The 115,343-nt window shown below is 58.2% G+C and carries 94 protein-coding genes and 3 pseudogenes (1 of these 97 running past the window's edge); 58 read left to right on the plus strand and 39 right to left on the minus strand.

Annotated elements, in window-relative coordinates; all coding sequences use genetic code 11:
- The first annotated feature begins 106 nt into the window (after positions 1-106).
- Positions 107-1,123 (plus strand): glycine betaine ABC transporter substrate-binding protein, encoded by a 1,017-nt coding sequence (locus DBP26_RS04560; protein WP_256600736.1) that lies wholly within the window; start codon positions 107-109, stop codon positions 1,121-1,123.
- On the plus strand, positions 1,120-2,067 hold the full coding sequence (locus tag DBP26_RS04565) for a homocysteine S-methyltransferase family protein (RefSeq protein WP_108236747.1): 948 nt from the start codon (positions 1,120-1,122) through the stop codon (positions 2,065-2,067). Before DBP26_RS04560 ends, DBP26_RS04565 begins: the two co-directional genes overlap by 4 nt.
- Positions 2,068-2,099: 32 nt before the next feature.
- Here DBP26_RS04565 and DBP26_RS04570 read toward each other — a convergent pair whose 3' ends face one another.
- A complete protein-coding gene (locus DBP26_RS04570) occupies positions 2,100-2,861 on the minus strand; it encodes a TetR/AcrR family transcriptional regulator (RefSeq protein ID WP_218565098.1) in 762 nt (253 codons plus the stop codon).
- Between the two features lie 173 nt (positions 2,862-3,034).
- On the opposite strand from DBP26_RS04570, the gene DBP26_RS04575 reads away from it, so the two are divergent.
- From DBP26_RS04575 to DBP26_RS04605, 7 genes are all read left to right on the plus strand, one after another.
- Entirely contained in the window at positions 3,035-3,793 is a 759-nt protein-coding gene (locus tag DBP26_RS04575) for an enoyl-CoA hydratase/isomerase family protein (RefSeq protein ID WP_108236746.1), read from the plus strand.
- A 104-nt stretch (positions 3,794-3,897) separates the two neighbouring features.
- Positions 3,898-5,253: an MFS transporter gene (locus DBP26_RS04580; protein WP_108236745.1), complete on the plus strand. Its 1,356-nt coding sequence runs from the start codon at positions 3,898-3,900 to the stop codon at positions 5,251-5,253.
- 91 nt (positions 5,254-5,344) lie between these two features.
- Positions 5,345-6,949 (plus strand): CoA-transferase, encoded by a 1,605-nt coding sequence (locus DBP26_RS04585; RefSeq protein WP_108236744.1) that lies wholly within the window; start codon positions 5,345-5,347, stop codon positions 6,947-6,949.
- The gene (locus DBP26_RS04590) at positions 6,946-7,803 is read left to right on the plus strand and encodes a shikimate dehydrogenase (protein ID WP_108236743.1); all 858 of its coding nucleotides are present in this window, start codon (positions 6,946-6,948) and stop codon (positions 7,801-7,803) included. The genes DBP26_RS04585 and DBP26_RS04590 overlap by 4 nt, the downstream gene beginning before the upstream one ends.
- Positions 7,804-7,854: 51 nt before the next feature.
- Positions 7,855-9,018 carry a dihydrodipicolinate synthase family protein gene (locus tag DBP26_RS04595; RefSeq protein WP_108236742.1) on the plus strand — a complete coding sequence of 388 codons (1,164 nt, stop codon included), beginning with the start codon at positions 7,855-7,857 and terminating at the stop codon, positions 9,016-9,018.
- 13 nt (positions 9,019-9,031) lie between these two features.
- Positions 9,032-9,883 carry a sugar phosphate isomerase/epimerase family protein gene (locus DBP26_RS04600; protein WP_108236741.1) on the plus strand — a complete coding sequence of 284 codons (852 nt, stop codon included), beginning with the start codon at positions 9,032-9,034 and terminating at the stop codon, positions 9,881-9,883.
- A gap of 26 nt (positions 9,884-9,909) precedes the next feature.
- Positions 9,910-10,395, plus strand: a complete 486-nt coding sequence (locus DBP26_RS04605) for a MaoC/PaaZ C-terminal domain-containing protein (protein WP_108236740.1) — start codon at positions 9,910-9,912, stop codon at positions 10,393-10,395.
- 62 nt (positions 10,396-10,457) lie between these two features.
- Here DBP26_RS04605 and DBP26_RS04610 read toward each other — a convergent pair whose 3' ends face one another.
- Positions 10,458-11,210, minus strand: coding sequence for an SDR family NAD(P)-dependent oxidoreductase (locus DBP26_RS04610; protein ID WP_108236739.1), 753 nt, complete (start codon positions 11,208-11,210; stop codon positions 10,458-10,460).
- Positions 11,211-11,659: 449 nt separating this feature from the next.
- Between DBP26_RS04610 and DBP26_RS04615 the strand changes: the two genes are divergently transcribed.
- Positions 11,660-12,610 (plus strand): alpha/beta hydrolase, encoded by a 951-nt coding sequence (locus DBP26_RS04615; RefSeq protein ID WP_108236738.1) that lies wholly within the window; start codon positions 11,660-11,662, stop codon positions 12,608-12,610.
- Between the two features lie 134 nt (positions 12,611-12,744).
- Here DBP26_RS04615 and DBP26_RS04620 read toward each other — a convergent pair whose 3' ends face one another.
- The 16 genes from DBP26_RS04620 to DBP26_RS04695 all read right to left on the minus strand — a co-directional run bounded on the left by DBP26_RS04620 (position 12,745) and on the right by DBP26_RS04695 (position 34,481).
- Positions 12,745-13,377 (minus strand): TetR/AcrR family transcriptional regulator, encoded by a 633-nt coding sequence (locus DBP26_RS04620; protein ID WP_108236737.1) that lies wholly within the window; start codon positions 13,375-13,377, stop codon positions 12,745-12,747.
- Between the two features lie 159 nt (positions 13,378-13,536).
- The gene (gene tssA, locus DBP26_RS04625; protein ID WP_108236736.1) at positions 13,537-14,637 is read right to left on the minus strand and encodes a type VI secretion system protein TssA; all 1,101 of its coding nucleotides are present in this window, start codon (positions 14,635-14,637) and stop codon (positions 13,537-13,539) included.
- A gap of 101 nt (positions 14,638-14,738) precedes the next feature.
- Entirely contained in the window at positions 14,739-15,257 is a 519-nt protein-coding gene (locus tag DBP26_RS04630) for a type VI secretion system tube protein Hcp (protein WP_108236735.1), read from the minus strand.
- 166 nt (positions 15,258-15,423) lie between these two features.
- Positions 15,424-17,919, minus strand: a complete 2,496-nt coding sequence (gene tssM / locus DBP26_RS04635; RefSeq protein ID WP_108236734.1) for a type VI secretion system membrane subunit TssM — start codon at positions 17,917-17,919, stop codon at positions 15,424-15,426.
- The gene (tagF, locus tag DBP26_RS04640) at positions 17,916-18,842 is read right to left on the minus strand and encodes a type VI secretion system-associated protein TagF (RefSeq protein WP_108236733.1); all 927 of its coding nucleotides are present in this window, start codon (positions 18,840-18,842) and stop codon (positions 17,916-17,918) included. Before tagF ends, tssM begins: the two co-directional genes overlap by 4 nt.
- Before the next feature lie 31 nt (positions 18,843-18,873).
- Positions 18,874-22,794, minus strand: a complete 3,921-nt coding sequence (locus DBP26_RS04645; RefSeq protein ID WP_108236732.1) for a type VI secretion protein IcmF/TssM N-terminal domain-containing protein — start codon at positions 22,792-22,794, stop codon at positions 18,874-18,876.
- A 30-nt stretch (positions 22,795-22,824) separates the two neighbouring features.
- Entirely contained in the window at positions 22,825-23,535 is a 711-nt protein-coding gene (icmH, locus tag DBP26_RS04650) for a type IVB secretion system protein IcmH/DotU (RefSeq protein ID WP_108236731.1), read from the minus strand.
- The gene (gene tssK, locus DBP26_RS04655; RefSeq protein WP_108236730.1) at positions 23,532-24,875 is read right to left on the minus strand and encodes a type VI secretion system baseplate subunit TssK; all 1,344 of its coding nucleotides are present in this window, start codon (positions 24,873-24,875) and stop codon (positions 23,532-23,534) included. The genes icmH and tssK overlap by 4 nt, the downstream gene beginning before the upstream one ends.
- Complete coding sequence (gene tssJ / locus DBP26_RS04660; protein ID WP_108236729.1) at positions 24,868-25,620, minus strand: type VI secretion system lipoprotein TssJ; 753 nt, start codon at positions 25,618-25,620, stop codon at positions 24,868-24,870. Before tssJ ends, tssK begins: the two co-directional genes overlap by 8 nt.
- 24 nt (positions 25,621-25,644) lie before the next feature.
- On the minus strand, positions 25,645-28,242 hold the full coding sequence (gene tssH / locus DBP26_RS04665) for a type VI secretion system ATPase TssH (RefSeq protein ID WP_108236728.1): 2,598 nt from the start codon (positions 28,240-28,242) through the stop codon (positions 25,645-25,647).
- Entirely contained in the window at positions 28,239-29,309 is a 1,071-nt protein-coding gene (gene tssG / locus DBP26_RS04670) for a type VI secretion system baseplate subunit TssG (RefSeq protein WP_108236727.1), read from the minus strand. Before tssG ends, tssH begins: the two co-directional genes overlap by 4 nt.
- Positions 29,273-31,105, minus strand: coding sequence for a type VI secretion system baseplate subunit TssF (tssF, locus tag DBP26_RS04675; RefSeq protein WP_108236726.1), 1,833 nt, complete (start codon positions 31,103-31,105; stop codon positions 29,273-29,275). Before tssF ends, tssG begins: the two co-directional genes overlap by 37 nt.
- Positions 31,105-31,587, minus strand: a complete 483-nt coding sequence (gene tssE, locus DBP26_RS04680) for a type VI secretion system baseplate subunit TssE (RefSeq protein WP_108236725.1) — start codon at positions 31,585-31,587, stop codon at positions 31,105-31,107. The genes tssF and tssE overlap by 1 nt, the downstream gene beginning before the upstream one ends.
- 25 nt (positions 31,588-31,612) lie before the next feature.
- Positions 31,613-33,115, minus strand: a complete 1,503-nt coding sequence (gene tssC, locus DBP26_RS04685) for a type VI secretion system contractile sheath large subunit (protein ID WP_108236724.1) — start codon at positions 33,113-33,115, stop codon at positions 31,613-31,615.
- 14 nt (positions 33,116-33,129) lie between these two features.
- A complete protein-coding gene (gene tssB, locus DBP26_RS04690) occupies positions 33,130-33,663 on the minus strand; it encodes a type VI secretion system contractile sheath small subunit (RefSeq protein ID WP_108236723.1) in 534 nt (177 codons plus the stop codon).
- Positions 33,664-33,731: 68 nt separating this feature from the next.
- Entirely contained in the window at positions 33,732-34,481 is a 750-nt protein-coding gene (locus DBP26_RS04695; protein WP_108236722.1) for a hypothetical protein, read from the minus strand.
- Positions 34,482-35,182: 701 nt separating this feature from the next.
- Here DBP26_RS04695 and DBP26_RS04700 point away from each other — a divergent pair.
- Together DBP26_RS04700 and DBP26_RS04705 are read left to right on the plus strand one after the other, a co-directional pair.
- Positions 35,183-37,351, plus strand: a complete 2,169-nt coding sequence (locus DBP26_RS04700) for a M48 family metallopeptidase (protein ID WP_108236721.1) — start codon at positions 35,183-35,185, stop codon at positions 37,349-37,351.
- 140 nt (positions 37,352-37,491) lie between these two features.
- Positions 37,492-38,355 carry a DUF6508 domain-containing protein gene (locus DBP26_RS04705; RefSeq protein WP_108236720.1) on the plus strand — a complete coding sequence of 288 codons (864 nt, stop codon included), beginning with the start codon at positions 37,492-37,494 and terminating at the stop codon, positions 38,353-38,355.
- A 940-nt stretch (positions 38,356-39,295) separates the two neighbouring features.
- On the opposite strand, the gene DBP26_RS04715 is transcribed toward DBP26_RS04705, so the two are convergent.
- The 7 genes from DBP26_RS04715 to DBP26_RS27225 all read right to left on the minus strand — a co-directional run bounded on the left by DBP26_RS04715 (position 39,296) and on the right by DBP26_RS27225 (position 44,123).
- On the minus strand, positions 39,296-39,832 hold the full coding sequence (locus tag DBP26_RS04715) for an HD domain-containing protein (protein ID WP_108236718.1): 537 nt from the start codon (positions 39,830-39,832) through the stop codon (positions 39,296-39,298).
- A 27-nt stretch (positions 39,833-39,859) separates the two neighbouring features.
- Positions 39,860-40,180 (minus strand): immunity protein Tsi6 family protein, encoded by a 321-nt coding sequence (locus DBP26_RS04720; RefSeq protein WP_108236717.1) that lies wholly within the window; start codon positions 40,178-40,180, stop codon positions 39,860-39,862.
- Positions 40,181-40,309: 129 nt separating this feature from the next.
- Positions 40,310-40,615, minus strand: a complete 306-nt coding sequence (locus DBP26_RS04725; RefSeq protein ID WP_108236716.1) for a hypothetical protein — start codon at positions 40,613-40,615, stop codon at positions 40,310-40,312.
- Positions 40,616-40,690: 75 nt separating this feature from the next.
- On the minus strand, positions 40,691-40,954 hold the full coding sequence (locus DBP26_RS04730; RefSeq protein WP_108236715.1) for a hypothetical protein: 264 nt from the start codon (positions 40,952-40,954) through the stop codon (positions 40,691-40,693).
- Between the two features lie 60 nt (positions 40,955-41,014).
- On the minus strand, positions 41,015-42,088 hold the full coding sequence (gene tri1, locus DBP26_RS04735) for an ADP-ribosylarginine hydrolase Tri1 (RefSeq protein ID WP_108236714.1): 1,074 nt from the start codon (positions 42,086-42,088) through the stop codon (positions 41,015-41,017).
- A 59-nt stretch (positions 42,089-42,147) separates the two neighbouring features.
- On the minus strand, positions 42,148-42,678 hold the full coding sequence (locus DBP26_RS04740) for a hypothetical protein (RefSeq protein WP_108236713.1): 531 nt from the start codon (positions 42,676-42,678) through the stop codon (positions 42,148-42,150).
- Positions 42,675-44,123: a DUF6861 domain-containing protein gene (locus DBP26_RS27225; protein WP_256600693.1), complete on the minus strand. Its 1,449-nt coding sequence runs from the start codon at positions 44,121-44,123 to the stop codon at positions 42,675-42,677. Before DBP26_RS27225 ends, DBP26_RS04740 begins: the two co-directional genes overlap by 4 nt.
- Positions 44,124-44,861: 738 nt before the next feature.
- Here DBP26_RS27225 and tssI point away from each other — a divergent pair.
- The 9 genes and pseudogenes from tssI (at position 44,862) to DBP26_RS04790 (ending at position 57,072) form a co-directional block, all read left to right on the plus strand.
- Entirely contained in the window at positions 44,862-46,715 is a 1,854-nt protein-coding gene (gene tssI, locus DBP26_RS04750; protein ID WP_108236712.1) for a type VI secretion system Vgr family protein, read from the plus strand.
- Between the two features lie 12 nt (positions 46,716-46,727).
- Complete coding sequence (locus DBP26_RS04755; RefSeq protein ID WP_108236711.1) at positions 46,728-47,312, plus strand: hypothetical protein; 585 nt, start codon at positions 46,728-46,730, stop codon at positions 47,310-47,312.
- A 36-nt stretch (positions 47,313-47,348) separates the two neighbouring features.
- Positions 47,349-47,816, plus strand: coding sequence for a DUF1795 domain-containing protein (locus DBP26_RS04760; RefSeq protein ID WP_108236710.1), 468 nt, complete (start codon positions 47,349-47,351; stop codon positions 47,814-47,816).
- A 5-nt stretch (positions 47,817-47,821) separates the two neighbouring features.
- On the plus strand, positions 47,822-52,069 hold the full coding sequence (locus tag DBP26_RS04765) for an RHS repeat-associated core domain-containing protein (protein ID WP_108236709.1): 4,248 nt from the start codon (positions 47,822-47,824) through the stop codon (positions 52,067-52,069).
- A gap of 9 nt (positions 52,070-52,078) precedes the next feature.
- Complete coding sequence (locus DBP26_RS04770; protein WP_108236708.1) at positions 52,079-52,522, plus strand: DUF6386 family protein; 444 nt, start codon at positions 52,079-52,081, stop codon at positions 52,520-52,522.
- Positions 52,523-52,833: 311 nt separating this feature from the next.
- Positions 52,834-54,792, plus strand: a pseudogene (locus DBP26_RS04775) (RHS repeat-associated core domain-containing protein).
- Positions 54,786-55,256 (plus strand): hypothetical protein, encoded by a 471-nt coding sequence (locus DBP26_RS04780; protein WP_108236707.1) that lies wholly within the window; start codon positions 54,786-54,788, stop codon positions 55,254-55,256. The pseudogene DBP26_RS04775 and the gene DBP26_RS04780 overlap by 7 nt, the downstream one beginning before the upstream one ends.
- 201 nt (positions 55,257-55,457) lie before the next feature.
- Positions 55,458-55,925 (plus strand): hypothetical protein, encoded by a 468-nt coding sequence (locus DBP26_RS04785; protein WP_256600691.1) that lies wholly within the window; start codon positions 55,458-55,460, stop codon positions 55,923-55,925.
- A 685-nt stretch (positions 55,926-56,610) separates the two neighbouring features.
- Entirely contained in the window at positions 56,611-57,072 is a 462-nt protein-coding gene (locus DBP26_RS04790; protein WP_108236705.1) for an Imm26 family immunity protein, read from the plus strand.
- A gap of 218 nt (positions 57,073-57,290) precedes the next feature.
- Here DBP26_RS04790 and DBP26_RS27475 read toward each other — a convergent pair whose 3' ends face one another.
- Positions 57,291-57,500 (minus strand): hypothetical protein, encoded by a 210-nt coding sequence (locus DBP26_RS27475; protein WP_158541403.1) that lies wholly within the window; start codon positions 57,498-57,500, stop codon positions 57,291-57,293.
- 291 nt (positions 57,501-57,791) lie between these two features.
- On the opposite strand from DBP26_RS27475, the gene DBP26_RS04800 reads away from it, so the two are divergent.
- Together DBP26_RS04800 and DBP26_RS04805 are read left to right on the plus strand one after the other, a co-directional pair.
- Entirely contained in the window at positions 57,792-58,373 is a 582-nt protein-coding gene (locus DBP26_RS04800; protein WP_108236704.1) for a DUF4303 domain-containing protein, read from the plus strand.
- Complete coding sequence (locus tag DBP26_RS04805) at positions 58,306-59,151, plus strand: hypothetical protein (RefSeq protein ID WP_108236703.1); 846 nt, start codon at positions 58,306-58,308, stop codon at positions 59,149-59,151. The genes DBP26_RS04800 and DBP26_RS04805 overlap by 68 nt, the downstream gene beginning before the upstream one ends.
- Positions 59,152-59,383: 232 nt before the next feature.
- Here the strand turns inward: DBP26_RS04805 and DBP26_RS04810 are convergent, their stop codons facing one another.
- From DBP26_RS04810 to DBP26_RS04825, 4 genes are read right to left on the minus strand one after another with little or no spacing between them, the layout of a single operon-like run.
- Positions 59,384-60,421 carry an amidohydrolase family protein gene (locus tag DBP26_RS04810; RefSeq protein ID WP_108236702.1) on the minus strand — a complete coding sequence of 346 codons (1,038 nt, stop codon included), beginning with the start codon at positions 60,419-60,421 and terminating at the stop codon, positions 59,384-59,386.
- Entirely contained in the window at positions 60,418-61,293 is an 876-nt protein-coding gene (locus tag DBP26_RS04815) for an ABC transporter permease (protein WP_108236701.1), read from the minus strand. Before DBP26_RS04815 ends, DBP26_RS04810 begins: the two co-directional genes overlap by 4 nt.
- On the minus strand, positions 61,286-62,101 hold the full coding sequence (locus tag DBP26_RS04820; RefSeq protein WP_108236700.1) for an ABC transporter ATP-binding protein: 816 nt from the start codon (positions 62,099-62,101) through the stop codon (positions 61,286-61,288). The genes DBP26_RS04815 and DBP26_RS04820 overlap by 8 nt, the downstream gene beginning before the upstream one ends.
- A gap of 1 nt (position 62,102) precedes the next feature.
- Complete coding sequence (locus DBP26_RS04825; RefSeq protein WP_108236699.1) at positions 62,103-63,146, minus strand: ABC transporter substrate-binding protein; 1,044 nt, start codon at positions 63,144-63,146, stop codon at positions 62,103-62,105.
- A 269-nt stretch (positions 63,147-63,415) separates the two neighbouring features.
- Between DBP26_RS04825 and DBP26_RS04830 the strand changes: the two genes are divergently transcribed.
- From DBP26_RS04830 to DBP26_RS04845, 4 genes are all read left to right on the plus strand, one after another.
- Positions 63,416-64,303 (plus strand): LysR family transcriptional regulator, encoded by an 888-nt coding sequence (locus tag DBP26_RS04830; RefSeq protein ID WP_108236698.1) that lies wholly within the window; start codon positions 63,416-63,418, stop codon positions 64,301-64,303.
- A gap of 102 nt (positions 64,304-64,405) precedes the next feature.
- Positions 64,406-65,377 (plus strand): hydroxyacid dehydrogenase, encoded by a 972-nt coding sequence (locus DBP26_RS04835; RefSeq protein ID WP_108236697.1) that lies wholly within the window; start codon positions 64,406-64,408, stop codon positions 65,375-65,377.
- Between the two features lie 14 nt (positions 65,378-65,391).
- Positions 65,392-66,081, plus strand: a complete 690-nt coding sequence (locus tag DBP26_RS04840; protein ID WP_108236696.1) for an RraA family protein — start codon at positions 65,392-65,394, stop codon at positions 66,079-66,081.
- A gap of 62 nt (positions 66,082-66,143) precedes the next feature.
- The gene (locus tag DBP26_RS04845) at positions 66,144-67,436 is read left to right on the plus strand and encodes a citrate:proton symporter (protein WP_108236695.1); all 1,293 of its coding nucleotides are present in this window, start codon (positions 66,144-66,146) and stop codon (positions 67,434-67,436) included.
- A 69-nt stretch (positions 67,437-67,505) separates the two neighbouring features.
- Here DBP26_RS04845 and DBP26_RS04850 read toward each other — a convergent pair whose 3' ends face one another.
- The gene (locus tag DBP26_RS04850) at positions 67,506-68,315 is read right to left on the minus strand and encodes a phytanoyl-CoA dioxygenase family protein (RefSeq protein ID WP_108236694.1); all 810 of its coding nucleotides are present in this window, start codon (positions 68,313-68,315) and stop codon (positions 67,506-67,508) included.
- Positions 68,316-68,857: 542 nt separating this feature from the next.
- Between DBP26_RS04850 and DBP26_RS04855 the strand changes: the two genes are divergently transcribed.
- From DBP26_RS04855 to DBP26_RS04910, 12 genes are all read left to right on the plus strand, one after another.
- Positions 68,858-69,709: a transporter substrate-binding domain-containing protein gene (locus DBP26_RS04855; protein WP_108236693.1), complete on the plus strand. Its 852-nt coding sequence runs from the start codon at positions 68,858-68,860 to the stop codon at positions 69,707-69,709.
- Between the two features lie 9 nt (positions 69,710-69,718).
- Positions 69,719-70,366 carry an amino acid ABC transporter permease gene (locus DBP26_RS04860; protein ID WP_108236692.1) on the plus strand — a complete coding sequence of 216 codons (648 nt, stop codon included), beginning with the start codon at positions 69,719-69,721 and terminating at the stop codon, positions 70,364-70,366.
- Positions 70,363-71,022 carry an amino acid ABC transporter permease gene (locus tag DBP26_RS04865; protein ID WP_108236691.1) on the plus strand — a complete coding sequence of 220 codons (660 nt, stop codon included), beginning with the start codon at positions 70,363-70,365 and terminating at the stop codon, positions 71,020-71,022. Before DBP26_RS04860 ends, DBP26_RS04865 begins: the two co-directional genes overlap by 4 nt.
- Positions 71,019-71,831, plus strand: a complete 813-nt coding sequence (locus tag DBP26_RS04870) for an amino acid ABC transporter ATP-binding protein (RefSeq protein ID WP_279890485.1) — start codon at positions 71,019-71,021, stop codon at positions 71,829-71,831. Before DBP26_RS04865 ends, DBP26_RS04870 begins: the two co-directional genes overlap by 4 nt.
- A 64-nt stretch (positions 71,832-71,895) precedes the next feature.
- Complete coding sequence (locus DBP26_RS04875) at positions 71,896-74,280, plus strand: xanthine dehydrogenase family protein molybdopterin-binding subunit (RefSeq protein ID WP_108236690.1); 2,385 nt, start codon at positions 71,896-71,898, stop codon at positions 74,278-74,280.
- Positions 74,277-75,107, plus strand: coding sequence for an FAD binding domain-containing protein (locus DBP26_RS04880; protein ID WP_108236689.1), 831 nt, complete (start codon positions 74,277-74,279; stop codon positions 75,105-75,107). The genes DBP26_RS04875 and DBP26_RS04880 overlap by 4 nt, the downstream gene beginning before the upstream one ends.
- Positions 75,104-75,583: a (2Fe-2S)-binding protein gene (locus DBP26_RS04885; RefSeq protein ID WP_108236688.1), complete on the plus strand. Its 480-nt coding sequence runs from the start codon at positions 75,104-75,106 to the stop codon at positions 75,581-75,583. The genes DBP26_RS04880 and DBP26_RS04885 overlap by 4 nt, the downstream gene beginning before the upstream one ends.
- 23 nt (positions 75,584-75,606) lie before the next feature.
- Entirely contained in the window at positions 75,607-76,299 is a 693-nt protein-coding gene (locus tag DBP26_RS04890) for an SRPBCC family protein (RefSeq protein ID WP_108236687.1), read from the plus strand.
- A 428-nt stretch (positions 76,300-76,727) separates the two neighbouring features.
- Complete coding sequence (locus DBP26_RS04895; RefSeq protein WP_108236686.1) at positions 76,728-77,993, plus strand: amidohydrolase/deacetylase family metallohydrolase; 1,266 nt, start codon at positions 76,728-76,730, stop codon at positions 77,991-77,993.
- 16 nt (positions 77,994-78,009) lie between these two features.
- Positions 78,010-79,590, plus strand: coding sequence for an oxalurate catabolism protein HpxZ (hpxZ, locus tag DBP26_RS04900; RefSeq protein ID WP_218565097.1), 1,581 nt, complete (start codon positions 78,010-78,012; stop codon positions 79,588-79,590).
- A complete protein-coding gene (locus DBP26_RS04905) occupies positions 79,587-80,810 on the plus strand; it encodes an amidase (RefSeq protein WP_108236685.1) in 1,224 nt (407 codons plus the stop codon). Before hpxZ ends, DBP26_RS04905 begins: the two co-directional genes overlap by 4 nt.
- Complete coding sequence (locus DBP26_RS04910) at positions 80,810-82,417, plus strand: gamma-glutamyltransferase family protein (RefSeq protein ID WP_256600681.1); 1,608 nt, start codon at positions 80,810-80,812, stop codon at positions 82,415-82,417. Before DBP26_RS04905 ends, DBP26_RS04910 begins: the two co-directional genes overlap by 1 nt.
- Positions 82,418-82,504: 87 nt before the next feature.
- Here the strand turns inward: DBP26_RS04910 and DBP26_RS04915 are convergent, their stop codons facing one another.
- The gene (locus DBP26_RS04915) at positions 82,505-83,023 is read right to left on the minus strand and encodes a MarR family transcriptional regulator (RefSeq protein WP_108236684.1); all 519 of its coding nucleotides are present in this window, start codon (positions 83,021-83,023) and stop codon (positions 82,505-82,507) included.
- A 359-nt stretch (positions 83,024-83,382) separates the two neighbouring features.
- Between DBP26_RS04915 and DBP26_RS04920 the strand changes: the two genes are divergently transcribed.
- Complete coding sequence (locus DBP26_RS04920; RefSeq protein WP_177411008.1) at positions 83,383-83,808, plus strand: DUF305 domain-containing protein; 426 nt, start codon at positions 83,383-83,385, stop codon at positions 83,806-83,808.
- Positions 83,809-83,846: 38 nt separating this feature from the next.
- On the plus strand, positions 83,847-85,304 hold the full coding sequence (locus DBP26_RS04925; protein ID WP_108236683.1) for a YncE family protein: 1,458 nt from the start codon (positions 83,847-83,849) through the stop codon (positions 85,302-85,304).
- 393 nt (positions 85,305-85,697) lie between these two features.
- Here the strand turns inward: DBP26_RS04925 and gcvA are convergent, their stop codons facing one another.
- Positions 85,698-86,597 (minus strand): transcriptional regulator GcvA, encoded by a 900-nt coding sequence (gene gcvA / locus DBP26_RS04930; RefSeq protein WP_108236682.1) that lies wholly within the window; start codon positions 86,595-86,597, stop codon positions 85,698-85,700.
- 256 nt (positions 86,598-86,853) lie between these two features.
- Here gcvA and DBP26_RS04935 point away from each other — a divergent pair, with 256 nt between their 5' ends.
- The 7 genes and pseudogenes from DBP26_RS04935 (at position 86,854) to DBP26_RS04965 (ending at position 96,968) form a co-directional block, all read left to right on the plus strand.
- The gene (locus DBP26_RS04935; protein WP_108236681.1) at positions 86,854-89,352 is read left to right on the plus strand and encodes a CoA transferase; all 2,499 of its coding nucleotides are present in this window, start codon (positions 86,854-86,856) and stop codon (positions 89,350-89,352) included.
- Positions 89,353-89,440: 88 nt separating this feature from the next.
- Positions 89,441-90,598, plus strand: coding sequence for an iron-containing alcohol dehydrogenase (locus DBP26_RS04940; protein WP_108236680.1), 1,158 nt, complete (start codon positions 89,441-89,443; stop codon positions 90,596-90,598).
- A 59-nt stretch (positions 90,599-90,657) separates the two neighbouring features.
- Positions 90,658-92,154 (plus strand): CoA-acylating methylmalonate-semialdehyde dehydrogenase, encoded by a 1,497-nt coding sequence (locus DBP26_RS04945; RefSeq protein WP_108236679.1) that lies wholly within the window; start codon positions 90,658-90,660, stop codon positions 92,152-92,154.
- A gap of 340 nt (positions 92,155-92,494) precedes the next feature.
- A pseudogene (gene sfnG / locus DBP26_RS04950) lies at positions 92,495-93,594 on the plus strand (dimethylsulfone monooxygenase SfnG).
- 190 nt (positions 93,595-93,784) lie between these two features.
- The gene (locus DBP26_RS04955) at positions 93,785-94,363 is read left to right on the plus strand and encodes a TetR/AcrR family transcriptional regulator (RefSeq protein WP_108236678.1); all 579 of its coding nucleotides are present in this window, start codon (positions 93,785-93,787) and stop codon (positions 94,361-94,363) included.
- A 315-nt stretch (positions 94,364-94,678) separates the two neighbouring features.
- Entirely contained in the window at positions 94,679-95,530 is an 852-nt protein-coding gene (locus tag DBP26_RS04960; RefSeq protein ID WP_108236677.1) for a glycine betaine ABC transporter substrate-binding protein, read from the plus strand.
- Positions 95,531-95,765: 235 nt separating this feature from the next.
- Entirely contained in the window at positions 95,766-96,968 is a 1,203-nt protein-coding gene (locus DBP26_RS04965; RefSeq protein WP_108236776.1) for an MFS transporter, read from the plus strand.
- A gap of 2,105 nt (positions 96,969-99,073) precedes the next feature.
- Here DBP26_RS04965 and DBP26_RS04970 read toward each other — a convergent pair.
- The 3 genes from DBP26_RS04970 to DBP26_RS04980 form a co-directional block, all read right to left on the minus strand.
- The gene (locus tag DBP26_RS04970; protein ID WP_108236775.1) at positions 99,074-99,385 is read right to left on the minus strand and encodes a hypothetical protein; all 312 of its coding nucleotides are present in this window, start codon (positions 99,383-99,385) and stop codon (positions 99,074-99,076) included.
- A gap of 378 nt (positions 99,386-99,763) precedes the next feature.
- Entirely contained in the window at positions 99,764-101,482 is a 1,719-nt protein-coding gene (locus DBP26_RS04975; protein WP_177411009.1) for a UvrD-helicase domain-containing protein, read from the minus strand.
- 2 nt (positions 101,483-101,484) lie between these two features.
- The gene (locus DBP26_RS04980) at positions 101,485-103,299 is read right to left on the minus strand and encodes an AAA family ATPase (RefSeq protein WP_108236676.1); all 1,815 of its coding nucleotides are present in this window, start codon (positions 103,297-103,299) and stop codon (positions 101,485-101,487) included.
- Positions 103,300-103,473: 174 nt separating this feature from the next.
- Here DBP26_RS04980 and DBP26_RS04985 point away from each other — a divergent pair, with 174 nt between their 5' ends.
- Complete coding sequence (locus DBP26_RS04985) at positions 103,474-104,229, plus strand: GIY-YIG nuclease family protein (protein WP_177411010.1); 756 nt, start codon at positions 103,474-103,476, stop codon at positions 104,227-104,229.
- Between the two features lie 832 nt (positions 104,230-105,061).
- On the opposite strand, the gene DBP26_RS04995 is transcribed toward DBP26_RS04985, so the two are convergent.
- Positions 105,062-105,316, minus strand: a complete 255-nt coding sequence (locus DBP26_RS04995; RefSeq protein ID WP_108236773.1) for a helix-turn-helix transcriptional regulator — start codon at positions 105,314-105,316, stop codon at positions 105,062-105,064.
- 297 nt (positions 105,317-105,613) lie between these two features.
- On the opposite strand from DBP26_RS04995, the gene DBP26_RS05000 reads away from it, so the two are divergent.
- From DBP26_RS05000 to DBP26_RS05035, 8 genes are all read left to right on the plus strand, one after another.
- Positions 105,614-105,970: a hypothetical protein gene (locus DBP26_RS05000; RefSeq protein ID WP_146749642.1), complete on the plus strand. Its 357-nt coding sequence runs from the start codon at positions 105,614-105,616 to the stop codon at positions 105,968-105,970.
- Positions 105,971-106,146: 176 nt separating this feature from the next.
- Complete coding sequence (locus DBP26_RS05005; RefSeq protein ID WP_108236673.1) at positions 106,147-106,587, plus strand: hypothetical protein; 441 nt, start codon at positions 106,147-106,149, stop codon at positions 106,585-106,587.
- 32 nt (positions 106,588-106,619) lie between these two features.
- Positions 106,620-107,393 carry an NAD-dependent protein deacylase gene (locus DBP26_RS05010; RefSeq protein ID WP_108236672.1) on the plus strand — a complete coding sequence of 258 codons (774 nt, stop codon included), beginning with the start codon at positions 106,620-106,622 and terminating at the stop codon, positions 107,391-107,393.
- Positions 107,390-108,016: a BPSL0761 family protein gene (locus DBP26_RS27445; RefSeq protein ID WP_108236671.1), complete on the plus strand. Its 627-nt coding sequence runs from the start codon at positions 107,390-107,392 to the stop codon at positions 108,014-108,016. Before DBP26_RS05010 ends, DBP26_RS27445 begins: the two co-directional genes overlap by 4 nt.
- A gap of 56 nt (positions 108,017-108,072) precedes the next feature.
- Positions 108,073-108,678, plus strand: coding sequence for a hypothetical protein (locus DBP26_RS05020; RefSeq protein ID WP_108236670.1), 606 nt, complete (start codon positions 108,073-108,075; stop codon positions 108,676-108,678).
- Between the two features lie 159 nt (positions 108,679-108,837).
- A complete protein-coding gene (locus tag DBP26_RS05025; protein ID WP_108236669.1) occupies positions 108,838-110,043 on the plus strand; it encodes a Fic family protein in 1,206 nt (401 codons plus the stop codon).
- A gap of 222 nt (positions 110,044-110,265) precedes the next feature.
- The gene (locus tag DBP26_RS05030) at positions 110,266-110,868 is read left to right on the plus strand and encodes a DUF6088 family protein (protein ID WP_108236772.1); all 603 of its coding nucleotides are present in this window, start codon (positions 110,266-110,268) and stop codon (positions 110,866-110,868) included.
- Between the two features lie 248 nt (positions 110,869-111,116).
- Positions 111,117-112,616 (plus strand): Fic family protein, encoded by a 1,500-nt coding sequence (locus DBP26_RS05035; RefSeq protein WP_108236668.1) that lies wholly within the window; start codon positions 111,117-111,119, stop codon positions 112,614-112,616.
- A 670-nt stretch (positions 112,617-113,286) separates the two neighbouring features.
- Here DBP26_RS05035 and DBP26_RS05045 read toward each other — a convergent pair.
- The gene (locus DBP26_RS05045) at positions 113,287-113,655 is read right to left on the minus strand and encodes a histone-like nucleoid-structuring protein, MvaT/MvaU family (RefSeq protein WP_108236666.1); all 369 of its coding nucleotides are present in this window, start codon (positions 113,653-113,655) and stop codon (positions 113,287-113,289) included.
- A gap of 173 nt (positions 113,656-113,828) precedes the next feature.
- Positions 113,829-114,491 (minus strand): annotated as a pseudogene (locus DBP26_RS05050) (DNA polymerase V subunit UmuC); the annotation flags it as partial.
- Positions 114,492-115,174: 683 nt separating this feature from the next.
- Here DBP26_RS05050 and DBP26_RS05055 point away from each other — a divergent pair.
- Positions 115,175-115,343, plus strand: the 5' end (the start) of a protein-coding gene (locus tag DBP26_RS05055; protein ID WP_256600675.1) for an ATP-binding protein. It continues 2,447 nt past the right edge of the window; only the first 169 of its 2,616 coding nucleotides appear in the window; it begins with the start codon at positions 115,175-115,177; the stop codon falls past the right edge of the window.

Raw genomic sequence — 115,343 nt, forward strand, 5'->3', positions numbered from 1 at the left:
GCGCGCTGATTCCCGACCGCATCATTCAATCGACCTTGCGTAAGCGAAGTCGCTCTTTCCATCGTTCGTGAGGTTTACCGTGAGCATTTTCTTCCCCCGTACCGCCCTGACTGCGGGACTGATCGCAGCGCTGCTGCCAGCGACCGCTACCTTCGCCAAAGACAAAGTAGTCATCGGCGAGCAAAATTGGACGGGCGCCATTGCCATCCAGCACATCCTCGGCGAAATCATCAGTACCCGCCTGGACGGCGATGTGTCGTACCTGGCGGGCGACGTGCCGGTCTTGTTCGCGGCCGCTGCCAAAGGGGATGGTTCGGTGGACGTGCTGACTGACATCTGGCTGCCCAATCAGTCGGCGGCCTGGGCCAAATACGTCACCGGCGGCACCCGTTCGCTGGTGCCGAACAAACGGCCCTACCTGGGCGTGCAGGGCTTCTACATCCCCGGATACATCCAGGACACCTACAACGTGCATTCGGTGTACGACCTGAAGAAGCCGGAAGTGGCCAAATTATTCGAGCCACTGGGTGGCGGAGAGGCGCAATTGCTGGTCGGCCCGGCGGGCTGGGAGTCCACCTACATCGGCGAGATCAAGGCCCAGGATTACGGCTTTGCCGACAAGTTCGAAGCGGTGTCCACTGAAGCCTCGGTGACCTACGCCAAGCTGGCAGCGGCGTACAAAGCCCACCGTGGCGTTGTGTTCTACGCCTACACGCCGGACTGGATCTTCTCTGCCTTCGACTTGCGCCGCCTCGAGGAACCGGCATTCGACGGCTACGCCCAGGACAACAAGAAGGGCGACCCGCTGTACAAGGCCGATGGGTGCTGGAAATTCATCAGCCCGACCGTCGACGCCGACTGGAAGAACAAGAGCCACATCACCTGCGCCTATCCGGATGCCAAGGTGTATGTGCTGACTTCGACAGCGTTGCAAAAACGCGCGCCGAAGATCGCCAGCTTCCTGGAAAACGTTGCCATCGACCCGCAGTCGCTGAACGACCTGATCCTCAAGATCGAAAAGGAGAAGCAACCGGTCGATGCGGCCGCCAAGGACTGGATCGCCACCAACCCGAAAGTGGTGGACACTTGGCTGGGCGTACAGACCTTGGGGAGCGCGCAATGACCAGAGTGACGCTGCTGGATGGGGGCATGGGCCGAGAGTTGCAGCGCATCGGCGCACCGTTTCGCCAGCCGGAATGGTCGGCGCTGGCGTTGATCGAAGCCCCCGACTACGTGTTGCGGGCCCATGGCGCATTCGTCGACGCCGGGGCCCGGATCATCACCAGCAACAGCTATGCGCTGGTGCCGTTTCACCTCGGGGAGGAGCGGTTCGCCGCCGACGCCCTGGGGCTGGCGGAGCGGGCAGGGAGGCTCGCTCGCGAAGCCGCCGGGCGCAGTCCCGAACGGGTGGCCGTGGCCGGCTCGCTGCCACCGGCGCTGGGCTCTTATCGCCCGGATCTGTTCAATCATGAGCGCTCCGTCGCGATCCATCGCATCCTGATCGAGGGCCTGCGCAGCCATGTCGACCTGTGGCTGGCCGAAACCCAGAGTTCGATTGCCGAAGTTCGCGCGGTGCATCAGGCCCTCAGCGAGGCAGATGCCGTTCGGCATACGCCGCTGTGGCTGTCCTTTACCCTCAGCGACGATCCGGAACAGGGGCCGCGTCTGCGCTCCGGGGAACCGGTGGCTCAGGCCGTGAACGTGGCGCTGGAGCTAGGGGCCGAAGCCGTGCTGTTCAATTGCAGCCAGCCCGAGGTGATGGGGCAGGCAGTGATCGTGGCCCGGCAGGTGATCGACACCGCGGCGGCCCACGCGCAGGTGGGTGTGTACGCCAATGCCTTTCCGACGGTCAGCACCAAGGCCGAAGCCAATGCCACCTTGCTCGACATCCGTCAGGATCTGGACCCCAGCTCGTACCTGCGCTGGGCACGGTCATGGGTCGAACAGGGGGCGAGCATCGTGGGTGGCTGTTGCGGCATCGGCCCGGAACATATTGCTGAGCTGCACGGCCACTTATTGCCGGTGACCGAGCGCAGCGATGACCAGGCATCCTCGCAAAGGCGCTGAAAGGGAGGCGCAGGCGACAGGGGGGCGGAACGTCAGTTCGTGTAGTTGGCCAGAACGATGCGCGAAAAGGCATTCAGGAACAGTTCGACCCGTTCGTAGCCCCCTGCGTCCTGCGCAAATATCGACAAGCTGTCCACCAGGTGCGTCAAGAGCAAGACCAGATCCTCTCTTGGCGCATCGGCGGTCAATTCGCCGACGTCGATCGCGTGATCCACTGCGTATTCCACGGCCGCGCGCACGTCGGTCGTGAAACCGGCCAAAGCCGCACGGGTCGGTTCGGTCAACACATCGCTTTCCAGCCGTAACCGGCTGATCAGGCTCCAAGGCTTGCGGGTCTTGCCATTGGGGTTGAATTTCTTGAACAGGCTGCGATTGAACGCAAGTTCGGCCTGAACCTTTTCCTGTAGCGACTTCCCTTCATCAAGCCAAATGGCACGTTGCTTGGTCGTAGCCTGTTGCACGTAGTCCGTGACGACCTCTTCGACCAGGCTGTTCTTGTTGCCAAAATGGTAGTGAATGTTGGTGGTGGTGATGTCCAGCTCCTTGGCGATCACGCCAAAGGTGGTCTTGTGGTAGCCGTGGGCAATCAACAGCTTTTTCGCCAGATCCTTGATGTTGTCACGCATCGAAGTCTCTTTCGGGATGGCATTCGCTTTGTCGTTCTGGCTCAAGGTGAAGTCTCGATAAGACGCGCAGTAGATGGTCTGACATTGCAGGCGATCAGGCAGCGGTGTGCGTACGAAGGCGGCCGACACCTGACGGCAACCGGGTCGGCGGCCGATTTTACACGACATTTCCGCGGTTCATGTCGCGCCCGTAGCAGCACGCTCGCTGCGATAACGATTTCCCAGCCAAAAAAATCAATTGCAGACCTGCTGCCCGGGTGATATTTATAGCTCATGACGTACTTACTAGTAAGTAAGTTGCGCAGTGATGAATCCCTTGTTTCTCCTTCATAGGAGCAGGTATGCGAGACACCCTGACCCTTCATTTGCACGGTGCCGTTGCGGAAGTCGTCATCGATCGCCCGGAAAAAATGAACGCCATGACGCAGGACATGACCGCGGCGCTGGTGGACATCAAGCGCAGGGTCGAGGGCGATGACGACGTGCGGGTGATGTTGCTGCGTGGCGAAGGAACGCGCGCATTCTGTGCAGGGAGCGACCTGAACTCGCTGAACGCCTACCGCGATGCGTGGACTTTTCGCGACCGTGTCGACTACGCGGCGGTCATCCGTGATTTCAAGAAACCCGTGGTGGCCGCGCTTGAGGGGTGGGTGCTCGGCGGTGGCCTGGAAATGATGCTTGGCGCGGACATTCGCGTGGCAGGCCGCGGGGCCCGTTTCGGCGCCCCTGAGGTGGTGCGCGGTTGGGTCGGAGGCGGTGGGGCCTCGCAAATGCTCCCCAGGCTGGTGGGTTATGGGCAAGCCATGAAGTTGCTGCTGAGCGGCGATCCCATCGACGCCGCTGAAGCGCATCGCATCGGGCTGGTGGAGATGCTGGTGGAGGATGGAGAGGCGAGGGACGCTGCCCTGCACTTGTGCTCGCGGCTGGCGCAGCACAGCCCGATCGCTACCCAAGCGGTCAAAGCGGCGGTTCGCGCGTCGTTGTCCATGCCGCTGGAGCAGGGTATTCGGTATGAGAACGAATTGACCTCCCTGTGCTTTGCCTGTGGGCACTATGCAACGGGCGTCAGCGCCTTCTCGGAACGCAAAGCGCGCACTTGAGCTGCGCGCGCCGATGCAGGATGCATGGGTGAACATCGGCAGGGACACCCCAAATCTAAAAAAGCAGTGCCAACATCCAACAACAATAATCAGGAGAACGCGCTATGCACACGGCACAGGCGCATCAGGCAAAGCAAAAAAACATTCGGCGCGCCGTATTCGCCTCGACCCTGGGCACCATCATCGAATGGTATGACTACGGGTTGTATGCGGCGGCGTCCGGCCTGATCATCAATAAGCTTTTCTTCCCGCAACTTTCCGCGCTCGCCGGAACCTTGGCCGCGTTTGCGACTTTTGCGGTGGGTTTCATCGTTCGCCCGGTCGGCGGCATCATCATTTCGCACATCGGTGACAAATACGGGCGCAAACCGGCGCTGATCTTCTGCATCACGATCATGGGGGTGGCCACGGTCGGCCTCGGGATACTGCCGACCTACGCGCAGGTCGGGATCCTGGCGCCGATCCTGCTGATTCTCATGCGGATGATGCAAGGCTTCGGGGCAGGGGCGGAGCTCGCCGGCGCCATCACGCTGATCGCCGAGTACACTCCACCTCACCGGCGCGCCTTTTTCACCTCGATTCCCAACGCGGCAACGAACTTTGGCGTGATGATCGCCATCACCACCTTTCTGATGATTTCCTGGGTGCCCGAAGACATCCTTTTCAGCTGGGTCTGGCGCGTGCCGTTCATTCTTTCGCTGGCCTTGTTCGGCGTCGCGCTCTACATCCGGGCCAAACTCGATGAAACGCCCGAATACGTCGCGGCCATGGAAAGTGCTGCTGCCAAAGCCAAGGATGCCAAGGTGCCGGTAGCCGAGCTGTTCAAGAACAGCCGTCGCGAAGTGTTGTGCGGCTTTCTCGCGATGGGCGGGCATCAGGCGCTGAGTTACGTTCTCAACACCTTCGCGATCAGTTACATGACCTACACCCTCGGGATGGAGAAAACGGACAGCCTGATCGTGTTGATCGTCGCCCTCGGCGTTTCCCTGTTCTGTGCACCCATTGGCGGCCTGCTGGCCGACAAGTTTGGCAGTGGCAACATTTTTGCGGCCGGGGCGATCGGTGCATTGGTGATGGTCTGGCCGTTGTTCCTGGCCATCGACAGCAAAAACGTGGTGCTGGCGGCGTGTGTGATGAGCGCGGTCTACGGCATCAGTTGGGGCTGTACCTGTGGGGCACAGGGGGCCTTCCTGGCAAACCTGTTTCCCACCCGTTACCGCTTCTCCGGGATTGCCATGTGCCGAGAGCTTTCCGGCGCTTTCATCGGAGGGCCCACCCCGTTCATCGCCACGGCACTGGTGGCCTACGCCGGCGGAAAGCCCACGTACCTGATGCTCTATTTAGGGCTGTTCTCGCTGCTGACATTGATTGCCGTGGTGATGGGCAAGCACTTGTCACGCCATCGAGATGACCCCGTGGACGCGCCGGCGCCTCATCCTGCGGTGTCCGCGCGTCCCTGATCACCTTTCCCATTGCCGGGCGGACGCCTGAAGTCCGCCCGCCCGGCACGCTTGCTTCCTTAACCGTCCTGCCGGAGCCGTCGCAGCCGCCATGAAAATCTTGAACGCCGATCAGGCCATAGCGCTTATCAATGACAACGACACGCTGATCATCGGAGGGTCGGGGAGCGGCCACGCGATTCCCGAGACACTGATCGAGGCCTTGGAACGGCGCTACCTGGCCGAAGGCAGTCCGCGTCAACTGACATCGATCCATCCGGTCGGTCTGGGCAATCGGGCCGAGCGGGGCGCTTCCCGAATGGCACACCCGGGCCTGCTCAAGCGGGTTATCTGCGGCACGCTCGTCGATTCGCCGCCACTGGCACAACGTGCACTGGACAAGCAGATCGAAGCCTGGACATTGCCCCAAGGCGTGCTTTCGCAACTCACACGGGAGATGGCGGCCGGCCGCCCCGGCCTCATCAGCCACGTGGGCTTGCACACCTTCGTCGACCCGCGCCAGAACGGGGGTAGCCAGGGCGCCGACAGCGAAGCGCAGTGGGTCAGCCTGATGGAAATCGAGGGGCGGGAGTGGCTCTTCTATAAGCCATTCGACCTGGATGTCGCGTTCCTGCGCGGCACCACGGCCGATGAGGATGGCAACATTTCGATGGAGCACGAGGCTATTTTCGGCGACATGCTGTCCATGGCTCAGGCGACCAAGCGCAACGGAGGCCTGGTCATCGTGCAAGTCAAGCGCGTTGCTCGGCGCGGCACCTTGCCGCCCAAGTCCATCAAGATCCCGGGCATGCTGGTTGACGTGGTGGTGGTGGATGCGCAACAGCCGGTGACTTACCAGACCGCTTACGATCCAGCCTTCACGGGCGAGCTGCGCATCCCCCTCGACGGTTTCCCCAGGTTGCCTCTGGATGAGCGCAAGATCATCGCGCGCCGATTGGCGATGGAGCTTCGGGTCGGTGCGGTGTGCAACGTCGGCTCCGGGGTCTGCACGGGTATCGGCCTGGTCGCGGCCGAAGAAGACGTGCTCCACCACATCGTGTTGACCAACGAGCAGGGGTTGATCGGCGGTGCACCTGCGGCCGGGCTGGACGCGGGGGCGGCGCGCAACTACAGCGCGATCATCGACATGCCCTATCAGTTCGACTTTTACGACGGTGGCGGCATCGACATTGCCTTCCTGTCCGCCGTGGAAATCGATGCGGTCGCAAGCGTCAACATCAGCCGCTTCGCCGGCAAATTGATCGGCGTGGGCGGTTTCATCAACATCAGTCAGAACGCGAAGAAAATGGTCTTCGGCGGCACCTTCACCGCAGGCGGCCTGGCAGTGGCGTGCGAAGGCGGGCAACTGCACATTCTGAAAGAGGGCGCTCATCGCAAATTCGTGGCGCAGTTGCAGCAAGTCTCCTACAGCGGCCCCTACGCTCAACAGTGCGGGCAAACCACGCTGTTCGTGACCGAGCGAGCCGTGTTTCAGGCCGTCGACGGGGCCCTTGAGCTGATCGAAATCGCGCCCGGTATCGACCTTGAACGCGATGTGCTTGCCCACATGGCATTCCGGCCGCTGATCTCGCCGGAGTTGCGGTTGATGGATCACCGCCTGTTCCGTCCGGAGCCCATGGGGCTGGACGCCGACATGGGCGAACAGCCCTGGCCTGAGCATCCGCGCCTCAAGGCCTTGCGGGAGCGCCACTTGTGAACACGCCGATGCAGAACGTCCGTGTCGATGGCGCCACCCGCCTGTTTGGAATCGTCGGTCATCCGGTGGCGCAGGTGAAGACGCCGCAACTGCTGAATGCACGCTTCGACGCGTCGCGGCTCAATGCCGTGTGCGTGCCGTTCGACGCGCCGGTCGAGCACTTCGAAGCCATCGTTCAAGGACTCAAATCCCTCGCCAATCTGGATGGCCTGGTGATCACCGTGCCGCACAAGATAAGCGCGATGGCCTTGGTGGACAGGCTTTCGCCCGCGGCGCAGCGCGTTGGCGCCATCAATGCGATGCGACGCGAAGCCGACGGTACCTGGTTGGGCGATATGTTCGATGGTACGGGGCTGTTGCAAGGGCTGGCGCCATTGGGTTTTCAGCTGGCCGGCCAACGGGTCAAGCAAATCGGCGCGGGTGGCGCCGGTGCCGCGGTGGCGCATGCACTCGCTCAGGCTGGGGCTGCATCCTTGGCAGTGAGCGATCCCAGGCAGGCGGCGTTGTCGGAACTGGTGGAACGCCTGCGCCATTTCTACCCCGACTGCAAGGTGGATATCGACCACAACCCTGCGGATGTCACCGACACCGACCTGCTGATCAACTGCTCGCCCGTGGGCATGGGCACCGGTGATGGAATGCCGGTGGCGTTCGGCGCGTTTCCCGCTGCCTTGCAGGTCGTCGACATCATCATGACGCCCGCCGAAACCCCCTTGTTGAAACACGCACGCCGGTTCGGCTGCAACGCGAGCAACGGTTTGCCGATGATCCACGGGCAGCTCGAGGCGTTCGCCCGTTTCTTCCGCGTCGACCCGGCCGAACCCGCGCTGTCAACGTTCTCCGACGTCCGTTGAGAAGGGCGCCGGGAAGCGCAAGCCACCTCAGACATTTTTCGAGCAATCATCATGATCATTACGCTGCCAACCGCTACTGGGCAACTGGAAACCTACACCCTCCGAGGCCAGCCGCTGGCCCCCGCCGCGCCGGGAAGTCCCTTCAATCGCATTGCCTATTCCGCCGCGCATGTCGTTGCAGACCCCCGCGCTGCCGGGGAATTGAATCAGCCGGCCGCCATCGATTGGCCGCGCACCCTCGAATACCGACGGTACCTGATCGAACAGGGGTTGGGGATCGCCGAGGCCATGGACACCGCTCAGCGTGGAATGGGGCTCACTTGGGACACGGCACGCGAGCTGGTTGAACGCACCGTTCGCGAGACCAGCGATCTGCCGGGCGCCCGGATCGCCTCCGGTTGCGGCACGGATCATTTGGAGCTGCACGCAGGGCTGACGTGCGATGACGTCATTCGAGCGTACGCGATGCAGCTGGACGCCATTCAGCGCACCGGCAGCCGCGTCATCCTCATGGCCAGCCGAGCGTTGGTCCTGGCAGCCCGTAGCCGAGAAGACTATGTGCGCGTCTACCGGGAAGTATTGGCGATGTGCGACCAGCCCGTCATCCTGCATTGGCTGGGCGCCATGTTCGACCCCGCGCTGAAGGGCTATTGGGGGAGTGAAGACCTGGACGACGCGGCGGAAGTTTGTTTGGAGGTGATCGGGCAGAACGCTTCGAAAATCGACGGCATCAAGATCTCTTTGCTGGACGATGCCAGGGAAATCGCATTCCGGCGGCGCTTGCCTGACGGCGTAAAAATGTACACCGGGGACGATTTCAATTATCCCTCGCTGATCAAGGGGGACGACGTCGGCTATTCCCATGCCTTGCTGGGGATTTTTGACGCCATCGCGCCCGCTGCCTCACAAGCGTTGGCCGCCTTGGCGGCAGGTGATGTCGACAGGTATGACCGTATGCTTGCGCCCACCGTGGCGTTGTCGCGCCACATCTTTCGTGCGCCGACCCAGTATTACAAGACGGGGGTCGTGTTTCTCGCTTACCTGAACGGCTTCCAACCGCATTTCTTTATGTTGGGCGGCCACCATGGCGCGCGTCCGCCTGCTTACCTGGCGGAGGTGTTCCGTCTCGCCGATTCGGCCAACCTGTTGCGCGACCCCGAAGGCGCCATCCAGCGCATGCGCCTGGTGATGCAGACGCTCGGTTGCCAGCCCTGACGGAGCGACGTTCATGACATCCCTCGAAGGTCAGTTGCACCGATGTGCCATCAACACCGCGACGCTCGGTCATCGCGAGCCGTTGGACAAAACCCTGGACCGTATCGCCCGCGCCGGATTCGGTGGCGTCGCGCCATGGCGGCATGAAGTGGAAGCCATCGGCGCCAAGGCGGCCGGGCGGCAAGTGCGCGCGCTCGGGTTGTCCGTCACCGGCTACTGCCGATCGGCTTATTTTGCCGCGGCCGACCCGGCTGAGCGGCGAGCGAACATGGGCGCCAACATCGCAGCCCTGGACGACGCGGTAGAGCTCGGCGCCAGATGCTTCGTGCTGGTGGTAGGCGGCGTGCAGGGTGTGAAGGACGGCGTGGTCGGCGCGCGCGCGCAGGTGCAGGACGGGATCGGAGCGCTGTACCTCGAAGCTCGCAAACGGGGCATGCCACTGGCGATCGAGCCTTTGCATCCGACCTACGCGTCAGACCGCTCGGTCGTCAACACGATCCGCCAGGCGCTCACACTGTGCGAATCGATTGCGCCCGATGACCCCGCCATGCTCGGCCTGGCGGTCGATGTCTACCACTGCTGGTGGGACCCTGACCTGGCGGCCTCCATTGCCCTGGCAGGCCACGCGGGCAGGATCATGGGTTACCACGTTTGCGATTGGCTGCTCGACACCCAGGACAGGCTGATGGATCGCGGCATGATGGGTGACGGGATCGTCGACCTTCGGGGTTTCCGCCGCCTTATCGAAGACGCGGGCTACACCGGCATGGTGGAAGTGGAAATATTTTCAGCGCAGCGATGGTGGAAGGTGGCCCAGGACGAAGTGCTCGCGGTGTGCGCCCGGCGCCTGCAGTCCCAGTGCTGATTCAACGCGCCAACAGGAGAAGAACGATGAGTGCTCTGCAGACAGAAGGCCGGGTGCTGACCCCCGGCCTGTACCATTTTGACGAGATCGAGGTCGGCGACCGCTTCGTCACCTCCGGGGTGACGGTCACCGAAACGCATGTGGTCAACTTCGCCGGTGTGTCAGGCGACTTCTATGACATCCACCTCGATGACATTGCCGCTCAAGAAGCAGGCTTTTCCAGCCGCATCGCCCACGGGCTGTTGGGGCTGTCGCTGGCGGACGGTCTGAAGACCCGTTGCCCGGTGCGCCTGCAGGGGCTGGCCACCCTAGGCTGGAATTGGTCGTTCCGCGCCCCCATCCTCATCGGCGATCGTATCCATGTCGAGATCAACGTCGTCGGGATGAGGCAGACGAAGCGCGCGGACAGGGGGATTGCCACCCTGGCGCTGACGGTTTTGAACCACGCGGGCAAGACCGTGCAGGACGGGGAAACGCAACTGCTGATGGGCATTCGCAACCGCACCGAGTGAGCAGCGCAGGCGTCGCGCGGCCCGTGTTGACCCCTTCCGCCGGAGCGTCTCACCCACGAGCGTTATTGGAAAGAGGGCTGCTGGACCTTGGGCGTAAGCAATCCGGCGGTCTCGCCGCCATCGATCGTCAACGTGGTGCCGTTGACGTAGCTCGCCGCTGGCGACAAGAGCCAGCAGACGGCCTCTGCGACTTCCGAGGCCATTGCCAGACGTCCTTCGGGAATGCGTGCTGTCAGGGCGGCGAGGCGGGCTTCGTCGTTGACGATCTTGTCCATCATGCGCGTGGCGATCTGTCCAGGGCAGACCGCGTTGAACCGCACTTGGCCGCCGTACTCCAGGGCCAGGGCCTGGGTCAGGCCGAGAAGGGCCGCTTTGCTGGCGCAATAAGTGGCCAGCCCTTGCTCCCCGGCTTTTCCCGCAATCGAAGAGACGTTCACAACAGCGCCATGGCCTGCGATCAGCCCCGGTAACGCGTGTTTGGTGTAGAAGAACGCCGATCGCGTGTTCACGGCAAAGAGCGTGTCCCACTCTTGCTGGGTGGTTTCGACAAAGGCTTTGCGGCCGGACATGCCCGCGTTGTTGACCAGCCCGGCGAGCGTGCCATTGCCCCGGTGCAGCGCCGTTTCCACGACGTGCCGGAACTCGTCCTCATTGGCCACATCCCCGGCCACGAAGGTGCAATTCGGCAAACGGCTCGCCAACTGGTCGCCAGCGGCATGATCGCGCCCGGTGAACACGACCGAATGGCCAAGGCTGACAAGTTTTTCCACGGTTGCCGCACCAATGCCCTGGGTGCCGCCTGTGACGATGTACATGCAGTGCTCCTAAAGATGAACCGCCTCGAGACGGGCCGTTCACTGTGAATACGCGAGGTCGACGGTGTACCGGAAGACCCTGTTGCAACGGTCCGCACGATACCGTGTTTGCTCTCACAAAACTGTACGGGCAGCGTTCACGTTTGAACGATGCGGACGCGCCATCTGCAGCGGTCAATAGTCTTCATTTCGGCCACCCACCCGCTGCCCCGCGGCCTGCCGTCGAACGGATGCCAGGGGCATCTCCCACTGCATGACTTCGGCGCATGCCGACATTCACCTGCCTCGCATATCAATCGGTACAGATGTCGTTGACGCAGGGCAGGCGCCCTTATAGTGTACCGAACGGTATCTAAGTGGCTTATCAATGGCGATCAGTGCTTGCGTCAGCCGCTAACCGATCACCGATATCCAGGCGCGAAGGGCGCGCCACATGCGAGGAGTAGGACATGAAGAAGCATCTCAAACGAGCACTTGCCACCGCGGCGATGGCCATGGCTCTGCCTTATCTTGCCCAGGCTGCGGAATTTCCGGTTCCGAAGGGATTTACCAGCGAGTTCAGAACGGTGGACGGCGTCAAGCTTCATTATGTGAAGGGCGGTTCCGGGCCGTTGGTATTCCTGGCCCATGGTTTTGGCCAAGCGTGGTACGAATGGCATAACTTGATGCCTGAACTTGCCAGAAATCACACCGTTGTTGCCGTGGATCTTCCCGGTCTGGGCGAGTCGCAGCCGCCTAAAACGGGATACAGCGGTACCGCGGTCTCGAAATACCTCTTCGACCTCGCAACGCAATTGAGCGGCAATCAGCCGTTCGATCTGGTTGCGCACGACATCGGTATCTGGAACACGTACCCCTTGGCGGTCATGCACCAGAGCCAGATCAAAAAATTGGTGTTCATGGAAGCGCCCATTCCTGACAAGAGCGTGTATGACTTCCCCGCCTTCTCACCGGAAGGTGAGTCATTGGTCTGGCATTTCAGCTTTTTCGCCGCAGGCGATCACATGGCTGAAACGTTGATCAAAGGGCATGAAAAATTCTTTCTCAAACGATTCATCCAGTCGCACGCGGCCAGTATGGATGCCTTCACGCCCAAGTTGATCGATATGTACGCCAAGTCCTACGCCAAGCCCCAGACGTTGAACGCCTCTTTCGAGTATTACCGCGCACTGAACACATCGATCGCCGAAAACGCTGAACTGTCGAAGACCTCACTGAACATGCCGGTGTTGGCCATCGGTGGGGGCGGGCGCAATGGTCTGGGGCAATTCCAGATCGACCAAACGAAAAAATACGCAACCAACGTCAAGGGCGAAATCTTGCCGGGCTGTGGGCACTGGTTACCGGAAGAGTGCGCTGCCAAGTTGAATGCGGTGGTGGTTGACTTCCTGGATAATTGACACAGGTCCCATGCTAGTCGGGCGGAGCCTTGTGTTTCCCGGGACCCTTTCGCTGAGGCCCTCGATGTACATCGGTGCCATCGGCGAAAGCCTGTTTGAGGAGGTCACGCGTTTCAGCAACAACCCCGGCCGAACTAAGGTACGGCGTGCGCGTTTGCACCCTGCGCGCTGTCCCACAAACCCATGATCTGTGTCACAGCCGCGTCGATCTGCTCGAAGGCGACGCCGTCCCGAGCCAGCACGGAAATGCCCAGCAGGAAGCTGTCGAAGGCTGCCGCCAGCGCCTCGGGCACGACGGTGGCGGGGAGTTCCCCGAGGGCGATCCCGCGCTTGACACAGGCCACAATGCCGGCGCGGTTCAGTGCCCGGGCCTCAGCCAAGGGAGCGGAGATGGCCTTGCTTTCATCCGTACACGTGCTCAACAAGCCAAGCGCGACGAGGCATCCCTTGGGGTGACCGGGTTCGCATTGCATTTTTGCTGAACGTCGCAGCGTCAGTTCGATGGCCTCTCTGGGCGCGAGCGTGGTATCGAAAAGACTCTCCGTCACCCGGCCATGGGTGTTCAGATAGCGTTCCATCACTTCTTCGAACAGCGCCTGCTTGGAGCCAAATGCCGCGTAAAAGCTGGGGGCGGTGATGCCTGTACCGATGTTGGCCTTGAGCTGGCTGAGCGAGGTCGCGTCATAGCCATGCTCCCAGAACAAATGCATCGCCTGAGTGATTGCCACGTCCCGATCAAAGGAGCGCGGACGTCCCATCTGTGCCATATGTACCTCCTGCCGAGTTACATACAGACTACTCGATACATATATCCTTGCCTAGCGCAGGTGACGATCTGCGGCGCTGCCCGGCAGCGCTGTCAACGCGTACTCATCCGTTTCAGGGGGGGCTGTGGCGCGCGGGTAAGCTGACCTGGCCGCCGCAGATCAACCCTTCGGTTCCTTGGTCCCCAACACGTCGCGGATGCCGTCGACGACGCTGCTGTCCTTGATCACGTCGTTCAACCAGCCTTCGAGCGGCATGTTGCCCCACTTGATCGCTCGTTCGATGAGATAGGGCACCGGGCTCTGGGGCTCGGTCTGTTTGAAGAACTGCGCGACACCTGCAAGCAAGGTGAAGGCTTCATCGCGGGTGAGCGGGGTCGTGCGCAATGGCGCCGTGGCGGTCTCTTTGGTGGGGGTGGTCATTGCGGGACCTGCAGGGACTGGGTCGGCCGATAGCGCTTCGGGCTGTGATGGCTCTGCCGGGGCGGCCGGGTTGAGTTCGACGCCACGGTCCTTCAAGAGCTTTTCCGCGAGCTGCGCGGCACGGGAGAGGATTTCGCTCAGGCCGGCGAAGCTGGGCGCTTCGTGACCGAACAACCGGTCTACGGTGGCCTGCAACTGGCGACAGGCATGCAGGCTGTCGTTGATCTCTGCCGCTTTGCGCAGAAAATGTTCGGTCTCGGTCAGAACCACCGAGCGCTGGAAAATTTCTGCATTGATTTTTCCTTCGTCCAGAGCCGTGCGCATCGCCTGTTGGTTCTGCAGGGCGAGGTTCTCGATGTGCCGGGACTCGTCGTAGCGCAACAGGCCGAATTGATCGCCTTGGGTGATCGGCAGCCCGCCGACCACGTCGGCCAGTGTTGTTTTTAGCCAGGCCAGGCGTGCAGCACGCTCTTCCAGGCCTTCGTCGAGGGCAGGGAAGAGGTCGTCCCAGAAGCGCTGCAGTATCCGCTCGGCCAGCGTGAGGCCGAAGGTAATGCCCACGAAGTGATATTTGTGCGCCAAGGCTTCACTGAGCCAGGCCACGAGCATCAGGTCCTTGCTTTGCTTGGCAAGCCCCTGTGCAGCCAGGGTGATGGTCATGTCCCAATCCGAGGATTTCAGATCGGTTTGCCAATCACCCTGGGTCAGGTAATCAGGGTCTGCCCGACGAGCTTCCTTGACCTGATCGAACAGCGTGGAAAAGCTCAGGTCTTCGCCGCTGCCTCCATTGATCGGCGCTGTCAGTTCGGTCATTGAAAGGTCGTTGAGAAATTCAGACATGGTCAACTCGGCAATGGGTAAAGAAACACCATGCCGATGAAGTCGGCACGGTGTCAGGTAAGGGCCATCGCCGTCGACGATGGCCCCGGGTGCTTACGCGATCACGCGAAAACCTTGTTGGCGGTGCGGTCCCAGCCGCCAGTGACGTTACCGCCACCCTGGCCGTCCGCACGGCTCTGTTGGGTGTAGGTGGTTTTGATACGCGCGAAGTTGAAGCTGATTTCTTCGATCGGCAGATCGCTCACCGCTTTGTCTTCGCCATCCTGGTTACCACCGGCAATGGCCTTGACCGACGACACCACAACCTCTTCCAGGTTGATGGTGAGGTAGGTCAGCTTGTCGCCGCCGGCACGGTTGACGTTCAGCTGGATTTTGGCGATGTGGGTCCCTTTGCAGCAGGCTTCGAACAGCTTCGCGGAGGCCTTGTCGACTGCCTTGCGAATGCTGAAATCGCTCAGCGCAACGCGCTCGGACGATGCACCACCCGAGGAACTGGCCGTTGCCGAAGTGGCTTGCGTGGCGCCGTATTCGTAGCCCAGTACTTCGATCCAGTCCTTGTGCTTTTCATCCAGCACTTCGCCTGGGATCCCGTCGATCTGAATGTATGCGTCAAATGCCATTTCTAACTTCTCCATTTTCTTACAATTAAGGGCTTGTCCTAGCTGCGGCCAGATCGCAGCCCTTCGATTTGACCCCCCTCGATCATTCGAGGGGAGTCGGTTGCCGCTGCCTCAGCCTCCGCGCGCAGAGGCTCAGGCGCCGGTTCCTCCTGAGCGGTACGTGCACTCAATTGAGCGCGCGCACCTCGATTTCTACCCGCCGATTGGGCTCCAGGCACTGAATGAGCTGTGCCCTGGGCAATTGCATGTTGCACTTGACCAGCGGTTTCTGACTGCCTTCGCCCACGGCTTCCACCAGTTCGGCGGGCACGCCCTTGCCGACCAGGTAGGTCTTGATGGTTTGCGCACGTTGCCTGGACACCTGGAGGTTGCCTTCTGGATCACCCAGTTGATCCGCGTGCCCGGCGATGATGATCTTGCCGATGTTCGGGGTGCTCAACAGCTTGCCGGCGATGGCGCTCAACTGGCTCTGGCCCTCGGTTTTCAGGCTCTGGAAATCCGCGCGGGCGAACGCGAACAAGGTGTCCGACTCCAGCGTGATGGTCTCGATCGAACGCAGCGACTGCGACAACAGGCTGTTGATGTAATTGCGTGAGCTGGACGTCAGGAACGCGTTGTCGAGGATCCTTGGCACGTCGGGCTCGTGGATCTGATCGCTGTAGAAATTGACCTGGCGGCTGGCCATTTCATAGTCGGTTCCGGTATTCGGCGTGGCCGCAATGGCCGGCGTGTTCTTACCGGTCTGTTTGGCGATCGCCGGGTACCAGTAATCAGGAATCCGTGCCTTGAGAAACGTCGGGTCCGCTTTCTCGCGTTGCGAGCGCGACAGCATCACGTAAGTCTCGAGCGTGGCCTTGCCAAAGTCGGCAATCGACTGCGCACGGTTGTCCGTCGGCAGGGCGCGAGGCTCGACGCTGTCGACCCCGGTCACCGGCATGAGGTCTCTGGCGTTGCGCTGGTACACCTTGATCGTCGTCAGCAAGTACAACGAGCGGGTCAGGTTTTCGGAGGTCGGCTTGAGCATCACGCTCTCCAGCCGACTGAAATACCGGCTGCGCACTACAGGCTCGATCTTGTAGCCCTGATAGAGGCCCAGCCGCAGGCGCAGCGGAACGCCCTGTTCGTGATGCCGCGCGTAGTAATCGGCTGTCCAGAACCGCAGGCGGTCCAGCGTTTGCCAGGACGTGTACTGTTGCGCAGCGGCTTGGTCCTGCGCGGCCGCCGCGGTCAATTCCGCCGACAGCGTTTTGATGGCCGACGCATTGTTCCAGTACGACCAGCCCCACAGGCTGCAGAGCAACAGTGCGACGAGACTGGCGCCGCCGACCCATGCGGCCTTGCGACGACGCTCGCGGAAATTGGTGGTGTACAGCGCGACCAGATGTTGATCCGGGATGATCACCTTACGGAACAGGCTGTTGATGAACAGCGGCTGGGGTTGTGCGTGGCCACTGGCGCTCGCGGCTTCGCCCTGGAGGTGAAAACGCTCGCTGACCTGCCGGGTGTGGCCACCCAACTCTGGCGCGTCGGCGTCCAGGGCGCTGGTGAAATAGAAGCCGCGCAGCAGCTCCGCGCTCTGGTAGGGGTTCGCACGCAGTAGGGTGTCGACGAACTGCTGAAGCCTGGGCTTGAGCGCCGCCAGCTCCAATGGGAAGCGGTAGACCGCAGAGTCCTGGCGGGTGATTTGAATGTCCTGCAACATCAGTTGCTGGCTGGCCACCTCCTGCCAGTAACGGGTCAATTCGTCCATCGCCAGGCCGAACCGCTGCCCCCAATCGGCCTTTTCGAAATCCTTGTGGGTGAAGGTCTTGCCCATGACTTCGCCACGGGCCACTTCATCGAGGCGCCGGTAAAAGGCAGTGAAACCGGGTACGAGGTCGCATTTGGTGAAGACCAGATAGACCGGCAGCCGCACTTCCAGCAGTGAGTGAGTTTCCTGAATCCGCTCGCGCAGGCGTTTGGCCAAGCGTTCCTGGTCTTCCGGCGAGGCCTCAAGAATGTCGTGGATGCTAACCGTCACGATCAGGCCATTGAGCGGACGCCGCTGGCGATACTGGCGCAAGAGCTGGAGAAAGGCGCGCCACTTACCGACTTCCTCCTGGTTGTTCATGTAACGTCCGGCAGTGTCCAGAAGCACCGCCTCGGAGCTGAAGAACCAGTCGCAATTACGCGTGCCGCCCAGCCCGGCGACACGAACGCCTTCGCGTTCGGCATACGGGAAATTCAGGCCGGACTGATACAGCATGGTGCTTTTGCCTGCTGCGGGCTGACCGACCACCAGGTACCACGGCAGTGCGTACAGCGCGTCCTTGGTGGCAGCGCCCCGTGGCGTGTTGCTGTGCAGACGGTCGATGCTTTGCAGCAGACGCTCACGCAGCAGGCTGACCTCCTCGCGATCTGCCGGGCTGGCATTGAGCACCGCCTGATCAGCGTCATCGCGCAGCAAGCCTTCCAGGTTCGGGTGGCTTGAGGCGCCACGGTACAACAGCAGCACGTAACCGGCAGACAGCAGCAAAAACAGACCGATGCCAGCCAGCAGGCTGTGCAATGAGTTGAAGCCCAGCGCGCCACCGATGGCCCATACCGCGAAGATCATTACAAAGAAGCAGACCCCAAGCACGTAGGGTTGATAGCGCAGAAAGTAATATTTGATCTTGTTCATACTGACTTCATATCCGGCGCGTCGACGAAGCGGTCGATGGCGTCATAAAGGGGGCGTTCGGTATCGGGCATCGCGGGCTGGCGATGGTGTTCGTCAAACGTTTCGAAATTGGCCAGCACGTCATACGTATCAGTGGCCTGGCCTTGACCGGTGAGGACGGTGTAGAGGCTGTGGTTGCCTCTGTTGGGAAAGCAGAACAACTTAGGGCGCATGAAGTCGTCGGCCAGCACGCTCACTTGCGGCGAAGCCCGACCCGCGCTCATGCGTGTCAACCAGTCGACCCACAGATCGGCGGTGGGGTTTTTCAGACCACGCTCGGCGGGCAAAGGCAGGCTGATGGCCGGCGCGTCCGCGTGGTGCAACGAGCGGCGTGCTGCATGGAGCCGGGTCAGCACCGCCGACGTGATGAACTCGGGATAGGCACCCTTCAAAGCGTCGGCGATGTCGCCCAGGTTGAAGTTGCGCAGGAATTTGTCGTGCACCTGGCGAAACAGTGCCAGATCCTGGCCCTGCAACGGCCGCAGCGCCTTGATCTTCTCGAACAGCCGTGCCGGTTGTTCGCCTTGCACACCGAGATGAAGCAGGGGCTTGATCTGCCCGCAGAACAGCTCGCTCAAGGTGAATGGGTTGACCAGACGTTCATTTTCTTCGGCCTTGAGCGTCTGGAAAATAAAGAACGGATAGCGCCGCTGGCTGGCGTCCATGGAGCTCACCAGGCCACCCAACAACCAATTGCCCGAGCGCGCACGGTAGGCGACGAAGCACACCGGCAGGCGATCGAACAGCGTGCGCCAGTCCTCGCGCGGGTGAATCGCAGCCAGCGCGTTCTGGAGCCAACCGTCGAATTCGCAGACTTCGTCAGCGGCGCCATGCAGGCTGACGAAGTCGGCGCTGGCCGGTATTTTTCCGAAGCAGCCGATCATCGACCGCTCCTTGGGTTTGAGGCGCTGTGGTTCACTTGGTCCGTCCGTCCGCGACATTGACTGGAGCGTTCAACGCGCTCAGCGCTTTGACGTTGGCAAGGTCCGTCAGTTTGACGCCGCCATAGTTGCGCACTGCCAGGCTCACTTGACCGTTGGCGGTATTCCAACTGAAGCGCTGCTGGATGCCGTCGAGATCGACCACGCGCGCGCTGTCGTTCATTCGCAGCAAGCCCCAACGCCCCGGATAATCGAACACCGTGATACGTTCGCCGGAGAGGGTCACCACATCCAGACGAGCGCCCGGAGCAGTGGTGCTGCCTGGCCATGAGAAGCGGCTCCAGCTGGTCTTGCCGTTGCGGTAGTGCTGCTCCTGACCGTCCAGGGTGAAAATGATGTCGGTGAAGTTGGCCGACGGCTCCAGCATGATCTCGAAGCCATTTTCCTTGTCCGACAGGCTGGCAATGACCTCGCCCAGCGAGCTCGCTTTGTCGATGCTGTTGACCATGTTCGGGTTCACCAGCGGCACGGCCTTGGCGCCGCTGCTCATGCCCAGGCCTTCTCCGCCGGACAGGTTGCCGATTTCGTTGCGCTTGAAGTTCGGTAGCAGCCCGGATTCCGGGTCGACGAAACGCTGCAGGTCCTTGACCGATGCTTCATTGCGGCTGCCCGCCGCGATCGGATAACGGTGGGCCATGACCTGCTCCCAGGGCTTGGCGATCTGCTGCGCCCAGGCCTTGGCAATCTGTTGGCCGGCCGGATCACGCAGGGTTTCCCAAGCGAACTGGATCGGCAGACTGAACAACCCTTGCAGCGACGCCGACAGGCCGCCTTGACTGGTGTCGACAGTGGTTTCCACGTAGTTGCGCACGTTGGTCACTTCGCTAGGCTGGCCTTCAAGGGTTTCGCTGATCAGCTGCTTGCTGCTCTTGCCCACATCCTGCGAGCGCTGGATGTTGTTCATCCGCACCTTGAGCTTGCGCAGCGCCGCCAGATAGCGATCCATGATGGTGCTGTCGGCGCCTTCCGAATTTTGCGCGGCGAATACCCGCGACACCGGTTCGAAGCGTTTCGCCAGGCTGCCGTCGTCGATCGACGGCAATGGCGAGAGCATGGCTGCGGAGGGTTTCTGCGGACCATCGAACAGGCCGGTGGCCTTGCTCCAAAAACTGTCCTGGGGTGCGGTGCCAGGTGCCTGGGGCTCGCGCGGAGCCGGCAGGTCCCAGCGCGTGTTGTCATTGACGGCCGAGAGCAGCAGTTTGACAGGCGAGTTCTGCACGTCGCTCAGCAACGACAACTGTTCGGTCGCGTTCGCCATGTCGGTGAAGTGCCGAATGCCGACCCCGTTGAGCAGGGCGTACCACACCTGGGCGTAGTCACGTTTGTAGCGCGCCATGAATTCACGCACGAAGTTGGCTTTCTGGACAATGCTGTCGCCGCCTTCACCATCGAGCACCCAGTCGGACTCGTTGCGCAGGTTGCCGGACACCAGCTTGATCAGCTCCGGCTTGACGAAGCCGTCCCAGCCTTGACGGGTAAAGATGGCCGGCACGGCTTCGCTGCCATACAGCAGTTGGCGACCGGGCAGCGGCACCAGATCGTTCAGGCTGATGGCCGGGAACTGACGGCTGGATTCCAACTGCAGGCGCAGGTACTCGCGGTCCACCAGCGAGCTGGAAATCATGAACGCCTTCAGGCTTTTGCGCGTGCTGTCGACCAATTGCTCGTTGCGAGGCAGGGCAGGGGCCTGACCGTTCTTGAGCAACTGCACGTACATCGGCACGTTGTCCTGGATGACCTCGTCACTGACAGGGCTGGCCTCCGTCGCAGTGCTGGCCCATGCGACCGGCAATGCGGCGCTGACGAATTCCGGATCCGGGTGAGCAGCGGGCTGCGTCAGCATCAGGTACAGCTTGAGCGCGTTGTAGGATTCGATGATCGATGCCACTTGTTGCTCATCCAGCCGTCCCAGCATTTCCTCGGACAGCGACAGCCCGCCGGTGGTCGCCGAGACCTCGGCCGCATCACTGGCGGTGGCCGGGTTGCGCAAGTCGGCCAGCGCACCGTCGCGGGCTTTGCCGGCAGCGCCCTTGGCCAGACCCTTGAGACGATTGCCTGCGTCGCCGACGGAGCGCGGGATGCTGCTCAGCGAAGGTTTGCCTGCCTTGGCGCGGAGGTCCTGCATGCCACGGTCGATCAGCTTCTGGCCCTTGGCGGTTTTGACGTTGGCCTTACCCGTTGCGGCAAGATCGTTCTGGGGCTCCATTGATTCGGCGAATTCATTGAAGGCGCGCATCTGCATCTGCAGTGCCAGCGCCACCGGCTCCAGCGCCTGACTGCGCAATTGCTGCAGGTAGGCAGCCTCGGCGGCGGCGAAAATATCGTCGCCCCGGTACAGGCCCGCGCTCAATTGCAGGGGAACGCCCTTGGCGCGGTGTTTTTCAATCAGCGTCAGCTCATTACGAAGCAATTCGAGGCCTTCGCCCGCAGCCATGCGTTGGTCGCGGTCCGGCGCGGCATTCAGATCGCTGATTTTCCCTTCCAGCGCCGCGATCCATGCCCGGTTGTTCTGGAAGGCCAGCGCCTGCCAGCCAACGAAAACAAGCCCAGCGAGCGCCGCCAGCGCGATCACGGCCGGGCTGAGCGACGTGTCGCGCCCCGTACGCGACTGATAGCGGGTTAGATCACGGTCCGCGAAGATGACCCGCCGGAAGGTATCGGTGATGAAGTAACTGCGGTCGCTGATCTTTTTGCCCACCCCTTCGGTGAGGGCCAGAGCGTCCTGGTCAGGCTGCAGCGCAAACGACTCGGCCAGATCGTCCTCATAGACCGGAAACAGCTGATGATCGGTCTGCAGCGCGCTGGTGAAATACACACCGCGCAGCAACAGCGGGTTGCCGTGGCTGGCTGGCTCGGTGAAGGGCTTGAGAAATTGCTCCAGCACACTCGGCATCTGGGCGAAGTAATTCGGGAAGTTGAGCAATGCAGAGTTGGCTTCCGCGCCCAGACGCGTCATTTGTGTGTCGACGTGACGCTGAACGCCGCCGTACAAATTCTCCAGTTTGCGGGTGAGCACGGCACGCAGACCCAGGTTGCGGATCTCCGACTGGCCGAACGTCATGCCCAACGGCTGCTGACGTTCAGTCAGGTCCAGACCGTCGAATGCCTGGTTGAAGCCGGGCAGTTGGTCGGTCTTGCTCAACATCAGATAGATCGGCGGGTTGGCCTCCAGGCAGCGGGTGTACTCTTCGATCCGCGACACCAGTTGCGCTGCCATCTGCTCGCGCTCTTCGACCGTGGCCGACAACAGCTCCGGCAAGCTGACGACCAGCACCAAGCCATTGACCGCCGCTTTCTTGCGCTGTTTTTTCACCAACTGCAGGAATGCGGCGAACTCACTGGCCGATTGGTCATCGTGCAGGTAACGCCCGGCCGTATCGATCAACACCGCTTCCGGGCTGAAATACCAATCGCAGTGCTGCGTGCCACTGTCGTTGTCGCTCTGGCTGCTGGCAATGCTGGCAGACAGGCCTGAGCGGGTGAGCAGGGAGGTCTTGCCCGCCGCCGACATGCCGATGACCAAGTACCACGGCAAGTCGTACAGCGCCGAAGAGCCGCCACCGCCGGCGGAACGGTCGGCGCGCAACATGGCGATGGCATGTTTGAGCCTGTCCCGGAGCACCTGTTGGTCACGGAACTCGCCGTTCGATTTCAGCGAGCGATCGACTTCGATCTGCACCAGGTTTTCGAGGTTGTGTTCGGTGCGGATACGCCTGTACTGGCGCAGCACGATGATCAAGAGATAGAAAGCGCTGACGATCGCCATGGTTTCGAGCACGTGATCGCGCGACCACTGTACGCGAGGCGCGACGAGCGCGCAGACGAGGAGGCTCGCCAGCCATAGGGCGATGACGATGAACCAAAAGCTTTTTAATGCACGGAGTAATGTTTTCATGTCTTCCTGACTCGGTTACCTGACCATTGCTCAGGCACTGAACAACTGGCTGATGTGTTCTGAGAGGACGGCGACGTCTTTGCCCAGCAGCCAGTCCAGCGTCAGGTAGACGCCCAGGCAGACCAGCGCAATGAGCGCCAGATAGATCCACACGGGCACTTCATGCCGCAGCATCTGCGAAACCTGATCGGGCAGCGCCCAATCGGGCGAGAGCGCTTTGGGTGTCTTGCGGTACCGCGCAATGTCCTGGCCGAGGGTGTTGGCCAGGTAGCGCAATTGATCCTTTTCGGACAGGAACTTGCCTTCGAAACCCAGCGCCAGGCAGAGGTGGTAGACCTCCAACACATCGATGTTGCCTTTCACGTCGGCGCGCAACGCGTCGATCTTCTCGAAAAAGCCTTCGCCGGCCAGGGCCACGCCGAAATAGCGAAACTGCAAGGGTGACATCTCGAAGTGCCGGCGCAGGTCGTTTTCGCCCGAGCGCAGCACGCTTTCATCGAGAAACGCGCACAGTGCGTATTGCGTGTCCTTGACTTGATCGGCGCTGTATTGGGCGCTCCGCGCGTCACGCTCCAGTTGAGAGAAGAAACCGTCGACGCTGGCTTCGAAGGCGCTGATCGACGTGACCTGACGGCCGCGACGTACGATCAGCGCCATGCTGATGAAGTCTTGCACGAGGTCTTTCAAGGTGGGTTTCGCGGCAGTGGCGGTCGTTGCGCCTTGCATTACGGCTTCGTTCATTTGAGTACCGCCATCAGTTCAAGCTTGAGGTTGGTGAAGGCACTGGGTGCGTAGAACGAGATCGCCTGCGCGTTCATCATGCGTTCGTAGACCCGGCCATGCGGCTCGATAGAGAAATAGTGGTTGTCCAGCCGTACCGGAATGGCGTTGGGCAGGCGTGTGGAATGGTTGAGCGTGACACCCGGCATGGCGCTGTTGACGACAACTTCGATATCTTCCGGAGAGCCGATCTTGAAGGCGCGTGGCACCAGCTCCAGAAGGCTGGCCCCAGGCATGTCCGCGTGCACGGAAATGTAAAAGTCCGCTTCGACCAGGCGCGGATCATGCAACTGCCCTTGCCAGTAAGAGGGCTTGGTTTGGGTCAGGTTGATCATGATGCATTGGTTAGGGATGACGTTATCCAGCAATACCCGGATCGTCTCGTCCAGCTTGACCAGCGAGGCGGCCGGATCGTGATGGTCGTATTCGGGAATGCTGTTGAGCTCCATGTCGAGCGAGAACGTCAACAGGCCACCGGCCAACTCAGCCAGGAACAGGTACAGGCGCTCCGGATGCAGGCGCGGGTGCGCGAGCAGGTGAGCGAGCGCCGGGTAAGCGCGGTTCACGGTGTTGAGCAGCCAGAACAGGGTGACGTCGCTGGAGCCGAACTCAGCGATCTGGTCGGCGCGCTCGCGACGGCGGCCCGACAATGCCTTACTTTTGGATTGCAGCGCCCCCAGCAGGCGTTTGCCCAGACCGATCAACGTCTCGTGAGTGCCCACATGCAAGGTGGGATGCACGAAGTGCATGTCCAGGTTGAAGCCACCGATGTTATTGCGTGACAGTCGAGCCACCGGGCAATAGGTGTAGCCGTCCAGGGTGTCGCCATCGACCAGCATGACCACGTTCAGCCGCAGACTGGTGATTTCGTTTTCAAGATCGCCTTCGTTCAGGTCGGGCAGGGTGTCGAACTGCTTGCGAAAACGTCGCGCGCTCTTCTGTTCCTGACCGTCCTCGACGTAGTTCAAGCCGAACGGCTCGGGCAGTTTCAACGCTGCATAGACCTTGAAATCATCACCCTTGAGCAATTCCCTCAGGTCCCTCGCCGCTGGAAGCGGGTCATGTTGGGGCGCGTCGAATAGGCTGCCATCAGGGAACACGAGCTTGAGACGCTTGAGCTGCAGCGAACCGTTGGCCAATGCCTCTTCATCGATCTGCAACGCCTGGACACCCCAATGAAAAGGCGTGCTGCGCAAGGTCGATTCGGCAAGCTGATGCTGATGGAACTCGTCCTGATACTGAAAATGCTGCGGCAGAAGGAACATGCCTTCAGACCACATCACACGGCTCTGCTTACTCATGAACGCCTTCCAGGAGTGAATCGAATTTTGACTGCATGCCTTTCTGCGCGGAGTCGACGGCGGTGTCCTCGGCTTTCTGCACCACCGCGTCCTGTACCTTTTGCGCGACCGTCGGAGTGCCCGGCGCCTGCGGCAGGGTGTTGGTACCGGCGATCTGGGCTTGCGTCGGCGTCTGGCGCAGGACATCGGCGCCGCGCACGGCCACGACCTGGTTGTTGTCCACCAGCACCCTCAGCCCATCGGATGAGAACCAGATGCCGTCCTTGCGCAACGAGTTGGCGTCGAAGGCGACTTTCCATTGGCTCTTTTCTTCCGAGCGGAAGAAGGCGGCGACGCCGACATACCCGGTGGCCTTGTTCAAAGGCCACTGGTTGTTCTGCCCCATGCCGGGGAGCAGGGTGATTTCCTGGCTGTCAATCAAGGTGTTGCCGAGCGCCTTCTGCGGGTCGCTCCACAACGAATCGGGGTCGGTGGACGCAAAGCGTTCGAGCGCCGTGAGCTGATAAACCCGCAGCACCACCGACAAGGGCTTGCCCGACTCATCGGGGTTCAGCTGATTGCCACCGTCGGACGTCAGAATCACCTTCTCTTTGTCGCCGAACAGCATGTCGCCCGCCCAAGTGTCGTCGACCCGCTTTCCAGCCCGCTCGGTGATGCCACAGGCGGTCAACGCCAGCAGCATCGCCAGAAGAGTCAGCCCCTTCGCCCAGCTCGCGCCGGCACGTTCCATGTTGTGCATATTCATGACTACTACCTATGAATGCTCGAATCAGGTGAGGCGGTAGGCGAAATCGCCATCGCTGCCCAGTTCGATGTCCAGCCTTTGGATCGGTTTGTCCTGCGCCATGCGCTCCAGCACGTGCTGTGCAAGCTCGGGCATCAGCGTCTTGGACAGGATGTTGTCGATGTTGCGCGCGCCGCTGTCGACCTCGGTGCAACGGGCGGCGATGGCCGAGACCAGTGAGTCGTCGTAGCCAAGCACCGCTTGGTGGTTGCGTTCGAAACGCTTGCGAATGCGCTCCAGCTTCAAGGCCACGATGCGTTGCAGAATCGCGTCCTGCACCGGGTAATAAGGCACGATGGACAAGCGGCCCAGGAACGCGGGCTTGAACACCTGGTTCAACTCGTCGCGCAAACCGTCGACGATCTGCTCGGGCGTTGGCTGCTCGGCGGCATTCAGGCACCACTGCATGATCCGGTCTGTGCCCGTGTTCGACGTCAGGATGATCACGGTATTGCGGAAGTTGATTTCACGGCCTTCACCGTCGTCGAGCACGCCCTTGTCGAATACTTGAAAGAAGAGTTCCAGCACGTCGGGGTGGGCTTTTTCCACTTCATCGAGCAGCACGACGCTGTAGGGCTTGCGCCGCACCGCTTCGGTCAGCACGCCGCCTTCACCGTAACCGACATAGCCGGGCGGCGAGCCTTTCAGGCTGGAAACGGTGTGCGCTTCCTGGTATTCGGACATATTGATGGTGATGACATTGCGCTCGCCGCCGTACAGCGTGTCGGCCAGCGCCAGGGCGGTTTCGGTCTTGCCGACGCCGCTGGGGCCGAGCAGCAGGAATACGCCGATGGGCTTGTTCGGATCTTCCATGCGTGCGCGGGAAATCTTGATCCGCTTGCCGATCTCCAGCAGCGCGTGGTCCTGGCCCAGTACGCGCTCGCCCAGCAACGCAGGCAAGCGTTGCACCGTCTCGATTTCGTCGCGCAGCATCTTGCCGAGGGGAATGCCGGTCCAGCCGGAAATCACTTCGCCGATGGTGCCGCCGTCGACCAGCGCATGCACCAGGGGTTGCTCGCCTTGAACCGTGCCAAGCTCAGCGTGCAGGGCAGCAATCTCGTTCGCGTCCGGCGCCTCGTGTTCACTCGCCTGTGCCAGCTTATCGACCAGCTCAAGCTCGCGTTGCCATTGCTGTTGGAGGGCTTCACGGTGTTGCTGAGCGGCCTTGAGCTCGTCGTCGAGTGCCGCAAGGCGGCGCGTATGGTCGCTGCCCCGTGACGATTCCTGGGTGAGGACGGTGATTTCCGACTCCAGGTTTTCAATGAGCCGCTTGCAATCTTCCAGTGCGCCGGGTTGGGCAGACTGCGCCAGCGCCACGCGTGCGCAGGCTGTGTCCAGCACGCTGACGGCTTTGTCCGGCAACTGACGCCCGGTGATGTACCGATTGGACAGGCGGACGGCCTGCACCAAGGCTTCGTCCATCACCCTGACCTTGTGGTGCGCCTGCATCTTGCCCAGCAGGCCACGCAGCATGTGAATGGCTTTCTCCTCGTCGGGCTCTTCGACTTTGACCACCTGGAAGCGGCGGGCGAGGGCGGCGTCTTTCTCAAAATACTTCTTGTATTCCGCCCAGGTCGTGGCGGCGATGGTGCGCAGTTCGCCGCGGGCCAGCGCCGGTTTGAGCAGGTTGGCGGCGTCGTTCTGCCCGGCCTGGCCCCCGGAGCCGATCAGGGTATGGGCTTCGTCGATGAACAGGATGATCGGGTGAAGACTGCGTTTCGTTTCTTCGATGACCGATTTCAAACGGTTTTCGAATTCGCCCTTGACCCCAGCGCCCGCTTGCAACAGGCCCAGGTCCAGCGTGTGGATCGCCACGTCCTTCAGCACCGAAGGCACGTCGCCCTGAACGATGCGCAGCGCCAGGCCCTCGACCACGGCAGTTTTGCCCACGCCGGCTTCGCCCGTGAGGATCGGGTTGTTTTGCCGACGACGGGTCAGGATATCCACCATCTGGCGCACTTCGAATTCCCGACCCAGCACCGGATCGATCCGGCCTTCGCGGGCGTTCTGCGTGAGGTTGACGGTGTACTGGTCCAGCGCAGGGGTCTTGCCGTTGCCGGCGAGTGGACGGCTGGCCGCTGCCTCTGATGGGCTCAGTGGCTTGGCCAGACGCGATTCAGGACTGGACTCCACGAGGGCGGCGAGATTGACTCGCAGGTCGTCGGCGTTGATTTTTTCCAGTTCGATGGCCGAGCCGACGATCACGCGGCGCAGTTCATCGTCATCCAGCAGCGCCTGGATCAGGTAGCCCGTGCGGATCTGACTCTGACCGAACTCGATCGACGCCAGCAGCCAGGCTTGCTCGATCATGCGGGTAATATGCGGGGACAAGGCGGGCGTGCGGGTGTTGCCCTTTTTGAACGTGCCCAGTGCTGTCACCAGTTGCGCCTGCAGGCGCTCGGGTACGACATCGTAATGACGAAGAATGGCCGGCAGGTCGTTGTCGCTGCCTTCGAGCAGTTGCAGCAACAGGTGTTCGACTTCCACGTCGTAATGATGCTCGGCAAGGCACAGCGCGGCAGCGCCTTCCGTGGCCGTGCGACTGGTTTCGTTGAGCTTGGCGAACAGCGACTTCAGGTTCACAGGGAGACCCCATCGAAAGGAATATTGAAAACGGCGCAGCGGGAAGGCTCGACTTCGACGTCCGGACGCTTGAGCCAGCCCAGCCACCCCAGCGCGACATTGCCCTGGCGACCCAGGCGGGCAAGGGGCACGGCCTCACGCGCAAGGGTGGGTGCAATTTGAAAGTCCAGCTGGGCGCCCACGTAGAAACGCACCAGTTCCACCAGCTTTTGGTAGTCCTCGGTGGCCGGTTGAAAACGCTGGTAATCCGCGAGCTGTAACGGACCGATCTCAATCCGCACGCATGACTGGTAATCCCAGACACGGTTGCCCGCTACGGCGCTCTGCCCGAGCACCGCGTTCTTACGGCCCAGTTGGGTCCACTGGCTGACATCCAGCTTCAGCCAGCGTCCGGCAAACTGGCTCACCTTGAACGGCAGCGAGAAATAAAAGCCGAGCATCACCTGCAGGTTGAGGGCGTTGCGCGGGTTCTGCGCGAACATTCCCGAGAAGTAGCTGAACAATTCACGACGCAGCGGCGAGCCACCGGGGCCGAACTTCTGCTTTTGCGCTTGAGGTCCGAAACCCACCAGGTTGAGCAGATACCGGTCGAAGTTCGAACTGCCGGTGCGCTCGTACTCGATGTAGAACTTGTACTTTTGCCACGCCTCGTAGAACAGCGTGGTCATGCGGTGCGAAAACAGGTCGAAAAAAGCGTGTGCGGCGTCGTCGCGGTACTGGATATGCCGTTCCATCAGCAATTCGGTATACGGGCGCGGCAAGACACCGGAAGGGCCGACCAGCCCCATGAACGTGACCTGCACCTCCGACAGCGGCAAACCGGCGGACGAGACTTTCCCCTCGCGCTCGAATTTCAGGTCACTGACTTCACTGGCGGGGAAGTTCAGGGAGAGCTGAGAGCGGAAGCGCAGCGGATCCTCATGGGGCCGCGTCTGCAGGTCCATGCGCCCGTTTCTGCTGTAATGCAGGCGGAGCAAACGCACCAATTGAAAGAACTCGAATCGGTGCGGCTCAGCCCGTGCCTGATCAATCAGACCAGGGGTTGATCGCCGGTTCGCGGAGGCCATTGGACCACTCTCTTTTCACGTTGCAAGGTGCGCAGGGTTAATTGGGTAAAGCTGTTGATGGAGCAGTACTGGCCGAAGAAATGGTCCAGCACCATGCCGAACAGGAACACGCCGCTGCCGGTGTACTGGCTTTCATCGAAGGTGAGGGTGATGCCCACGCCGCGAACGAAGTTGGGCCGCGGATGACCAATGCGAGCGACCACCGGCTCGCTGCCGACCGACACGATGCCGTTGATCTGCTTACGGATCGCCGACGTGTTGCGGTAGTTGTACAAGGACAGCAGTTCCAGCAGCACGTCACGCCCTTTGGACACCAGCGACATGTGGTTCAACGACAGGTGTGAAATCAGCCGCCAGATCACGCCGTTACCCAGCGGCACGCGGACCGAGGCGGTGGGTTTGCGCAGGCAGCGAATGTCCTGGATCACCACGTTTGCCGGAATGTTGAAGTCCCCGCGCTCGCCGCCGAAGGGCAGCATCAGCGGCACATCGCGGTTGCTGCACGTCAATTGCAGGCTCAGGGTGTCGTTGTTGGAATCGATCAATTCCAGATCCCGGTCAACGACCCGGATGTACATGTGCGTCCCCTCGCTCTGCACGGTTTGCACCGGTCGACGCCTGGCAATCCAGAAGCTGTCGCCAGGGCCATGATCGGCCCGCGGATCGAAGAAGGGGTGACAGGTCGCAACATGATCGACCCCGCCCAGCTTCTTAACGCGACGCACTCGATCGATGGACACCACTTCAGCCGAAGCCTGAAGGCGTACGTCGGGCTTCACGGTATATTCGTGCTGTGCGTGCGTCAGCTTGATCGGCTCGGCCTGCTGGCGGAACAGATTGATGATCGGCGTGCAGTTGAGCTTGAAATTGGCACGGCCGATGTTTTGCGTCAGGCGCGCCAGACGATCGTTCAGGTCGTAGTCGGAGAAGTAGAAGTTGATCTCGATCCGGTCAAGCGCCTTGCCTGCCAGGATTCGGCCGAACCCGGACAGGTCGAAAAACATGAATTTGTCCGGGAAGGTGAAGTACTCATGCAGCAGCCGATACCCGAGGAATGAACGCTCCGAATAGTCCACGAGCCCTTCGTCGAGGCCGTAACCGACGGCCTTGAGCGCATTGAGCGGCAGGGCCACCTCCCGATTCCGCCCTTGTTCCTGAAAGCTGATGGTCGCCTTGGCCAGGTTGTTGAACAGCAGCTCGTACAGCTGCAGCATCAGCGTGCTTTCCCCGTCGAGGAAGAAGCGCAGACGGTCCATTTCCATCTGCCCGAACAGGGTGTCGCCGGTTGCAGCAAGGCCGAGGCGCAATCGTGCAACCAGGTCGGCGCTGTGGCCGTTGAAGGCAGAGCGTTCCATCTCCACGAAGGAGGCTTGCTGCACCGTGATTGGCCAGAGCTCCACGGGGTAGCAGGTGCGGAATTTGCACACCACGCCGTCAACCGGATTGGCATGCAGTTCGGTATGGCGGGCAACCCGGTAGGCTTCGGTGACCTTCTCGTGCTTGCCCAGGCTGAATTCAACGATGGACATCGACGGAGTAGGGCGCAGGTAATGCGGGTAAAGCACCTCGAGAAACGATTCGACGATCTCGGGAAACTCATCATCCAGTTTCTTGTGGACACGGGCAGCCAGAAACGAAAACGCCTCGATCAAACGCTCGGTATGCGGGTCTTCACAGTTATCGCCGTCGATGAGCAACCGTGAAGCGATTTTCGGGTACTGGCTCGCGAACTCCTGGCCCAGAAAGCGCAGGTGCGACAGTTCCTTTTCGTAATAGGGGAGCAGATCGTCGAGCATCAGTTGAGGTTCTGTACTTTGTATTCCTGGGTGTTCACTTGCAGCACCGCATCAAACGAAACCTGACGCGAAACATCCTGCAGGCGCAGTACGGCGTCCACGCGAAAGGTCAGCATGCGTTGGCCGGTTTGTTGTGCCAGTAGTTGCACCTTCACGCTGCGAAAACGTCGGTCTCCCACCGAAATCGCCTTTTCCAGCTGGCGCTGGATGAGCAGGCGATCCTCAGGGTCGAGCACACTTTTGCTGGTGAAATCAGGCATGCCGTAGTCGAGAATCGTGCCATCCAGCTGGGGAAAGCCGCCGAGCTCCTCCGCCACCAGGGACTGGCGAGTGTTCACCAGGATCTCCAGGTCGCGGACGATGCTGGCCTTGTAATCGGCCAGCGAACACAGCCGTTGCGACGACGCTTCGGTGGATTGGTGCGGACGGTCGTCCAGCAACCGATCCAGCAGTGACGGCAACAGCTTGTGTTGGCTACTCATATTGCCTCCCTGGCAACGGCATCGATCAACCGCGTGTGGACTGCGGCAACTCGGCAACCAGCCGCAGAGACGCGGTCAGTTCATCCAGTTGGTAGTGCGGGCGCAGGTACGTCACGGCCTTGTAGACGCCCGGCTTGCCAGGCACTTCGAACACCTCGGCGCGGGCTTCACGCAGTGGGAATTTGGCCTTGGCTTCCTGGCTGGCGGTGTCGTCGAGCAGCACGTAGCTGGACAGCCATTTGTTCAGGAACAGTTCGACATCCTTGCGCGAAGCGAAACTGCCAACCTTGTCGCGCATGATCGCCTTCATGTAGTGAGCGATACGCGACGTCGCGAAGATGTACTGCAGTTGCGCGGAAAGGCGCGCGTTGGCGTTGGCGATGTCGGTGTTGTACTGCTTTTGTTTCTGTGTCGACTGAGTGCCGAAAAACGCTGCGTAGTCCGTGCCCTTGCAGTGCACCAGCGGGATGAACCCCAGGTCCGACAGCTCCTTTTCGCGGCGGTCGGTGATGGCGATTTCGGTCGGGCACTTGAGGGCGATTTCGCCATCATCGGTCTTAAAGGTGTGGGTCGGCAGGCCTTCGACGAGGCCGCCGCCCTCGACGCCGCGAATCGCTACACACCAGCCGTAGCGCGAGAAGGCGTCGGTGACCCGGGTCCCCAGCGCATAAGCGGCGTTCATCCACAGGTATTTGTTGTGGTCGCGGCCGTCCACGCTTTCGACGAAGTTGAATTCTTCGACGGGGGTGGTATCCGGCCCGTAGGGCAGACGACCCAGCACATGGGGCAGGGTGAGGCCGACGTAACGGGAATCTTCCGAGTTGCGGAAGGACTTCCACTTGGCGTATTCGACGGTGTCGAAAATCTTCGCCAGATCGCGCGGGCCCGACATGTCGGTGAACGAGTCCCAGCCAAACAGCTCCGGCGACGCCGCGGAAATGAACGGTGCATGGGCGGCCGCAGCAACGTGGGAAATTTCTTCGAGCAGGTACATGTCTTCCGGGTTGCGATTGAATTCGTAATCGCCCAGCAGCATGCCGAAGGGAGCCCCACCGAAGGTGCCGTACTCTTCTTCGTAGATCTTCTTGAACAGCGCGCTCTGGTCGAATTCGGACGAGGCCTTGAGATCGCGCACCAGGTCTTTTTTCGACGCATTGAGCAGATGGATTTTCAGTGTGGTGCTGGTTTCGGTCTGATCGACCTGGTACTTCAGGCCACGCCAGGAAGCTTCCAACTGCTGGAACTCGCGGGCGTGCATGATTTCGTTCATCTGCTCGGAGAGCATCGAGTCGATTTCCGCGATCCGCGCGTCCAGCACGGCGATCAGGTCTTTGCTCGGGGTCACCTCGCCTTCGAGGACTTGGCCGACCAGCTCACCGATCAGGTCACGGGTGCGGGTGCGCTCGGTTTCGGAGCGGGCGACACGGCTTTCGGAAATGATGCTGTCGAGCAGCGAGGATTGGGGCGCGAAGTTTTCCACTTCCACCAGATCGGCATCCTGCTGAGCCACGGTTTGTTTATCGTTCATCGTCGTGCTCCTGCTTACTCTTTGGCATCGGTGGCAGGAGCAGCGGCTTCGCGGCCGAATTCCTTGCCCAGGGTTTTCAGCTTCTCGGTGTTTTGCAACACGTCCATCAGCAGCTCTTCAAGCTTGTCGTTGCCGCCCATCTTGTTGCGCAGGTCCGCCAGCTTATTGCGAACCTCGAGCAGCTTGCGCAGCGGTTCCACCTGCTTGACGACGTTCTGCGGCTCGAAATCCTCGAGGGTGTTGAAGTTGAGCTCGACGCCCAGCTGCGTGCCGTTCTTCGCCAGGGTGTTGTCGACCCGATAGGCCAGGCGCGGCTTGATGCCCTTGAGCACACCGTTGAAGTTATCGCGGTCGATGAAGATGAACTTGCGGTCCTTGAGCTTTGGCAAAGGCTCCAGCGGGTTGCCGGAGAAATCGCCCAGCACGCCGACGACAAAGGGCAGCTCTTTCTTTTCCTGAGCGTCGCCAATGTCCACGTCGTAGGTGATATGAACCCGAGGGGCGCGTACGCGGTCGAGTTTGTGCTGGGTACTTTCCTTCTTCGCCATCGTGATCTCCTGTGCGAGTAACTCGCTGCAATTCATTTGCGTGTCGGCCCGGCGATGGGCCGGACGCGTTACAGTCCTTCGATCGTCATCAGCAGGCGCTGACGAATCTCATCTTTCATTTCCATGATGCTGTCGTGGCCCACCAACTCTTCGAAGCTGGCGTTGCCTGCGATCTGGGTGCTGCTGCGAATGACCGAGTCGTCCGGCAGCGTCGAGCGCACCGGCGAGCTGATCACGCAGAAGGGCAGGTCGCCGAAATCCTTCAACCGCTCGAAACTGACCGGGAAACGCAGCCCTTCGAACAAGCGACCCAGGCCAGGCGATTTGCTGACGCAGTAAAACAGCACCAGGTAGTGCACGACGAAGCGATACAACTCGGCACTGCTGCGGTTCGGGTCCTGGATCACCTTGCGAAATCGCGCCAGATCGAACGAGTTGAAACCGACCACCCAGCGCGTTGGGCTGGTGATACGAATGGTCTGTCCGCTGGGTTGCAGGACCTTGTCGTATTCGAGCGGAAACAATTCGGGGGTGGTGCTGATCAGGTTCAAAGGCACTTCCAGTTCGCTGACCAACTGGAACGGAGACGCCGCGCCAATTCTGTCGTACAACCCCTTGAGCTCTTTGAAGTGATGTTGCGTCTCACGCCCGCTGCTGCGCTGTGCGCCTTGCAGGTATTCGCCGAACAACGTTTGCGGACGTATCAGCAGAGACAACGTGGCCAGGTAATCCGAAGCCTGGGCCTTGAGCACATCTGAGATGGCGCGTGTCTGGCTTCGCAGCTTGATCAATGCTTCTACATCGAACGTCTGAGTCATCGATACATCGTCCTTGAACCCTTTTCTGCAACACCCTCGCAACCTCAGCAGGGCGACGAGAAGGGCTACGTGTTTCTCAACCGGCACACCTTTGCGACACGTTCGATCCCGGACCTACAGCATCACGAAATCGCCCCGCACGTTAGGTGAAAGTGGGGTGCTAGCAAACCAATATTGTCTAGCCAGCAGCGTCAGCTCAGGCATCATTTGGAGTAGGAAAGTTCCTACAGGCGGCAAGTTTTTCTCGTTTTTGATACACATCGCAATGATGCCTTAAAGCCATTATTAACCCGGATGAGGCCTGTAGAACCCGGTGAAAACCTTATAAACAGGGGGTTTTCGGTTTTTTTTGGATCCCTCTCACGCACAAAACTAAAGGTTAAAAAAGTGATCCGGTTCACCTGAAATGTGGGTGGTGAAAATGAATGTGCACTGCAACTTGTGTTTTACGTGGCGAATCGATGATGGCAACTGAGCGGAGGTCATCGTGTGAACCACACCCGATTCGCGGCATGCTGGGGTACTGAAAGAAAGGCATTTCGGGTATAACGCCGCCTGTCACATCGCGGCGGTCCATTGCGTCTGCGCTCGCGTCTGCCGACGGTGTGCAGGAGCGCGAAAACCTCGGAGTTTTTGTTAAAGGGAAGTTCTGCTCGCCGTGTTCCTTCAGCGGCGATGCACCGTTTGTAAGGTGTCGCACGATGCAAAAGATGAAGCTTGTCGCCGTATTGATCCTGTTGCCTCTGTTCCTCGGATTATTTGGCGCGTGGGAGTTGCAACGCAGTGCCGACAATGGGAGTCGTCTGGTCCAGGATCAGGCAGAGCTCGCCGAGCTTCTCCCGCAACTTCGGGAAATGGCCAGCAAGAACAAGAATGGATGGATTGAGATCAACGACCAGCGAGTGGGCGTGGAGCTGGCCCTGAGCCGCGTTGGCGAAGCCGAGCACGACATCCTCCAACTGCTGTCGCTGGAACGGATCAAGACCGGCATTGCATGGAGTGTGGTCGGCCTGGGCCTGCTGGCCGCCCTGGTCGGTACCCTCGGCCTCCTGGCCCTGGGGTGGGCCGCCTCGCGAGCCTTGGAGTCGCGCAAGCGATTGCTTCACACCTTCACCCTCATCAGCCGCATCCTCCCGTTCCTTCTGGTCGGGCACATCGTTGCGATGACCGCCGCAGTTGCTGCCGTTCTGGTGTTCGAAGGTCTGGGGTTGTGGCACGTCGGCCGAATGTCTGCCGGTGAGTTCAAATTGATGGCGGTCGCCTTTATCACTGGTCTCGTCTGCCTCTATTCGATCTGGACCATGGCCAAGCAGCTGAAGGTCATGCTGCACATGTTCGAGCCGTCGGGCATGGTCGTCCTTGGGCACGCTGTGACGCCGCAACAAGCGCCGCTGCTGTGGGACATCGTGCGCGAGCTGGCGCAGCGACTCGGCGCGTTGCAGCCCGATCACATCGTGCTCGGGATGGCCGACGGTTTTTACGTTACTTCCAGCGACGTCAGTCTGCTGCCGAGCGACGCACACCTCTCAGGGCGAACGCTGCATGTGCCGATCATGTACCTGGGCCTGCTCGATGACGCGCAGACGCGCGCGGTAATCGGTCATGAGCTGGCGCATTTCGCTGGCGCCGATACTGAATACAGCCTGCGCTTTCTGCCGATCTACGACGGTATCAGCCGCAGCCTGCAGTCGATTTTCCAGACAATGCTCAGCAGCGATCTGCTTCAGCGCACGATCCTTCGCCCGGCGTTGATGCTGGGGCTGCACTTCATGGAAAGTTTCGACCACGCTGTGAATCACTGGAGTCGCGTACGGGAACTTGCTGCGGACGCTGCGGGGGCTCGCATGGCCGACAACGAGGCAGCTGGGTCGGCACTGTTGCGTATTTCGGCGATCGATCCGCTGCTTCAGGAACGGGTTTGGGGGCATGTCGGCAGCGCGACCAATCCCGTGCCAGGTTATGTCTTGCCCACAGACTTGCCGGGGGCCGTGCTGCAGGCCTTGAGCGAGCAGGCACTGACCTTGTCCGAAGACGAACTGGCCGTTCAACTTCCGCACCCATCCGACACCCACCCCTCCAACGGCGAGCGACTGGCCTCGTTGCACGTGACGGTTGAAGACGCGGCGAAGAGGAGCACCCACCCGATCGACGCGGTACTGGCCAGTGCTGCAATGGATCGGTTCTTCACCGATCCATCCAGTGTCCGGGCGCGCCTCACCGAAGATTTCCTTTCGCACTATGTCACCCAAGACGCTGCGGTCGTCGAAGAGCTGAAAACCTACGCGGGTAACGTCAGCGGTGATGTGCTCCTGTATGAGGGGGCACGCAAGCGGGGGATAATCGCCACAGCGGTTTTCGGTTCCCTGTTGCTGACCGGGCTGGCGTTGCTTGCCGTGGGGTACCTGCATCCACAGTTGGCCAATGGCAAACCGCAGATACTCTATGTAACCGGTGCGATCCTTGCCGTGCTGATGGCCTGCCTATTGCCGATGACACTGCGCCTGGTCATGCGCGCTCGCATCCCCGCCTTGAAGCTCACACCGGATCACTTCGTCTTCGCCAACCTCAAAGCGCCGCTGGCTATCCAGCATGTGGCAGATTTCGGCCTGACCCTCGGCAATGGCCTGGTGCTCAACGTGTTGCTCGAAGACGACGCCCCGCTGCCCGAAGTAACCTCAGGTTCTTTTTTCGCGCCCAACGCTCAAGTGATTAAGAAAAAACGCTGGGTTCAGTTGCAGTTGATACAGTTCTGCCGGGATGACAGGAAGCTCAAGCCCGAAGAACTGGCGGAACTGATTGGCACGTACCTGAACGCCGGCACTGCCCGCCACCTTCTCGCGCAGCGTTCGCAGCAGACCGCTGTCACGTGAGCGCTCACTCTCGAGGTGTTCTGATGCACTGGCTTCGTCGACTCAAAGGCTTGCTGGCTCGCCAGCCACGACTTGAACCACCTGCCGCGGACCCTGGGCGGGGTCCTGCGCAGGAGCCTGCGCCACCCACGCCTTCCCCTGTGGAACAGAATCTGAGCTGGCTGCCGGCCTACGAGGCGCCGCAGCCCTTGAACGAGCCGCCGCCAGGGTGTCCGCCGCTCGGCCGCAAATATGAGGCATTACGCAGCCGCTATCTGGCATTCGTCGGCCACGCTCAAAAATATTATCCGCAAGTGCTGACGGATGAATGCCGCCAGCAGGGGCATGAGCTGGCGCGGGCTCTGCATTCGAAAGCCCTCGACCTGAGTTCTTCCAAAGCGACGACCGATTCGCTTGATATCTATTGGTTCATGCAGTGCGCGGCGCTGGTTTCGCTGTTCGCCCATGGCGCTCATTCGGTCGCCTTCAGCCGCTACAGAAAGGACGTGGACTACTATAAGGACCACAACTTGACCCGCCAGCAGGTAGAGGCTTTTGACGGCTACGTCCGGGCATTCACCCCCGAGCTGCCGTCAGGCAATCTGCTGCTGATGCGCGGGCCGCAGGACGCACGCTCACCCCGTGAACCCGTGCTGCAGGTCGAGGACATGGATGAACTCCTGTCGTTTTTGCCACGGCTTTACCCCGGCGGCATTGCCATCAAGACCTACACCGTCCGCGAAGGCACCTACTGGCCTGAGTACGCCGAGGTCGTGACCGATTTCTTTTGCGCGGTGGGCAAGGATTGCTGGACTGACTTCGACTACCTCAACCATGGCGCCGCGGTCATGATCGAAAACCCAGCTTGCATCGCACAGGCCAGTTTGGCGGACATCCAGAGTATGTTGACCTGGTGCGCACGCGGCGAGCGCTTCTGCGACGGGCATCATGGTTCGGTTATCGAAAAGGGTTACGTGCTGAATGTGTTGCGCAGGATCGAGGTCTTGCGTGCTGCCATGCGGTGATCGCGCCGTTTCCAGGGTCACTCAGTGATGCGCGACAGCACGGCAACCATTTACACCCCGTTTTCAGATGAGTGTTTCGTATCGCAGCATTGCCGTGTTCAGTCGCTTAGCGAGGTATTCATGTGTATGGCCGAGCGCCGCCAGAAGCTTGCTCTGATTCTTGGCCAGCCAGTCTGCAGACTTCCTATTCGGAATCTCCGCCTGAAGCTTCGCACTGCGCCAAGCGCTGCGGCGATACCGAACGCCAGCGAACGTGCAGCGCCTCCAATGGCGCCCCGACAGCGAGACTTCCCCCCCAGAATCGTCACCACTTACTGCACCAGCTTCATCAGCACCGGCAAGACTTGCGAGATGTTGATCGATGCCCGCGTTCGGGCGAGATTCGTCTGCATGATCGGGTAGGAGAGGGCCATCGCTTGCCGAACATGGTCGATCCGGTTGCCGCCGATGGTGCCTTAGGCTTGGCTGGCACCGCTGCCCATCTGGCGTGTAAATCCGTCCCAGCTGTCATGAGCGGTTTGCAAGCCGTTTACACAGAGCTAGGCGCGTTTAGCGCTGCGTACACAGTTCGAATAGCTGAGTTCTCAATTCGTTAAATTCGTTGTTTGAACTGATCAAGGGTTGCCCATCTTGGTACAAAACGACGTCATTGAGGGAGCCCATTCCGCCGTATAACTTGATTATCTGAGAGTGTGCGAACTCTTCATCTTGAAGCAGCTGTGCTCGGCACTGATCGAGCCTGTCGGCCCACGATCCGTTGTCTCCTGCGCGCAGCAATACAGACATGCGGTTGATGATCTCAGGTGGTGGTTGGCCATAAGTGGGTTACTCAAAATGTGTTGCGCAGGATCGAGGTCTTGCGTGCTGCAATGCGGTGATCGCCCGTTTCCAGCGTCACTCAGTGATACGCGACAGCCCGGCAACCATTTACACCGCGTTTTCAGATGAGTGTTTCGTATCGCAGCATTGCCGTGTTCAGTCGCTTTGCGAGGTATTCATGTGTATGGCCGAGCGCCGCCAGAATCTGCGATGACTCCACCAGATAGCTCGCACGTTTGGTCTGCGTCCACGTCGCAGGCGCGGACTGCAGGTTGGTAATGCGATCGCACAGCTTGATCGCCGCAGCCTCCTTGGAGTGCGCGGCGATGGCCTGGAAATACTGCTCTTCGGAAAACGGCACGATCAGGTTCTTGCTCAAGCTGGCGACCACCGAGGCGACACGTTCGCCGAAGAGGTCAGCGATGGTCGCTTGAGTAACGGATGTGTCCTCGATCACGTCGTGCATCAGCGCGGCCGGCAACGCAATTTCCAACGCGCCGACCGACTCTTCGCGATCAGCAAAGATCAGCTCATTCGCCACCATGGCCACATGGGTGGAGTAGGGCAGCTGCGAGGCTTTCATGGTCTGTCCGAGATGAGCCTGCGAGGCAAAAAGCCAGGCTTTGTTGTAGAGGTGTTGCAGGTCCGTAGTTGGCATTGAAGCTCCTGAGACGTCTGAGTAGCGCTACTGTTTTGCGAGGCTCTCGGGCGGTTGTCCGTCCGGGAGTTGAATTTTCAGTCCGCGTGCAATCTGGTCACGGATGCTGTCGGCTACAGCAAGCGCGTCCGCATGCTCCGGGTCGTCACGACGGAAGTCCTCTGCTGGCCAGACGCCAATCTTCAGCGTATGCAGCTTTGCTTTGTCGGTTTCGAGACCCAAGACCACGTCTTTCACATATTCAAGGTTATGAAGAAGGCCGGCGTACAGGGCATCCCTTGAGCCGGTTTCCAGCCTCGAGCGTGTGATGTCGATGGCCTCATTGATATAGTCGACGGCTTTTTTCATCTCAAGGACTTCCTGGTCTCAAGCGCAGCAATGGGGCGTTAGACAGCGGTTCCTCTGTCCCAGCTCGGCTTTTGTATCGGCAGTTCGTCAAGCTCGGCACTGATCGAGCCTGTCGGCCCGCGATCCGTTTTACTTTTTTTTCATCGATTCACGGAATAATTTTAAAGCCAAAGTCTCGCCACCTGTCACCTCGATTGAAAAATGTGCATAGGCTTCTTCGAGTTCGGCATATTGCTGAAGATTTCTTTCGGTAAAGCGGTAGCGCCCAGGTACTTGGCCTATTTCAATTGACCCCAGAAGGGTTCCTGTCTTGGATCTTTCCAATAAAGGCTTCAGGTCGGAATAAAGTGCCATGACTTCTGGATCTTTTTTCGAATATCTTTCAAGTTGCTCCTCAAGCTTTACTGCGGCATTTTTTAGTTTGTTGGTGTTCATATCGCTTCTATCTGGTCTTCGCTGCTGGATGTTCCTTTGCCGGCAGTTGTGTCGTAGTCGCGGTCATGCATAGAATTAAATAGCCATCCCTCTTCTGCTGCCTGGCTTTTGGATCAATAATTCGTCTAACTCTCGGCGGCGGCATTTTGTGAGGAATGCCAGTGCAGCGTTGAGATCCTTTTGAAACAGCTCAAACTGAGCACTGTCAATTTCGTAATATTCCTCATACTCAATCATGTCATTACTAACAGGAAGTGAGGCATAAAACTTTCCGGATGCTTCCTCTATTCCTAGTGAAAAGCGTTCCTCACGATTAAAATACCTATCTGTAAATTTCATAATGATCCTCTAAGGTGGCGACAGGCAGTTCGTAGCCGGCACATCAGCACATTCCAGTTATCAAACACCGCTAGTTTCAAATGTATCCGTAGCAGGTGCCAAGTCGTGTAACTGTCGACTCAGTTTTTGAATATTATCGGACCATGCAACTCTAGCTACCCAATCCTCTGGCATGCCGGACACGCCATAAAGCGCACCAGCCAATTGGCCTGCAACCGCCGCCACGCTATCAGCGTCATCTGCCAGGTTAGCAGCCAACAGGATCGCATCTTTGAAGTTCTCGGTGTTCCACACCGCCCATAATGCGGCTTCCAGCGTGTCTATCACGTAGCCAGAAGAGCGGATTTGATCTCGTGTTTTCTGTTTGTATTCTCCAGCATTTATGAGCGTTGCTCGCGGCTGTAAAGGGCGAACCATCGGCTGGCACATTTCAGCCTTGTCCGCGCCGTTGAGTGCCAAATGCAGTATCGCACCCAAAAGCTCACAGCCGCTGATCGCTTCGGCAGCTCTATGCGTAGCGCGGCTTTGGCTCTGAGCATCCCGCCACGTTGAGGACAGGCTATGCCTTCTGAAAATAGCGGTAGGCGCAAGCCTTATAATGGAGCCATTTCCGGCAGTGTTGGGATCAAGATTGCCGATCCAGTCCAGCCCCTTGCTTAGCCATCCATCCAAAGCATTGCGCGTCGCGTGACCAATGTCGAAACAGACGCCATTTACACTATTTCTTCCTTGCATATACCACTGACACAACCTATCCAGATAATCACTTAAATCAAACCTGTGGTGTTTCAGATAGGTTTCTGCCAAACACAGCGCCATGCTGGTATCGTCCGTCCATTCTCCTGGTTTCAACTTGAATGGACCGCCCCCCGACATGTCATCAATACACTTTGTATCGCGAGGCAGAAATTCGAGTGTGGTGCCAACAGCGTCCCCGATGGCTAAACCCAGCAAGGCACCTTTTGCCCTATTCAATGATTGACTTTCTGTGAGGGTAGAGACCCGCGATTGTAGCCAATCAGGCTCTACGTACCTTCTACTTGTAGATACACGAGGCGACGGAGGGGGTAGCAAATAATTATATTTATAAGCGTATTCAGTGACGTCAAGCGTGGATTTATTTAGATCAATCATGTGTTTTTTGCTCAACGGGGCCACGACACGCTGGACGTCCTACGTCAAGGCAGGATTATTCAAGCATTGTCGGGTACATAATCGGGGCCGCCCAACGTGTCGCGCACATGCACGGCAGTGCGCACCAATGGCTCCCATAGTCCCTGTTTGCTATTCCAGGGAGCTCCGGCCCAACGGGTGTCGTTAACCAGCTCTGTCTTGTTAACTTCCATCTGTCGTTTCAGCACGATGGAAGGTGCAGTCAGATCAATATCAGGAAGCGCAGCGTAGACTCCTTGAGGTTGAGAGTTTCGTTTGGATATACAAAATCTATAGTACCAGATCCAACGCTGAGCCATGTAGATTGCACGGTTGCGATCTGGATAAGTTTCGAGGATCTTTGCTAGCGAGTTTATAAATGCTGCCTGGAATAACTTATCACCTGCGCGAAAATACGGCATGAACAGAAGATCGAATGCAACAACTACATTCTGGGGGTCATCATTATCATCCTTTGTTTCAAAGAAATAAAATGGTTCGCCTACCAAAAACTTGTCGAGTTCAGCATTGGTTAAGGCGATAGCAAGAATGTCATCTGGGGCATTGTTCATTGAATTTTTAATACCTTTTGAGTGGAGATGACTGAGTCTATACTATTGTTATGGGGGATGGATATATTGTCCAGCACCGCTTCACGCATTCCGCCTGGGAAAGTTAATCCCCCTGGACGCCAAAGACTGTTGACACCGCCTTCATTGCCTGCTGGCATTAGCACCGTTGGTCTGTCTAATGTCAGCATGTAGATATCCTTGTTGGCCAGCGAACCTGGATCATATCCAAGTGCAGATTCCAATATAGAGAGGTCATTTGCTTTTTTATACTCAGCAATTACCTGTTCAAGATCGTTTTTTTGCATGACAAATTTTTTGGGGTTAAATCCGGATCTGTTTACGTCTGCAATGTCGTCAGGAGTAAACAGAAAGCCGCCGCCTTCTTCAAAAGAATTTAAATGCGCTTTCATATAATCTTGATCAAGGTAAGTTTCTGGCAGTGGCCTTTCTCCTTTCGGGATCTTTAAGATATCAGCCTCCGTAAACCCTGGCTTATACTTTGGTTTTACCTTGTCGACTATTTTGAATTCTTCTAATTTTTCTTTTGGGTTTGATCGTTGGTCAGGCTGAGCAGCTTTCTTCAGCGGCGCCACCTCCTTAACCTGCAACTCCGGCTCCGCCAGAATCTTGCTCTGATTCTTGGCCAGCCAGTCTGCAAACTGCTTGTTTGAAATCTCCGCCTGAAGCTTCGCACTGCGCGTCGCAATGCTCTCCATGCTGTTCATCACACCGGCTTTCATCTGGCCGCGGGTGAGGTAGGTGACGATAGCGGTGAGTAGCAACATCACCAGTTGCTCTTGGCCCCGAGCGAGTTGGCGGGCGGCGCGTTCTGTACGCTCCTGCATCTGTGCCGAGGATCCCCCGGTGGGGTCGAGCCCGGGTGGCTTGAGCCCGTCCTCGGCATGCCAGGCTGTGGCCAGGCCCTCCTGCAAAGAGGCCAGACAGGCGGGCAGGCCTTTGTAGAAATATTCGGCGATCGCCGACAGGCCCAGCGCCATCAGGATGAGGTTGCCGACCTGCAGGCCGATGCCGGCACCCGCCACTGCGCCAGGCGCCGCGCCGATACCAAACGCCAGGGAGCCCGCTGCACCGCCGACGGCCCCGCCCACTGCAACGCTGCCCCCCAGAATCATCACCACTTCCTGCACCAGCTTGATCAGCACCGGCAAGATCTGCGAGATGTTGATCGACGCCCACTTGCGCGAAAGGTTGGTCTGCATGATCGGGTAGGAGAGGGCCATCGCGTGGCGAACATTGTCGATGCGGGTGCCGCCCATCGCGCCGTAAGCTCGGTTCGCACCGTTGCTGACGCGTCGAGTGAAGCCGTTCCAGCCGTCATGCGCGCTTTGCCAACCGCTGCTGACGCTCTGGTTCAGTTCACTGAATCTGTGGTCAAGGTTTCGTTCAATGTCGTCCCAACTAGGGACGTGGGCTAAAAGATCCATTTACTCATCACAGTCCTTGAGTGAAGGGCGCATGCCAGAGAGCGATCTCAAGTGGTCTCGCTCGATATCATAGAGCCATTACGGACAACTCAGATCATCGCCTACCAAATAAATTCAGCGAGGGCTGCATTTTTGTCATATACGCGGCGATCGACAATGATGTCATATGAATATCAACCAGAATGTTTTTACCCGGGAGCCTCTTGTTTACAACGCTGAACGAGTCAATCACTGACGTCTCGAATCTCAGCGAACGCTCCCGGAAAGTTGAACTACAGCGCCGCGCGCGATTTCGCAAAAGAGGGCAAATGGGTTGACATGATGGGCGCGTCAGGTGTCTCCTTCCTCGCTTTCGAGCATCTGTAACATTATTGAGACTGTGATCAGTCTCTCGTTTTGGAAGCTCTAGTGGCACTTTCGAATTGCATTGCGGTCCCAGTGTCCAGCTGTGTCGACACGGGCTCCGTCGTTGTGTCGAACGGCCTTTTGCAGGACGGACTGAAACCTGGATCGGGCGAGTAGAGCAGGCGGAACCGACTTATTTGCTCAGCGTAGCCGTAGTTCATGTCCTACAAACTGTTCGGATGAGTAGTACCGGCCGCACAGCACATGTTGCTGGAAGCACCGACGAAAACCAGAGAAGGTGCAACAGGAAATTCTGTTCTCCCCTGTTGCTCGTAACCTGTTGTTGCCGAGCATGGCGGTAGCGTTGTTCCCCATGCCTCCAAGGAGATACACATGTCGATGGACCTTGCCGCGTTGTTCACTCCCCAGAACCGGCGTCTATTCAAGTTCAAGAATTTGGCCAACCCCGAGCAGCAACTGCTCATCGAGTCCTTCAAGGGGCGCGAAGGGTTGTCGCAGGCCTACAGCTTCGAGCTGCTGCTGGTGTGCGAAGATTCCGGAGTCGAGCTCAAGTCGATGATGGGCCAACACGTGACCATCGAGATCGAGCTGGCCACCGGCTCGCCGCGCTATATCGCGGGCTACCTGACCCGCTTCGCCAGTATCGGCAGCGATGGCGGCATGGCCCGTTACACTGCGACCCTCAACCCCTGGTTCTCGATGCTGAAAAACCGCTTCGACACGCGGATTTTTCAAGGCAACACGGTGGAGGAAGTGGTCACTCAGGTCTTCGCATTGTGCACGGCATTTTCCCGCCACGAGTTCCGCCTGACCAAACCCCAGAAGCGCTACACCTACATCACCCAATACCGTGAAACGGACTTCAATTTCGTCCAGCGCTTGCTGGAAGAAGAGGGCATGTTCTATTACTTCGAGCACACTGCCGAAGGCCACACCATGATCATCTGCGATGACTCCAGCACGCTGGTGGCATTGCCTGAACAGCCTCAGATCCGCTTTCACACCGCCTCCGTCACCGAAACCGCCGACTCCATCACCCAGTGGAGCGGCAACCGCCAGCTTCAGTCAGGCAAGATCGCCGTGCAGACCTTCGATTACCGCCAGCCGAAGAACCGCCTGCCGGTGACGATGAACAGCCTGAACAAGCAAGGCGACGTCGAGAACTTCGAAATCTACGACTTCCCCGGCCAGTACACCCACGGCACCTACGACGAGGGCGAAGCCTTGGTCCGCCTGCGCGTCGAGGCCCTGGAACTCAAGGGCAAGACATTCAGTGGCGCCAGCAACTGCCGGGCGATGAAGCCCGGCTACACCTTCGAACTGCTGCAGCACTACGACCACGATCAGGGCTCGGCCGAAGACCGGCAATTCCTGCTGATGGGCATCGACAGCGAAGGGCACAACAACTACCTCAACGGCCACCCGGCGAGCTACGACAACACCTTCACCTGCGTGCGCAAAAAGATTCCGTTCCGTCCGCAACTCTCCACGCCGCGCCCCACGATTGCCGGTCCGCAGACCGCCCTCATCGTCGGCCCGCCGGGCGAAGAAATCTTCACCGACGAACTGGGCCGCGTGAAGATCCAGTTCCACTGGGATCGCAACGGCCAATACAACGACCACAGCTCCTGCTGGGTCCGCGTCGCCCAGTCGGGTGCCAGCGGCGGATTCGGCAGCATCCAGATTCCGCGCGTGGGAGATGAAGTCGTGGTCGTCTTCCTCGACGGCAATCCGGACCGCCCCTTGATCATGGGCAGCCTCTACAACAGCCAGAACACGCCCCCGTGGTCACTGCCGGCGAACAAGACCCAGAGTGGGTTTTTGACGCGGTCGATGAAGGGCGATGGCGGCACGGCGAATTTCTTTCGCTTCGAGGACAAGGCCGGTGCCGAGCAGATCATCATGCATGCCGAGCGCAACATGGACACCGAAATCGAGGTCGACGAGAGCCATCATGTCGGCGCGAACCGGACGATTACCGTGGGCGGCACGCACACCGAGACGATCAAGAAAGACACCGTGATGAATGTCCAGGAGGGCTCGTTGACGATTCAGGTCGACAACCAATTCATTCAGGTCAGTGCCAAGGCGCACATCATTCTGCAGGTCGGTGACAGCAGCATTACGCTGACGCCTGAGGGGATTGAGATCCGAGGCAACTCGATTTCTACCGTCAGCACTGGGACGACTCAGATCACTGGCGCTCAAGTGAGAGTGAACGATTAAGGTGACCGTCGTATGAGCAGGACCAGTATGTACGACCGTATTTCCGAGCGACGCCTTGCCCTCGAGGCAGCCGCACGCGCTGAGCAGCAAGCGGCGGCGTCGGTCATCGAGCCTGAACCGCAGCCGGAGCCGGAACCCGTTGTGCCTTTACGCGATATCCCCAGTAGCTTCAGCTTCGGCGGTTTCGATCTGCGGTTTCCAGAAGGCTTCAACTTCAGAGACATCCAGACGACTATCGAGCATGAAGGTGAGCCGATCGTTCTGACTATCAAACGACGCGACCTGCACGAGGGAGCGACGATTGACGGTCTGCTAGACGAAGCCATCCAGACGTTTCGCAAACTGTACCCCCAGTTGCGCGTCATTCGAGAGCGTGAATGCATGCTGGCGGGCAGTGTCGCAAAAGTGGTGGATTTTCAATTCACCATGGGGCACGCAGAACGGCATGGTCGCTTGGTAGGGGGCATTGTTCCCGTGGAAGCACGACACACACCGCAGTGGCTGAGCCTTTCGTGCGTGATTGACCCGGCCAAGCCGAGCCTGAGCCTTTGGCTGGTCGAGTTCGACAACATGCTCGCGGGCATGGCAGCCCGTTGAGTAGCGACGTATTTTGATTTCAGGAATGAATTTCACATGGACTATGAGTTGCAGGAAGGCAGCATCGCGCTGCCAACAGGGTTTCAAGACCGCACGGTCAACATGTTTGTGTTGGGCGCGAGCATCCCGGCACCGCTAAGCATCACCATTTCCCGAGATAACTTGCTTCCTTCGGAAGTCCTCGGCGCTTACGTCGAGCGCCAAGTGAAGATGTTGGCTTCCAAGCTACGCGGCTACACCTTGCTCGGCAAGAAGGCCGTGGCATTGTCTTCTGCCGCGCCCATCGAGGGCGTGCAGATCGACGCGTACTACATGAACGAGGGGCGACCTTTCTATCAGCGTCAGGCGGCATTTCTGATTGAGCCAGGGCGTGCGCTGATTTTCTCCACCACCGCGCAGGCTGATTTCAGCCCTCAGCAGAGCGAGGATTGGGACAATCTGCTGTCCAGCTTTCAGCCGAGGCTGAGCAGCCCGACCATGGCCGACTCCAACGAACAGGAGTAACGCTCATGTTCGAAGCAGCGCGTTTCGGGGACGAAATTTCACACACCAGCGCCCTCGGAGGCTTCCTGATCGGAGCGGCGCTCGGTATTGCATTGGTTGCTACCGTAGCCATTGCCACATTTACATGCGGATTTGGTGTCGCACTTCTGGCAGGTCTCGCTGCAGGCGTCGGAGGTAGCCTGCTCACCGCCGCGGGCGAAGCCATAGGCAGCATGTTTTCGTCCCCCTCAGGCACGATAGTCACTGCCTCGGCGAATGTGTTCGTGAATAGCCGTCAAGCCGCGCATGTGGCTCAAAGCCTTGGCGCGTGCAGCAAACATCCCGGCCCGGTTCAGGTGGCCGACGGTTCGACCAACGTTTTCATCAATGGCACCGCGGCGGCACGCAAAGGCGACAAGCTCACTTGCGGCGCGACGATTTCAAGTGGTTCGAGCAATGTGCTGATCGGTGGCGGCACCCAGCGTTATCTGCCGGTCGATGACGAAATCCCTGGCTGGCTGCGTACCACGGTCGACGTGCTGATGGCGATCGCCGGTGCCGCTGGCGGTATTGCCCAACTGATTAAGGCCGGCACCCAGGCAGGCATGAAAGCCGTTATGCCGTGCGTGATGAAGTTCACCGCAGGCTTCATTGCGGGCGAAGTGGCCAGTCGTTATGTCGTAGGCCCGGCCATCGAGGGCGCGATCGGCGGATTGACCGGCAATCCAGTCGACCTCACCACGGGACGCAAAGTCATACCCGACGAGACCGACTTCAGCCTGCCAGGCTTGATGCCCATCGAGTGGTCGCGTTTCTACGCGAGTGACTTGGCCGTCGACAGCGTTTTGGGGCGAGGCTGGGTGTTGCCTTGGGAGCAAAACCTGCGGCGCAGCGGTAGCTTCGTCTACCTGACCGATAACCAAGGTCGAAGTATTCCCTTCGTTGACGTGCAGCCCGGCGAGCGTATCTACAACCCCCATGAGCAGATCTACCTCGTTTGCACCGAAGGGGGTCACTACCTGCTGCAAACGCTGGACAATCTCTTCTTCTACTTTGGTGAGGTTCCGAACGACAACACCCGGGTGCCGCTGCAGCGCATCGAGAACGCCCTGGGCCATTTCCTGCACTTCACGCGCACTGTCGAGGGCACGCTGACCGACATCAGCGCTACGGGAGGCGTGCGTGTCCACTTGCACTACGACGATCGGTCATTGCGCCTGTCCGAGGTCAAACGTGTAGTCGAGAACGAGGCGGTCGAGACGCTGGTGCAGTATCGCTACGACGACAACGGTCAACTTACCGAAGTCATCAACCGCAATGGCGACTCGGTCCGCCGCTTCAGCTATGCCGAAGGCGTGATGGCGACCCACAGCAACGCGTTGGGGCTGACCTGCAACTACCGCTGGGAAACCATTGACGGCAAACCTCGTGTGGTGGAGCACTGGACCAGTGACGGTGAACACTTCCATTTCCGCTACGACTTCAAACAGCGCGTCTCTCAAGCAACGGACGTGTTGGGCCGCGAACTTGAAGTGCATTACAACGAAGACCATCGAGTCATCGCCAGCCGCGATTATGGCGGCGAACGCTACGCGATTGACATCGACCATACCGGCAATATGACTGGCCTGACGCTGCCAGATGGCAATCGCCTGCAGTTCAAGTACGACGAGTACTCACGGTTGCTGGAGGAAACTGACCCGCTAGGTCGAAGCGTCAAATACACGTATCACCACCTGACGACAAAGGTCACGTCCATTTCCTACCCGGACGGTAGCGTCTGGCAGGCACGCTATGACAGCAAAGGCAACCTCATCGCGGAAACAGACCCCCTTGGTTACACGACCGAGTACCTCAACAGCGACGACGGCCTGCCCCACACCATCATCGATGCGACCCACAAATCCAAATACCTGTGGTGGAACAGCCTGGCCCAGGTCGAGCGTTTTCAGGACTGCTCGGGCAAAAGTACGTTCTACCGCTACGACGACCGAGCCCACCTGATCGCCGTCACCGATGCGCTGAACCAGACCACCCAGCTCGAACGCAAGCCCGACGGCGAAGTGCTGCGCATCGATCACCCGGACGGCACAGCCGAGTCGTTTACCTACAACACCCTCGGCCAGGTCTTGACGCACACCGATGGCAAAGGCCAGACCACGCGTTTACTACGCACCGCTCGCGGATTACCCAGCAGCCGCCAGGACGCCAAAGGCCAGCGCATTCGCTACGAGTACGACAAGGCCATCCGCCTCACCGCACTGGTTAACGAGAACAACGCGGCGTATCAGTTCGCCTACGACGATTCCGATCGCCTGATCGAAGAAAAGCGCATCGACAACCTGACCCGCCGTTTCAGCTACAACCTGGGCGGATACCTGACGCGCGTCGATGAAATCGGCTACGGAGAACGGGCCGAACGGCCACAACGCAGCACCGAGTTCGAACGCGACCCGAGTGGCCGACTGCTGGCCAAACTCAACGACGATGCGCGGCAGGGCTACAGCTACGACGCCGTCGACCGCCTGCTGTCCATCGAACGAACGCCGACCGCCAGTGGCAGAAAACTCGGCGTCAGCGAGGAAAAACTCGAATTCGCCTACGACCTCTTGGGCCGGTTAATCAAAGAGACCACCCCGCAGGGCGCGCTGGACTACGAGTACGATCCGCTGAGCAACCTGACCACGCTGACGTTGCCCACAGGCCAACACCTCAACCACCTGTACTACGGCAGCGGCCACCTGCACCAGTTGAACCTTGATGGCCTGCTCATCAGCGACATCGAGCGCGACGACTTGCACCGCGAAATCCTGCGCACCCAAGGCAAACTCACCAGTTGCTTTGGCTACGACGCCATGGGTCGCAAGCGCTGGCAGTTCGCCTCGACCTTTCCCGCTGAAAGACTCTCGCAGATCCACAACCCCGGCGACAACAGCCTGCTGGTCGACCACGTCTACAACCCGATCCACCGCCGCTACGAATACGACCCGGCCGGCGAACTGATCCGCACGCTCGACAAACTGCGCGGAGAGATCAAGTACGAATACGAAGCCAACGGCCAACTGCACAGCCGCGACACCGGCCAACTCGTCGACAGCGAAGAATTCCGCTACGACCCTGCGGCGAACCGGCTGAACTTCAACACCCGCCAGTTCGACCACGTCAAAGACAACCGCATCAAGCGCTGGCGCGATCAGGAATATGCCTACGATGCCTGGGGCAATCTCGTCGAGAAGCGGGTTGGGCTGGGCACGCTGCAGACGTTCAGCTACGACTGTGAAAACCGGTTGGTCAGGGCTGAGACGTTACATAACGGCAAGCTGCACAGCACAGGCTCTTACAGATACGACAGCCTCGGAAGACGAATCGGCAAAACCTCCGAAATCGAAGGCAAAACCGAGCACAAACATTTCCTCTGGCAAGGCCTGCGCATGCTGCGCGAGGAAACGCCTTGGCAGAGCAGCCTCTACGTCTACGAACCGAACAGCTACGCCCCGTTGGCCCGCGTCGACCAGCAGGAGGGTGAGGCTGAACAGAAGCTCTACTACTTCCACACCGACCAGATCGGTACGCCGCTGGAAATGACCGACGCCGATGGCAGCATCGTCTGGCAGGCGACCTACAAGACGTGGGGTGAGATCGAAACGCTTGCCGTCAATGAAGTGGAGCAGAACCTGAGGTTTCAGGGGCAGTATTTCGACGACGAGACGGAGCTGCACTACAATACGTTTCGGTATTACGATCCGGGGGTGGGGCGGTTTATTACGCAGGATCCGATTGGGTTGGCGGGGAGTGTCAACCTTTATCAACAAACGCCAAATCCCGTTAGCTGGATCGATCCGCTTGGATGGACCTGCTCTACTACATTGAACGTAAGCAAGCCTAAGATACTTAGTAGGGCTGATCTATCGAGTGCGGAGCGTAACTTTCTTCAAAGACAGTTTACAAAAAAACAAAATGCCCTGACGCGAGCGGCCAGTCGAGGTGAACTAGTATGGTCACCTGGCACGCATGACGTTAGGATATCGTCCCTTCAAGGATCGTATAGGAAAGCGGTTGCGGCTCGTTTTGAACGAATGTTTGGGCATGCACCGGACTTGACTAAGCTCAACGCTGATCACCCAATCGATTTAATCGTAGGCGGATCGGCGACGCAGCGATTGCAGATGCTTGATGAAACTATCAACAAGAGTATCGGCAGTGCGATTAAAAATGCTGGCCGACGAGCAGGGCTAAGTCCCGGCGACAGGATCAGCGCAATTGTGTTTAATTGAGGATTTAAGATGACTAAAACCTTTAGTGTAATAACTGATACTGCGACGGTAGTGGTTTTTGACTTAGCAGCTATGAAGCATAGGCTTTCTGATACTCCTGATTGGTGGAGCATTCGGGAGGATGAGCTACATGAAACAAATCAGGGGAATATTGCCTTTTTTAATGTCGGTCAAGATGGTAAATATGATATAGCCATCGTTCAAGACATTGCAGATGAAGATGGTGAAGTGTATATAGGATTCCCTTCGGGTAAAGTGTTTATTGGCGCAGGCGAAGACACGACCGGCGGGGATTTAGAACCTGATGGGTCAGAATCCATTCAGGGCGACATCCTGGAGTTTACTCCAGGGAACTATAAGGTTAAGTACAAAAAAGACGGCGGCAAAGTGTTTTTGTCTTTTTTGACTTCGGAATCTAAAAACAATAATTTTTTTGATCCTATAAGGATATGAGTTTTCAATTAGGCACGAGATAGGGAGATTTTAGCTGCTGTAGGTCTCTCTGCACCCATCGTTCAGTTGGTATGGGGCTGATTTTGGATTAATTACCGATGGGGGGCCGCAAATAGCTTCGCCTTTGGTCTTCCCAGAAGCCCGCAACATCCGTTGAGCTACAACCCCGGCAGGCATCCGATGAGTTTCAATGAAATCGGCTACGAAGAATGTGCGGAACGCTCTCGTCGCATCACTGAATTCTACGGTGAGCACCTGCTGCGCACCGCATGCGGGCTCCCAGCAGCCGTCAGGATGCCATAGGCCAGCGCATTCGCTACGAGTATGAGAAGGGATCCGCCTCACCGCAATGGTCACCGAAAACAATGCCGCGTATCAGTTTGCCTATTACGCCTCTGATCGTCTGATCGAAGAAAAGCGCATCGACAACCTGACCCGCCGTTTCAGCTACAACCTAGGCGGATACCTGACGCGCGTCGATGAAATCGGCTACGGAGAACGGGCCGAACGACCGCAGCGCAGCACCGAGTTCGAACGTGACCCGATAGGCCGACTGCTGGCCAAACTCAACGACGATGCACGGCAGGACTACAGCTACGACGACGGCGACCGCCTGCTGTCCATCGAACGAACGCCGACCGCCAGTGGCAGAAAACTCGGCGTCAGCGAGGAAAAACTCGAATTCGCCTACGACCTACTGGGCCGCTTGGTCAAGGAGACCACACCCCAAGGCGCCTTGGACTACGAATACGATCCTCTGAGCAACCTGACCACGCTGACCTTGCCGACAGGCCAACACCTCAACCACCTGTACTACGGCAGCGGCCACCTGCACCAGTTGAACCTTGATGGCCTGCTCATCAGCGACATCGAGCGCGACGACCTGCACCGCGAAATCCTGCGCACCCAGGCAAACTCACCAGTTGCTTGGCTACGACGCCCTGGGTCGCAAGCGCTGGCAGTTCGCCTCGACTTTTCCCGCGGAAAAGCTCTCGCAGATCCACAACCCAGGCGATAACAGCCTGTTGGTCGACCACGCCTACAACCCGATCCACCGCCGCTACGAATACCACCCGGCCGGCGAACTGATCCGCACCCTCGACAAACTGCGCGGCGAGATCAAGTACGAATACGAAGCCAACGGCCAGCTCCACAGCCGCGACACCGGCCAACTCGTCGACATCGAAGAATTCCGCTACGACCCGGCGGCGAACCGGCTGAACTTCAACACGCGCCAGTTCGACCACGTCAAAGACAACCGCATCAAAAAATGGCGTGATCAGGAATATGCCTACGATGCCTGGGGCAATCTCGTTGAGAAGCAGGTAGGGCCGAGCACGCTGCAGACGTTCAGCTACGACTGTGAAAACCGGTTGGTCAGGGCTGAGACGCTCACCAGCGGCAAGCTGCAAAGCACCGGCACTTACAGATACGACAGCCTCGGAAGACGAATCGGCAAAACCTCCGAAATCGAAGGCAAAACCGAGCATAAACATTTCCTCTGGCAAGGCCTGCGCCTGCTGCGCGAAGAAACGCCGTGGCAGAGCAGCCTCTTCGTCTACGAGCCGGGGAGCTATGCACCGCTGGCCCGGGTCGACCAGCAGGAGGGTGAGACAGCACAGAAGGTCTACTACTTCCACACTGACCAGATTGGCACGCCGCTGGAGATGACGGACGTTGATGGCAGTATTGTCTGGCAAGCGACGTACAAGGCCTGGGGTGAGATCGAAGCGCTGAGCGTCAACGAAGTGGAGCAGAACCTGAGGTTTCAGGGGCAGTACTTCGATGACGAGACGGGGCTGCACTACAATACGTTTCGGTATTACGATCCGGGGGTTGGGCGGTTTATCACGCAAGATCCGATTGGGTTAGATGGGGGGATGAACTTCTACAGGTATGTCCCTAATCCAACGGCATGGATTGATCAATGGGGCTGGGAGTGCCTGAGTACGGCACGAAGTAAATATTGGAAAGCCGAAGCAAAAGCTCCATCAAGAGCATACTCTCCCGCAAATATTGCACGCATGTCTGAAGGTAAGGCTCCTAAAATTACCGTAGAGGTAGTGAATCGTAGGGCTTTTGAGGTAAGTCAGAAAGACGTCTCTATGGAGCTTCATCGTAGTAATATACCTCAGCGTATTTGTGGGGCAGGTGTGCACGAGACGTCAAACTTGCTTTCACTTACCCCATGGGAGCATGAGGCCGTCGATTCATTCCGACATTTAGGCTCAAATTTAATCAAAATAGTTAAAGGGGTAGACGTTTGGTAGATATAAACTCTGAACTGGCGAAGCGCGTCATAAATTCTGATTGTTACGCGAGGTTGATTGATGAGCTTAAAGCCGAGTTGAATATTAAAGTTCTGGACAGCTATGAAAATGTTTTTTCCGATATGGACGGTGCATCAATCACTCGCTCAGGCTTAACGCCCGAAGAGCTGGAAAGCTTGTTTGTTATGAATGCGAAAAGCTTGAAAGCTTTTTCGACTGTAAAGTATAAAAAGTTAAACTGCGTGCCGGATGAGCAAGATTATCCACCAGGAGAGGAGCCCGATGAATCGGATAAAGACAGTAAGGTAGTATCCCAAGGGTACGCTCGTGGCTTTTTATTAGGTAACGGCATTGAGTTTTTACTAGCTAAGAAAGGTAGCCAGTATTTAGAAGCTTATCTAAAGTCCTCTAGAATCCCCAAGGCCAGTGCGTATGCAAAAGAAATTATGGGTTTCATACGTTGAAAGTACAGGGCGCTCAACTCTGCATCGAACTATACAAACGATATCGTTGAGTTTACGATGAACTTCTTTTGCTAAAAGGGGATTTTAATGTGTTGCGACCCAAATGCCCGTTGATTTTTGACAAGGCTATGTAAGAAACTGTTTATCGAAGTCATCAATCGCAATAGTGGTGCGACGTTGGTCTAGTTACTTAGACACTCCATGGCCAAAGGTGCTTTAATCTTGGATGATAATATGATTTCAAAAAAAATTACCGACTACTGCAAACTTAATGGATGGTGGTACGACGACGTCAGCGTCGAGTATGAGGTGATGCTCAAGAAAAATGGCTTTGACATTTCAAGCGAATTTTGTCAGTTCTATCTTCATGCTGAAGATGGACCAACCTTTATTAGCAGGGGTAAAGAGATTTACCAGGTGTGTTGGTTTTTAAAAAATACAAATTTTGATTTGGCTCTGAAAAGAACGCATGAGACCCTCGGCTTGCCCTTAGAGTTTTTTCCAATAGATGCTTTTGAAGGGGAATATGGTTTTTTCTACAATAGGTCGTCGGGAGAAGTTGTCGAGCTCTCACTGGGTGATTCTCTGAGCGATTTTAAAATCGGAAGGTTGAGGCCCCAATGGTCTAATTTTAATGAGTTTCTTGAAGACTTCTTCGAATTGGCTTGATGGAAATAATATTGGGAGGCTAATGCTACGGTCGGAGTGTGTTTGATTCGACTGAGATGGAAATTTATGATAAGTCTATGTCACCTGCATCTATTATGTTTCGACAGATTTTTTATCAGGTCGAATGTGATGCTGGCAAACTGGTGGACGGAGAGATGGAGCAGCAGTACAACACGTTTCGGTATTACGATACGGGGGTAAGGCGGTTTATAACGCAGAGTCCGACTGGGTGATTTGGTTGAAAAATGTATATCACTGTTCACGGAACCCGATTATATGGTTTGATCCGCTAAGCTAGGAGCATGAGAGTGTCGGGGATATTACGTATATGGTCTGTTTGATGAAGGCCCTGATAAACCCCACTATGTTGGAATAACAGATGATCTATCCAGGCGCCGCGTGGAGCATGCTCAAATCGGCAGGCTAAACCAGGAAGCCAGAATGACGCCGGTAGATACTGATGTAACATATCGTCAAGCTAGAGGGTATGAGCAGGCATCTATAGATCACTACGGTACGAACATTGGTATCCTAGGTGAAAAAATCTCTTCAGCTAATTGCGAAAATAAGATAAATTCTTTCGATAGAAACAACACGACTCGACGGTCCTCTGGGCAGGCTAGTTTCGAAGAAGACCACGAGGTCAAATGCGCTTCAAATACTGAAGTTAGCGCAGGGGATTTGGATGACTGACGTGAAGATTTATGGTTGGGATTTTAGGGCTAAGACTGCTTTGCGCAGTATTAAGGTGGGCGATATATTTTGTTTTCCCGTTCAACATGGATATCGTTTCGGCAGAATCATGGCTCGCAATAAGTTAGGTCATGTAGCTGAAATTTTTGATAAGGTCTCTGATAGTCCGAATCCAGAGCAGCTGGATTTTAAGCGTGTAGGCCGTCCTGTAATTCTCGATTCCTACGGGTTATTTGATCGTAAAATGGAGGGAGACTGGAGGATAGTCGCCCATCAAGAGGGATACAGCCCATCAGTTGATGAGCCTACATACTTCACATTGGGCGTAGGTGGCTCTTGCAAAAAGGTCAATATATTCGATAATCAGGAGCCCATTGCCGAATCTGATGCTAAAAAACTGCCTGATTATTCACCATTGGGCGAGATAGATGTGATTGAGGAACTTGGACTTTAGCCTTCCAGTGGATGATAGCGGCACTTCAGTTATCCGCCGTGCTCGTTGATATCTGAGGATATTCAAGCGATATAACTTGCAACCCCAGCTATGACCTGTTGTGGAGGGCCGAGATCGCGATGAATTCTGCAACGAGGCCCGTCGCACGCAAGGCATCTCACAAGTTACTTAAGATATAAACCCATGAGGCGCGAGCATTGATAGTACGCACTCACGATTTAGGCAAAAAACTTTACCAGATCCACAGCCCAGGCGATAACAGTCTTTTGGTGGATCACGCCCAACAGCTCATGCGCCGCAGCTACGAATACGACCCCGCGTCGAACCGACTGAACTTCAACACCCGCCAGTTCGACCACGTCAGAGACAACCGCATCAAGTGCTGGCGGGATCAGGAATCTGATTGAAAAGGGTGTGAGCTTGAGCAAGCTGCAAACCTTTAGCTGCGACTCTGAGAATCGGCTGGTCAGGGCGGAGACGCTAAGCTACGGCAAGTTGGAAAGTATCGGGACCTACCGCTACGACAGCCTCGGACGCAGAGTTGGCAACCCTGGGACACACCATTGCTGATGCTAAGCTTGGTGCCTCGAAGCTAGAAGCCGCCGATAAGTCAATCCGGGCAATGGACTTACCTCTTGAGCAAGCTAGTGCGTCTATGAAGACAGAATTGAAAAAAAATTGGCGCCGAAATTTTCGGCAGTTGAACATGGAAGGTTTGTATGAACTGGGCTGGACTGCAACATCGAATTTATGAAGCCACTAAATTAGCATTCAAGGGGCTAGGCGAAAAATATCCAAGTAAAGATTTTTATGCTTATGTTCTTTACACCGATAGCGACGCGATGAGCATAAGCCCATCTGCCAATTCAATGGAGGATTTAAACTATAAAATAGGACAGGAATTGAAGGATGAAGAAAAAACTGAAGAAAATATCGCTTATTATCGATGGGCATCTGCGGAATGGGCTCATGAGGCGGGAGGGGGTGAGTTTTTTAAAGAAATAAACAGAGACTTGCGAGAAAGCGGTGACCGATCTGAGTTTGACACTTTCAAAATTAAGGTTTTGCAGGCCATGACTGGTGCCTTAGAGCAATTGGTCAAGGATCGTTTCTTTCATATATCAACCCAGGCTCGACAACAGCACCTCACTCACACCCATCGTAAAAAATGCTGGTCCAGCCCCAGCCTAAAAAGGCTATTTCCCATCAACGCTTGCAAGGAAGTAGGTAGCAATGCATACATCAAATCTCAATACCTCCACAGACACCGGGCCGCTCATCAAGGTCTTTGCCCACGGTAAGGGGCTTGTGGTTTTCACGCTTCTATTCAGCATTGTGATGCTGGCGCTCGCCGGCTTCGTGCTGTATCTGAGCACGATCTTGCCAACAAACGGGGTCGGCGGCAGTGGTGGCTCCAATCCCGTTTTGTTGATCTACGCGGCCAGCGGATTTCTGGTGGTTCTCGCCGCCGTGCTGTTTGGCATTCACCTTTGGCAGAAGAAGCTGCGCGGCACTCAGTATGAGGTGTACGAGCAGGGTATTGCGGCGATCGACCGTGCCGGTCGGCACTACACCCCTTATGCCGAGATTGAGGATCTGTACCTGTTCGCGTCGGGGCAGACTGCGTTCACAGGCTTGATCACAAACCTGGCGTACCGGCGTACTGAACGCGACCCCTTTCATCGAGTGATCGCATCCCTTAAAAGCTTCCATGAATTTCAGCAGTTGGTGCGTGAGTTACACGTGCGTGCCCGTGTGCCGATTGTGCTCAGCGCCCTGGAGTCAGGTGAGGCGGTGACGTTCAGGTTCGTAGACACCGGGCAGGTTTGGGGCAAGCGCATGGGCGGGGACTTTTTGAACATCAAGACCCAGTCCATCACGATGACTCGGGAGTGGCTTGAGGTAGAGGGGCGCAAACTGCCGTTGTCGAGCCTGGCATCGGTGGATCTGAACACCTGGAGCGAAAAGGTCACGCTCGTGGACGAGCACGGGAAGCCCATGCTGTCGACAATCGCCACAGGGATCCTCAGCCATGACGTGTTCCTCGCGACACTGGAGGTATTACTTCACGCCAAGTAACTCGACTTCGCGGAACCGACGCCCGATCTGGCGTGACCTTCTCGCCTTAACGGCGCTCACCCGCAGCGGGGATTGACGCCCCTGGATTGCTCCCCTGGCCAAGGCAAGCTCATCGCTTGCTTTGGCTATCACCATGTTTCAAACCGATCGCGAAATCCGAATGGCGAAGCTCGTTGCCGAGATCGAAAGGTCGAGCAGTGGCCTCAGCAGGTTTGAACAAACCTCCTGATCTTTATCGTCCCAACCACGTCTCATCCAGTTTGTAGGTCCTGGCCCCGTTCCGGCTGAACAGGGCGTTCTTTTCGTCTTCGCTGAAATGCGCCGTGATCCGCTTGAAGGCGTTCCAGAGCACGCCGTAGCTGACCATGCCCTTGTCGACGGGAAAATTGCTTTCGAACATGCAGCGTTCCACGCCGAAAATCTCGATGCAACGCAGCAGGTAAGGCCCCCATAACTCGGCAACGGTGCACGAATCGGGAGGGGAGGCGCGTTGATCGAGGTCGAAGCCGTTGACGCGCATGCCCAGGCCGCCGAGTTTGATCTGCACGTTCGGACATTCGGCGAGTGTGCGCAGCGATGCGTCCCAAGCCTGCATGACGTCGACCTGCTTCCCTCTGTAGGGGCCCGCGCCCAGTGGGCCGCCCGCGTGGTCGAGGATGATCTGCTGATCCGGGTGCTGTTGGGCCAGCTGGATGACCTCCGCGAGCTGAGTGTGATAGGCCCAGATATCCAGTGTCAGATTGCGCTCCGTCAGTCTCGAGACGCCTTGGCTGAATGACGGATCGAGCAGAATACCGCCGGGCGGCGGCATAGGGTTGGAGATCAGGGTCGGGTCGGCGTGCCAGGCCGTGGCGTTGCGTATGCCACACAGGCGCCCCTCGCTGACCTCGATCATCTCGTCAAGGACCGGTGCCACCGCATGCCCCAGCCGCAGGTTGGCGCCCCCCACGATCCCTGCGCAAAGTTGAATCCCGCGCGGCGATCGTTTGGCAACCTCCGTAGCGAAACGCACCTCACCGACCGGCTGCAACGCTTCGGGGCGTTGCAGGTCGTACATCGACCTGCATTGCACGTACACGGTGGCGACCACCTGGTGGCCAGCTTCGACATCCTCCAGCAGTTCCTCGCCGAGGTAACGCTGACCTGGGCGGTCCCACAGGTGATGATGAGGGTCGACGATCACCCGCTGGGGGTCCAACGGGCGTTCTTTGACCGCCGCCAGCCAGTCAGGGCGCACCGGCGCATGGGGTGAAGCGGGCGTGTGGGTCATGAATTCTGCATCCCCCAGCGACGAATGGTGAGCACTTCGATGCTGCGGAACACCACACCTTCGACGACCAGACCGATGATGATCACCGTCAACAGCCCGGCGAAAACGTTGGGGGTTTCCAGCGCATTGCGGTTTTGGAAGATGTACCAGCCAAGCCCGCCGGAATTGCCCGACACCCCAAAAACCAGTTCCGCGGCGATCAGTGTTCGCCACGCAAAGGCCCAGCCTATTTTCAAACCGGCAAGGATCGAGGGCACAGCGGCGGGTATGAGAATCCTTAACACCAGTCGCACGCCAGTGAGGCCGTAGTTTCGCCCCGCCATCAGTTGGGTCTGGCTTACGGATCGGAAACCCGAGTAGGCATTGAGCGATACCGCCCAGAGCACCGAATGAACGATGACCAATATCAGGCTCTGCACCCCCAACCCGAACCAGAGCATCGCCAAGGGAAGGATGGCGATCGCGGGCAGTGGGTTGAACATGGCCGTCAAGGTGGACAGGATGTCTGTGCCGATGCGCGTGGAGACTGCCAGCGTCGTCAACACCGCCGCAATCGCTACCGCCAGGCCGTAACTCATCAGCAGCACCTTCATGGAGCTCACCACCGCCATCTGCAGGACCCCATTCGCCAGATCACCCCAAAGTGCGGTGACGGTCGCGCTAAAGGTGGGGAACATCAAGTCGTTTCCCAGGTAGCGGGCGTAGGCTTCCCACAGCACTGCCAGGACGATCAGCACCAGCGTACGGCGCACGCCGGCATGACCCATCCAGCGCTCGAGAGGGCTGAGCTCCCGGGCGATATCCCCGATCTTCCCGACTGGGGAGGGGGTGTATTCGACATCAGGGCGAGGTTGCAGCGTTGGCTTATTCATGAGCGGTATCCTGGTCGCCGAACAGCATGTGGTTGATACGCCGGTGCAGGCTGGCGAAGCCCTCGCTGCCCTGGGTTGAAAAGTCGTGTTCGACGGCATCGAGTTCGGCCCGCACCTGGCCCGGATGCGGAGTCAGCACGAGAATGCGAGACCCCAGCAGAATGGCCTCCTCGATGGAGTGGGTCACGAACATCAGGGTGAAGGGCGTCTGCGCCCAGAGCTCCAACAGTTCCTCCTGCATCCGACGCCGGGTCAGTGCATCCAGCGCGGCGAACGGCTCATCCATGAGGAGAATGGCCGGCTCCATGGCCAGGGCCCGAGCGATGGCCACCCGCTGCTTCATGCCGCCCGACAGTTGGTGAGGGTAGGCGTCCTTGAAGCGTTCCAGCCCCACTTTGCTCGCGACACGAAGAGCGCGCTCGGGGATTTCCTGAGCGGGAAAGCGTTTGGTCATCAACATGGGAAACATGATGTTGCCCAGGACCGTCTTCCAGGGCATGAGTTGATCGAACTCCTGAAACACCATCATGCGATCCGGCCCAGGCTTTTGAATGGTCTTGCCGTGGAGCCGGATCGTCCCGGCCGCAGGGGGCAAAAAGCCCGCGACACTCTTCAGCAAGCTGGATTTTCCGCAGCCCGACGGGCCCAGGAGAATGAAGCGATCGTTCTCTTTCACGTCAAACGACACGGCATGGGTGGCCGTGATGAGTTCGTCGCGTGTCTTGTATTGCAGGGTGACGCCTGCCACGGTAAGCAGCGCCTGGCTTTCAAGCGACACGGTTGGGGTGTTCAAAGGAAGCGCGCCCATATCAATTGCCTTCCCCTTTGGCCACGGGATCGAAGAACACCTGACGCCAATCGGTCGGGGCCTCCTTCAATGCACCTGTGCGCACCATGAACGCAGCCAGGTTCATGACGCCCGAGGGTTGAATGCCCCATTCGTTACGCACCTTCGCGAGCATGTCCTGGGTTTGCTCTGGGGTCAGCTTCGAGGGTTCGCTGGCCAGAAACAGCTCCGCGGCCCGCTGAGGATTGTCGCGAATGAAGTCATCCGCTTTGGCGATTGCCGCGACCACCGCTTCGGTCAATTGGGGGTTTTGCTTGACGAATTTGCCGGTGGTGGCCAGCACGCCGCTGGTCATGCGCATGTTGAGCTGCTTGGAAAAATCGAAGAGCTTGCTGACCCGTTCGTCGTGGTCGAGCAGGTAGCTGTAGGGGTTCGGCCCGATGTAGCCCTTGATGCCTGCTTTATTGAGCAAGCTGGCCATCGCGTCGGGATGGGGAAGGGCCACCATCAGGCTGTCCATCTGGTGGGCTTTGCCCTGGCCGAAGGCCTGTTCGGCGGCCATCTGCAAGAGAGCGGCCTGCTGACTGTTGGGCGCCGTGACGGCGATCTTGTCGCCGGGCTTGAAGTCCGCCAGGCTTTTGATAGACGGGTCGTTGACGTACAACCCGTTGTCTCCGGCGACCAGCGCGCACAGCGCCTTGATGTCGATCTTGCCCTGAGTTTTCTGCCAGGCAGTGAGCGTGCCATACAGGCCGTAGCCGCCGATGTCGACGCTGTTGCTGATCAAGGCGTCGTTGATGGACGCGGCGCCACTGATACGCTTGATGACGAATCGGGTTTCCGGTTGGCCGCGCTCAGTCGCGGCTTCGGTGAAATACCCAAGCTTGTCGGCGACGGTGACCGGCAGGTAGGCATAGCCATACTGGACCGCGACCGTCACTTCAGCCTGCTCGGTTTGTGCTTGAGCCCGCGACATGCAGGTGATAGCCAGCGCGGCGCTCAGTGCAGCGACGGCAAATTGTGCGCGGGGGCGAGGGGCATAACGGAAATAGTCGAATAGCGACACGGGCAAACTCCACGATTGTTATTTTTGAAATGGCGTTTCCATTAGGCTGTGCAGGACGGCCAGTATGCGTCAACTGTTATCGCTGAAGTCGTGATTATCTATTCAAATGAGTGGCTTTACGTTTAATCGAGATCACTCTATGGAATCTCGTTTCGATTAACGGGCGCATCTCTGTTGCATTGAGCAAGAAGTCCAGCGGTTGAGGCCTGACGTGCCAGCGCGATGCTCAGTCCCTATACTGTCCCCTCTGCCTGACCGAGTGGGAGCGCATGCGGGACCTTACGTATTTCATCAAAGTGGCCCAGCTCGGGCATCTCGGCCGCGCCGCCGAGGCGCTCCATATTTCACCTTCCGCCTTGTCCAAATGCATCGACCGCCTTGAACAGCAGTACGCCGCGCAGTTGTTCCAGCGTGTGGGACGGAGCATCCGGCTCAGCGAAGCGGGCGAGTTGGTGCTGGCCCACGCGCTTGAGGTCGAGCACCTGATCCATCAGGCGCAACGGCAAACCGCGGCGCTGGGGCAGGGTTTGAGCGGCAGTATTCGGGTAGGGGCTGCCGCGACGAGTGCCGATTACCTGTTACCCGCGGCCTGCAGCGCCCTGCAATGCGAGGCGCCAAACGTTGTCGTCGAATTGCAGATCGGCATGAACGACGTGCTGCGCGAGCAATTGCGCAAAGGGCAACTGGATATCGTCGTCGGCCCGCTGGGCGGTGCGGACGATGAGGAACTGCTCGAGCACGAGGTCAGTGGCGATGAAGTGGTGGTGGTTGCGCATCAGGCGCATCCACTGGCCAGTCAGACGGTGTCGCTGTCCGATTTCACTGACCATCGCTGGCTGCTGTCCCCGCCGACGGTGGCGACCCGGCAATGGCTCGATGCAACGTTCATCCAGCACGGTCACCCGGCACCGGCTGTCGCGATCGTCACCAACGCGATTGCGGCGGCCCCGCAGCTGATCGCCGAAACCCGGCTGCTGAGCTTCATCTCGCGCCGCAACCTGGCCCCGTTTGGTCGGGCGTACGGTTTGGTGGAAGTCCAGGTGCAGGGCGCGGCGCTGACTTTGCGCAGGCGCTTCGGGATTTTGCACCGCCGCAACGCCTACCTGTCTCCCGCCACCCGACGCTTCATGGCGCTGATGGTCGAGGTGAATCAATAGTTTCCTCGAAGGAAAGACTAACTGAAAAAACGATAATGGAAGTGAACGATAGGGGCCGCAATACTCTCAGCCATCCAAGAACAAAAAAGGCTGGAACAGCACATGCCCTATACGATTCTCGTCACCGCCCCGACTCTCGCGCCTGCCGGTCGCCAGTTGCTGGAGGCGGGCGGACACCGCGTCATCTACCTGCCCGAATCGGCCGACGGCGCAACCATCGAGAAGGTCCTGGTCGATGAGCCAGTCGATGCCGTCATTTCACGCACGCTGACGCTGAGCGCGGCTGCCATTCAAGGCGCGCCGCGACTCAAAGTCATCAGCAAGCATGGCGTTGGCGTGAGCAACATCGCCGTGGATGCAGCAACCGCCCGGGGCATCCCGGTTTATGTCACCCCAGGTGCCAACGCCCAATCCGTCGCAGAAATGGCGCTGGGGCTGCTGCTCGCCGCAGCCCGACGAATCGCCTGGATGGATGCACAACTGCGCGACGGTCGTTGGTCCCGCGCGCAAGATGGCATCGAGTTGAGTGGGCGCACCCTTGGGCTGGTGGGCTTCGGCCAGGTGGCGCGCAGGCTCTGGCGCGCGTGCCAGGCGTTGGGCATGTCGGCCTGGGTCTATGACCCGTTCTTGCCACAGGACGCCGAGCTCGACGGTGCGCAACGCGCCGGTAGCCTGGCGGAGTTGCTCGACCGTAGCCACGTCTTGTCCCTGCACATTCCCCTGACGCCGCAAACCCGCGGCCTGATCGGTACCGCTGAATTGGCGGCACTCCCTCCTGACGCCATTCTGATCAACACCGCGCGTGGCGAAGTGGTCGATGAGGCGGCATTGATCGCCGCACTGCGCAGCGGCGCCCTCTACGCGGCGGGGCTCGACACCACTGCACAGGAGCCGCTGATGCCCGGCAATCCATTGCTGACGCTGAAGAATGTCGTACTCACCCCTCACGTCGGCGGCTCGACGCCCGCAGCCCTGGCGGCAATGGCCGAGGGGGCCGTGCGCAATGTTCTCGGGTTTCTGGCCGGCAATCCGCCCGCGGCCAGCGCCTGCGTGAACCCTTCCGTTCTGTCCTGACTCCCGAGGTTTTCATGACCCATTCCCAATGGCCTGCTGGCTATCGCATCAACCCGCGTGTGGAAGGCCCCGCCGAGGACCTGGTGACCGCATTTCGAGACATACCCGTCGCCGTGGCCGGCGATTGCATGGGCCGCTGCGTCGGTGCGCGAGGGCTGCGCGCGTACCATGGCGATCCTTCGCTGAAACTGTGCGGACCAGCGTTCACGGTGCGCGTGCGCCCCGGCGACAACCTGATGATTCACAAAGCCCTGATGATGGTGAAACCCGGCGACGTGTTGGTGATCGACGGGGGAGGTGACCTCAGCCAGGCGGTGATTGGCGGCCTCGTGCGCACGACCGCACTGCGGGTGGGCCTGGGCGGCATGGTGATCGATGGCGCCGTGCGAGACCTGGAAGAACTGGCCGAAGGGATCGTTCCGATTTTCGCTGCAGGTCACACCCACCGAGGACCAAGCAAAGAGGGCCCCGGTGAAATCAATGTGCCGGTCGCCTGTGCAGGGCTCGCCGTGCTTCCCGGGGACCTGATGCTGGGGGACGCGGACGGCGTCATCGCGATCCGGGCCGACGACGCCGCCGCGCTCTTGCCCCTGACCCAGGCGCATCTGAAGCGTGAGGCGGCCATCCGCAAAAGCAACGAAGAGGGTACGGCCGACCCTGAGCGCTTTGACGCCCTGTTACGGGCCAAGGGGCTTCCCGTCTGATACAGCCCCGTCGGTCGGCCTCGGCGCGGTACACCTAACAACTATAAGAAAAGGTTCCTCATATGTTGATTACGCTAAGTTGCGTGATGCTGGCGTGCTTCATCTACACACTGATGAGCAAACGGTTGTCTGCGCTGACCGCGCTGATCCTGATTCCGTCGCTGTTTGCATTGATCGGCGGTTTCCACGCCGAGATGGGCAAGTATGTGATCGACGGTCTGAAGATGGTCGCACCCAATGGTGTGCTGATGATCTTCGCCATGCTGTATTTCCTGTGCATGACCGAAGCCGGGATGTTCGACCCGCTCGTGGCGCGTATCGTGGGCGCGGTGCGCGGCGATCCGGTGAGAATTTTCATCGGGACCGTGGCGCTTGCCTTCGTCGTGGCGCTGGATGGCGACGGCGCAACCATTTACATGATCGTGCTCTCGGCGTTTCTGCCGATCTACCATCGGCTAGGCCTGTCGCGCCCGATGGTGTGCTGCCTGTTGCTGCAGGTGGCAGGGCTGGGCAACATGATGCCCTGGGGCGGGCCCACGGCCCGCGCGGCCACCGCCATGCACGTGGACATGGCGGAAATGTTCGTTCCCCTGTTGCCCGCGTTACTCGCCAGCGTGGTGTACACCTTCGGCCTGGCCTGGTGGTTCGGCCGCCGCGAACGCACCCGCCTGGGCGGTGGTATCGACCTCAACGGTGATTTCCCCGAGCGCGCACAGCTGCGTTGCCAAAGCCGCTGGCGGCTGATCTTCAACTGGACGCTGACCGCGCTGCTGCTGCTGGCCCTCTGCCTGGAGGTGCTGCCCCTGTCGTACCTCTTCATGATCGCCGCGTGCCTGGCGCTCATCGTCAACTTTCCCACCCTCAAAGCCCAGCAGGATCAGTTGGCCCTGCATGCGCCTCCGATACTCGCCGTCGCCGGGCTGATTTTCGCAGCGGGGGTCTTCACGGGTATTCTCGGCGGAACCGGGATGGCGAACGCCGTCGCTGATGGCCTTGTGAAGATTGTTCCTTCATCCATGGGCCCGTACATGGCCGTAATAACGGCGTTGCTGAGCATCCCCGTCACCTGGCTGGTTTCCAACGACGTGTTCTATTTCGGCATCCTCCCGATCCTGGCCCAGACCGCGCAGCATCATGGCATCACCGCGGTGGAAATGGCGCGAGCCTCGTTGATCGGGCAGCCGGTGCACATCCTCAGCCCGCTGGTGGCCTCCACTTATCTGGTGGTGAGCATGCTCAAGCTCGACTATGCCGAGAACCAGCGCTTCACCATGAAGTGGTCGGTGGTCAGTTGCCTGGTGCTGTTGCTGGTTGCGCTGTTGACGGGGGTGATCCCGCTGGTCTCCGACGTCTAGGACGAGGGAGCCGGCATCCGGCCCGGTCAGCAGCGCCCAGCATCGCAGGTGGGCGACCGGGCAAGGACTTCAGCCGCCCTTCACTTCACCGTCGCGATACTGCCCCCAGGCTTGGTGCAGTTGCGCCATCGAGGCCGGGTCGTAATCACAGCCAGGGAGTGCTTCTGCGTCCCAGTGGCCATAGCGATCTTCGCCGCGGACCAGTGTTGCTCGCCGACGGCCGATGGTGGATGACACGTGGGTGGGAATGTAGAAGAAGGCGAAACCGATCCGACGATCGTCGGTGGTGTTGGCCCGTGAACTGTGTGCGGTTCGTTCGTGGTGAATGGAAAATTCGCCTGCCGACAGCGGCATTTCCACGCCTCGGCTGTCGTCGACACCGATGAGCGATTGCCCCTTGGCCAGCATGTTGTCCTTGGCGAAGGTTTCCTGATGCAGGTAGTCCGGTTCGCGATGGGAGCCCGGCAGGACACGCAGGCAACCATTCTCAGGTGTGGCGTCGGTGAAGCCGACCCACACGGTCACTTCCTCATGGGGCGACAGCCCGAAATACGTCGAGTCTTGATGCCACGACACGTAGCGTGGGTCATGGGCGTTTTTGGCGAAAACGGACGCCCCGAACAACAGGATGTCAGGCCCGATCACATCTTCCACCGCGTCCAGGATGCGCGGGTTGCGCGCCAACTCGACAAAGGCGGGGGAGGCGAGGTGCGCCTTGATCTTGAGTGAGAGGTTGGCGTCTGCCCCCACATGCGTTTCATAAGCCTCGATGCGCGACCGGTAAAGGGCGGCGTCCTCGGCACTCAGGGCGCGAAAGGGGAAGGCGTAACCCTGCTGATTGAAGTGCTCGATTTGCAAGGGGGTCAGGTGTTTGCTCATAGGTCACTCTGTCTTGATGGGCGGGGAGTGTGTCCTTCAAGAGAGTGCACGTGATGTGCCAGAACGGCGTCGGTTGACGCATGCGGGCTCAATGCCAGGAAAAACAATGATTTGGCGAAACGTGACCCGATACTCACAAAGGGGGTATGCCACATTAATTGCTGGCCTAAATTCTCCACGACCGTTTTGACGGGTCGGGTAGTCTTCTTTTATGCGATGAAAATCAATGGTTTAGTTTTTATTGAGTCGTGGGCGCAGACCGATTGCAGTCGAAACCAGGCCGTCCAACGGGATCCGATCTCATTTGTTAACCGTCCAATTAAGAGGCATACCACCTTTCCCTTGGGTTGTTTTGGTGCGCTTTTTCGACCCGCGCCGCGTTGTCGTGACGTTTGCTCGCCAGTTTCAGACGCCCAGCCCCCACCAGGCCTGATGCTCGAATAGGTGGCATGCCACTTGCTTTGTCCCTGTTGGCGCGCTCTGCGCTTTACGACCACGCGACTTGAATGGTCGGTTCTCCACGGACTCAGTAAGGATTTTCCATGACTGTTCTACTGCAAAATGTGAAGGTTTCGATCCGCGTAAGAAAGTCGCTGGTGGCGCTGGCTGTCGCGATGACCGCTGCTTTATCGAATATGGCCATGAGCCACGCGGCGACGATCGATGAGGTCAAAAGCCGTGGCTATCTGCTGGTGGCCACGGAAGACGACTATCGCCCTTTTGAGTTCATGGACGAAGGTAAGGCCACCGGGTACGACAATGAGTTGCTGGCACTGGTGGAGAAAAAAATCGGCCTCAAGATTCGTCAGCAGATCCTGCCCTGGGCCGGCATCCTGCCAGGCGTCACCACGGGTAAGTACGACATGGCGCTGTCGGCGGTGCTGGTGACCAAGGCACGCAAAGCGACGTTTGATTTCACCTCGCCGACCGCGCAGAGCACGACGTATTTCGCGACCAAGAAGGGCAGTTCGATCCTCAAGCCCGAAGACCTTGCAGGCAAGACAGTCGGTGCCGAAACGGGCAGCGCCATGCTGACCGACCTCAAAGACTTCGACACCCAGCTCAAGGCCAAGGGCAAAGGGTTGAAGGAGATCGTCGAGTACCACGGTTACCCAGAGGCTTACCAGGATTTGGCGAACGACCGCCTGGACGCGGTTGCCAATACGGATCTGTCCTTGCTCTCACTCGTCAAGGAACGCGGTGACATGTTCGTGATGGGCCAGCCAATCGGCGAACCGACCTATCTCGCCTGGGCCGTCGCCAAGGGCAACACCGGTGTGCTGCAGATGGTGGACGCGGCGTTGCTGGACTTGCGCAAGAGCGGCGAGATGTATCGGCTGCAAAAGAAATGGCTCGGTGAAAGCCATGAAGACATGCCGACGAACGTGAACTGAGCCTGCGTTATGACGGCATTCGACTACTGGAGCATCCTGGTGGGTGCTCTGTCGACGATAGGCGTTTCTCTCGTCAGCATCGTCGTCGGCGTGCCAATGGGCCTTGGCCTGGCGCTGCTGCGCTGGGGCAGGGTGCCTGTGGCCCGCCAGGCCGTGTTTCTGTATGTGAGCATCATGCGCTCGTGCCCGGCGGTGACACTGATTCTGCTGATCTTCTTCGCCCTGCCGCAGTTCGGGATATCGCTGGCCCCGGCGGCGGCAGGGATTCTGGCGCTGACCCTGTCCACCGCCGCGTTCAACTGTGAGGTGTGGCGCGGCGCGTTGATTAGCTTTCCCAAACAAGAGTACGACGCGGCATTGGCTTTTGGCATGCGGCGGGGCCTGCGCCTGCGGCGGATCGTGCTGCCCCAGGTGTGGCGGTCGAGCCTGCCAGGCCTGGTCAACGAGATGACCATGTTATTGAAGTCCAGCCCGGCGGTGGCGGTCATCGGCATGGTGGAGATCACCCGCGCCGCGCAACGCGTCGGCGCGCGCACCTACGACCCGCTGCCGCCCTTCGTGTTCGCACTGGTCATCTATGGCGTGATCGTCTACCTGATGATTCGCCTGCAACGTCGGCTGGAACGCCGTGATTTGCCCAGCGGGGTGACAGCATGATCAACGACTTCCTGACGATCTGGGGGCAATGGCCGGATATCTGGGGCGGCTTTTTGAACACGTTGCTGCTCGTCAGCGTCGCTGCCGTGACGTCTTTGCTGTTCGGCATCTTGCTGACCCCGATGTTGATGAGCAGTCGTCCGGGAATCGCGCGGACGGCTCATGGGTTTTGCGACGCCATGCGCTGTGTACCGTTCTTGCTGTTCGTCTATGTGATCTATTTCGCCTTGCCGTCCATGGGCATCCGCTTGTCGAATTGGAGCAGTGGCGTCCTCGCACTGGTGCTCTACAACTCGGCTTACATGGCGGTGCTGCTCAAAGGCGCCTGGCAGGATTTGCCCGCGGATTCCATCGAATCGGCTCGGGCGTTCGGTTTCCAGGGTTTCAACCTGGTCCGGCGGATCATCCTGCCGCCCATGTTGATGCGCGCCATTCCCAGCCTGGGCAATCAACTGATTCAAATCGTCAAGGACAGCGCCTTCCTGTCGATCATTGCCGTCACCGAATTGACCAGTGTGATGAATGCGATCCAGTCGACTTACTTCATCCCTTTCGCGGCGTTTCTATCGGCAGTGCTGCTGTATTGGGTGCTCTGTCTGTGCATCGAAATCCTTACCAGCCTTCTGACCCGCTATGCCGAGGAGCGTCGAACGTGAACGCCTTTCAAGATTCCCCCACCGATGTGGTCTCGCAGACCAAGGTCCTGCAGTTGATGGGGATCTCCAAATGGTTTGGCGACCACCACGTGCTCAAGGACGTTTCCCTGGACGTCATGAGCGGTGACGTGGTCTGCCTGCTCGGCCCATCCGGTTGCGGAAAATCCACCTTATTGCGATGCATCAACTGGCTGGAGCAGCCCAACGCCGGAAACGTGTTCCTCAAAGGCCAGCGGATGGGCGTGCACAAGGGCGGCATGAAGATGAACGACGCTGACCTGGCTCAGATGCGCGCACGCATCGGCATGGTCTTCCAGCATTTCGCCTTGTGGCCCCACCTGACCGTGCTGCAGAACGTCATGGAGGCTCCCGTTTTCGTGCAGAAGCGCGCCCGTGAGACCGTGCGGCAAGAGGCCCTGGCCCTGCTGGCCCGCGTCGGTCTGGCAGAAAAGGCCGACATGTTTCCATCCAAGCTCTCTGGCGGTCAGAAACAACGCGTGGGCATTGCCCGAGCGCTGGCGATGAAACCTGACATTCTGCTGTTTGACGAGCCCACCAGCGCGCTCGATCCGATGCTGGTCGGCGAGGTACTGGAAGTGATCCGCAGCCTGGCGAGCGAAGGCGCGACCATGGTGATCGTCACCCACGAGATGGAGTTCGCCCGGCAGGTCGCCAGTCGGGTGGTGTTCATGGACGCCGGAGACATCGTGGAAAGCGGGACGCCCGCCGCGTTTTTCGGTGCGCCGAAAACGGTGCGCGCGCAGCAGTTCCTGTCCCGTTTTCACAGTGCTTCTGGCGCTTACCGCTAAAGATCCTTACCCAACGACAGGCATGGCGCGGAGTTCGAGGCGTCGTGCCGTAGAGAGGCGAATCATGACTGTGTTGCCGCAATCATCCAGCCAAGGTGTCGGCGCATCGCTGCTGCGCAAGGAAGACGACCGCTTCCTGCGCGGACGTGGTAACTACATCGCCAATATCCGCCTGCCGGGGATGCGTGATGTTGCGTTTGTCCGTAGCCCGGTGGCCCATGGGCGCATTCTGCAGATCGAGAAACCCCTGGGCCAGGAAAATGCCGTCTTTACCCTCGACGACCTTGTCGGCGTCAAGCCGATCGTCGCCAACTCGGGGTTGGCTGGGTTCAAATCTTCCGCGCAACCGGTACTGGCGAACGGAAAAGTGCGCCAGGTCGGTGAAATGATCGCGATGTGCGTGGCGGATACCCGGGCCGAAGCCGAGGACATCGCTGGCGCGACGTTCGTCGATTTCGATGAGCTGCCTGCCGTCGTGGACATGCTGGCGGCGCGAACGGCGGACTCTGCCTTGGTCCATGAGGAGTGGGGGGATAACGTGTTCCTCGAAACCCATGTGGATGCCGACCTGAGCGACATCCGGGAACGCGCCGCGATCCACGTGCACCGCGTCCTGCGCACGGCCCGGCAAAGCATGGCGCCGATGGAGGGCAGGGGCGTGGTGGCCCACTGGGACAGGCGCCTGAGCCAACTGGTGGTGTACACGTCCGCGCAAATGCCTCACATCAACCGCACGGGTCTGGCAGGTTGCCTGGGCCTGGACGAGGGCAGCATCCGGGTGATTTCGCCCGACGTCGGCGGCGGGTTCGGTTACAAGGGCATTCTGCTTCCGGAGGAAGTCTGCGTGGCATGGTTGGCCATGCACCTGGACCACCCGGTGCGCTGGATCGAGGACCGCCGCGAGCAATTGATCGCGAACGCCAACTGCCGTGAGCACCACTATGACATCCACGCTTACGCCGATCGCGACGGGCGATTGCTGGCGATCGATTGTGAAGCCCACGTCGATTCTGGGGCCTACTCCTCGTACCCGTTTTCGGCATGCCTGGAAGCCGCGCAGGTCGCCAGCATTCTGCCCGGCCCCTACAAGATGGAGCGCTACCGGTGCCGCACCTGGTCGGTGGCCACCAACAAGCCGCCGATTCTGCCTTATCGAGGCGTGGCCCGAACCGGCGTGTGCTATGCCATCGAGACGGTCATGGACGCCATTGCCGTCGAGGCTGGCCTCGAGCCCTACGAAGTGCGTTTGCGCAACCTCGTCCTGCCTGAGGAAATGCCGTTCGACAACATCACCCGCAAGCACTTCGACAGTGGCGATTACCCCGAAGCGGTGCGGCGTGCGACTCAAGCGATCGATTTGGCGGCAGTGCGCGCGCGTCAACGCCAGGGCGAACCGGATGGCCGCCTGATCGGTGTCGGCATGGCGGTGTTCTGTGAGCAGGGCGCCCATGGCACGTCGGTGTATTTCGGCTGGGGAATTCCCATGGTGCCGGGCCGGGAACCGGCCTCGCTGAGGCTGACGCCGGACGGCATCCTGGAAGTCCGCGCAGGGGTGCATTCCCATGGGCAGAGCATGGAGACCACCTTGGCGCAGATTGCCAACGAGGTATTGGGCATCGATCCGCAACGGGTTCGCATCGTACTGGGGGACACCGGCATGACCCCGTACTCCACGGGGACATGGGGCTCGCGGTCGATCGTCATGGCCGGCGGCGCGGTGGCCCAGGGCTGCAAGATCCTGCGGGACAGGCTGCAGCATGTCGGCACCCATCTGCTGAACGATCCTGCCGACAGTGTGACCTGGCGTGATGGCGGTGTGGCGGGCCCCTCGGGTCGGATCGGGCTGAACGAATTGAGCCGGATCTGGTACCTGCAACCCCAGCGGTTGCCAGCCGATACCGACGCGGGTGGGCTGGAAGTCCATACGACGTATCAGGCTCAGCGCGACACTGGGACGTTCAGTTACGCCTGCCACGCAGTCGTCGTCGCCGTGGACCCGGAACTGGGCAAAACCGACATCCTCGATTACGTCATCGTCGAAGACGGCGGCAAACTCATCAACCCGATGGTGGTTGATGGCCAGGTGTATGGCGGGGCAGCGCAGGGGATCGGGACCGCCCTTTACGAAGAAATGATCTACAGCGAAGAGGGCCAGCCCCTAGCGTCGACCCTTGCCGATTACATCCTGCCCGGCGCGACGGAAGTGCCCGCCATCCGTATCGAGCACATGGAAACCTTGGCGCCTTACACCACCTTCGGCCAGAAGGGGATCGGTGAAAGCGGCGCGATCGGCTCCCCGGCTGCGATTGCCAACGCCATCAACGACGCGTTGCGCCCGCTTGGCGTCGAAGTCTCACGACTGCCCCTTTCACCGCGTGCGGTGTGTGCCGCGCTGGCCGCCAAGCGGCGTAAGGCCGACACCGCCCGGCCCATGGAGGTGATTTCATGAAATCCATAGCGTTCGATTACCAGCTCCCGCCCACTGCCGCCGACGCGGTCAGGCTGCTCAAGGCGGGAGATGGCATGGGCAAGGTGGTCGCGGGCAGCCAGTCACTGGGGCCGATGATGAACCTTCGCCTGGTGCAACCCGAACAATTGGTCGATGTGCGTCGCCTGCCCGAGTTGAATCAGGTGCAGGATCTGGCCGACAGCGTGGTGCTCGGCGCCGCGACGACCCATGCCGCCATCGAAGACGGCCGCGTGCCCGATGCGTCCGCGGGGCTGATGCCCTTCGTGGCCCGCGGCATTGCGTACCGCGCGGTCCGCAACCGGGGAACTCTCGGTGGCAGCCTTGCCCACGCCGACCCTGCCGCCGATTGGGTGAATGTGATGGCCTTGCTGGACGCGGACATCATGCTGCTGGGCCCTGAAGGTGAACGGACCGTCAAGGCCGACGGCTTCATGCTGGGCGCGTTCACCACGCACCTGGCCGAGGACGAACTCATTTGCGCGGTACGCATCCCCAAAGTCAGCAGCCAGGCGCGCTGGAGCTACTACAAATTCAACCGCAAGACCGGTGAGTTCGCCGAAGCCATTGCCGCGTTCATGGACGACCCTGTCAGGGGGGTACGCCGGGCCATCATTGGTGCCGTAGACGGGCCGCCTCTGGTCATCGAGCAGGCTGGGGGGCTCATCGACGGCTGGGACGATGAGCTCGCCAAGCCTTGGCTGCTCGCCGCGGGTATCGAGGCTGACAGTTACGAATACCACACCCATCTCGTTGCACTTCGCCGTGCCGCGCAACAGCTGTCGCGGCTGCCAGGAGCTTCCTTATGACCCGACTCGAACTCAAGGTGAACGGCAAGGCGATCAGCGCCGACGTCGAACCTCGCACTCACTTGGCCGACTTCCTGCGCGAAGAGCGGCTGCTGACCGGCACCAACATAGGTTGCGAGCAAGGTGTGTGCGGTGCCTGCACCGTGATGATCGATGGCGCACCGATGCGCTCGTGCATCGTCTACGCCGTGGCCTGCAGCGGTGCTGAGGTTCGCAGCATCGAGGACTTCGATGACGATCAGGTCATGGTGCAACTGCGCGCTGCCTTTTCTGCCGAGCACGCGTTGCAGTGCGGCTACTGCACGCCAGGCATGCTGGCAACGGCAAGAGACATCGTGCTGCGCATTCCTGACGCCGACGAGGCCCGTATTCGCCATGAGCTGTCGGGAAACCTCTGTCGATGCACCGGGTATGTGGGGCTCGTCAAGGCCATTGCCCGCGTCCTCGAACAACGGCGCGAGACGTTGCCGGCCTAACCCTTTTCATGAGGTAACACGCATTGGATATCGAACAAAGCTTCAGCGTCCCGTTCGCGCCAGACCTGGTCTGGAAGAGTTTTCTCGATGTGGAAGGCATCGTCACTTGCCTTCCGGGCGCCTCGCTGACCGAGCCGCCCCAGGACGACCAACTGAGCCTTGCGATGACGGTCAAGCTGGGCCCCATCGTGGCGGCCTTCAAAGGGCAGGGCGACATCTCCCTGGACGCTGCCAGCCACAGCGGGGTGGTGAGCGGGCAAGGCAGCGATCGCAAAAGCGGGTCCCGCGTGAAAGGCACGGCGCAATTCGAACTGTTGCCTGACGGCGCAGGCGGCACGCGGGTCAATGTGGGGGTCACTTATTCGATCACCGGCTCGCTGGCGCAGTTTTCCCGGGGCGGGATTGTTCGTGAACTGGCCACTCGCATGACGGAGGCCTTCGCCGAAAACCTCAAGACCCGCCTGGAAGCCGCCAATGATCACACCGTTGCAGTCGAGCCGGTCGATCACGCTGCTTCGTCAGCGTTGCCAGAAGTAAACGAAGCGCGCGTGGCCGAACCAAGTGCCGTCACGGCATCGGAGGCTGTTGGGCGCCAGCCTGCCGAACCCCAAGCGCCGCTGGACCTCGGCAACATGTTTTGGACGCTGCTGCTGCGCCGATTGCGTCGGCTATTCGGCCTGAAAGAGAAACGGCGCTGCCCGACCTGCGGTAAATAGCAAGCGTATCCGGCGCCTCGGCGCTCGGCAGACTTACCTTGAATGCAGCCCCTCGTCAGTCCCGTGGACGCCGTTCAGACCCTCAGTCGAATGGCGTCATGGCGACGGTCGCTGCTCCGACTGCCGCCATCGGCCGTGTTCTCCCGTCGCTCGTTCACCTTCCTGCTTTGCCACCGCACCCTCATGGCTCATTTATATAGGGGGTATACCCCGCAGTGAGCCCGAGTGGTGCGTCATCCGCTGCCCCGGAGCACGGCGGGTGTGTAAACCATCCTCATCGTTGAATTAAATAAGGTATGCCACCTATTTTCGCGGCCGATTATCTTCTTTTAAATCAGATAGATAAGCCAATTTAAGAAAAGTCGATAGAAAGGATTGGCACGCAGATTGCCTCGTATTGCCCACCCACTGACACTGTGAAGAAGCCCATGAAAAAAATCCTTCTGTCTGGCGGTCGTGTCATCGATCCAGCCAATTCAATCGACACTGTCTGTGATGTGCTGATCGAGGGCGATCGCATCAAGGCCGTCGGAACAGCGCTCGACGCCGAACAGGTGATCGGTGCCGAGCGCATCGACTGCAGCGGCAAGCTGGTGCTCCCCGGGTTGATCGATACCCACAGCCATGTCTACCAGTATGTGACCGGGCGATTCGGTTTGAACGCCGATATGTGCGGCGTGCATTCCGGCGTGACCACGCTGATCGACCAAGGGGGTGCCAGTTGCATGACCTTGCCCGGTTTTCGCAAGTTCATCGTCGAGCCGTCCCACAGCCGGGTATTGTCGTTCATTTCCGCCTATCTGGTCGGTGGCCTCGAAGGGCATTTCTATCCGGAGTTGTACCGTCCCGAGTGCGCCGATGTGGCGGCGACGGTCAAGGCGGCGTTGGCCAACAGTGACATCGTCAAAGGCATCAAGGCTCACGCCGAGCTGGGCGGTTTTGCTCGCTGGGGCCTGGACGTCATGAAAAAGGCCTCACAGATTGGCGAACTGACGTCTCTGCCGGTGTACATCCATTTCGGGCAGTTGTGGCCAATGCCGGACCAGCCCACCTACGAAGTCGATCCCGACAGCATCTTCCCGCAGGTGTTGGAGGTACTGAAGCCGGGTGATGTGCTGGCCCATCCTTTCAGTCGCCACCCAGGCGGTTTCGTGGAGCAGAACGGCCAGATGCACCCGCTGGTCAGCGAAGCGATAAAACGGGGCTTGAAGGTCGACGTTGGCCATGGCTCTCATTTCAGCTACAAAATGGCCGCCAAGGTACTCGGCGCCGGCGTGGTACCGGATACCCTGGGCTCGGACATGCATGGCTATAACACCACCGTGCCAGCACCGGCTGGCACCCCGGATGAGCACCCGGATGAAGAACACCTGTTCGCGGGCACCTCGCGGTTCAGCCTCGTCTCCGCCATGGTCAGCATGATGGCGTTGGGGTTGACCCTTGAGCAGGTGGTGCCGATGGTCACCCGTAATGCCGCGTTGCTCGCGGGCATGAGCGACGAGATCGGCAGCCTGGGTGTGGGGCGTGAAGCGGATGTGACGGTGTTGTCCGATGAGGAGGGCGCTTGGCTCTTGCGCGACAACGAAGGCACCGAAGTGATCGCCAAGCGGATGCTGCAGCCGGTGTTTTGCCTGCGGGCGGGCAAACGATTCGACGCCTCGGCGACCATACTGCCCGTACCACGGGCCGCCTGACCGAGGGGCCGCAGCCATGACCGCAGAACCGACGTCAATGCTCAACGATCAGGCCCTGGCATCCGCGCTGGCACGGCTGTATGCCGTGCGACCGGTCTGGCACGCCGTGCGCAGTGCTCGCGAGGCCGTGCAGCTTGAGGCGATGACCCTGCTGCATGCGGGGCCGCCTTTTGCAGACCCCCGTCGCCCCAGTGCGCCGGTGCTGTCTTCGGCGGTGTTGTGTTGCCTGTACGAAGGCTGGGCAACCGATGAAAGCGAGGCACAACGGTTGATCGCTGACGGTACCGTGTCGTTGCGGTCCAGCCAGGCGTATCGGGTGGTGACACCGTTGGCCGCGGTCATTTCACCCTCGACCAGCCTGGTTGAGGTGAGTGACACGGCCAGGCCGGGTGGGCCTCGTTGCTGGTCGCTGCTGGGCTCCGGCGCAGGTCCGCAGATCCGCTTCGGCAGCCGTGCGCCCGAGATTCTGCAACGCATGGCCTGGCGGGACGACTACCTGGCGCCCGTCTTGCGGACTGCCTTGGAGAAGGCTGACATCGATTTGATGCAGGCTGCGCGGGTGGGGCTTCAGGCTGGGGATGATCTGCACAGCCGGACCACCGCCGCCACTGCTCACTTGCGCAGCGTGCTCTCGGCGTCGATGGATGACAGCGTGGTCGATGCCATGCTCGCGGCAACCCCGTTGTTTTTCCTGACGCTATGGATGGCTGCCTGCTACCTGATGCTCGATGCAACGGCCGCCGCTGATGAAGCGCATTCGACCCGGCTGGTCGTGGCACTGGCGGGAAACGGCATAGAAGCCGGAGTGCGCCTGGCGGACCGGCCCGAGCAATGGGTCACAGCGCCGGCGCACGTTCCCGAGGGACCACGACTGGGCCATGGGAACAGCGCCGTGAGCCCGATGTTGGGCGACAGCGGCGTGATCGATGCCGCAGGTTTCGGTGCTCAGGCCTGGTTCTGCAAGCCTGAAGCGGCAACGGACATCGCTGGCTGGCTGCCTGCGCAATCCCCTCAGCGCCCCGCCTGGTTGGTCGGAAGCCATCCGGACTTCTCGGCGTTTGGGTTGGGCTGTGCAATCGACGCCAACCGCGTGTCCGACGCGCTTCCTACACCTCTGGTTTCGATTGCGATGCTCGATGCGGCAGGGGAGAAGGGCCTGTTGGGCCGGGGCGTTTGCAAGACAGACCCGACGCTGTTTGGCGTCCCCCCTAACGAGGCTCTGGCAGTCAATCAACCCCAATCGTTGGCCGAACTCAATTGCGCCTTCGAACGTTACGAGCGCGCACTGACCGGCAATGACATTGAGGTCCTGGACGCGCTCTTTTGGAACAGCCCGCATACCCTGCGTTACGGGGCCAAAGAACACCTGTATGGCTTCGAGGCCATTCGCGCCTTTCGTGTGGCGCGCCCGGCGGCCAACCTGGACCGTAAGATCCTGGAGCGCTCGGTGACGAGCTTCGGTTCCGATTTCGGCATCACCCACATGGTGTTCAGCCGCCAGGGCGAAGCGCGCTTGGGCAGGCAGACCCAAAGTTGGGTGCGTATAGAAGGGGCGTGGCGTGTCGTCGCCGCCCATGTCAGTTGGATGGACCTATGAACGAACGGCTACAACCCGGCCTGAATGGGGCCTTCATGGCCGAGGGCTTTGCAGCCAGCCTCCCGTCGGCGCCTTTCGCTGCAAGCTCACGCCTTGTCGGAGCGCGTCTGGCGGTGAAAGACGTGTTCGACGTCGAAGGGATGACCTGCAGCGCCGGCAACCCTGCATGGCTTGAACAACACGTGCCGGCAGGCGACACGGCACCGGTGGTGCAGCGGCTTCTGGATGCGGGGTGTCGATGGGTAGGCAAGACCGTCACCGATGAGCTGACCTACAGCCTGGCGGGCATCAACCTGCACTTTGGTACACCGACGAATCCGGCCGCGCCGGACCGCCTGCCGGGTGGATCCTCCTCGGGGTCCGCAGTGGCGGTCGCCGCCGATTATGCGGACCTATCGCTGGGAACGGACTGTGGCGGGTCCATTCGGCTCCCCGCGAGTTACTGCGGGCTGTGGGGTATCCGGCCCACCCATGGCCGAGTGAGCAACCAGGGCTGTTTTACGCTTGCACCCAGTTTCGACACGGTCGGCTGGTTTGCGCGTAACGGCGAGTTGCTCGCATCGGCGCTGTCGGTGCTCGTCCAGGCGCCGAGCCAGGTCGCCACTCCAGCGGCCCGGCGAGTCTGGGTCAGCGATGACGTGATCGCGCTGCTGGACGCCCCCCTGCAAGTCGCCTTCGAGCGCTGGCTGATGGAACAGGCCGTTCCATGCGAGCGACTGCCTGTCGGAACGCTGCCACTGGCAGCCTGGGCCGAGGCGTTCCGCACTTTGCAGGCCGCAGAGGTCTGGCAACAACACGGTGAGTGGGTCACGCGCGCGCGACCTTCATTCGGTGCCGACGTGGCGCAGCGCTTCGCCATGGCGAGTCAGGTGACAGCGTCTGCCGTCGAGGCCGCTCAACAGGTACGCCATCAGGCGCAGACGTTGCTGCACGCGCTGCTGAATGAAAATGGTTGCCTGCTGATGCCTCCCGTCCCCGGCCCTGCACCTAAGCTCGATGAGCCTCTGGCCCGGGTCAACGACATTCGAGCCCGCTCACAAAGTCTGTTGTGCATGGCGGGGTTGGCGCAGCTGCCACAAGTCGTCATGCCTTGGCGAAACATCGACGGTGCCCCCGTGGGCATGTCGCTTATCGGGGCGCCGTTCGCGGATGAATCCACCGTCGAAAGCGCGATCGATGTGCACCACCACTACATCAACCATTCGACAGGAACCCTCTGATGCCCCATGTCCTCAATCCGGTTCGCGGTGCTCACGCGATGGCGGTCGCGCCCCATGCACTGGCGTCGCAAAGTGCTTTGGCGGTGATGCGAGAGGGGGGCAATGCGGTGGAAGCGATGATCGCCGCCGCCTCGACCATCGCCGTGGTCTACCCCCACATGAACAGTCTGGGGGGCGACGGCTTCTGGTTGATCGCCAAGCCCGGTGAAACGCCGCTGGCGCTGGATGCTTGCGGCCGTGCGGCGCAGGGCGCGAGCCTGGCCAGTTACCGTGAGCAGGGGCTGGACAGCATCCCGTTCCGTGGGGGGCTGGCCGCCAATACGGTGGCCGGCACCGTGTCCGGTTGGAACGCCGCGTTCGAGTGGCAGCATCGCGTGCTGGGTGGGCGCATGCCGCTGAAGCGCCTTCTCGGCGACGCCATCGACTATGCCCGCCAAGGCATCCCTGTGACGGCCAGCCAAAGCCGGTGCACAGCGAGCAAGTGCGATGAATTAGGGACGATCCCCGGTTTCAGTCAGACGTTCCTGGACGCTGGGCGCGCCCCGTTGCCCGGCCAGCGGTTCACCCACCCGAGGCTGGCCGACACCCTGGAGCGCCTGGCGCAGGCAGGGCTCAATGACTTTTACGACGGGGACCTTGCCCAGAGCATTTGCGCAGAACTCGAAGCGGCGGGCAGCCCCCTGCGCCGGGTGGATTTTCAACGCCACCGAGCTGAGTGGCGGGAAGCATTGGTGCTGAGCCATTCACAAGGGAAGGTCTACAACTTTCCTCCGCCGACCCAAGGGCTGGTTTCGCTGTTGATACTGGGGCAGTTGGATCGATTGCTCACCCCGGAGATGGACGCATCAGGTGCGCCGTTCGTGCACGCATGCGTCGAAGCAACGAAGCGTGCCTTCGCCATCCGTGATCGTCATATCACCGATCCGGACCACATGACGGACGAAGCGCAGAGTTTCCTGACACATGACCGGCTGGACGCCATGGCCTCGACATTCGACCTCCATCGGGCGGCGCCGTGGGGGAAGGGCGTGGGGCCGGCGGATACCGTCTGGATGGGCGTGGTGGACAGGGAAGGGGTCGCGGTCAGCTTTATCCAGAGCCTCTATCACGAGTTCGGCAGCGGGATCGTCCTGCCGACGACCGGGCTGAATTGGCAGAATCGCGGGTGCAGCTTTTCCCTGGACCCGACGGCGCGCAACCCGCTGACTCCCGGGCGTAAACCCTTCCATACCCTCAACCCGGCCATGGCCCGTCTCAACGACGGCCGGACGCTGGTGTACGGCAACATGGGCGGTGACGGGCAACCTCAATCGCAGAGCGCTGTGTTCAGCCGCATTGTCAACTTCGGCATGAACCCTCAAAGCGCCATCGACGCGCCGCGCTGGCTGCTGGGCCGGACGTGGGGCAATGCCAGCGATAACCTCAAGCTGGAGTCCCGGTTCAGCGACGCCTGCGTGGCCGAATTGACCGCCAAGGGGCACGACGTGGCGGTGTTGCAGGATTACGACGAGAGCATGGGGCACGCCGGTGCCATCGTCCGGCACGGCGACGGACTGCTTGAAGGCGGAGCCGATCCCCGCAGCGATGGTGCCGTGGCTGCCTGGTAGGGAAAGGTCAGGCTCGCAGGGGGCAGCGATAACGCTTCGCTGCACCGCCAGGGCGGACAAAGGCAGCCCGAGCGAGCCTGTCAATGTTTATTCTTCGGCCTTTCCAAGCCGGAATGGCGCAACCCCTCGATCATTGTTGGCTTCGACGAGCTTGATCATCTGCAACAGAAACAGCGGGCGCTGATCCTCGGGAATGCCCTCGATGGTCCGGTCGTGAGCACGTTGCACACTGGCGTCCATTTTCTTCAGCAGGTAGAGGCCCTTGCGACTGAGCTTGACCAGTTTGACGCGACGGTCCTCAGTGCTTTGCCGCCTCAGCAGCAGCTCGCGAGCCTCCAGGCGCGGGATGACTTCCGCAACGCTGGTACGCTCCAGCCCGATCTCACGCGCCAGCGTGTTCTGGTCCATCTCGCCGTGGGTGCCCAGCGTGGTCATGAGGCTGTATTGAACAGGGGTGATGTTGTAGTTGCGGGTTTCATCCAGGAACAAGCCGTAATGAATTTGCTGAAGCCGACGGATCAGGAAACCCGGCCTGCCCAGCAGCGCAGAGCGACTGATAGCCGCATCAAGTTGGGCCTGAATGTCGTTTGGGGATAACTCGCTCATATCGGTCTGATCGCAGCTCTTGAGGAGGAGGGGCAGGTGGCGCAAGCATATCATTTAGCGCAGGGCTGACGACGGCGCGGATGTTTGAAAAAGGGTCAGGGTTGGCAATGAACTGTCGGCCAAAAAACCGGAATCAGCCCGCGCGCATGGCGGTACGGGCAGGCTCAGCACGCTCGCGAAGACCAACGCTGCAGTTAGGCATCGAAGTCGGACTGTTCACCCTGGCGCAGTGAACCGGGGAGGAGGCCGCTTGAGCATGAACGCCTGCGCGAGCGCCAGCCAATCGAATTCAGCGAATGGAATAAACCCTTTCGGCAAGCGTCCTGCTTGTGAAGGCTTACCGTCAGGAGGAAACGCTTATGTCACGACTCACTCACCGCTCGTTACGCTGCGGTATCGCGCTGCTCATGGCGGGCTCCGTGTCCGCTGCTGTCGCCCATGAAGGTCATGCGCCCAAAGCCAACGCCGAGCAGCTCAACGCCGAGGCGCCCTTCATCAGCGAAAACGCTGCCGCCATGGAAACAATGATGGCGGGCATGGACAACAAGCCGACCGGTGATATCGATCGTGATTTCGTCGCGATGATGAGCGCCCACCACCAAGGGGCCATCGACATGGCGGTGACGATGCTCAAGTACGGGCATAACGAACAGCTCAAACGCATGGCGCAGGAAATCATCGTCGAGCAACAGCAGGAAATTGCCGCGATGCGCCTGGCAATCGGCGACCCGTTGCCGCCTTCCGTCGCGTCACCGACCCAGACGCCGCTCGCGACAAAGCCCTGATTGCCTCGCTCTGACTTCACAAAAAAGAAGGAAATCCCATGCACCTGTCTCGCTACCCCATGGCGCTGCTGACCTGCGCCTTGTTGACCGCTCCAGTGTCCATCTTCGCCGGCCAGATTCCCGGTAAGGCCTCGGCCAAGGACATTCCTGTTTCACATCAGGATCGTCTGTATGCTGCCGAGCAGTTCTCCAATACCGTGTCCGTCAGCGACCCGGTCGACAACAGATTGCTCGGTGTAATCAGCCTCGGCGATCCGCAACCCGGCAACCTGAGTCCGTTGTACAAGGGCGAAGTGCTGGTTCATGGCCTGGGCTTTTCGCCAGATCACAAGACCTTGGCGGTGGTGTCCATTGGCACCAATTCAGTGTCGTTCATCGACACCCAGACCAATACCGTCAAACACAAGACCTATGTAGGCCGCGCGCCCCACGAAGCGTTTTTCACGCCCAATGGCAAAGAGGTCTGGGTGACGGTGCGCGGCGAGGATTACGTGTCGGTCATCGACGCCAAGACCTTCGAGGAGAAGACCCGCATCAAGACCCCAGCGGGGCCGGGTATGCAGATCTTTTCGCCCGACGGCAAATACGGCTACGTTTGCTCCTCGTTCAACCCGGAAACGGTGGTGGTCTCGGTGGCCGATCACAAAATCGTCGGACGCGTGCCACAGGCCAGCCCGTTCTGCCCGAACATCGCGGCATCGGCCGATGGCAAGCAGGTGTGGTTCACCCTCAAGGACGTCGGCAAGGCGCAGGTGTTCGAGGCCACGCCGCCGTTCAAACTCATCAAGACCCTGGACATCGGTCCCATTGCCAACCACGTCAACCTGGTCAACAACGCCAACGGCTCGTTCGCCTACATCACCGTGGGTGGCTTGAATGAGGTGCAGGTTTACCGCACCGACACGTTCGAAAAGGTCGCCACGATCCCCGTCGGCAAACTGCCGCACGGTATCTGGCCGTCGGGTGATGGCAGCCGCATCTATGTGGGCCTGGAGAACGCCGACGCTTTTGCAGTGATCGACACGGCAAGCAATCAGGTGATCGCCAACATTCCGATCGGTCAGGCGCCGCAGGCCATCGCGTATGTGCCAAACGCGGTAGAGAAGGGCGCAGGTCTCGACAACCTCAAACCGCTGGGCGTGGCGGGGCAAGCGGTGCATTTGAGTTTGAATGCCGTCGGAAAGGCATCGGATCAGGCGCCGACCAGCGTCACGCTGTTCAACCAGGGACTGACACAAGTGCTGCAAGCTGCCGCGACCGGGCTGGAACCCAAGCAGCCGTACACACTGGCATTGGCCGATAAACCGGACGGCAGCGGCAGTCTGCAGCCGTTGTCAGCCTTCATGACCAACCCGGCGGGGTCAGCCATCGTCAACACCATTGGCCCGATTCGCCAGATCGTGCAGAGCGACGTGACAGGACAACGTCGATACCTGGTGATCGTCGCTGGCAAGCCCGAGCAATTGGGGGCGTTGGCGCAGGTGCAGACGCCTTGACCAGCGTGGTTCGATAACACACGCAGCGACACTGACCATTCTCTCAGGGCGTCACCTGAATCGCGGCAGCGCTGAGGGAGTGGTTAGCAGGAGCTCGCTGCGTCAGGGCTGCGGCGGGCTCAACAGCACACACCGCCGCACGGTCTGGCCACTAGGCAGGCGATTCCGTCAACCGAGTTCCGCGGATGGCTGCGTGTGGAACGCTATGGGCCTGTCCGGTGACGATGAAGGCTCGCTCAACCAAGTAGTCCGTCGTCCGATCCGCGAAGCTGTAACCCAGCCCTGGCGCGTCTGAATGCTTAATGCGACTGCCAGATACAGCCATCGGTTTTTTTTATAAGCGCCCCATGTGCTCTGTCTTCACAGAGATGCCGCCGCTCCAGACTGTCCTCGTCAGTCAGGCTCACGCGCTTTGTGAGCTTCTTCGACGAGCCAGTTCGCAAAAGCGGCTGCCTGTGGATTCACTATTTTGTGCGGAGAGTAAACGAGGTAGAAGGCTTCAGACGTCTCAAAACGCGCTGACAGGGGAGCGATCAGCTGTCCGGAGGCCAGGTACTGTTCCACCAATGATGATCGCGCCAACGCTACTCCTTGACCAAGCTCGGCCATCTTCAGCGCGGAGATGAGTGTGTCGAACTGCATGCCTTGGGAGTAGTCCAGGTGATCGGCTCTGGCTTTTTTCAACCAGTATCCCCAACCTTCTTCGTAGCCCAGAACGTGTAGAAGCTCATGGTTTCCCAGGTCAGCCGGCACTTTGAGCGGCCTGTGTTGCGATGGAAGCCCTGGGGCACACACCGGAAATAACCGATCCCACGTCAGCCGCTCACTTTTAAGCCCCGGCCATTTTCCGCTGCCGTAGCGAATCTCGAGGTCAGCCTCCAAGTCTGTTTCACCCATCCATATGTTACTGGTGATGCGCAAGTTTATGTGCGGGTGGAGCATCCTGAATGCCTGGAGCCTGGGCGCCAGCCAGTGCGTGAAATACACCAGACTGAACCGGATCGTCAGCACTTTACGATGACCCTGGCCGAAGATCTCATCAGTTGCTGCCGCCAGTCTCTCGACCGAATCATGTACCGCCGGGAGAAATGCCAGCCCCGGCTCTGTGAGCTCCAGACCACGTGGTAGGCGCTTGAAGAGCGCTGCGCCAAGTTGCGATTCGAGTGCTTTGATCTGCTGACTGATGGCGGCTTGGGTGAGGCTTAGCTCAAGGGCCGCGTCGGTGAAACTCAGGTGGCGTGCTGCTGATTCGAAAGCACGCAACCAGTTGAGAGGGGGCAGTCTTTTTTTCATGTTGCTGAGCTCTGGGTATGGCGTCTTGTTGTTGTAGGTTCCCAACGAAGCATATACCCATAAATCCTATCTGTTATGCATAAAAAAAATGCCCCCAAAGGGCCTTTTTTTTTTGCTTTCGCTGCCCCGGCCTTTTCTTGAAAGTAGCCCAACTCGTCCCTGACGCTGCCGCAGCGCAACGTTGCCGGCGGAGTATGAACATCAATCGAGGGCGTGTCTGAACTACAGATATGTCTATAAAAAAATAAGGTGAATCATGGGTAAGCACAGCCAGTTGCCCCTCAGTGGCGTGAACGTGATCGACTTCGGCCAATACATCGCAGGCCCTGCCGTGGCGATGATACTGGCCGATCTTGGGGCAACGGTCGTCCACATTGACCCTCCCGATGGGCCGCTTTGGGACAGTCCGGCTAACGCGGTTCTCAATCGTAATAAACTTTGCGTGAAGCTTGATCTGAAGTCACCGAGCGGCCTTGAGCATGCACGCGAGATGATTGCGACCGCAGATATCGTGATCGAGAACTTTCGCCCTGGTGTTCTAGCGCGCCTTGGGCTGGATTTTTCCGAGCTTCGCCGCGAGCGGCCCAGTCTGATCACGTTATCGATTCCGGGATTTGCCACCAATGATGAACTGCGTCGAGACTGGCGCGCGTCTGAGGCAATCATTGCTTCGGCGTCTGGCGTGTTTACCGACATGGGTCAGAACCGGGTATTGATGGGGATCAATCCAAGTTTTTCTCCGCTGCCACTGGCGTCAGCGTACGGCACGATGCTGGCGGCTTCTTCAGTGATGCTTGCACTGCAGTCTCGTCAGCGAACTGGGTTGGGTGATGAGATCGAAGTCCCGCTGGCTGCGGCCGTCATGGAGGGGCTGTCTTACAACTCCATCAAAATCGATGGCTATCCGTTGCGCTACAAAACGTTGCGTGAAAAGGAGATTGAACGTCGGCGAGCTGAAAACCTGCCAATGAATCTGAGTTACGAGGATTTGCAGGAGTATCTCGATCCTTTTTACCGTACCTATGAATGTGCCGATGGCCGCAAGTTTTATGCGGTGTGCCCTTCGCATCGATCCCACGCCAAGCGGTGCCTGCAAACGATGGGGCTTTACGACGAGATGATTGCTGCAGGTCTGCCGAAGGTCGATGACCCTTACCTGCCGCTCGCTGAATGGGAAGGCGATGCTTCTTTAGGTGTTTACCCACTGCCAGAACAGTGGGCAAAGCGCATTTCCAAGCGCATGAAAGAGGTATTTCTCACCAAGACTGCAGCAGAGTGGGAAATGATATTCGGAGAAGGGCAGTTCCCCGGCGCGCCTCACCGCTCGACACAAGAGTGGTTGCATGACGAGCATGCGAACGCTGCGGGCCTCATCGTCGAAGTGGTGGACAAAGACTTCGGGGTCATGAAGCAACCTGGCCCGATGGCCTGGCTTGAAGATAGCGGGCATTTGATGCTGGAGCCCGCTTCACGCCGTGATGTGAGCATTGAGGAAGCGCTTGCCACCTTGAGTGAAGTCCCACGTGATGAGCTTCCTGCAATCGTGCCACAAGCTCCTGGCGCATGGTTGCATGGCGTGCGCATCCTAGATCTGACTAACGTCATCGCCGGCCCTCATTCCACCTCGTTTCTGGGGCGTTTCGGGGCCGAGGTGATCAAGCTGGATCCGACTACACCCAACTATGATCCTTGGAATACCGTCGTGTTTGGCATGTCGTCAGCGCGTGGTAAGCAAAGCGTGTTAGTTGACCTCAATCAGCCTGCGGGTCGCGAGGTGTTCGACAGGCTGGTCAAGACCGTCGATGTCATCGTCATGAACGCGCCAGATCGACAGTTGGCACCGCTTGGGTTGGACGAAACCAGCCTCAAGTCGATCAACCCTCAGGTGATTTTCTGCCAGCTCGATTGCTTTGGCGGGCCTCGCCGTGGCCCTCGTACCGACTATCTGGGCTACGACGATCTGATCCAGGCTACCACGGGCATCATGGTGCGGTTCGGCGGGGGCATGCAGACTCCGGAGGAGCATGCTCATGTCGGAACAATCGATGTCATGTGTGGTTTTGCCGCAGCGCTTGGGGTGGGGGCAGCGCTTTATCAAAAATCACGAATAGGCAAGGTGAGCCGTGCACGGACGTCCCTGGCAGCGCTCGGTAACCTGGTACAGGTGCCGTTCTGTTTCGATTACAAAGGCCGCAGGGAATTTGATGAGCCATCTGGCAGAAGCGTCATGGGCTACAGCGACTTGTCACGGTTTTATCAAACCTCTGACGGCTGGCTGTACTTGGACGCTAGGGAAGTCGATCTGGTGTTATTGGACACTGTCACCGGATTGGTGGGGATCGACCAGGCGCCGGACAAAACTGCGTTTTTGACTGAAGCACTCGCAAAGGCCGCAGGCGATATCTGGCAGCAACGGCTGCAAGCCGTCGGGATCGCTGCAGCGGTTCCAGACAACATCGACAACTTGCGCCAGCGCTATAGCCGCGCAGCTGATGGCCTGCCGGGCACCGCTAACGGTAGCTATTCATTTAGCGTCTACGCCGACCACCCTAGTGGTCATCGCGTCACTCAGCTCGATCCATTCGCAATTCGTCCGCGCCTGGCGCCGATTCGCGCTCTGCGGCCCGCAGAGAAATTTGGTGCGTCTACTCGCGCGGTCATGCTCAAGCTCGGTTACAGCCCCCAGGCCATCGAAGCCTTGATGGCCAACCAGGTGATTAGCGACACCTGGAGCCTGGAATACCTGCCGAGCTGATCCGAATCGTTGTTTAAATCCCGCAAACAAGAACAGGGACGGCCCGTTTTGGGCCGACTCCCGTACGCACGAAAGCCTTGGAGGCTCTATGTCCAACCAAATTGTCCTGCCCAGAATTTTGCAAGTCGGCGCTAACGCGAGTCGGGCCATTCCAGATGTGTTGACCACACTTGGCTGTAGTCGGCCTCTGATCATCACCGACAAGATGATGGTCCAGCTGGGCTTTGCACGTGAAATTCAGGATGTGCTTCGCACCAAGCGGATCGATGCTGACGTGTTTTCAGACACTGTGCCAGAGCCCACCGTCGCTTCGATTCAGGCAGGGGTAGAGCATGCACGCAACGGCAACTTCGACTGCATTATTGCATTGGGAGGTGGCAGCCCAATCGATAGCGCCAAGGCTATTGGTATCTTGGCCAGGTTCGGCGGGGAAATGCGTGACTATAAATTCCCTCGTCAGGTCACCGAACAAGGTTTACCGCTCATTGCCATCCCGACCACCTCCGGCACAGGTTCGGAAGTCACCCGATTTACCATCATCACTGACGAAAAAACTGACGAGAAAATGCTGTGTGTCGGTATCGGGTTCATGCCGGTCGCGGCGCTAGTAGATTTCAAACTCACGATGACGCTGCCGTCGCGTGTTACCGCCGATACCGGTATCGATGCCCTCACTCACGCGATTGAGGCGTATGTCAGTCTCAAATCAAATCTTTATAGCGACAGTCAGGCCCTCGCCGCGATGAGCCTGATTGGCCCAAACCTGCGCAGAGTATTTCAGCGGGATGACGATGCCCAAGCCCGCGAAGCGTTGATGCTTGGCTCGACTTTGGCCGGTGTCGCGTTTTCCGCCGCGTCGGTTGCACTGGTCCATGGCATGAGTCGCCCGATTGGTGCTTTTTTCCACGTTCCTCATGGCCTTTCCAATGCCATGCTGTTGCCGGCGGTGACTGAGTTCTCCATTCCTGGGGCGCCAGGGCGCTATGCCGACTGTGCTCGCGCCATGCGAATCGCCAGTGCAGGCGATACCGATGAACAGGCGAACAAGAAGTTGCTTGAAGAGTTGCAGGCCCTCAACGACGAGCTCCAGGTGCCTACGGTGGAAGGCTTCGGTATCAACCGCGACCGCTTTTTTGAACTGATGCCTCTTATGGCCAAGCAGGCGCTCGCATCGGGGTCGCCGGGAAACAACCCGCGTGTCCCCACAGCTGACGAGATCGTAGAGCTGTATCGCAATCTTTGGTAACCCCAAGATCCCGAGCCTTCGGGCAACGACAACACTATTCAATAATAAGGAACGTCTACATGACTACCGTAGGGCATCTCATTAACGGCCAAATCGTCGCCGACACTGAACGTACTCAGGCGGTTTACAACCCTGCAACAGGTGAAGTCACCAAACAGGTTTCGCTTGCCTCTAAAGCCACCGTCGAACAAGCGATCGCCGCAGCTGAAGCGGCTTTCCCGGAGTGGCGAAATACACCCCCGATCAAGCGTGCGCGAGTGATGTTTCGCTTCAAAGAGCTGCTCGAAAAAAATGCGGAACGGATTTGCCAACTCATCGGCGAGGAGCATGGGAAAATCATCCATGACGCGATGGGTGAGTTGCAGCGTGGGATCGAAAACGTCGAGTATGCCTGTGGCGTTCCTGAGCTTTTGAAAGGCGAACACAGCAAAAACGTCGGCCCGAATATTGACTCGTGGAGCGAATTTCAACCGCTCGGCGTCGTGGCAGGTATTACGCCATTCAACTTCCCCGCGATGGTGCCATTGTGGATGTTTCCTATGGCTATCGCCTGCGGTAACTGCTTCATACTCAAGCCTTCTGAGCGCGACCCCAGCTCGACGCTCTATATCGCCCAGTTGCTCCAAGAAGCAGGTCTGCCGGATGGGGTGATGAGCGTGGTCAACGGTGACAAGGAGGCTGTTGACACGCTGCTGCACGATCCACGCGTGCAGGCGGTGAGCTTTGTGGGGTCGACCCCGATTGCTGAATACATCTATCGAACGGCGGCGGCTAACTGCAAGCGCTGCCAAGCGCTGGGCGGGGCAAAGAACCATGCGATCGTTTTGCCTGACGCTGATATCGATAACGCTGTGAACCAACTCATCGGCGCCGCTTTTGGCTCTTCTGGGGAGCGCTGCATGGCGGTGTCCGTTGCGGTCACAGTGGGCGATGCGACTGCCGATGCACTCATTCTGAAAATGCGTGAAGCGATGGCCAAGCTCAAGGTTGGCCATTACCAAGACAAGCAGAACGACTTCGGCCCGTTGATCACCCGTGAACATCAGCAAAAAGTCATCGGCTATATCGACAGCGCGCAAGAGCAGGGTGCCCAAGTGGTGGTCGACGGCCGTCATGTTCAAGTGTCGGCATGCGAGGGCGGTTTCTTCGTCGGCGGGACATTGATCGATCAAGTCACGCCTGACATGCGCTGCTACAAGGAAGAGATCTTCGGCCCGGTGTTGCTGGTAGTGCGCGCTCAAAACATGAAGCAAGCCATGCAATTGATCGACGATCACGAGTACGGAAACGGCACCTGCATCTTCACTCGAGATGGTGAAGCTGCACGCTATTTTTCAGACAACATCAAAGTCGGGATGGTAGGTATCAACGTCCCTCTTCCAGTGCCGGTGGCGTATCACAGTTTCGGCGGCTGGAAACGATCGCTGTTCGGCGATTTGCATGCGTATGGCCCGGATGCCGTGCGTTTCTACAGCAAGAGGAAGACGGTGACTCAACGCTGGCCATCCTCAGGTGTCCGTGAGGGAGCTGAGTTCTCTATGCCGACCATGAAGTAACGCCGTTTCCGTTCACGGATAGACAGGGCGGCGGAGTGAGCGTGCTGCGCTGCCCTTGGGCGACTTTTGTTGCAGAGTGCGGCGCAACAAAGATCGATATGAGGCTTCAGCCACCAGGACATTGTCTGTTTTTTTTGAACAGTAGATGTTTGGTTGGCAACACGCCTTCAGCAATGGTGGGCGATTTCAACAATCGATCAAATCAGGTCTTCCGACTAACCCTATGAAAAATATGAGGATATTTGATGGCATAGTTGATGCTCTTGTTTTGCGAGGAGATGAGGATCTACGTTCTTGGTGATCATGCCGGGCGGCTCCCTCATCGAATTGGAGGCTAGTCATGAGTCAGCACGCAATCAAGTTCGCTTACTGGGTACCCAACGTGAGTGGCGGTTTGGTCGTTAGCAAGATCGAGCAGCGCACTCATTGGGGAATCGATTACAACCGAAAGCTCGCTCGAATCGCTGAGCGCTCCGGCTTTGAGTATGCGCTCACCCAGATTCGTTTCACCGCTGGTTATGGCGCTGACAGCCAGCATGAGTCCGTGGCTTTCAGTCATGCATTATTGGCGGCAACCGACAATTGAAGGTGATCGCAGCAGTGTTGCCTGGACCATGGACGCCAGCAGTGGTGGCCAAGCAACTGTCGACGATCGATCAGCTCACAGGTGGGCGCGTGGCGATCAATGTCGTCAGTGGGTGGTTCAAGGGCGAGTTCCAGGCAATTGGCGAACTGTGGCTGGAGCACGATGAGCGCTACCGTCGCTCGGAAGAGTTCATCACTGCGCTTAAAGGCATCTGGACGACGGATAACTTCACCTTCAAAGGTGATTTTTACCGCTTCCATGACTACACACTTCGACCCAAGCCTATTCAGCAACCGCATCCGGAAATATTCCAGGGAGGCAGTTCTCGTGCAGCACGGGACATGGCCGCGCGCGTTTCTGATTGGTATTTCACCAACGGCAATACCGTAGAGGGCGTCAAAGCTCAGATCGATGACATCCGGGCGAAGGCCGCGGCGAACAGCCATTCGGTGAAGATTGGTCTGAACGCCTTCATCATTGCACGTGAAACCGAGGAAGAGGCCCAGGCCGTACTTCAGGACATCATCGATCAGGCGAATCCGGAGGCCGTTAACGCGTTCAGCGATGCTGCAAAACAGGCAGGCAAAGCTAGCCCGGAAGGTGAGGGGAACTGGGCCAAATCCACTTTTGCCGACCTGGTCCAATACAACGACGGTTTCAAAACCAATCTCATAGGTACCCCCAAACAGATCGCCGAGCGCATTGTCGCGCTGAAGTCAGTGGGCGTCGACCTGATCCTGTCTGCGTTCCTGCACTTTCAAGAAGAAGTTGAGTACTTTGGCCAACACGTATTGCCGCTGGTGCGTGAGTTGGAAGCAGCTACCCAAAGCAGGAGATCGGTCGAAAGTGCATGATGCCCAACGGAGGATCAACCTCAGAGTCTCCCTCAAAACGCCGTACTGATGAGAACCCGCTGCGGCGGGTTTTTCATTAGCCGCGGAGTGTTCACCTCGGTCGCAATGGGAATACTCTGTGTCGCTTATGGCCATTTTCGAGTTATACCGGTCGGTATAGTGACTTTACTCATGTAAGGGAGACACTCGAATGGACAATGTCCCCAAACGCTTAGTTGATTCGGCGTTAAAACTGTTTTTGTCTCAGGGCGTGCACATCACGGGTGTTATGGCTATTGCCGAGCAAGCCGGTGTGACCAAGATGACCCTTTACAGTCATTTTGAATCAAAAGACGCGTTGATTGTGGCATGCCTTGATGAGCGAGATCGCATTTGGCGTAGAGAAGTAGAGCTTATGCTGGAAAGGCACCCCGATCCGGTCGACTCCATTCTTGCGTTTTTTGATCTTTATCAACGTTACCTTATTCAGGACGGCGGACGTGGATGCGTGTTTGTCAACAGCGCCGCAGAATTTCCTGAGTGCAGCCATCCTGTTCATATTGCTGTGAACAGGCATAAACAGGGGATCCGGGATGAGTTGATGGGGTTGGCTATCAAGGCAAATTTGATGGATCCACATGCAGCTGCTGAAGGACTTTTCGTGTTACTTGAGGGGACTTTCCTCACAGGAGCAATGGCGCAAAAAAATACCGAGGTTTTCGATACCGCTAGAAAGATGGCGCGCTGCTGGGTACGTCAGCACAATCGGCACAAAGCAGAAGCGTGTTGACGTAGTATTGCTGGAAAATTTAACGGATAGAAGGCCTAGCATCTTCTATTTCACGAGGCCATCCCCCGTAATCGAAAATGTTTTACATGTTCATCGATTTCTTATAAGCACGACATCTGCCTCCGTCTTGGTTCTATCGATATACCCACGATTGCCGAGACGGCAAACCGTCGCTTTCAGTGAGTGGCAGGGTTGGGGTGAGTGCCTTTTGCGAGTGATCGCAAACATGGCCGTTACATGGACCATGACCTAACAAGAAAGCACACTAATTTACACAAGACCATAGCCGACAACGGCGTCTTTCAGGAGTCTCACATGAAATCTGGGCGTATTTTGGGGGCGGGTATAACCTTGGCTTTGGTATTTGCTTGCAGTGCTGCGCAGGCCAAACCCGAGTTGAGCTTTGGGTATTCAGACGGTTGGGCTGAAAGTGTCGCGTCGACCTTTGTGGCTGCAGAAGTCATCAAGCAAAAGCTTGGATATGACGTAAAACTAATGCCTGTTGCGGCGGGGATCATGTGGCAAGGGGTCGCAACCGGTAAGTTGGACATGATGGTTTCAGCCTGGCTGCCAGTGACACATGCTGAATACTGGACAAAGAATAGCGAAAAGGTTGTTGATTACGGTTCTAACTATACGGGTGCGAAGATCGGTTTGATTGTACCGGACTATGTAACCGCTAAATCTATCGACGATCTCAAGGCTGATAATGGTTATGGCAAACGGATTGTCGGGATCGACGCAGGCGCAGGTGTGATGACGGCAGCCGGCGTTGCGATCAAGGACTATGATCTGGACGGCTATAAGCTTCAGGCCAGCTCCAGCGCGGCGATGACGGCTGAACTGGCCCGCGCCTACGCTAAGAATCAACCCATTGTAGTGACCGGGTGGTCGCCGCACTGGCTTTTCGCTAAATGGAAAATGCGCTTCCTTGAAGACCCTAAGGGTGTTTTTGGCGCCGCTGAGCATGTAGACAATATCGGCAGCAAGGATCTTGCCACAAAAGCACCTGAGGTCGCTGAGTTCCTGAAGCGGTTTTCGTGGAAGGACGCCAATGAGATCGGCGCCGTCATGCTCGAAATCCAAGACGGCAAGAAACCTCAGGAAGTCGCGACCGAGTGGGTCGCAGCACATCCCGATCGGGTAGCGGAGTGGACAGGCCAGTAAGCACCCAACAGAGCCGGAAGTGGCAGTCTGTTAGCGCGATGAAACCCGGGTATGTACCCTCCGTCGCTCGGTAGAGCGATGGAGGGTGCGACGCTGTCTGGCGGCGCGCGCACCTCTATATCCGTAAGTTCCAACGATCACTTACTTTTACTGACCTCGTTATCGCGACGAGGAAATAATCCCCGCCTTGAACACTACTTCTTAGGTGAAGGCAATCCTGTTTTGGAGATATACCGTGACGAACGCTTGGCGATCCAGTGGCTGGATTATAGTGGGCAGTGCGTTGATCCTGACTCTGTCGCTTGGGATACGCCACGGCTTTGGATTGTTCCTCTCTCCAATGAGTGCGCAGTTCGGTTGGGGCAGGGAGGTGTTCGCGTTTGCCATTGCCTTCCAGAACTTGCTCTGGGGACTGGCACAACCGATAGCGGGGGGGCTGGCGGACCGCTATGGTGCCGGCAAAGTCATTGTCATTGGCGGAGTGCTTTATGCAGCAGGCCTGCTCTGCATGAGCATGGCTGACTCTCCCTCGACCCTGATATTGAGCGCTGGCGTGCTTATCGGTATCGGCCTTTCTGGAACGACGTTTTCCGTCATCCTGGGTGTGGTAGGGCGGGCGCTGCCACCCGAAAAACGCAGCATGGGTATGGGCTTGGCGGCAGCCGCCGGATCTTTCGGCCAATTTGTCATGCTGCCTGGCTCGTTGGGGCTGATCAGCGGACTAGGGTGGTCAAAAGCGTTGCTGGTGCTCGCCGTTTTAGCCGCCCTTATCGTGCCGTTGGTTGGCATGCTGAAGGACAAGCCTATTCCGGACACCGGGCCTCAACAAACGCTGCGCGAAGCGCTGCATGAGGCATGCACCCACTCCGACTTCTGGTTGTTGTCGTTTGGGTTCTTCGTCTGCGGCTTCCAGGTTGTTTTCATCGGAGTCCACCTTCCGGCGTATTTGTTGGATCAGCATCTTAATGCCAAAACGAGTACCACCGTCCTGGCGTTGATTGGCTTGTTTAATATCTTCGGTACCTATGGTGCGGGCTGGCTTGGCGGCCGGATGTCAAAGCCCCGCTTGCTGACAGGTTTGTATCTGTTGCGAGCATTGGTGATCTTTGCGTTCGTCTCACTTCCTGTCACAGAGCTCACTGCTTACCTGTTCGGCGTTGCCATGGGCATCTTGTGGTTATCAACAGTGCCCTTGACCAATGGGACTGTCGCAACGGTATTTGGAGTGCGGAATCTATCGATGCTGGGGGGGCTCGTGTACCTGTGCCACCAACTCGGAGCATTCCTCGGGGGCTGGCTAGGTGGGATCGTCTATGACAGAACAGGTAGCTACGACCTGGTTTGGCAAGTGTCTATCCTGCTGAGCCTCATGGCGGCTATTTTGAGTTGGCCCGTTCGCGAAACACCGGTTCGACGCCTTTCGGTAACAAGTGTGTAGGTTCCGGACAGGGCACCGCCCACAGGGTAGTAGCTTGTGCCCGCAAGATTTGCACGGGAAATAAGGCCGCAGCGGGCGCCGATCAGACGAATGCATCGACTCAGGAGCTTTCTCGTTTGGCCATTTCCTATGGTGGCTAGATTTAAACTGTAAATGGGGTAGGGAAGGGAGCACGCCTGAAGCTGAAGCTGGGCTTGTGGGCCGTACGGCATCTCCTCCGTGTTGCCCTCGTGCTTTTGCGGGGGTGACACTCCGCGCTGTTTTGAAAGCCCGGTGGAAAGAGTACTCGGATTAAAAGAAGGCTTTCGGATGGATATTCTTGTTAAGACAAGAAGCGTGGGAGTACTAAATTATCGATATCCTGTTGTCACTGTTTTGGTGGACAGGGTCACCAAAACTACCGTTGGTATAAATTTCCATCAGTCAAACTCAGACGATGGAGACCCACCTGAACCGCCGTCAAATTAAGCCCTGCAATATCCGGGTCTAGCAATTATCGGATATTGCATATGGAGATAAGCCCTCTATCGTGTTGCCGTTGGCATAATCGTGGCGTTATAGCTACCAAGGAGGCTTCGAGCATGTACTTCGCCCCAATGATTGGGGCATTCAAGGGAATCAGAGCAGAGCTGAAACGTCTAGATAGGCGGTGATAGCACGGCTGGCTCGGCCGTAAGTTCGTCGGACGCGCCAGCCTGTATTTGGGAACTCAACCGATCGCTCGCGACCGCGGATCCTATCTCAGCAGCCTTAATGCTAATGGTCTCGTCGACAGGGCCCAAAAGCCTCGTATTGCTATCCGAGGGTCAGGAGTGAGTCTCGCCAGAAGTAAATATTTGAGTAACTTTAGGCCTTCGGCACCGTCTTGGCTGATGCATGTCATGGAGTGCGCGCTGTCGTGGCAAGAAGTAAATCGCCAACCAGGAGAACGAAATCCAACAGCAACCGCTGATCTGCGAACCCGCATGCAGACACATTTTTGTGTTTCGGTGATACGTTGATGCTGGGTGTCGTGCCTGCCGCGTTGGAAGTAATTCGTCGACAATGCTGCGCAGCAACGAAGCAATGGTGTCGATGAATTAGTTCTCAAAAAATGCAAAGAAACCAGTTCCGAGAGCTGGGGAATGGAGGCAGCGAAATGCAGCAGCTCTGCCCTGACTCGCAATACGTTGTTACGTATAATGTATATTATGTTAAATAGTATGTCTGTGGCGCTTCTGTTGACATGCTGTCCAAATCCACCAACCCCCGGTCGAGGACACCGAACTAAACTTCAGCAGAACGTGTAACTGAAGATTCAAAATGGTAGGACCGCTCCCAATTGCAATCTTTGGACATTTGAGGAGCGCTAACCTGGCCCCAGATATCTTACAGGCTCTGAGCTTTTGGTTAGGATCTTCTCACCTGTGCTTTCGCTTTGCTGCCGCGAGCAACGCGTTTTAGCGAGCCGCTGAGAACCAACCGAGACGCAGCTTTGTCAATCCGCATCTGCGAAAACTCCGCTAGCAAAGGGTTTACCCTTGGGTATGCGCTTGATACGGCTTGAAATAGACGCTGTGACAGACATGCCTGTTTCTGATTCTGGCAATGCTTGATGTGTCGAGGCTCGCGTGGCGCTCACGTCGACCAATACACCATGGGGCTGCTCAGGTCGGGAGATCTACTGGACATCGAACAGCTTATTCGATGAACTGGTAATTCTTACATATTGGGCGTCACTTCCTCTCATTCTGAAGTCTGACGACTACCCTTCTCCTTTATCTTAATTTCCGCCTATGGGGATTGTCGGAAAATCCAGAGTGCCTGCGCGTAGCCGCCTATAATTAGCAGATCGGAGTCGCCGCCTCTGCCAGCACATCGCAACTTCCCACCGCGAGTGGCGGCCCAAGCGCGTCTCTGCACAAGACGATCAGATATTCAGATTGAAAGCTCTCTTTGCATTCGACCTGACCAGTTGTTTGCATCGGATCTGCCTAACTCAATGGGCGCGCCTTGAACGGCAGAGATCGGCCAAAAGGAGCCATCAATAGCGGACTACTGAGGCGGAGGCTTGGCTACGATCTATCAGCCGGAGGAATGATGGGACAGCGAGGTTCCCACATTGTCTATCCTCGGACGGTGTCGCCGACAAAATCGTCCCTGGTAACCAAGCCGAAATCATCTTCCATAATCTCAACGTCGTTGCGAAACATGATCTGCCCACGGCGTTGCTCTTTGAGATTGGCAATTGCTTGGAAGAAACACCCCTCACATAGATGTACCTCGTAGCGCTCACCGTCGTGTTTGGTACCGTAACCCCAATGTGCTTGCAGCGTGCCAAACTGAAAACCACCGCCGTTTACTGTCGTAGTGAGTAGGCAGATATCGCATACAACGTCTGTGACGGCTTCAATCTGGACTTTACCAGTAATCTTCATCGCCATCTCCCTCAATCTGCCTACGAATATATGTAGGCTACAGTTTAGCCCCATTGCGAGCAGGGTCGGTGGCGAGGTCACCGCCAACTGTCTTGACTGGCTACCTCCACGATGCGCTATCCGTGCTTCCTCACCGGCAGCTTTGGGTTGATTCCTGCCGGTCAAAGCGCACCCGGTGCGGTAGGCAGATCCAACGCAAACTACTGGTCAGGTCGAATGCGAATGGGTGGTCAAGTCCATGGAATTACACAGCGGTTGCGTCCGACGCTATTTTTCTCGAAATTTCCCGAGCGCACTGCCTTGTCGAGCTTGGCAGCCCATTTCTCCGGATTTCACGCGGAACTCACCCATACCGCCAAGTAGCGGGACCTTTGGCGGTTAAAGCAACGGGCAGCGATATTGTCCTTGCGGCGTCAAGATAGTCGCTTTCTTCATTGCTCGAGTGACTGCGACACGCATGGCTAAACGCGCCTGCCGCTCTCGATCGGCGGTTGCACCGGTCGGCAAAAACCGTCCCTTCATTAACCCCTCGTACAGAATGACCTCAGTGAACTCCTTCCCCTTCGACTTGTGCATAGTCATCAGATGAATGCCCTTCCAGTCTTTGGTTACCGCTTGGAAGTGGTCTTGAAGAAGCGCATCACGGACCAAGCTTTCAGCCCCAGGGTAGCCTTCATCTGAGCGCCACAGTTCGCTCAGCCGACTTCGTAGTAATGACCCCTTCCCTAGCAAGCGAACATACCGACCATCGATACCAACCTGATTGAAGACCTGCTCAGTACTCGCATCCAGCAACTGTCGCGCGGCAATCCAGTCAATCTGAGGATCTCCTGTCAATTGCAGATTCAGGCGCTGGGCAGCAATGAGCTGAGCAGCGGCTAAGACACGCTTGTGCGGTGCTCGCCGGAGCAGTTGCCCACCAAATAATTGCTCCAAAGCGAGGATCAGTTCCAGATGCGGTTTGCTGGGTGGTTTCTCGCCCTTCCTTCCACGCATGTGAGCGCATAGGTTTCGGAGAAGCCGTTCAGTAATAATTTCAGCAGTGTCGCCGCCCTCCAGTAGGGCTGCGATTGCCGTAGCAGAAAGCGCCGCAGCCTCTTGGTCGAACGCCACCTCATGGAACAGCCTGGGCAAATTATCGGAGTCACTCGACAAATATGCAGAGACCTCAGCCATGAAACTCTTGCTGGGCACGAGAATGGCCAAGGACCAATCACGCTCACCGCGATTCAACCGCGCTATCGCAGCAAGCACTGCAAATTTGAAGGCTTTATTAAGCTGTCCTTTACGTGGCACATAGGACGTCACGGTCACATTGGTGTAGGTCCTGTTTCTGTTGGCTCCTGTCAGCAGATCATTGCCAAACCGAACGATGTCAGTCCCAGTGCTTCGGTGGTTTTCCATTCCAAAGGAATAGGAGGCGGGACGATAGGCCTCTTCGAACTCCTGAATCCTATTTGCACTGGCGCCACGGAACTCGTAGATCCTCTGTTCCGGATCAGCCAAAGCCACCACCTGGCTGTTCCGAGTCAAAGCGCGAATGAAGCGCCACTCGTCTTCGTTCGTGTCTTGGAACTCGTCCAAGATGATCAGTGGATAGCTGTTGCCGTAGATGCGCTGTAGTGACTGACTTCTCTCCAACAAAACGGCAGCATTGCTGGCGAAAAGGTCGAAGTGCAAAAGTCCCTCTTCCTCGAGCAACCTGACTTTCTCCAAGCCAATTTGTTCCTCGCTCAATGTGGACAAGCGCGCGGCCGCCTCTGGCGGAGGAAGTAACGATAGCGGCCGTCCGTTACGGAGTAGGTAGCCGTGGCTGCGCAGCAAATTCCATGTGAAACCATGGTAGGTGTTGACCTCGAGCTGACCCCGCTCAAGCTTCGGAAGCATCTTCCCCGCCTGTTCTGCAACTCTTGCGACCGTGGCCCTGGCAAAGCTGAGGAACAGTACCCGCTGATACTCTTTAAGGTCTAGTCGGCCCAAAAATGCTTCGGCTTTGAGTAACGCGACGGTGGTTTTCCCAGAACCAGGCCCCCCCATCACAACTAGATGGTGGGGTGAGCCGATGACGTCCCTACGAGCCTGGTCAAGCACCATCATTATTAAGCCCCTACCAGATCAAGCAGGTTATCATCCAACAGCCCCAAGTTATCGGTTTCAGGCTTTTTGGGGACAACTGTGGCTGTGATGCTCTCGAGCGTGCTGACGATAAACTCAGGCAGGTGCTGCCTGGCCGCCGCGCTACAAAGCAAATTGGCAGCCGCACCATCGCCTTTCCAGCGTTTGAGCAGCACCGAGAGAATCTCAACAACCTCATTCTTCGTGGCTTCAGACCCCGGGGCCTTATCCTTCAAGTCCGAAGGCCAGGCGCCGCTCTCAATCAGAGATGCTACGTAGGTGCGCAGAACCGTTTCATCGGTGCCTCTTAGGACAACGTTCTCGAAACCTTTTTCGGGTGCCTGATAGGGATAGTCGACCGCTGCTCTGATAGCTTCCAGTTGCTCCGGTGACTGCTCATCGAAAACGGCATAGACCTTCTTCCCGAGCCTGCGATAGTAGGCCCCCATCGGCGCGATCAGCGAGTCCGTTGTCGCATCGATGATTGGGATGCCCATGGCCTCGAGCGGCATGAAAGATTCAGGTTCTTGCTCATGAAGCATCCGCGCTACGGCCGGCCAAGCGTCGTATTCCGTCCGTCCTTCGGCAATCAAAACCCTACGCGCCAGCAGGGCTTCACAAACACGTAACCGCATGTCCTGCCGGTACAGTTTTGCTTTGATGCCGGGCGGCAGCCCCGCAGGCATGGCACTCAACTGTCCATCCACACGGCTAATGACAATGACCTGGTCCGGCTCAAATTCTTCGAGCACGTAAGGTGAATGCGAGGTAAACAACGCTTGGGCTGACTTGCCGCGCACACCGTTAATGATGCGTTTCTGGATATGCGGCGGAATTGCTATTTCTGGCTCCTCCATTGCAAAGATCACGTTCTGCTTCAGCTCTGCAATCAATGACAAAAGTGCCAGCACCATCATGTTAATGGTGCCAGTGCCCTGGCTTTGAAATGGCGCGGCATGCGCTTCACCGTCACTGCGCTGCGCCCCGGTGGCCATGAAGACAGTCAACGCTTTGCGTAGAGATTCGCGCGTTAGCTGAGTGACTCGCATCTGAGGATCGCTACCGTCATCGCTGGGCATGTACCCGCGGATCGAGGTCTGTACCTTCGATAGGATTTCATTGATTCCAATGGCTGGGTCAGCTGCAACCTGCAACTGGCGCAGCTCGACCAAGAGCCCCTCCCAGATTCTAAAATTCTTGTCGTCCTGTAACCGAAGAATGATGTCCAAGAGCGAGCCACGCTCAAGACTCAATGCACGGCTGCCGGTTCGAACCGTGCGCAGGTACAGAAACCCACAGACACGTTTATCGGCGGTTCTGAAGAAGTCGAACGACCCATCTTGCTTCATCGGCGAACAGAAGTATGTGGTGCCTGTGAAATCATCCTCATCGGCATCATAGCTGCCGACGAAAATGACACGCAGACAGGGCTTTACCTGCTGTGCGTCAGTCCCTTCGACTGGCGGGCCTTCTAGCAAATCACCGGTAGCGTTATTCCACCACTCGATGTGATCTCGGAAACGCATTTCCTGATCCAGATTGAGATCGGTGATGACCGCTTCAATGGTGATGTTGATCGGCTTCCCCTGCGGATCTACATACTCTCCCGCATAGAAATCGTGCTCATCTATCACTGGCCTACGCGACAGCCGCTCAGGGCCCAGTACCAGATCGATCGCTTCTAGCAGCGTGGACTTACCGATGTTGTTGTCACCGACGATTACAGCATGCTTGGGAAGCAGAACATCCGCAATTTTGATACCCCGAAAATTCTCAATCTTCAGCCGTGCAACCCGCATATCCGTCCGCTCCTGGTCCCGTGTAAGCCTCGCATCCCAAGGCCAATAGCCATCACACATTAGTCGATGAATCTGAAAAGTGCTTTCAGGCTCCACTTTAACCCCACTCACATGCTGTCTTCCGTGACGTATTGGCCATAGGCTCTGACAGCAATGAGCGATCGGGAAGTGAGAATGGATCGGGAAGCAATCGAGCATGCCAAGCGGCTTAAAAACACCTTGCAAGCCGCGATCGATGCGGGGGTGATCCGCACTCGACAGCAGTTATTCGATGTAGCAACTCGCAATAATCTGAGCGTCACACGTAAAGGTCGCGATTACGCCGGCTTCTTGTGCAAGAGCGGAAAACGGCTGAGAGTCCGCTTCGACTTTAAAGATCGTCCATCGCCATGCCCAAAGCCATCCCTACGCCGGACGCAGGTTACTGGCTACTGGATCTATGCGCTGATGGCCTATAGCGATGACGGTACGCGTAAAGCTTGCTACATCGGCCAGACAGCCAATCTGCGCAAGCGCCTACTTGAACATTTCAATCGCCCCAGAGAAGGGCGCGGTTCGTACGCCCTATTTGAATGGGCAAAACACGAGCAAGTGGAAGTCCGAGCGGCGGTGCTCACTTGGATCGCAGGCTCCCAGAGCAATGCGACCTATTTCGAAGGTTATTGGCTTGGGTGCGCGCTTAAGGCTGGATTCGAGACACCCGACGCCCATAACTGGGGAAGGCTCCCTAAACCTCAGAGCCTGCCAGGCCAGCCAATTAGTTGGCCAGTAACAGAGGTTCAAGCCGTGTCGATGCTGCTCGCAGATATCATTATGAAAAGCTCACCCTTCAGCCGCTGCACGCAAACGAAGCCCCTCCTGAGCAGACCGAAATGGCGCTCGACACGTAATCAGACCAATCGAAATGTCGCCCTGCTCACGGCCCCTTAAAAAATCGCCAGATATCCTCTCAAACGGACTATTTTGTCGGATTGCCCGCCATGCTGCGGGCGTAGTATCGGTCACTTAGGTCTTTCTTGGGGGGCTGGTTTGCTCCAGCGCTGGACAGTGGCACAGTCTAAACAGGTCAAGGTTCGCTTATCAGGGCTCAGTGCAAAGAGGTGGGACTGAGGACCTGATCCGATTCTCAACCCACTTTCGAGAATCTCGAAAGTGGGAGTTCCTTGGCTAAGCCGATCCATACTCTGAAAATTGAACGACCATTGTCTGATCTGACTCTTTCGTCAAATGGTCATGATACTGAGAGGGTCACGCAGGGCCACTCGCTGGTACACCCATTCCCCATCATAAGGACCTAGCTTGGCAGCTTCGCTTTCGCGCTGGGCCTGCTCCATGATTTTCGGAGAAGAGACCAGCATTTCTGCATTCAGTGCAGCCTCGTCCTTGGCTGACTGTTCCTTTAGCATTTGAGGAAGGTTATACGGCCCTTTGGAGTCGAAATTCCATATGCGACGCCGCATTTGAAGCCTTAACCCTGGCCTCATCACACAAGGTAGGTTTTTTTGGAAACGAACCTTGTATGCGCTTCTCGACAGCTGTCTGCCTGATGGTGGTCGCATGGCTGCTAGTCGCTGGCGCTATGGGATGTGCCGAATTGCTAAACGGCGCACAATGATTCGTCACTCTTCAGTTCAATCGCCTCTCCCTCCCAATGAATCGTCGCCATGAAGTTCGAAGACGCTTCATGGCATGAAGGCACGGTCGTCCTGTTTGGTGTTCATAGGCTGAGAGCCTGAGCGAACATGCCTTTCGTCGGCCAGGTTTACCGCCCTAATTGATCAGCGGTCGGATTGCCCTCTAGCTCTGTGAGAGCTTCTGAAAGCAGATCAATCGGGGAGCGCTCAAGCGCAGCCGAGAGGCTAATCAGCGTGGAAAGCGTAGGCTGGTGATGCCCCCTCTCCATCAGGCTTATGTAATTTCGCTGAAGCTCCGCAGCAAAGGCTAGTCCCTCCTGAGTAAGCTCGGCCTTCAGTCGTGCTCGACGCAACACCTTCCCAAACGCCTCTGCAATGTCCACAAACCCATCCAAAAGGTGGGACTTTGGGATATGGGTCCTTTTACGTCTTCACAGTATACTGGTAATATCCGCTTTGGCGGTCAGTCCACTGGGGACGCCCATAAACGCGAGCCTGATCGGCGCAATCAAGACGATGAATAGCCAGTGTGCATGGACCAGGCTGAGCAAATTTTTTGAATACAAGAGGCGTAGAAATTGTTTCTATCCGACCCTCGCGAGGAAATCCTCAGCGACCACGAGAAGGTGTACCGGCCGCTGCATGCTTGGCCCCGCGTTGACACGAGCGAAACATACTACATGGCCTTTGTCGTTGATGAGGATGTGAGTATTTGCCCAGCGTGCGTGCTTCTCTCAACGCAAGCCTCGTTGATTGGATACCTCACAGATTGCCAAAATATCGACGGTTTGATCATCCAGGAACTCTTTGTAGTGATGCCTCCTCATCAGTACAACGGTGAACGTTGGTTGAACACTCCCATTACAGAACTTTCCGCCTCTTACGATATGGCGGGCAATCTCCAATCCATCCTGTATCAAACAGAATTTGGTGAGTTTGCAGAATTTCTTGCTGAACCTAAGTACGAGGACATTTACAAAGTAATCTACATTGCAAAGTCTGGTGAAGAGTTTCCCATTAGTAGATGGAATTATTGATTTGGTTCGTGGGCCCAGTTGGCTTTTCGCTAGACTACTAGCGCTCAATACCTAATGTTTCTGCAGAAGGTGTGCATGTGATGCTGATTGAATCGGGAATGGTTTAGCAATTGATATACGTACTTGACCCTGCAGAACGGACAGTTTTCACCGAAACGCACTGCGAGATAGAGGGCATGAGTTTTCTCCTCACAGTCACCTCAGCTCGGACTGGGATGTGTGAGCGCGCCGCGATGGTCAGCTGTGCGTACGAGCTTCAGCACTACATGAATACCGCTTCGGATGTAGAGATCAGTAACGTGCAGATGTTATGCCCACCAGCCATCACTCGCTCCGGAAAATGGAGCCTCGAAGATCTAGACCAGATTACATGCTTCCAAGGTGTAGCAACCCAAGAGAGTGCGGTGGTGTATCGCACGTCGCGGGGCGTTTACAAATTGGGGGGGCTGGACTTGCGCAAGAAGAAAACATCCAAGGTCTGGTTTTCGAAAAAGCGGCTGGAAAATCACCAGCCACGAATCTCAGAATCGGGTTCCAGACCAGCAGACGTCGAGATGTACGCCCCGCTTTACCTCAAGACAGCATCAGCTTTCGGGGCGGGTTACCAGCAAGATTGATCATCCACACTTCGGCTCCTGAGGGCTGCCTGATGTCAGATTTCGAGTACGCGGCCGAGGCTCTGTCGAACGCTCGCGAGATAGTGGTCTTCACGGGTGCTGGGGTTTCGGCTGAAAGTGGCATTCCTACCTATCGCGATCCATTGAAGGGGGCCTGGGCCCGGCAGAACCCGCAGAGCTTGGAAACGGCCAAAGTGTTTCGCGAGAACCCTGCTCTTGTCTGGGGATGGTACTTGTGGCGACGCCAGCAGGTAGCTGAAACCCTACCAAATGCCGCCCATGTTGCTTTGAACAACATAGCGACCAAGGGACAGAAGCTCTCCGTGGTGACTCAAAACATTGATGACTTACACGAGCGAGCCGGATCAGTAGGCGTGCTACATCTGCACGGCAGCTTGATTACGCCAAAGTGCTTTGCTTGCCATCGCCCAGCAGAAATACCTCCACCAAGCATGACCTGTTCTGCCGATGGCGAACTGGTCGAACCGCCTCGGTGCGTCAGGTGCAACGGAAAGCTGCGTCCAGGCGTAGTTTGGTACGGCGAAGACTTGCCGTCGGACATTTGGAAATCTGCGATCGCATTGGTGAAAAGCTGCGACGTTCTGATCTCTGTGGGTACATCTGGAATCGTTACCCCTGCTGCTGAAATTCCCAAGCTTGCCTTGTCGCATGGCGCGACAGTGATTCACGTCAACACGGAGGATGTCAGCGCCGGCGCGCAGAATGAACTAATGCTGATCGGAAAAGCGACCGAGGTCCTCACAAAACTTTGCGCCCTTTTACCGAGCGAGGAGCAAGCGCTATGACCACCGTCTACGAGCGGACACGCAGCGTGATTGAAACGAGTGACTTCTTGCTCAGGCTGACTCGCGACCAATCCTTGCCCGACACCATTCGAAGTGAAGCCAGACAGTTGCTCCGTCACTACCCTACCGCTGACATCATCAGGCTGGCTGGACGATGGGAAGCGATCAGACAGGATGAAGTTTCAAAGCTTCCTAGCGGCCCCAAAGCACTACATCCAGCACTCGCGACCTGGCCTCTTCTCGAGCCATTGTTTTGCGACCCGGAGCTCCCAAACGCTCCTGAGCCGGCTGTTCAACCGGATTTTGCTACCGCCCCCGCGGTGCCTCCGCTCCCTCGCGCAGAGGGCGATGTTGTTTCTGCGAACTTCCACATATTGGGGCGGGCGGTACCCACAGGCATGGGCTGCTTGAGCATCAATTATCGCCGCTTCGCATCTGCTCGAGCGCAGGTTCTCTCACGCGCCTCTGTGGTATTGGGGTCGCCAGCAAGCGCCAGCCGCTGGTTTGTGGGGCGGGTTCGAAGCCTGGGTAAGCGACAGCCCTGCACGCTGATGAACACTGTCCGCGATTTCACTTTGGTTATGGAAACTCTGTCCTGCCTTGAGTACGGGATCTACTGGTAAGCCTTTCGCTTGCGATGCTCAACGCGATCCGCGATATCCCGAAAGGAGGAAGCAACATGCCCAACGATAGAATCATGGTCCACAGATCCACAACGAGCAAAGACGGAGCGCATGGAGCACAGAACACCACCAGGCTGACCATCGACCTTGATGGCCAATACTCCTCCATTGCGGTTGATGCATACGTCGATGCTCTCGACATCTTGAACCAGGTCATGCACGGAATAACTCCGCCGTCCGCTCTTAAGGACGAAGGCCTGCCGCAATCGCTGTCGGACGCCACTCGGAACGCAAAAAACCTTCTGATACAGGCCAAGATGCTCGCAAAAGCGCTGAATGAGATCATCAGCAGTGGGGACTGGCTTACCATCAACGACATAGCTGCAATGGCGAGTGCCGAACCAGCAGAGCTTGGTCACCGCCTGGCTCAATGGGAGGCCGAAGGGCGACTCTTCAGCTTCAACCACAAGGGAATCCAGCTCTTCCCCATCTATGCCCTCGACCCTACCCGCTCATACCAACCATTTGAGAGTTTGAGTGAAATCATCGCTGTTCTGGCCACCATGAAAAACGGATGGTTGATGGCTTGCTGGTTTGCGTTCCCTAACAGCTATCTGGGGGGGAAAAGCACCCAAGACTCTACTGAGTTCAGAACCCGATAGAGTCCTCGGTGCCGCTCACGATGAAGTCGAAGGGATCTTTCACGGCTAGCGGATGGGCCCTTGAACAACGTCATTTGCCCAGCCCCACGCGCGATGAATCTGTCAAAGAGAAAGCGACTCCACATTCCATAAGGTTCATCTCGGGGGCATGGACAACACATGGCCTTAACACCTTACATCACACCGGATAGAGCGCCTGGATACCTCAGGGATGCGGCTGCTGAACTCCTACGGCTCAACGCTGCACTGAGTGAAAACATCCCTGAATCGCTGCGCGTCCCGATGATTCACCTCCAACGCCAGGTGAGTGCATATTTCAGCAACAGGATCGAGGGTAACTCGGCGGCACCCGCCGATGTACTGCGTGCTCAGGATGATCCGGCAGACGGTGACGTAGCGCTGGACCTCTTGGAAATCAGGAGCCACATCGAAGCTCAAATCAGTCTGTCGACGGACCCCATCGATGCGACCGTAATGAGTAACCGTGCATCAATCGCGCGCATACATCGCGAGCTCTACAGGGGAGTACCCGAGAACCACCTGCGCATCCACGCCGAGACAGGCGGCCAACCCATCCCACTTGTACCGGGGGAGATCCGCACTCGCGAAGTGAGGGTGGGCCATCACATTCCGCCGGCCGCGGAAAAGATCAGGTCTTATCTGAGGTGGTTTGAAGATGCTTATCGGCTGGATCGACTGCATGGACTGGCGCCGCTTCTGGCTGCTGCAGGCGCTCACCACCGCTTTCTCTGGCTGCACCCGTTTGTCGATGGCAATGGGAGGACGGGCCGACTGTTAACCGATGAATATCTCAAAGCTGGCGGCCTGAAGGGCTATGGACTGTGGTCAATGAGTCGCGGATTCGGCCAGGATGCCGATGCGTATTACAGCGCTTTGCAAGCTGCCGATCATGTCCGTAAAGGTGATCTGGATGGCCGTGGCGAGCTCTCCGATAGCGGCCTGCTCAAATTCACCGAGTACTTCATCGCAACGGCCCTAGAGCAGGTGCGTTTCGTCAGCGCGCTTCTGGAGCCTCGCACGCTAAACCGCCGTATCGACCACTATTTCCACATGCGTCAACAGTCCGCATTTTCAGCAGCTAGCGGTGAAGCGCTGGCGATTCTGCGAATCGACGCACTGCAACTCTACCGTCGCCTGCTTGAGCGTGGCCCGATGCAACGTTCAGAGATCCAAGCCGAGCTGGGCCTTGGAGAATGTACAGCGCGAAATCTACTCGGTCAGATGGCCTGTGAAGGTTTGATCGCCCTGGATGAGAACGGGCAGGCCTCGATGAGGTTACCTGGGCACTTGATAATGACCCTGTTTCCCGATCTGTTCGACTCATCCCAAAAGCCAGGAAAGTGAATAGATGAGCAGCGCTATGAGGGACACACCGCCCCTGCGATCGACATTCACCATTATTGAGATCACGCCGCCGAATGCGGAGACTGATTGCTCTGGTGGCCACGGGACAAAGCTTCGTCATAACCTGAAATGGTTCTACCGGAAACTAGATCCTGTAAGGGCTTTATCGCGCTGCTGGGCCAGGAACCATCCATCAAGCTACTGATAGAATCAGAGTCATCCATGTCTGTCTCAGAGTGTATTTCCAACCGTATCAAGCACATGCCCAAGGGCAAGTCTTTTGTTCGCGCACTACTCGCGCGGGCGGGGACTCGTGCTTCGGTTGACAAAGCACTGTCGCGGATGGCGCTGATAGGCCTATTGGAGCGTGTCGCTCGCGGCGTCTACATGCGCCCCAAGCTGAGTGAGTACACAGGTAGGAAGGTCCGTGCTAACCCGATTCAGGTCATGGAGGCTATCGCTAGAGCACGCGGAGAGACTATCCAGGTGCACGGCGCAGAAGCGGTTCGCCGTTTCGGGCTCAGTACGCAGATGCAGGTGCTCCCGACCTACTACACCAGTGGGTCGACTCGTGAAATCACAATTGGAAATGCAGTAGTGCGACTGCGGCATGCATCAAACCAGCGCCTTCAGCGCGCTGGTACACGAGTGGGTGTGACTCTCACTGCTCTGATGTACTTAGGAAGAACGGGAGTGACTGAGATGGTGGCTTACAAGGTCGCCAGCTCTCTCAGCAAAGAAGAGTTCAAAAAGCTCATGGGCTGCAAAATGCCTGAGTGGATGCGCTTGGCACTGTTCAGTGCCGCAAAGGAATTTGAGTATTAAAGTCATGCCTCGATCCTCCCAAAGCCGGCCAACGAGAAACCCTACCTTCAGACTGCCAGGCTCAGAGACCGCTAGGCGACAGAACAACACACAATGACCACTACACAGATTCCCGGTGCGCCGATTAGCAGCAAGCTCAAAAGTAGTGGTTACACAACCAGCCTTGGTTAATATTTTCTGAACGTTAGGCGGGTGTTTTAAGAAAATCTTGGCTCGGTTAAAAAAATCTAGCTAACGGCAGGGTAAAAATGGGAAATCTAGTGGGGTACGCCCATTTGATCAACGCCATGGGGTTGAAGGCTATCGGGGTAAAGAATCCCGCACGCGTTCAACCCGTGACCCGCATTGAGCGGACCATCCGCGCGCTTGCTGTGCCGCAGGCGGTCGCACCGGAATCTGGGGATTTTCTCGCCCACATCATTTTCGCGCTCAAACATGAGGGCGTTAACCTGGCAATTTTGGCGCAGGCTCTGCCTCGCATTGACGATCGAACCCTTGTCGAGGCCATTACCCAATCTCCCAGCAGCGGCTATCTGCGCAAAGTCTGCTTCCTCTGGGAAGCGTATTCGGGCCATTTGCTAGACTACACCGACAAGCCTCGGGGGCCCGGCGTACTGCTGTTTGATCCAGAACACTACATCACGGGTTCATCGGTGCGAAACAGCCGCTGGCGCGTGGATTTCAACGGGCTGGGGACGCTCCAATACTGCGCGACGGTAGAACGCACGCCTGAGATCCAGGCGTTGCTTGACTACGACATCCTCGGGCGTTCGAAAGCGTTCATTGATTCCCTGCCTAAGGAAATGATGGATCGCGCCATCACCAGGGCGTACCTGAGCGAAACAGATTCCTCATTTGCGATTGAGAAGGAAACACCAAGCCAGCAGAAGTCAGAGCGTTTTGTTCAGTTGCTGCGTCAGGCACATGACCGCCAACCGCTTACCGAGGACTATTTGGTCTTTCTGCAAAACAATACGATTTCCCAACCGCTTGAATGGGCGGAGGCCTTCCGGCATGAACAAAACCACCTGACGAACTCTTTTCGAGGACCGGCTGGGGTCACCTATATCCCCCCTCCTCCAGACCTTTGCCGGGATCTGATGGCCGAACTCATGACCTTCGCAAACCGTGCGCCCCTGGAGCTTGACCCACTGGTGGCCGCCGGCATTGCCTCATTCGGGTTCGTCTTCTTACATCCCTTCATGGATGGGAACGGCCGACTGTCGCGGTTCTTGATCCACCAGGCATTGTGCCGCAGCGGGGCGTTGGAGAACGGTTTGTTACTCCCTGTCTCCGTGGCCATGAAGCGAGAGGAGCAACGCTATCTCGAGGCGCTGCAGAGCTTCTCGAAACCTGCCCGGCAATTCTGGGACGTTCGTTGGATCGATGCCGATAATCTGTCGCTTCACTTCACCGGCGACCCAAGCCTCTATCGTTACTGGGATGCGACTGAATGTGTGGCCTTCACGCTGGAAATGGCCAAGCGGGCACTGGAAATCGAACTGAGGGAAGGAATCGAGTATCTGCAACGATACGACACACTGCTCAAGGTGGTTAATGAGAACTACGACGTGCGCGGCAGCCTATTGAGCAAGCTGATCATGCAGTGCCTAGATCAGAATGGGGTCGTATCAAAGAGTCGACGCAAGCAATACAACGGGCGTATCCAAGAAGAGATTTTCGACTTCCTCGAAGGTTACGCTCAGGCCCTTTTAGCAGAGGCCTACACAGAGCCCAACGACCAGTAGTCTAGCGACCATGGCTGCTGAATGAACGATGGCAGATCCCTTGCCTGAAGCCATGCCCATCTGCGTCACGGCATCTCCACGGGCTATTAGGCGGCCCTCCCTGTCAACTCTTTACAAACTAACACGCCCAAGCGCGTAAAGCTGCCAAGCAGCAGCGCGGAAGACTTCTGCTGAACCTTGAGTTGTTCGGCTCTCCCCTATCCTTTTAACCTGAACGGCTCTGCATTCCAGGGCAAGCACGTAATGGCGCGCTTCATCAGCCTTGGTCTCATCATGAGCAGAAGCCGACGCAAGACTCCGGTTTGCGGCATCACCACTGCGGTAAGCGAACATTTCGACAAGCAGGCCTGGCATAGGCGCTATCGCAAAGCTGTACGCCAGCGGCTAGCGATAGATCCAACCGCCGAACCTCCTCACCTGCGCGAGTTTTTCGATCCTTGGTGCATGCATAAGGACGGGAAGCGGTACTACGGGGTGGACCGGCTGAATGAGAAGTTCCTGAGGAAGTAATGCCTCCGTCATTGACGCATGCTGTGCACTCGCACCGACAGGTCAACCGCTGGTGTCCAAGTTGATCTGTCAGTTGCACTCGCTTGCTCGGCAGAGACGCATGCCAGACTCAAACAAAAAAGCCGCCTGAGTAGGCGGCTTTCTGCATCAACGCTGTCGATCAATGGGCAAGCCACGACTCGACTTCGTCGCTGCCGTGCTCAGCTTTCCAAGCCTTCAGTGTCTTATGGTTTCCGCCTTTGGTTTCGACGATCTCGCCGTTGTGCGGGTTCTTGTAAACCTTGACGGTACGTGCGCGGCGGGCCACTTTCTCGGCCACTACTGGAGCCCCCTTGCGGGTGGCGGCTTGGGGATCAAGAATGTTGATCACGTCTTTCAGGCTGCATCCGTATTGAGCAAGCAGGTCACGCAGTTTGGTTTCAAACTCGATTTCCTTTTTCAGGCCATCGTCATTTTTCAGCGTTTCCAGCTCTGCCAGTTGGGCAGCGAGTTGTTGCTCGAGTTTGCGGAATTCAGCGAGACGCGACATGTGAAGCTCCAAGTATTCTGATGATGTCGGTGATATTAGTTGATGGCGATTGCCGAGTCATTGGACGTAGAAGAAAAGATTCACCGACCAGTTAACTCGAGCCGGCCATCGCAGCTCAACAGGGCTTGCAGCTTTTCGCCATCGGCGTCCAGCGGCACGATCCATCAGTGCGTATTGAACATGCCCGTACGGATGCTGACGCGGATTTTCTTGCACAGTGAGTTTTGCGCCCGAAGCTTTTCTGCCGCGCGTTGAGTGTAGGTGGCCACGGCCTCCCTGATCGGTTCGATATCCGTAAGGCGTGTGCCAAACATCCTGCTACAGCAGATCTCTTGCTTGGGAGGATCAGCCTCTCCGAGTTCTAGGCAAGGTGTGCCGGCGAGCTCGCGCGCCGTCTTCTCAATCACAACACTGAATTTCTGCCGGAGTGTCCAGGCATCAGCTTTGGCCAAGTCCATGGCCGTCTTGATTCCCATCGTCTCCAGATGCGCTTTCATCCGTTTGCCGACGCCCCACACTTCTCCGACATCCGTGTTCCGCAGCGTCCAATCGCACTTGAACTGATCACAGAGATCCACGACACCACCCGTCTTATCGAGCAGACGTTTTGCGATGTGATTCGCAAGCTTGGCTAATGTCTTCGTCCGAGCAATCCCTACCCCGACTGGAATGCCAGTGGATTTGAACATCGTGGCTTGCAGCTTACGGCCAAAGGCTGTGAGATCACCTGGCATGCCCGTCAAGTCGGCGAAGGCCTCGTCGATGCTGTAGACCTCAAGCGCGGGCACCATCGACTCGATGATCATCATGACGCGCTCGCTCATGTTGCCGTTTATGTGGAATAGAAAATCAACGGGGGCTCGCCCCTCCGTTGCTCTTTCTACCTAAACGGTGATCCAGAGAAAATAAACACCACTGGCTCTAGTTTTCGACCGCTTGACTTACCTTACATCCGGCTGAATACGCACGTAAAAAACGACAGGCAGCTATCGGCCAGAAGCGGACATTCGACCCCTGTTAATCAAAGTGATTTAAGCTAGCGCTTTCACTTGGGCCAATCTAGGGGTGAATCGCATCTCTTTCAGGTTCCACGTAGGAGCGCGATCATCGAAAAGCAACAGGTGTTTTCACACAGCATGGGCCGATAGCCGACACTCCACAATCAGAGCAGTGACTCTAAGGTGAGCTCGCTCCTAAAAACATTCAGGAGACCACTTAAAAACACGGCGACGGGCAGGCCACGCTCCCAAAGCTGAGTACTAAACGGTAGGCCGCCCCGGCTTTACACGGCACTCTTTGCTATGAGGGCATAGCTAAAATGTGTCGTCGAGGAAGGAAATAGGTAGCCATGAGAGCAAAAGCCCTATGGTCCAAGTCATCGCCATAGGGGTGCGCGAAAAGCGTTTTTCTGAAAGACTGGAATTCATCCGTCCGCACAAACAAGTCGATAGCGTCTTCCGTACGTCCATTTGCCTTGGAGTGTACCGCGAAGTAACGCCTAGCTCATTGGGAGAACCGCTTGCTTACTGGCTCCGCGCATTTTACCAGCGCCGACCGCGTGTCTTATGTGCTCGAGGCCAGTGCTCAACTGGCCCGCGCGGCTTCAATTGATGAAGTTGTTGCGGTGTTGCGAGACACGGCTCGCGCTGCGGTCGGTGCCGAAGGTATCGCCGTAATTCTTGAGAACG

It is taken from the genome of Pseudomonas sp. RIT409, assembly GCF_003052515.2.
Taxonomy (GTDB): Bacteria; Pseudomonadota; Gammaproteobacteria; order Pseudomonadales; family Pseudomonadaceae; genus Aquipseudomonas.

Bases quoted from the DNA above. Each gene is read 5' to 3' on its own strand.
- DBP26_RS04565 (WP_108236747.1), top strand. From the start codon at position 1,120: ATGACCAGAGTGACGCTGCTGGATGGGGGCATGGGCCGAGAGTTGCAG.
- DBP26_RS04570 (WP_218565098.1), bottom strand. From the start codon at position 2,861: ATGTCGTGTAAAATCGGCCGCCGACCCGGTTGCCGTCAGGTGTCGGCC.
- DBP26_RS04575 (WP_108236746.1), top strand. From the start codon at position 3,035: ATGCGAGACACCCTGACCCTTCATTTGCACGGTGCCGTTGCGGAAGTC.
- DBP26_RS04580 (WP_108236745.1), top strand. From the start codon at position 3,898: ATGCACACGGCACAGGCGCATCAGGCAAAGCAAAAAAACATTCGGCGC.
- DBP26_RS04585 (WP_108236744.1), top strand. From the start codon at position 5,345: ATGAAAATCTTGAACGCCGATCAGGCCATAGCGCTTATCAATGACAAC.
- DBP26_RS04595 (WP_108236742.1), top strand. From the start codon at position 7,855: ATGATCATTACGCTGCCAACCGCTACTGGGCAACTGGAAACCTACACC.
- DBP26_RS04600 (WP_108236741.1), top strand. From the start codon at position 9,032: ATGACATCCCTCGAAGGTCAGTTGCACCGATGTGCCATCAACACCGCG.
- DBP26_RS04605 (WP_108236740.1), top strand. From the start codon at position 9,910: ATGAGTGCTCTGCAGACAGAAGGCCGGGTGCTGACCCCCGGCCTGTAC.
- DBP26_RS04610 (WP_108236739.1), bottom strand. From the start codon at position 11,210: ATGTACATCGTCACAGGCGGCACCCAGGGCATTGGTGCGGCAACCGTG.
- DBP26_RS04615 (WP_108236738.1), top strand. From the start codon at position 11,660: ATGAAGAAGCATCTCAAACGAGCACTTGCCACCGCGGCGATGGCCATG.
- DBP26_RS04620 (WP_108236737.1), bottom strand. From the start codon at position 13,377: ATGGCACAGATGGGACGTCCGCGCTCCTTTGATCGGGACGTGGCAATC.
- tssA (WP_108236736.1), bottom strand. From the start codon at position 14,637: ATGTCTGAATTTCTCAACGACCTTTCAATGACCGAACTGACAGCGCCG.
- DBP26_RS04630 (WP_108236735.1), bottom strand. From the start codon at position 15,257: ATGGCATTTGACGCATACATTCAGATCGACGGGATCCCAGGCGAAGTG.
- tssM (WP_108236734.1), bottom strand. From the start codon at position 17,919: ATGAACAAGATCAAATATTACTTTCTGCGCTATCAACCCTACGTGCTT.
- tagF (WP_108236733.1), bottom strand. From the start codon at position 18,842: ATGATCGGCTGCTTCGGAAAAATACCGGCCAGCGCCGACTTCGTCAGC.
- DBP26_RS04645 (WP_108236732.1), bottom strand. From the start codon at position 22,794: ATGAAAACATTACTCCGTGCATTAAAAAGCTTTTGGTTCATCGTCATC.
- icmH (WP_108236731.1), bottom strand. From the start codon at position 23,535: ATGAACGAAGCCGTAATGCAAGGCGCAACGACCGCCACTGCCGCGAAA.
- tssK (WP_108236730.1), bottom strand. From the start codon at position 24,875: ATGAGTAAGCAGAGCCGTGTGATGTGGTCTGAAGGCATGTTCCTTCTG.
- tssJ (WP_108236729.1), bottom strand. From the start codon at position 25,620: ATGAATATGCACAACATGGAACGTGCCGGCGCGAGCTGGGCGAAGGGG.
- tssG (WP_108236727.1), bottom strand. From the start codon at position 29,309: ATGGCCTCCGCGAACCGGCGATCAACCCCTGGTCTGATTGATCAGGCA.
- tssF (WP_108236726.1), bottom strand. From the start codon at position 31,105: ATGCTCGACGATCTGCTCCCCTATTACGAAAAGGAACTGTCGCACCTG.
- tssE (WP_108236725.1), bottom strand. From the start codon at position 31,587: ATGAGTAGCCAACACAAGCTGTTGCCGTCACTGCTGGATCGGTTGCTG.
- tssC (WP_108236724.1), bottom strand. From the start codon at position 33,115: ATGAACGATAAACAAACCGTGGCTCAGCAGGATGCCGATCTGGTGGAA.
- tssB (WP_108236723.1), bottom strand. From the start codon at position 33,663: ATGGCGAAGAAGGAAAGTACCCAGCACAAACTCGACCGCGTACGCGCC.
- DBP26_RS04695 (WP_108236722.1), bottom strand. From the start codon at position 34,481: ATGACTCAGACGTTCGATGTAGAAGCATTGATCAAGCTGCGAAGCCAG.
- DBP26_RS04700 (WP_108236721.1), top strand. From the start codon at position 35,183: ATGCAAAAGATGAAGCTTGTCGCCGTATTGATCCTGTTGCCTCTGTTC.
- DBP26_RS04715 (WP_108236718.1), bottom strand. From the start codon at position 39,832: ATGCCAACTACGGACCTGCAACACCTCTACAACAAAGCCTGGCTTTTT.
- DBP26_RS04720 (WP_108236717.1), bottom strand. From the start codon at position 40,180: ATGAAAAAAGCCGTCGACTATATCAATGAGGCCATCGACATCACACGC.
- DBP26_RS04725 (WP_108236716.1), bottom strand. From the start codon at position 40,615: ATGAACACCAACAAACTAAAAAATGCCGCAGTAAAGCTTGAGGAGCAA.
- DBP26_RS04730 (WP_108236715.1), bottom strand. From the start codon at position 40,954: ATGAAATTTACAGATAGGTATTTTAATCGTGAGGAACGCTTTTCACTA.
- tri1 (WP_108236714.1), bottom strand. From the start codon at position 42,088: ATGATTGATCTAAATAAATCCACGCTTGACGTCACTGAATACGCTTAT.
- DBP26_RS04740 (WP_108236713.1), bottom strand. From the start codon at position 42,678: ATGAACAATGCCCCAGATGACATTCTTGCTATCGCCTTAACCAATGCT.
- DBP26_RS27225 (WP_256600693.1), bottom strand. From the start codon at position 44,123: ATGGATCTTTTAGCCCACGTCCCTAGTTGGGACGACATTGAACGAAAC.
- tssI (WP_108236712.1), top strand. From the start codon at position 44,862: ATGTCGATGGACCTTGCCGCGTTGTTCACTCCCCAGAACCGGCGTCTA.
- DBP26_RS04755 (WP_108236711.1), top strand. From the start codon at position 46,728: ATGAGCAGGACCAGTATGTACGACCGTATTTCCGAGCGACGCCTTGCC.
- DBP26_RS04760 (WP_108236710.1), top strand. From the start codon at position 47,349: ATGGACTATGAGTTGCAGGAAGGCAGCATCGCGCTGCCAACAGGGTTT.
- DBP26_RS04765 (WP_108236709.1), top strand. From the start codon at position 47,822: ATGTTCGAAGCAGCGCGTTTCGGGGACGAAATTTCACACACCAGCGCC.
- DBP26_RS04770 (WP_108236708.1), top strand. From the start codon at position 52,079: ATGACTAAAACCTTTAGTGTAATAACTGATACTGCGACGGTAGTGGTT.
- DBP26_RS04785 (WP_256600691.1), top strand. From the start codon at position 55,458: ATGGCCAAAGGTGCTTTAATCTTGGATGATAATATGATTTCAAAAAAA.
- DBP26_RS04790 (WP_108236705.1), top strand. From the start codon at position 56,611: ATGACTGACGTGAAGATTTATGGTTGGGATTTTAGGGCTAAGACTGCT.
- DBP26_RS04800 (WP_108236704.1), top strand. From the start codon at position 57,792: ATGAACTGGGCTGGACTGCAACATCGAATTTATGAAGCCACTAAATTA.
- DBP26_RS04805 (WP_108236703.1), top strand. From the start codon at position 58,306: ATGCATACATCAAATCTCAATACCTCCACAGACACCGGGCCGCTCATC.
- DBP26_RS04810 (WP_108236702.1), bottom strand. From the start codon at position 60,421: ATGACCCACACGCCCGCTTCACCCCATGCGCCGGTGCGCCCTGACTGG.
- DBP26_RS04815 (WP_108236701.1), bottom strand. From the start codon at position 61,293: ATGAATAAGCCAACGCTGCAACCTCGCCCTGATGTCGAATACACCCCC.
- DBP26_RS04820 (WP_108236700.1), bottom strand. From the start codon at position 62,101: ATGGGCGCGCTTCCTTTGAACACCCCAACCGTGTCGCTTGAAAGCCAG.
- DBP26_RS04830 (WP_108236698.1), top strand. From the start codon at position 63,416: ATGCGGGACCTTACGTATTTCATCAAAGTGGCCCAGCTCGGGCATCTC.
- DBP26_RS04835 (WP_108236697.1), top strand. From the start codon at position 64,406: ATGCCCTATACGATTCTCGTCACCGCCCCGACTCTCGCGCCTGCCGGT.
- DBP26_RS04840 (WP_108236696.1), top strand. From the start codon at position 65,392: ATGACCCATTCCCAATGGCCTGCTGGCTATCGCATCAACCCGCGTGTG.
- DBP26_RS04845 (WP_108236695.1), top strand. From the start codon at position 66,144: ATGTTGATTACGCTAAGTTGCGTGATGCTGGCGTGCTTCATCTACACA.
- DBP26_RS04850 (WP_108236694.1), bottom strand. From the start codon at position 68,315: ATGAGCAAACACCTGACCCCCTTGCAAATCGAGCACTTCAATCAGCAG.
- DBP26_RS04855 (WP_108236693.1), top strand. From the start codon at position 68,858: ATGACTGTTCTACTGCAAAATGTGAAGGTTTCGATCCGCGTAAGAAAG.
- DBP26_RS04860 (WP_108236692.1), top strand. From the start codon at position 69,719: ATGACGGCATTCGACTACTGGAGCATCCTGGTGGGTGCTCTGTCGACG.
- DBP26_RS04865 (WP_108236691.1), top strand. From the start codon at position 70,363: ATGATCAACGACTTCCTGACGATCTGGGGGCAATGGCCGGATATCTGG.
- DBP26_RS04875 (WP_108236690.1), top strand. From the start codon at position 71,896: ATGACTGTGTTGCCGCAATCATCCAGCCAAGGTGTCGGCGCATCGCTG.
- DBP26_RS04880 (WP_108236689.1), top strand. From the start codon at position 74,277: ATGAAATCCATAGCGTTCGATTACCAGCTCCCGCCCACTGCCGCCGAC.
- DBP26_RS04885 (WP_108236688.1), top strand. From the start codon at position 75,104: ATGACCCGACTCGAACTCAAGGTGAACGGCAAGGCGATCAGCGCCGAC.
- DBP26_RS04895 (WP_108236686.1), top strand. From the start codon at position 76,728: ATGAAAAAAATCCTTCTGTCTGGCGGTCGTGTCATCGATCCAGCCAAT.
- hpxZ (WP_218565097.1), top strand. From the start codon at position 78,010: ATGACCGCAGAACCGACGTCAATGCTCAACGATCAGGCCCTGGCATCC.
- DBP26_RS04905 (WP_108236685.1), top strand. From the start codon at position 79,587: ATGAACGAACGGCTACAACCCGGCCTGAATGGGGCCTTCATGGCCGAG.
- DBP26_RS04910 (WP_256600681.1), top strand. From the start codon at position 80,810: ATGCCCCATGTCCTCAATCCGGTTCGCGGTGCTCACGCGATGGCGGTC.
- DBP26_RS04915 (WP_108236684.1), bottom strand. From the start codon at position 83,023: ATGAGCGAGTTATCCCCAAACGACATTCAGGCCCAACTTGATGCGGCT.
- DBP26_RS04920 (WP_177411008.1), top strand. From the start codon at position 83,383: ATGTCACGACTCACTCACCGCTCGTTACGCTGCGGTATCGCGCTGCTC.
- DBP26_RS04925 (WP_108236683.1), top strand. From the start codon at position 83,847: ATGCACCTGTCTCGCTACCCCATGGCGCTGCTGACCTGCGCCTTGTTG.
- gcvA (WP_108236682.1), bottom strand. From the start codon at position 86,597: ATGAAAAAAAGACTGCCCCCTCTCAACTGGTTGCGTGCTTTCGAATCA.
- DBP26_RS04935 (WP_108236681.1), top strand. From the start codon at position 86,854: ATGGGTAAGCACAGCCAGTTGCCCCTCAGTGGCGTGAACGTGATCGAC.
- DBP26_RS04940 (WP_108236680.1), top strand. From the start codon at position 89,441: ATGTCCAACCAAATTGTCCTGCCCAGAATTTTGCAAGTCGGCGCTAAC.
- DBP26_RS04945 (WP_108236679.1), top strand. From the start codon at position 90,658: ATGACTACCGTAGGGCATCTCATTAACGGCCAAATCGTCGCCGACACT.
- DBP26_RS04955 (WP_108236678.1), top strand. From the start codon at position 93,785: ATGGACAATGTCCCCAAACGCTTAGTTGATTCGGCGTTAAAACTGTTT.
- DBP26_RS04960 (WP_108236677.1), top strand. From the start codon at position 94,679: ATGAAATCTGGGCGTATTTTGGGGGCGGGTATAACCTTGGCTTTGGTA.
- DBP26_RS04970 (WP_108236775.1), bottom strand. From the start codon at position 99,385: ATGAAGATTACTGGTAAAGTCCAGATTGAAGCCGTCACAGACGTTGTA.
- DBP26_RS04975 (WP_177411009.1), bottom strand. From the start codon at position 101,482: ATGATGGTGCTTGACCAGGCTCGTAGGGACGTCATCGGCTCACCCCAC.
- DBP26_RS04980 (WP_108236676.1), bottom strand. From the start codon at position 103,299: ATGCGGGTTGCACGGCTGAAGATTGAGAATTTTCGGGGTATCAAAATT.
- DBP26_RS04985 (WP_177411010.1), top strand. From the start codon at position 103,474: ATGGATCGGGAAGCAATCGAGCATGCCAAGCGGCTTAAAAACACCTTG.
- DBP26_RS05000 (WP_146749642.1), top strand. From the start codon at position 105,614: ATGGCCTTTGTCGTTGATGAGGATGTGAGTATTTGCCCAGCGTGCGTG.
- DBP26_RS05005 (WP_108236673.1), top strand. From the start codon at position 106,147: ATGAGTTTTCTCCTCACAGTCACCTCAGCTCGGACTGGGATGTGTGAG.
- DBP26_RS05010 (WP_108236672.1), top strand. From the start codon at position 106,620: ATGTCAGATTTCGAGTACGCGGCCGAGGCTCTGTCGAACGCTCGCGAG.
- DBP26_RS27445 (WP_108236671.1), top strand. From the start codon at position 107,390: ATGACCACCGTCTACGAGCGGACACGCAGCGTGATTGAAACGAGTGAC.
- DBP26_RS05020 (WP_108236670.1), top strand. From the start codon at position 108,073: ATGCCCAACGATAGAATCATGGTCCACAGATCCACAACGAGCAAAGAC.
- DBP26_RS05025 (WP_108236669.1), top strand. From the start codon at position 108,838: ATGGCCTTAACACCTTACATCACACCGGATAGAGCGCCTGGATACCTC.
- DBP26_RS05030 (WP_108236772.1), top strand. From the start codon at position 110,266: ATGTCTGTCTCAGAGTGTATTTCCAACCGTATCAAGCACATGCCCAAG.
- DBP26_RS05035 (WP_108236668.1), top strand. From the start codon at position 111,117: ATGGGAAATCTAGTGGGGTACGCCCATTTGATCAACGCCATGGGGTTG.
- DBP26_RS05045 (WP_108236666.1), bottom strand. From the start codon at position 113,655: ATGTCGCGTCTCGCTGAATTCCGCAAACTCGAGCAACAACTCGCTGCC.